At 45.7% G+C, this 112,802-nt stretch carries 100 protein-coding genes, 1 pseudogene and 1 other annotated feature; of the genes and pseudogenes, 13 read left to right on the top strand and 88 right to left on the bottom strand.

Translation table 11 applies throughout. The features are described from left to right. Nucleotides 1-447: 447 nt before the first annotated feature. The 13 genes from GC098_RS13855 to GC098_RS13795 all read right to left on the bottom strand — a co-directional run bounded on the left by GC098_RS13855 (nucleotide 448) and on the right by GC098_RS13795 (nucleotide 23,645). Entirely contained in the window at nucleotides 448-2,394 is a 1,947-nt protein-coding gene (locus tag GC098_RS13855) for a stalk domain-containing protein (protein ID WP_171643733.1), read from the bottom strand. A gap of 154 nt (nucleotides 2,395-2,548) precedes the next feature. After that, nucleotides 2,549-3,646, bottom strand: a complete 1,098-nt coding sequence (locus GC098_RS13850) for a chymotrypsin family serine protease (RefSeq protein WP_246358595.1) — start codon at nucleotides 3,644-3,646, stop codon at nucleotides 2,549-2,551. Nucleotides 3,647-3,819: 173 nt separating this feature from the next. Further along, a complete protein-coding gene (locus GC098_RS13845; protein ID WP_171643731.1) occupies nucleotides 3,820-4,299 on the bottom strand; it encodes an NUDIX hydrolase in 480 nt (159 codons plus the stop codon). A 45-nt stretch (nucleotides 4,300-4,344) separates the two neighbouring features. Then, nucleotides 4,345-7,836, bottom strand: a complete 3,492-nt coding sequence (locus GC098_RS13840; RefSeq protein WP_171643730.1) for an AAA family ATPase — start codon at nucleotides 7,834-7,836, stop codon at nucleotides 4,345-4,347. Between the two features lie 467 nt (nucleotides 7,837-8,303). Next, nucleotides 8,304-9,482, bottom strand: coding sequence for an exonuclease SbcCD subunit D (locus GC098_RS13835; RefSeq protein WP_171643729.1), 1,179 nt, complete (start codon nucleotides 9,480-9,482; stop codon nucleotides 8,304-8,306). 80 nt (nucleotides 9,483-9,562) lie between these two features. After that, nucleotides 9,563-13,513 (bottom strand): helicase-exonuclease AddAB subunit AddA, encoded by a 3,951-nt coding sequence (gene addA, locus GC098_RS13830; protein ID WP_312880110.1) that lies wholly within the window; start codon nucleotides 13,511-13,513, stop codon nucleotides 9,563-9,565. Between the two features lie 22 nt (nucleotides 13,514-13,535). Beyond that, complete coding sequence (addB, locus tag GC098_RS13825) at nucleotides 13,536-17,066, bottom strand: helicase-exonuclease AddAB subunit AddB (protein ID WP_171643727.1); 3,531 nt, start codon at nucleotides 17,064-17,066, stop codon at nucleotides 13,536-13,538. Between the two features lie 195 nt (nucleotides 17,067-17,261). Next, nucleotides 17,262-17,744: an SRPBCC family protein gene (locus GC098_RS13820; protein WP_171643726.1), complete on the bottom strand. Its 483-nt coding sequence runs from the start codon at nucleotides 17,742-17,744 to the stop codon at nucleotides 17,262-17,264. Between the two features lie 20 nt (nucleotides 17,745-17,764). Continuing rightward, a complete protein-coding gene (locus tag GC098_RS13815) occupies nucleotides 17,765-18,880 on the bottom strand; it encodes a citrate synthase/methylcitrate synthase (RefSeq protein WP_171643725.1) in 1,116 nt (371 codons plus the stop codon). A gap of 166 nt (nucleotides 18,881-19,046) precedes the next feature. After that, on the bottom strand, nucleotides 19,047-19,814 hold the full coding sequence (locus GC098_RS13810; protein WP_171643724.1) for a glucose 1-dehydrogenase: 768 nt from the start codon (nucleotides 19,812-19,814) through the stop codon (nucleotides 19,047-19,049). Between the two features lie 119 nt (nucleotides 19,815-19,933). After that, entirely contained in the window at nucleotides 19,934-20,917 is a 984-nt protein-coding gene (locus GC098_RS13805; RefSeq protein WP_171643723.1) for an aldo/keto reductase, read from the bottom strand. 57 nt (nucleotides 20,918-20,974) lie between these two features. Next, nucleotides 20,975-21,862 carry a TolB family protein gene (locus GC098_RS13800; protein ID WP_216625266.1) on the bottom strand — a complete coding sequence of 296 codons (888 nt, stop codon included), beginning with the start codon at nucleotides 21,860-21,862 and terminating at the stop codon, nucleotides 20,975-20,977. Nucleotides 21,863-22,274: 412 nt separating this feature from the next. Next, nucleotides 22,275-23,645, bottom strand: a complete 1,371-nt coding sequence (locus GC098_RS13795) for a class I SAM-dependent rRNA methyltransferase (RefSeq protein ID WP_171643721.1) — start codon at nucleotides 23,643-23,645, stop codon at nucleotides 22,275-22,277. A 126-nt stretch (nucleotides 23,646-23,771) separates the two neighbouring features. Between GC098_RS13795 and GC098_RS13790 the strand changes: the two genes are divergently transcribed. Beyond that, on the top strand, nucleotides 23,772-24,803 hold the full coding sequence (locus GC098_RS13790) for a Na/Pi cotransporter family protein (protein WP_171643720.1): 1,032 nt from the start codon (nucleotides 23,772-23,774) through the stop codon (nucleotides 24,801-24,803). Here the strand turns inward: GC098_RS13790 and deoC are convergent. The 5 genes from deoC to prmA form a co-directional block, all read right to left on the bottom strand. Beyond that, a complete protein-coding gene (gene deoC / locus GC098_RS13785; RefSeq protein ID WP_171643719.1) occupies nucleotides 24,766-25,449 on the bottom strand; it encodes a deoxyribose-phosphate aldolase in 684 nt (227 codons plus the stop codon). The two genes, GC098_RS13790 and deoC, sit on opposite strands and share 38 nt — an antisense overlap. 133 nt (nucleotides 25,450-25,582) lie before the next feature. Continuing rightward, the gene (gene mtaB / locus GC098_RS13780) at nucleotides 25,583-26,923 is read right to left on the bottom strand and encodes a tRNA (N(6)-L-threonylcarbamoyladenosine(37)-C(2))-methylthiotransferase MtaB (RefSeq protein ID WP_057303125.1); all 1,341 of its coding nucleotides are present in this window, start codon (nucleotides 26,921-26,923) and stop codon (nucleotides 25,583-25,585) included. Between the two features lie 5 nt (nucleotides 26,924-26,928). Then, nucleotides 26,929-27,696 carry a 16S rRNA (uracil(1498)-N(3))-methyltransferase gene (locus GC098_RS13775; RefSeq protein ID WP_171643737.1) on the bottom strand — a complete coding sequence of 256 codons (768 nt, stop codon included), beginning with the start codon at nucleotides 27,694-27,696 and terminating at the stop codon, nucleotides 26,929-26,931. Between the two features lie 108 nt (nucleotides 27,697-27,804). Next, on the bottom strand, nucleotides 27,805-28,476 hold the full coding sequence (locus GC098_RS13770) for a site-2 protease family protein (RefSeq protein WP_171643718.1): 672 nt from the start codon (nucleotides 28,474-28,476) through the stop codon (nucleotides 27,805-27,807). Nucleotides 28,477-28,486: 10 nt separating this feature from the next. Beyond that, a complete protein-coding gene (gene prmA / locus GC098_RS13765) occupies nucleotides 28,487-29,461 on the bottom strand; it encodes a 50S ribosomal protein L11 methyltransferase (protein ID WP_171643717.1) in 975 nt (324 codons plus the stop codon). A 244-nt stretch (nucleotides 29,462-29,705) separates the two neighbouring features. On the opposite strand from prmA, the gene GC098_RS13760 reads away from it, so the two are divergent. Then, entirely contained in the window at nucleotides 29,706-30,512 is an 807-nt protein-coding gene (locus GC098_RS13760) for a glycerophosphodiester phosphodiesterase (RefSeq protein WP_171643716.1), read from the top strand. A gap of 70 nt (nucleotides 30,513-30,582) precedes the next feature. Here the strand turns inward: GC098_RS13760 and GC098_RS13755 are convergent, their stop codons facing one another. The 17 genes from GC098_RS13755 to gpr all read right to left on the bottom strand — a co-directional run bounded on the left by GC098_RS13755 (nucleotide 30,583) and on the right by gpr (nucleotide 49,142). After that, the gene (locus GC098_RS13755) at nucleotides 30,583-30,954 is read right to left on the bottom strand and encodes a hypothetical protein (protein ID WP_171643715.1); all 372 of its coding nucleotides are present in this window, start codon (nucleotides 30,952-30,954) and stop codon (nucleotides 30,583-30,585) included. Then, nucleotides 30,954-31,109 (bottom strand): YfhD family protein, encoded by a 156-nt coding sequence (locus GC098_RS13750; RefSeq protein ID WP_171643714.1) that lies wholly within the window; start codon nucleotides 31,107-31,109, stop codon nucleotides 30,954-30,956. Before GC098_RS13750 ends, GC098_RS13755 begins: the two co-directional genes overlap by 1 nt. 146 nt (nucleotides 31,110-31,255) lie before the next feature. After that, nucleotides 31,256-33,379 carry an alkaline phosphatase PhoX gene (locus GC098_RS13745; RefSeq protein ID WP_171643713.1) on the bottom strand — a complete coding sequence of 708 codons (2,124 nt, stop codon included), beginning with the start codon at nucleotides 33,377-33,379 and terminating at the stop codon, nucleotides 31,256-31,258. A 251-nt stretch (nucleotides 33,380-33,630) separates the two neighbouring features. Continuing rightward, entirely contained in the window at nucleotides 33,631-34,746 is a 1,116-nt protein-coding gene (dnaJ, locus tag GC098_RS13740; protein WP_171643712.1) for a molecular chaperone DnaJ, read from the bottom strand. Nucleotides 34,747-35,029: 283 nt separating this feature from the next. Continuing rightward, entirely contained in the window at nucleotides 35,030-36,868 is a 1,839-nt protein-coding gene (dnaK, locus tag GC098_RS13735) for a molecular chaperone DnaK (protein WP_171643711.1), read from the bottom strand. Between the two features lie 68 nt (nucleotides 36,869-36,936). After that, nucleotides 36,937-37,521: a nucleotide exchange factor GrpE gene (grpE, locus tag GC098_RS13730; protein ID WP_171643710.1), complete on the bottom strand. Its 585-nt coding sequence runs from the start codon at nucleotides 37,519-37,521 to the stop codon at nucleotides 36,937-36,939. Between the two features lie 60 nt (nucleotides 37,522-37,581). Beyond that, nucleotides 37,582-39,123, bottom strand: coding sequence for a TCP-1/cpn60 chaperonin family protein (locus GC098_RS13725; protein ID WP_057303134.1), 1,542 nt, complete (start codon nucleotides 39,121-39,123; stop codon nucleotides 37,582-37,584). Then, on the bottom strand, nucleotides 39,120-40,148 hold the full coding sequence (hrcA, locus tag GC098_RS13720; RefSeq protein ID WP_171643709.1) for a heat-inducible transcriptional repressor HrcA: 1,029 nt from the start codon (nucleotides 40,146-40,148) through the stop codon (nucleotides 39,120-39,122). Before hrcA ends, GC098_RS13725 begins: the two co-directional genes overlap by 4 nt. Nucleotides 40,149-40,259: 111 nt before the next feature. After that, entirely contained in the window at nucleotides 40,260-40,739 is a 480-nt protein-coding gene (locus GC098_RS13715; protein ID WP_171643736.1) for an N-acetyltransferase, read from the bottom strand. A 152-nt stretch (nucleotides 40,740-40,891) separates the two neighbouring features. Further along, nucleotides 40,892-42,043, bottom strand: coding sequence for a radical SAM family heme chaperone HemW (gene hemW, locus GC098_RS13710; RefSeq protein ID WP_171643708.1), 1,152 nt, complete (start codon nucleotides 42,041-42,043; stop codon nucleotides 40,892-40,894). Between the two features lie 166 nt (nucleotides 42,044-42,209). After that, nucleotides 42,210-44,024 (bottom strand): translation elongation factor 4, encoded by a 1,815-nt coding sequence (lepA, locus tag GC098_RS13705; RefSeq protein ID WP_171643707.1) that lies wholly within the window; start codon nucleotides 44,022-44,024, stop codon nucleotides 42,210-42,212. A gap of 74 nt (nucleotides 44,025-44,098) precedes the next feature. Then, on the bottom strand, nucleotides 44,099-44,497 hold the full coding sequence (locus tag GC098_RS13700; protein WP_171643706.1) for a DUF3679 domain-containing protein: 399 nt from the start codon (nucleotides 44,495-44,497) through the stop codon (nucleotides 44,099-44,101). 122 nt (nucleotides 44,498-44,619) lie between these two features. After that, on the bottom strand, nucleotides 44,620-45,855 hold the full coding sequence (gene spoIIP, locus GC098_RS13695) for a stage II sporulation protein P (RefSeq protein ID WP_171643705.1): 1,236 nt from the start codon (nucleotides 45,853-45,855) through the stop codon (nucleotides 44,620-44,622). A 566-nt stretch (nucleotides 45,856-46,421) separates the two neighbouring features. Beyond that, entirely contained in the window at nucleotides 46,422-46,577 is a 156-nt protein-coding gene (locus GC098_RS13690; RefSeq protein WP_171643704.1) for a hypothetical protein, read from the bottom strand. Continuing rightward, nucleotides 46,561-47,538, bottom strand: coding sequence for a TIR domain-containing protein (locus tag GC098_RS13685; RefSeq protein WP_171643703.1), 978 nt, complete (start codon nucleotides 47,536-47,538; stop codon nucleotides 46,561-46,563). The genes GC098_RS13690 and GC098_RS13685 overlap by 17 nt, the downstream gene beginning before the upstream one ends. After that, a complete protein-coding gene (locus GC098_RS13680) occupies nucleotides 47,535-48,008 on the bottom strand; it encodes a nucleotide-binding protein (protein WP_052228179.1) in 474 nt (157 codons plus the stop codon). The genes GC098_RS13685 and GC098_RS13680 overlap by 4 nt, the downstream gene beginning before the upstream one ends. A 135-nt stretch (nucleotides 48,009-48,143) precedes the next feature. Continuing rightward, the gene (gene gpr, locus GC098_RS13675; protein WP_171643702.1) at nucleotides 48,144-49,142 is read right to left on the bottom strand and encodes a GPR endopeptidase; all 999 of its coding nucleotides are present in this window, start codon (nucleotides 49,140-49,142) and stop codon (nucleotides 48,144-48,146) included. Nucleotides 49,143-49,431: 289 nt separating this feature from the next. On the opposite strand from gpr, the gene rpsT reads away from it, so the two are divergent. Continuing rightward, nucleotides 49,432-49,683 carry a 30S ribosomal protein S20 gene (gene rpsT / locus GC098_RS13670; protein ID WP_028557986.1) on the top strand — a complete coding sequence of 84 codons (252 nt, stop codon included), beginning with the start codon at nucleotides 49,432-49,434 and terminating at the stop codon, nucleotides 49,681-49,683. A 75-nt stretch (nucleotides 49,684-49,758) separates the two neighbouring features. On the opposite strand, the gene holA is transcribed toward rpsT, so the two are convergent. From holA to GC098_RS13655, 3 genes are all read right to left on the bottom strand, one after another. Next, a complete protein-coding gene (gene holA / locus GC098_RS13665) occupies nucleotides 49,759-50,778 on the bottom strand; it encodes a DNA polymerase III subunit delta (RefSeq protein WP_171643701.1) in 1,020 nt (339 codons plus the stop codon). 212 nt (nucleotides 50,779-50,990) lie between these two features. Next, on the bottom strand, nucleotides 50,991-52,202 hold the full coding sequence (locus GC098_RS13660) for a zf-HC2 domain-containing protein (RefSeq protein WP_171643700.1): 1,212 nt from the start codon (nucleotides 52,200-52,202) through the stop codon (nucleotides 50,991-50,993). Next, nucleotides 52,199-52,747, bottom strand: a complete 549-nt coding sequence (locus GC098_RS13655; RefSeq protein WP_056838612.1) for an RNA polymerase sigma factor — start codon at nucleotides 52,745-52,747, stop codon at nucleotides 52,199-52,201. The genes GC098_RS13660 and GC098_RS13655 overlap by 4 nt, the downstream gene beginning before the upstream one ends. A gap of 346 nt (nucleotides 52,748-53,093) precedes the next feature. Here GC098_RS13655 and GC098_RS13650 point away from each other — a divergent pair, with 346 nt between their 5' ends. Genes GC098_RS13650 through GC098_RS13635 form a run of 4 tightly spaced genes read left to right on the top strand, consistent with a single transcriptional unit; the run spans nucleotide 53,094 to nucleotide 57,117 of the window. Beyond that, nucleotides 53,094-54,650: a spore germination protein gene (locus GC098_RS13650; protein ID WP_171643699.1), complete on the top strand. Its 1,557-nt coding sequence runs from the start codon at nucleotides 53,094-53,096 to the stop codon at nucleotides 54,648-54,650. Beyond that, the gene (locus GC098_RS13645; RefSeq protein WP_171643698.1) at nucleotides 54,647-55,756 is read left to right on the top strand and encodes a GerAB/ArcD/ProY family transporter; all 1,110 of its coding nucleotides are present in this window, start codon (nucleotides 54,647-54,649) and stop codon (nucleotides 55,754-55,756) included. Before GC098_RS13650 ends, GC098_RS13645 begins: the two co-directional genes overlap by 4 nt. Beyond that, nucleotides 55,746-56,924 (top strand): Ger(x)C family spore germination protein, encoded by a 1,179-nt coding sequence (locus tag GC098_RS13640; RefSeq protein ID WP_171643697.1) that lies wholly within the window; start codon nucleotides 55,746-55,748, stop codon nucleotides 56,922-56,924. Before GC098_RS13645 ends, GC098_RS13640 begins: the two co-directional genes overlap by 11 nt. 7 nt (nucleotides 56,925-56,931) lie before the next feature. Continuing rightward, complete coding sequence (locus GC098_RS13635; RefSeq protein ID WP_171643696.1) at nucleotides 56,932-57,117, top strand: hypothetical protein; 186 nt, start codon at nucleotides 56,932-56,934, stop codon at nucleotides 57,115-57,117. A gap of 15 nt (nucleotides 57,118-57,132) precedes the next feature. Here the strand turns inward: GC098_RS13635 and GC098_RS13630 are convergent, their stop codons facing one another. The 3 genes from GC098_RS13630 to GC098_RS13620 form a co-directional block, all read right to left on the bottom strand. Beyond that, nucleotides 57,133-59,697 (bottom strand): DNA internalization-related competence protein ComEC/Rec2, encoded by a 2,565-nt coding sequence (locus tag GC098_RS13630; protein ID WP_246358594.1) that lies wholly within the window; start codon nucleotides 59,695-59,697, stop codon nucleotides 57,133-57,135. Nucleotides 59,698-60,135: 438 nt separating this feature from the next. Beyond that, a complete protein-coding gene (locus GC098_RS13625) occupies nucleotides 60,136-60,648 on the bottom strand; it encodes a deoxycytidylate deaminase (protein WP_047672253.1) in 513 nt (170 codons plus the stop codon). Nucleotides 60,649-60,763: 115 nt separating this feature from the next. Further along, nucleotides 60,764-61,318 (bottom strand): helix-hairpin-helix domain-containing protein, encoded by a 555-nt coding sequence (locus GC098_RS13620; protein WP_171643695.1) that lies wholly within the window; start codon nucleotides 61,316-61,318, stop codon nucleotides 60,764-60,766. A gap of 190 nt (nucleotides 61,319-61,508) precedes the next feature. Between GC098_RS13620 and comER the strand changes: the two genes are divergently transcribed. Beyond that, on the top strand, nucleotides 61,509-62,327 hold the full coding sequence (gene comER, locus GC098_RS13615) for a late competence protein ComER (protein WP_171643694.1): 819 nt from the start codon (nucleotides 61,509-61,511) through the stop codon (nucleotides 62,325-62,327). A gap of 35 nt (nucleotides 62,328-62,362) precedes the next feature. Here comER and leuS read toward each other — a convergent pair whose 3' ends face one another. From leuS to GC098_RS13520, 20 genes are all read right to left on the bottom strand, one after another. Continuing rightward, nucleotides 62,363-64,840, bottom strand: coding sequence for a leucine--tRNA ligase (gene leuS / locus GC098_RS13610; RefSeq protein WP_171643693.1), 2,478 nt, complete (start codon nucleotides 64,838-64,840; stop codon nucleotides 62,363-62,365). An 87-nt stretch (nucleotides 64,841-64,927) separates the two neighbouring features. Continuing rightward, nucleotides 64,928-65,202 (bottom strand) — a binding site (T-box leader). A 68-nt stretch (nucleotides 65,203-65,270) separates the two neighbouring features. After that, nucleotides 65,271-66,029: a class I SAM-dependent DNA methyltransferase gene (locus GC098_RS13605; RefSeq protein WP_171643692.1), complete on the bottom strand. Its 759-nt coding sequence runs from the start codon at nucleotides 66,027-66,029 to the stop codon at nucleotides 65,271-65,273. Nucleotide 66,030: 1 nt separating this feature from the next. Beyond that, complete coding sequence (locus GC098_RS13600; RefSeq protein WP_171643691.1) at nucleotides 66,031-66,924, bottom strand: CvfB family protein; 894 nt, start codon at nucleotides 66,922-66,924, stop codon at nucleotides 66,031-66,033. Next, nucleotides 66,921-67,268 carry a ribosome silencing factor gene (gene rsfS, locus GC098_RS13595; RefSeq protein WP_060645306.1) on the bottom strand — a complete coding sequence of 116 codons (348 nt, stop codon included), beginning with the start codon at nucleotides 67,266-67,268 and terminating at the stop codon, nucleotides 66,921-66,923. Before rsfS ends, GC098_RS13600 begins: the two co-directional genes overlap by 4 nt. 18 nt (nucleotides 67,269-67,286) lie before the next feature. Continuing rightward, on the bottom strand, nucleotides 67,287-67,853 hold the full coding sequence (yqeK, locus tag GC098_RS13590; protein WP_171643690.1) for a bis(5'-nucleosyl)-tetraphosphatase (symmetrical) YqeK: 567 nt from the start codon (nucleotides 67,851-67,853) through the stop codon (nucleotides 67,287-67,289). After that, complete coding sequence (locus tag GC098_RS13585; RefSeq protein WP_171643689.1) at nucleotides 67,843-68,430, bottom strand: nicotinate-nucleotide adenylyltransferase; 588 nt, start codon at nucleotides 68,428-68,430, stop codon at nucleotides 67,843-67,845. Before GC098_RS13585 ends, yqeK begins: the two co-directional genes overlap by 11 nt. A gap of 12 nt (nucleotides 68,431-68,442) precedes the next feature. Continuing rightward, nucleotides 68,443-68,736 carry a ribosome assembly RNA-binding protein YhbY gene (gene yhbY, locus GC098_RS13580; protein WP_029193567.1) on the bottom strand — a complete coding sequence of 98 codons (294 nt, stop codon included), beginning with the start codon at nucleotides 68,734-68,736 and terminating at the stop codon, nucleotides 68,443-68,445. Nucleotides 68,737-68,756: 20 nt separating this feature from the next. Further along, nucleotides 68,757-69,617 (bottom strand): shikimate dehydrogenase, encoded by an 861-nt coding sequence (gene aroE, locus GC098_RS13575; protein ID WP_171643688.1) that lies wholly within the window; start codon nucleotides 69,615-69,617, stop codon nucleotides 68,757-68,759. A gap of 17 nt (nucleotides 69,618-69,634) precedes the next feature. Next, a complete protein-coding gene (gene yqeH / locus GC098_RS13570; protein WP_171643687.1) occupies nucleotides 69,635-70,750 on the bottom strand; it encodes a ribosome biogenesis GTPase YqeH in 1,116 nt (371 codons plus the stop codon). 8 nt (nucleotides 70,751-70,758) lie between these two features. Further along, nucleotides 70,759-71,253: a YqeG family HAD IIIA-type phosphatase gene (locus GC098_RS13565; RefSeq protein WP_171643686.1), complete on the bottom strand. Its 495-nt coding sequence runs from the start codon at nucleotides 71,251-71,253 to the stop codon at nucleotides 70,759-70,761. A 91-nt stretch (nucleotides 71,254-71,344) separates the two neighbouring features. After that, nucleotides 71,345-72,121, bottom strand: coding sequence for an alpha/beta hydrolase (locus tag GC098_RS13560; protein ID WP_171643685.1), 777 nt, complete (start codon nucleotides 72,119-72,121; stop codon nucleotides 71,345-71,347). Nucleotides 72,122-72,181: 60 nt separating this feature from the next. Beyond that, the gene (locus GC098_RS13555) at nucleotides 72,182-74,416 is read right to left on the bottom strand and encodes a transglutaminase TgpA family protein (protein WP_171643684.1); all 2,235 of its coding nucleotides are present in this window, start codon (nucleotides 74,414-74,416) and stop codon (nucleotides 72,182-72,184) included. After that, entirely contained in the window at nucleotides 74,409-75,695 is a 1,287-nt protein-coding gene (locus GC098_RS13550) for a DUF58 domain-containing protein (protein WP_171643683.1), read from the bottom strand. Before GC098_RS13550 ends, GC098_RS13555 begins: the two co-directional genes overlap by 8 nt. Nucleotides 75,696-75,699: 4 nt before the next feature. Next, the gene (locus tag GC098_RS13545; RefSeq protein WP_171643682.1) at nucleotides 75,700-76,659 is read right to left on the bottom strand and encodes an AAA family ATPase; all 960 of its coding nucleotides are present in this window, start codon (nucleotides 76,657-76,659) and stop codon (nucleotides 75,700-75,702) included. A gap of 454 nt (nucleotides 76,660-77,113) precedes the next feature. Continuing rightward, entirely contained in the window at nucleotides 77,114-77,380 is a 267-nt protein-coding gene (locus GC098_RS13540) for a hypothetical protein (protein ID WP_171643681.1), read from the bottom strand. Nucleotides 77,381-77,434: 54 nt separating this feature from the next. Further along, nucleotides 77,435-77,545 (bottom strand): sporulation protein YjcZ, encoded by a 111-nt coding sequence (locus tag GC098_RS40005; protein ID WP_246358593.1) that lies wholly within the window; start codon nucleotides 77,543-77,545, stop codon nucleotides 77,435-77,437. A gap of 340 nt (nucleotides 77,546-77,885) precedes the next feature. Continuing rightward, nucleotides 77,886-78,236 carry a stage V sporulation protein AE gene (gene spoVAE, locus GC098_RS13535; RefSeq protein ID WP_171643680.1) on the bottom strand — a complete coding sequence of 117 codons (351 nt, stop codon included), beginning with the start codon at nucleotides 78,234-78,236 and terminating at the stop codon, nucleotides 77,886-77,888. After that, nucleotides 78,233-79,252 (bottom strand): stage V sporulation protein AD, encoded by a 1,020-nt coding sequence (gene spoVAD / locus GC098_RS13530; RefSeq protein WP_171643679.1) that lies wholly within the window; start codon nucleotides 79,250-79,252, stop codon nucleotides 78,233-78,235. Before spoVAD ends, spoVAE begins: the two co-directional genes overlap by 4 nt. Nucleotides 79,253-79,256: 4 nt before the next feature. Further along, a complete protein-coding gene (gene spoVAC, locus GC098_RS13525) occupies nucleotides 79,257-79,730 on the bottom strand; it encodes a stage V sporulation protein AC (protein ID WP_171643678.1) in 474 nt (157 codons plus the stop codon). Nucleotides 79,731-79,757: 27 nt separating this feature from the next. Further along, nucleotides 79,758-80,618 carry a DUF421 domain-containing protein gene (locus GC098_RS13520; protein ID WP_171643677.1) on the bottom strand — a complete coding sequence of 287 codons (861 nt, stop codon included), beginning with the start codon at nucleotides 80,616-80,618 and terminating at the stop codon, nucleotides 79,758-79,760. A 240-nt stretch (nucleotides 80,619-80,858) separates the two neighbouring features. Between GC098_RS13520 and GC098_RS13515 the strand changes: the two genes are divergently transcribed. From GC098_RS13515 to GC098_RS13505, 3 genes are all read left to right on the top strand, one after another. Continuing rightward, complete coding sequence (locus GC098_RS13515; RefSeq protein WP_171643676.1) at nucleotides 80,859-81,692, top strand: phytanoyl-CoA dioxygenase family protein; 834 nt, start codon at nucleotides 80,859-80,861, stop codon at nucleotides 81,690-81,692. A gap of 51 nt (nucleotides 81,693-81,743) precedes the next feature. Then, entirely contained in the window at nucleotides 81,744-82,757 is a 1,014-nt protein-coding gene (locus GC098_RS13510; RefSeq protein ID WP_171643675.1) for a LacI family DNA-binding transcriptional regulator, read from the top strand. Between the two features lie 156 nt (nucleotides 82,758-82,913). After that, a complete protein-coding gene (locus GC098_RS13505; protein WP_057303170.1) occupies nucleotides 82,914-83,120 on the top strand; it encodes a DUF1657 domain-containing protein in 207 nt (68 codons plus the stop codon). Between the two features lie 165 nt (nucleotides 83,121-83,285). Here GC098_RS13505 and GC098_RS13500 read toward each other — a convergent pair whose 3' ends face one another. From GC098_RS13500 to galU, 4 genes are all read right to left on the bottom strand, one after another. Further along, a complete protein-coding gene (locus GC098_RS13500) occupies nucleotides 83,286-83,426 on the bottom strand; it encodes an N-acetylmuramoyl-L-alanine amidase (RefSeq protein WP_171643674.1) in 141 nt (46 codons plus the stop codon). Between the two features lie 26 nt (nucleotides 83,427-83,452). Beyond that, nucleotides 83,453-84,211, bottom strand: coding sequence for a C1 family peptidase (locus GC098_RS13495; protein WP_171643673.1), 759 nt, complete (start codon nucleotides 84,209-84,211; stop codon nucleotides 83,453-83,455). Nucleotides 84,212-84,322: 111 nt separating this feature from the next. After that, a complete protein-coding gene (locus tag GC098_RS13490; RefSeq protein WP_171643672.1) occupies nucleotides 84,323-85,294 on the bottom strand; it encodes a glycosyltransferase family 4 protein in 972 nt (323 codons plus the stop codon). A gap of 3 nt (nucleotides 85,295-85,297) precedes the next feature. Then, nucleotides 85,298-86,170, bottom strand: coding sequence for a UTP--glucose-1-phosphate uridylyltransferase GalU (galU, locus tag GC098_RS13485; RefSeq protein WP_171643671.1), 873 nt, complete (start codon nucleotides 86,168-86,170; stop codon nucleotides 85,298-85,300). A gap of 189 nt (nucleotides 86,171-86,359) precedes the next feature. On the opposite strand from galU, the gene GC098_RS13480 reads away from it, so the two are divergent. Continuing rightward, nucleotides 86,360-88,621 carry a hypothetical protein gene (locus GC098_RS13480; RefSeq protein ID WP_171643670.1) on the top strand — a complete coding sequence of 754 codons (2,262 nt, stop codon included), beginning with the start codon at nucleotides 86,360-86,362 and terminating at the stop codon, nucleotides 88,619-88,621. 85 nt (nucleotides 88,622-88,706) lie between these two features. Here GC098_RS13480 and GC098_RS13475 read toward each other — a convergent pair whose 3' ends face one another. The 23 genes and pseudogenes from GC098_RS13475 to GC098_RS13370 all read right to left on the bottom strand — a co-directional run bounded on the left by GC098_RS13475 (nucleotide 88,707) and on the right by GC098_RS13370 (nucleotide 111,165). Beyond that, nucleotides 88,707-88,997, bottom strand: a complete 291-nt coding sequence (locus GC098_RS13475) for a putative quinol monooxygenase (RefSeq protein ID WP_171643669.1) — start codon at nucleotides 88,995-88,997, stop codon at nucleotides 88,707-88,709. A gap of 36 nt (nucleotides 88,998-89,033) precedes the next feature. Further along, nucleotides 89,034-89,672 (bottom strand): nitroreductase family protein, encoded by a 639-nt coding sequence (locus GC098_RS13470; protein ID WP_171643668.1) that lies wholly within the window; start codon nucleotides 89,670-89,672, stop codon nucleotides 89,034-89,036. Nucleotides 89,673-89,686: 14 nt separating this feature from the next. Then, nucleotides 89,687-90,145: a MarR family winged helix-turn-helix transcriptional regulator gene (locus tag GC098_RS13465; RefSeq protein WP_376773875.1), complete on the bottom strand. Its 459-nt coding sequence runs from the start codon at nucleotides 90,143-90,145 to the stop codon at nucleotides 89,687-89,689. A gap of 275 nt (nucleotides 90,146-90,420) precedes the next feature. Beyond that, nucleotides 90,421-91,539: a rhamnogalacturonan acetylesterase gene (locus GC098_RS13460; RefSeq protein ID WP_171643666.1), complete on the bottom strand. Its 1,119-nt coding sequence runs from the start codon at nucleotides 91,537-91,539 to the stop codon at nucleotides 90,421-90,423. Between the two features lie 13 nt (nucleotides 91,540-91,552). After that, nucleotides 91,553-92,578 (bottom strand): glycoside hydrolase family 88/105 protein, encoded by a 1,026-nt coding sequence (locus GC098_RS13455; RefSeq protein WP_171643665.1) that lies wholly within the window; start codon nucleotides 92,576-92,578, stop codon nucleotides 91,553-91,555. A 54-nt stretch (nucleotides 92,579-92,632) separates the two neighbouring features. Then, nucleotides 92,633-93,478: a carbohydrate ABC transporter permease gene (locus GC098_RS13450; RefSeq protein WP_171643664.1), complete on the bottom strand. Its 846-nt coding sequence runs from the start codon at nucleotides 93,476-93,478 to the stop codon at nucleotides 92,633-92,635. A gap of 12 nt (nucleotides 93,479-93,490) precedes the next feature. Then, nucleotides 93,491-94,378, bottom strand: coding sequence for a carbohydrate ABC transporter permease (locus tag GC098_RS13445; protein WP_171643663.1), 888 nt, complete (start codon nucleotides 94,376-94,378; stop codon nucleotides 93,491-93,493). 99 nt (nucleotides 94,379-94,477) lie between these two features. Further along, entirely contained in the window at nucleotides 94,478-95,806 is a 1,329-nt protein-coding gene (locus GC098_RS13440; RefSeq protein WP_171643662.1) for an ABC transporter substrate-binding protein, read from the bottom strand. Nucleotides 95,807-95,922: 116 nt separating this feature from the next. Beyond that, nucleotides 95,923-97,476 carry a response regulator gene (locus GC098_RS13435; protein WP_171643661.1) on the bottom strand — a complete coding sequence of 518 codons (1,554 nt, stop codon included), beginning with the start codon at nucleotides 97,474-97,476 and terminating at the stop codon, nucleotides 95,923-95,925. Nucleotides 97,477-97,482: 6 nt separating this feature from the next. Then, entirely contained in the window at nucleotides 97,483-99,252 is a 1,770-nt protein-coding gene (locus tag GC098_RS13430; protein WP_171643660.1) for a cache domain-containing sensor histidine kinase, read from the bottom strand. A gap of 156 nt (nucleotides 99,253-99,408) precedes the next feature. Then, a complete protein-coding gene (locus GC098_RS41565) occupies nucleotides 99,409-99,705 on the bottom strand; it encodes a Beta-galactosidase C-terminal domain (RefSeq protein WP_376773871.1) in 297 nt (98 codons plus the stop codon). Continuing rightward, nucleotides 99,620-99,906 (bottom strand): annotated as a pseudogene (locus GC098_RS13420) (beta-galactosidase); the annotation flags it as partial. The pseudogene GC098_RS13420 and the gene GC098_RS41565, both read right to left, overlap by 86 nt. 208 nt (nucleotides 99,907-100,114) lie before the next feature. Further along, on the bottom strand, nucleotides 100,115-100,966 hold the full coding sequence (locus GC098_RS13415) for a copper amine oxidase N-terminal domain-containing protein (RefSeq protein WP_171643658.1): 852 nt from the start codon (nucleotides 100,964-100,966) through the stop codon (nucleotides 100,115-100,117). 117 nt (nucleotides 100,967-101,083) lie between these two features. Then, entirely contained in the window at nucleotides 101,084-101,248 is a 165-nt protein-coding gene (locus tag GC098_RS41560; RefSeq protein ID WP_376773874.1) for a DUF3502 domain-containing protein, read from the bottom strand. 136 nt (nucleotides 101,249-101,384) lie between these two features. Then, nucleotides 101,385-101,729 carry an L-rhamnose mutarotase gene (locus tag GC098_RS13410; protein ID WP_246358591.1) on the bottom strand — a complete coding sequence of 115 codons (345 nt, stop codon included), beginning with the start codon at nucleotides 101,727-101,729 and terminating at the stop codon, nucleotides 101,385-101,387. A 123-nt stretch (nucleotides 101,730-101,852) separates the two neighbouring features. Then, nucleotides 101,853-103,031: an MFS transporter gene (locus tag GC098_RS13405; protein ID WP_171643657.1), complete on the bottom strand. Its 1,179-nt coding sequence runs from the start codon at nucleotides 103,029-103,031 to the stop codon at nucleotides 101,853-101,855. A gap of 186 nt (nucleotides 103,032-103,217) precedes the next feature. Next, entirely contained in the window at nucleotides 103,218-103,841 is a 624-nt protein-coding gene (locus GC098_RS13400; RefSeq protein WP_171643656.1) for a DUF2238 domain-containing protein, read from the bottom strand. Between the two features lie 133 nt (nucleotides 103,842-103,974). Continuing rightward, complete coding sequence (locus tag GC098_RS13395; protein WP_171643649.1) at nucleotides 103,975-104,133, bottom strand: hypothetical protein; 159 nt, start codon at nucleotides 104,131-104,133, stop codon at nucleotides 103,975-103,977. A 327-nt stretch (nucleotides 104,134-104,460) separates the two neighbouring features. Next, entirely contained in the window at nucleotides 104,461-105,294 is an 834-nt protein-coding gene (locus GC098_RS13390) for a nucleotidyltransferase domain-containing protein (protein ID WP_171643655.1), read from the bottom strand. Nucleotides 105,295-105,363: 69 nt separating this feature from the next. Then, nucleotides 105,364-107,991 (bottom strand): GH116 family glycosyl-hydrolase, encoded by a 2,628-nt coding sequence (locus GC098_RS13385; RefSeq protein WP_171643654.1) that lies wholly within the window; start codon nucleotides 107,989-107,991, stop codon nucleotides 105,364-105,366. Between the two features lie 50 nt (nucleotides 107,992-108,041). Further along, nucleotides 108,042-108,914, bottom strand: coding sequence for a carbohydrate ABC transporter permease (locus tag GC098_RS41185; RefSeq protein ID WP_171643653.1), 873 nt, complete (start codon nucleotides 108,912-108,914; stop codon nucleotides 108,042-108,044). A gap of 16 nt (nucleotides 108,915-108,930) precedes the next feature. After that, nucleotides 108,931-109,824, bottom strand: coding sequence for a carbohydrate ABC transporter permease (locus GC098_RS13375; protein WP_171643652.1), 894 nt, complete (start codon nucleotides 109,822-109,824; stop codon nucleotides 108,931-108,933). Nucleotides 109,825-109,896: 72 nt separating this feature from the next. Then, on the bottom strand, nucleotides 109,897-111,165 hold the full coding sequence (locus GC098_RS13370) for an ABC transporter substrate-binding protein (protein ID WP_171643651.1): 1,269 nt from the start codon (nucleotides 111,163-111,165) through the stop codon (nucleotides 109,897-109,899). A 415-nt stretch (nucleotides 111,166-111,580) separates the two neighbouring features. On the opposite strand from GC098_RS13370, the gene GC098_RS13365 reads away from it, so the two are divergent. Then, nucleotides 111,581-112,585: a LacI family DNA-binding transcriptional regulator gene (locus GC098_RS13365; protein ID WP_171643650.1), complete on the top strand. Its 1,005-nt coding sequence runs from the start codon at nucleotides 111,581-111,583 to the stop codon at nucleotides 112,583-112,585. Nucleotides 112,586-112,802 lie beyond the last annotated feature (217 nt).

Here is a 112,802-nt window from a genome sequence, read left to right as displayed (position 1 = left end):
AAAGTGCAACAATTACTGCCTAAATCTCGCCTCACTCCCTTCGTTGTTGCATAATGTACAGCAATTTGGCCCTATACAGGCCATTTCGTGACAAATGGGCTCAAAATGTTGTATAAACTGCAACTTCAAGTTGCGAAATAGCCTTTAGGCGTGTGAATTGATGTATAAAATACAATATTGACTGAGTAACCACTATAGCCCATTTGCTCTCACGAAAGCTAAATGACACTAAAATCGAATTTTGGAGTTGAATACCAGTTGTTAGGAGGCATAATGAATCAATCGACAGTCTCCAACATACAACATCTTCAGTGTATCCTGTAGAAACTTAAGGAAATTGTTGTACAAAGTAATACTTGCCTTCCTAATTCATAGGAAAAAAGCTGCTCAAACGCTCTGAGTATCTTATCAGGCGATGGAACAGCTTCTTTTCTTGAAGTCATTCTTCTATTTAGTTGTAATCGTAACCGTTCTACTTGTGCCATCCCAGGCGACTTTGCCGCCAAATGTTTCCCCAACAAATCGAGCAGGCGCAAGTGTATAACCATTCACCAGCTGAGCTGGCTCATCTAACTGCACAGCCTTGCCGTTCACATACACCGTTTTCTGATCAAGAGTTAGGCGCAACGTTGTACTTCCTTTTTTGGCTGTAACTGTTCTAGTTGCTGCCTCATAATCAACGGTTGCACCCATTGCTTCGAAAATCGCACGCAGTGGCGTTAATGTTGATCCTTTTACGATGACAGGCGCTTGCTCAAATTTCTGCTCTTTCCCATCAATTTCAACTGATACTTGTGAAGATAAACCGAAGGTACGCAAAGCTGTTTGTTTACCGGCTTTATTATAAACCCTGATCTGAATGACGGAACCCTCCGGAACATCCCCAGCTCGCAGCTCCAGACCATAAGGCAGATCTGTTTGAGAAGCAATCACTTGTCCGTTTAAGATATATTCTACTTTGCCAATGTAAACGTCAGGTATTTTGACAAAGGGAATTAACTTGGTTTGTTTCGTAAAAGCCTGATGATTCGCATCTACGGGTACATAACCCATACGATCATTAGGTTTTGCTGCGTCTGTTACCTTGGACAACAAATAAGGATTAGCAATTAACTTGCTGTAGTAATTTTGGATCTCAGATGAAGTGGAAAGTGAATAGTCGTTTTTCGCGTTTTCCATCTTTTGATCGACATTAAAGTAAGTGATAGCCTTCAATCTTGGATATTTATAAGGCATAATCTCATATAAACGCTGCAGATTAAGTTTCGCCCATTCCGTGAAGTCTTCGCCTGCCGAGTGTGCGTAATGCGGGACTCCCGTTTCACTTAACATTAACGGTTTACGGTCCGAATAGGTGTTGTAAAGCCTCGTTAACCTCTCAACACTGCTCATAGAAATCATGGAAGGCAGAGAAGGATCCCCGTTTTCGTAAGGCTCAATATATAAGCTAACCCCAACCCAATCTACATAAGCATCTCCCGGATAATAAGGGTCAATATCATTTGCTGGTACATCACCAGGACTCCAAACCATTGCGACATTTGGAGCTTCAGCAGCGAATACATCGTGCAGCATACGGAATTTAGCAATATATTGGGCAGGGTTGCCATGCCATTTGACCCAAGCGCCATTCATCTCCCCTGCAAAACGCAAGAAGATCGGGATTCCTGCCGCCTTGGCATCTTGTGCCCATTTGCGCAAATAGGTTCCGTCAGTAACAGGATCTAGGCCATCGTCAGGTTCCCACGCAATTTGTAATGCGCCACCTGCATCTTTAGCTCTCTTCGCATACGAAGCAGGGAATCCTTGACCCCAGTGTGCGTATGCCAAATAAATCGCGTGCTTTTTACCATAAACAGTTTCCATCTTCGTAAAAATATTACCTACCTTGGGATCCTGCTCCGAATATATCCCTAGATAAGTGCCATATGTAGGTTCAAACTTGGCCAATTGGCTGTTCTTAGGCAAGGCTAACTGTTGTACCGTCGATTCATTACGTTCTTGTCTATACAATTCAACCGTTGTTCGAATTTGATCGGCACGCTGCAGCTTAACAGCCCCCCAATCCTTCCCTGCTTTCACCCAATACTCGTTTTCGGACTCGTAATAGCTAATCGCTTGATCGTAATCACCGAGTGTATCGTAATATGCGGCCAAGTTTCCGTTAAATAAAGCTGCATTCTCCCATTCTCCAGCGCTCGCATAGTGATTAGCCAGGAATTTCCAATGCGGCACAGCCTCATCTTTATTCCCACTTGCACGAAGTGACTCTGCTTTCTGCCAATGATCCCATACGATGTCTGCACGAGCAGGCGCCGGCGCACTTGCTAGGCTAGCTGTGATAATTCCTACAGCCAACGTTATAATTCCAATTCTTTTTTTAGTGAGTTTCAAGATAAGGTGACTCCCTTCGACCCTGCTGTAAGTTTTTATGTCCATAACTATTACGTTTCGAATGGAATAAAGTAGCATTTTGTCGAAAAATAAATAAAAAAGCAAAAAAACCAATCTGAGTAAACTCATTGGTTTTTGGATGTAATGACAGTATTTACTTAGATGACTTAACAAGTACAGCGCGAGTGCGTTTATGTTGTTCATCTGTTAATTGCTGAACGTATGAATAGTTGCCTCGCGGAGCAATCCCTTTAATCGCACCGGCTTTAAAAGTTCCACCTGGGGCTGGAATGGCAATGCGCAACCCGTACGTGGACATAACTGTACCAATTGGATTACTAATCGAACGGAGGCCATCCGCTGTACCTGCGAAATTGAGCGCCGCTGCAAAGCGATCCGATGCGCGAAGCCATACGGAACCGGAATCACCAGGGAGCGAAACAGCACCCGTATTCCCACGAATAACCGATTGATTTCGGAACAATAATGTCCCTAAAGTTCCTCCATAAGAAACACGTACATCCACATTATTGGATTCTACTGTTCCTCTGACAAACCCAGTTGTACGACCCGATTTAAACACTTGAAGACCGACAGGGTAGCTTAACAAGTGACCGGGAACTGTAACCAGCTGCCCCGATGAGCTGACTAAGTATCTTGGATTCAATAAGCTATTTGAAAATGGCAGGGCTATCGCTGAATCTTGGAAATTGACTTCACCTGGGCGCAATCTCACGAATTGAAAGGCTCTCCCTATGGTATTACCGGTAAGTGCTGCATCCGCTGGCCCTGGTTGCACGGTTGCTGAGAAGGCTGTGGAGTTGTTTTTAATGAGAACATGGTTGTTGCTCAGAATATAAAGCTGGTTGTTTTTAATCACTATGACGCCTGCTGTTCCTGTGGAGAATGGATCCGGTTTACCAATACTTACTCCCCCGGGGACGGGACGAATTCTATTGCGAAACAATGTTGGCCTAATGGCTTTTGGTTTAGAAGATGAGACACTCGTTTTAAACATCCCAGAAGGCACAAAACGAACGGGAACAGCCTTGCCTGCTTTGGCAACCATTCCTTTTAGGCTGCTCAGACTGGAGGGGACGGTTTTTTGATGCGTGTAAACAATTACGCCTGCTCCGAGTGACGGTTTACTGGGATCAGCATAGCCAACACCAACTGCCATGACCTCGGATCTTTTTAGTAAAACGGGGGAAATTCTGTTCTTATGTTTTAGAGCCTCATTAAATGTAGCCATTTGCATTCTCCTCTTCCCTAAAGATGTTGCAGTGTATGCCAACTTGTACGAGTCGGTTTGATGACTTCACCTAAAGATGATTTGGAGGATGTAAAAAAGGCTAACGAATTGGAGCGTCGTTAGCCTTGGATAGGGATATTGATTTGTGAATAGAATGCTAGATTCTTTGTCGCTTATGATTCATTTGTCACTTCATGCTTTATGATTTCAGAAGTCAATAGGACATGAATATCTCTTTTGATAAATTCGGGGTACACCTCAATTTGATTTAATTCATCAAATGAAAACCACCTAAAAATTAACCTGCCACCGTCTTCAATCCCATAAAATTCAGATTCCTTATTCATGATCTCGTTATTCTCTGGTAATGAAATCAAATAATAAAATCCGAGCTCATGAAAATTATTACCATTTTCTGTAAATATTAATTCATGCACATAACAAAGACGCTCCACATGTGATAAGACGCCAAGTTCCTCTTGTATTTCTCTCACGATTCCGTCACTTGTTGATTCATTAAACTCCACACGTCCTCCAGGTAAAACCCAGTAATCATGTTCTGGGGTTGTATGTAGGAGGATCTTGTTGTTATGGATAGCAATCCCTGCAACTCTAAAATTAAACTTATTATTTTGTCTTTCGAAAGTTAACAAATGTTCACCTTCCTAAGTAAATTCGGAGCAGTATACAAGAAAAAGCTACAGTTCCTCAACGACAATGCGGCTCCCGCGCCCAGATGGCTCTGCTGGGAGGACGATTAATTTACGAGCTAGACGAGCACGAAGCTCTGGAACGTGGGAAATAACACCCACGGCTAGACTATCCATATGAAGCTTCTCAAGCGCACCGATAACCATATCCAGCAGCTCTTGGTCCAGCGTACCGAAGCCTTCATCGAGGAAGAAGAATTCCAGCGGATATTCCCCTTTCAGCTGGATCTGTGCCGAAAGCGCGAGCGCTAACGCCAGCGAGGTAAGGAACGTTTCACCGCCTGACAGCGTGCTTACAGGGCGCTTAACCCCGCCGTTGGCATCGTCACGGATGACGAAGCCTCCTCCAGAGTCGACCTCAATCGCATAGCGCCGACGCGTTAATTCACTTAGCCGCTCCGAAGCTGCGCGGCTAACTTGCATGAGCTGCTCTTCGGCGAGGTATTCGACGAAGGCATTGGCCTTAAGCACGGCTTGTAGCTTGCCAAGCCGTTCCAGCTGCGTCGCCTGTTCGGCACGACGCGCCTCAAGCTCGCACCACCGCGCGTGCCGCGTAGCGAGCTCGCTCGCGCCCTGCGCCGCCTTGGCCCGCGTCTCAAGCGCGGCCTCGGCGGCCGCTTTCGCTGCGCTCAGCTGCGCCTGCGACTGCGCCCACTCGGCCGCGCTCAGCACGCGGCCTTGCAGCTTCGCTGCCAGCTGCGCCAGCTGAGCGCGCAGCGCCTGCTCGCGCTCGCGGTGCTCAGCCGCGAGCTGCGCCCACTGGCGGCGCTGCTCGGGCGCCAGCGCCGCGGCTTCTGCGGCTTCGCGCGACGCGAAGCCGTTATCCGTGAGCGCGCCGTGCAGCGCGCGCTCGGTCTGCGCCAGCTGCCGCGCGGCGGCGGCTGCGGCCTCTGCGGCGGCGCTGTAGCGCTGCGCCGCCAGGAGCTGCTCGCGCTGCGCAGCAGCGTGCGCGAGCTTGGTCATCTGCGCGAGCTGCCGCAGCTGCTCTAGCGCGGAGGTAGCCTCCGCGATGAGCTGCGGCACAGCCGCGCCGGGCGCGCGCAAAGCGAGCTGCCGCGACTTGTCGGCGGCGAGCTGCGCCAAGCCCTGCAGCCGTTCATGCAGCTGCAGGGCAGTACGGTCCTGCTCCAGTGCGGCGCGCTGGAGCTCGTCGATCTTCCCGTTTAGCTCGTCCAAAAACGGGATGCTCTTCTCAATTCGGCCGCGAAGCTCCTCAGCCAATCGCTCATTGGCAAGAAGCTGTTCAAGCTGCTGGTCCACGTCTATCCAAGAAAGCTCCGCATGACGATCCTGCCAACCTTTTAACTGCTCACCTAGCGTTGTTGTTATTGAAGTTAACCTGCTATCCGCTTCCGATAATAAGCTCGCAGACGCTTGTACTTGAGCACCTGCTTGCACGAATTGTTGTGCAAGATGTGCATGCTCTTTCTGCAGACTTTGGAAAGAATGTTCAAGTTCTTCAGACTGGGAAATACAGGAATCCAAAGTCATTTTCAACCCATTCCATTCCTCACGCAAAACCTCAAAACTTATATCTTCATGAAGCTCCCAAAGATTGGCATTAGCTCCTTCTTCTTTCCCAGCAGCTGCCTCACCCTCACTCCATGCCATTGTAAACTGTTGACTAACTACTTCACCCTGTCCCCGTCCCGTTGAAGTTGGAACATCCATATCAACTGCCTGTCGATGGACAGCAGCCAATCTACGCAGCAACTGCTGCCCCGTGAATTGACGCTCTTTTGCAAGCTGAAGCATCTCTTCTACTTGTCCAAGCAGTTCTTCATTTGCCTCTAGATCATTTGCAGTTTCAGCTGGGACTTCGCTATGCTGTTTTAACGGATGCTCTGTCGCACCACAAACTGGACAGTGTTCCCCCTCCACAAGCTCACTGGCAAGAATCGCCGCTAAAGCTTGACGCTCTTGCCTTTTCCAGCTCAGCTTCCGCCTCTCTTTGTAAGATTGTAAAGCAGGGACGAACTTGGTGAATGCTCCATTCTGTAAGTTAACCTCTAAACCCGTTTCCTGCAACTCCTTCAGCCATCCTGAGAATTTAACCTGAAAGACTTGCTGCTTGGCTGCCAATTGCAATTGACTTTGTTCCACTACCGAGTAAGCTCCAGCTTTTTCTTCTCTGGCCTTCTTTGCTTCAACCTCTTGGGCTTGGAGTTGTTCAATTGCCTTCTTTTCTTGTGACGCAGATTGTAACAGCTGTCGGGATACAGAATTGGTTTCCACCAATTTCAGTTGGTCTTTAAGCTCCGTTTGTTTAAGAATTGCTTTTTGTTTTGTTTCTATGTTTTTACTCACTTCAGCCTGCAAATGCGTTAAAGTCGCCTTGGCTTCAGCTTCTTGATTCTGAGTGGTTTTGATTTGACTTTGAACTTGTTCAAGCTCGTGCTGAATGACTAGAGCCTGCTGCAGTTGGTCCAAGCGCAATAAAAGCGGCCCTTCCTGTAAAGCCAACTCTTGCTGTGCATGTTCAAATTTGTGACCTGCTTGCTGATACGATGTTTCCGCTGTCTGCTGTGAAGCCGCTGCAATCTCAAGCTGCGTTTTCCCTGTCAACACATCTTTGACTGCCAAAGCATGCTGCTCCAAATAGGGTCTCACCTTTTCAGCCTGCTCTGCTTTTTGAAGAAGCAGTTCCTTCTCGAGGATTAACGCCTCTTGTTCCTGCTGCTTTTGCGTTTCTTGTTCCAGCGCTTCTTTCTCAATCTGCCATTGAAACACCTGCTTATGCTCGTCATAAGACTTCTCCTGCTGTTCCAAATGAAGACGACTTCGAACCGCTTCTTGTTCTGCTTCCAGAAGTCTGGCATTAGCATCGTCTAACGCTCTCTCTGAAGCATCACCAAGCCCCTGCTGCTCTGCAGCAAGCTGCTTAACTGTGCTGTCTGTTTCTTTCACTTTGGAACTAACCTTCGCGCTCAAATGGTCCCCATACTGTTCAAGGTGAAATAGCCTCTGCAGCATTTGCCTACGATCCTTGCCGGTCAACGTCAGAAATTCTGCGAATTTCCCTTGCGGGAGCACGACAGCTCTCGTAAAGTCCTGCATAGACAGACCCAAAATATGCTGTACCTGCTGATTCACCTCACCCGCTTTATCCGCAAGTACGATGGTCTCGGTCCCTTTGATATGTAAAAGCCGAGTAATGGTCCCGTTTATGGACATCTCCGCTCCACGCTTGAATTGCCGTTCGACACGATAACGCTCAGTGCCAGCCGCATTCGTCAGCTCAAACGTAAAAGAAACGAACAGCGTCTGCTCCGCATGATTCATAATCGCTTGCGTGCCTCCGCTAGCTCTTTCCACTTTGCCATATAACGATAGCGTGATCGCATCTAGAATGGATGATTTCCCACTACCCGTTGGCCCAAATATGCCAAACACGCCCGCATCCACTAATTGGCTAAAATCGATCGTCTGCATTTCCCGATAACTCTGAAGCCCGGACATCTGCAACTGGATTGGACGCATACGCTTGTCCTCCTTTCATAAAAGCAATAGAATCGCTTGTATATGATGTTTCATCTGTTTTTTCTTGGTTAATATAGAAATCAGCTTTCGTTTTTCAAAGTTATCCACAAGCACTTATTGGGCACAAAACGTTTCTTTCCTGTAACCAATCCGATGCAACTAGTAATCCTCAAAAGCAATTCATCAAATTTGCCTTAAAGTCATTCACTCCTGCTAAGAATACTGCAAAAACTGCAGCAAATTTTCACGCAGTATCCAGTCTCGAGGAAGTTAGATGCAAAAATTACATCAAATTCTTCTAAACTAAAGCTATTTGAGTATATTTGGCGATATTAGCTGCACTTTTCGCATCAAAACTCACATTAATTTCCATTTCTTGTGAAAAAGATGTACAAAATGCAGCTGCTTCTCCCAGCTCGTGGAAGAAAGAATGAAAGAGTAAGCCAGAGAGAGTCTGCCTCCCAAACCTACTCCCCAGCAGCATCCGCCAAATCCTTCTCCTGCAGCAGCTCCAAAAACAACCGAACCAATTCAGGTTCAGGCTGCGCACCGCCTGTTTGACGAGAGTAGAACCGCGTGAAGTGCTCTTCCATCGACAGATCAGATCTGGATACAACGGCCCGCACAGCCTCCATCTCCGGATAAATTGGTCGAATATGTATGAAGCCTTCATATGCTTTGCGAAGCGATTGAATCTGTTCGATAGACATGGCTTCAGTCATTGTGACTTCCAGGTCGATCCAGGCAGAAGCATCACGTTGTTCATCCAGCCATTGATGTACTTGTCCAATTCCTTCTTTGGCTTTCCAACTTACAAGTGGACGGCCCGAGGTCAGAAAAATCTCCTTTGGCTCGGCCGCTTGTCCCGGAGTCAGATCGAGAACTGTGACCGACTTCGCTTGACCCGCTTCTGAGAAGCTGTAGGCCATAGGAGAACCACAGTAACGGATAGGTGATGCTGCTTTCACATTTTGCGGTCTATGCAAATGGCCAAGCGCAACATATTGCGCTCCTGCCGTCAGAGCATTGGTATCCACCGTGTAGGCGCCTCCTACTTGGATTGGGCGCTCCGATTCCGTTTCATGACCGCCAAGTACGTACAAATGGCTCATGATCAGATTCACCGTGCCAGCTTCAAAAGAAGCCGCTTGCTTACGAATAAGTGCACCCACACGTTCAGAATATTTACTGCGCAGCACTTCCTCCTCGGCTACATCCGATAGAAGCTCCTTGAGTCTTGATTCCGACGGATAAGGGAGCGCAATCAAGCGTGCCAACTCACCTGTTCTAGCAACACCTATCGACTGGATGTCAGGGATCGGTAAGCCAATAATCGTGATCCCTTGTTTAGCCGCAAGCGGACCTGATGCTGCAAGCCGATCCGGATGATCATGGTTGCCGGAGATAATGGCCACTTGGCGCTTACCGCCATCAGCCAACCTGGCAATACCTTCATAGAAAAGCTGCTCCGCAGCAGCGGGAGGATTTACGCTATCATAGATGTCCCCCGCGATCAGAACCAAATCGATGCCTTGATCTTGCACAATCTGCACAAGCTCATCCATGAAAGCCGTCTGTTCCTCTAACCGGCTGCGACCTTCGAGTGTTCGACCGAAATGCCAATCCGCTGTGTGTAAAATTCGCATAACTCATCTCCTTCCTAAACATGTCATATGCTCCGTATCTATCTATCTATCTATCTATCTATCTATCTATTTATCCCCTTTTACATCTCCAACAATTTCGCCCCATCAAAGAAATACAAGAACTTCCCATTTACAGGACGCTTCCAAATATGTTCCACAGCACGGGTATACAGTGTTATTTGCTTCTCATAACGCACCATTAGTTCCGCATCACTGCTTCCCTTTACCGCATCCGTTTTATAATCTACCAACACGAGTCCAAGCTCGTCTTCGAATAAACAATCGATAACCCCTTGAATTAACACCGTCTCACCAATCGTGGAACGGTCTGTCCCAATGTAGACCTCATCCGCTGGCAGTCCGTAGCTAAATGGCACCTCACGCTGCACGTTCGCAGCTTGTACCATCCGTTTACCAACTTCTGTTTCGAAAAACTTCAATATAACCGGAATATCTACAACATCACATTGCTCTTGCGTAAGTGTTTGTTTGTTCAGCATCTCCTCGAGAGTTGCCTGTATACTCGATTCCGTCGGCGATTCCTGCAGAGATAGATTTTGCATAACAGCATGGACAACGGTTCCCTTTTCAGCTGCAGTTAGCTTTTTCTCTTCCATGAATTTAGGCCTGCGCCATACCGCAATCTTTGGCTTCACCTGAGACTCATCCAAAACAGCAGTTTCTGCTCCAGTTGGAAATTCCATTTCTCCCGCTAGGCGATTCCTTTCAGACAAACGCTTCATTTCCGACACAGTGGTCTTAGCAAAATGCTTTGGCGCACCCGGGTATTCGTATGTCCAAGAGAGCCGATCCTCCAACCAATCCTTCCATCTGCCCACTGTAGGTACAGAGTGACTATGATGAACGGCTGACATTCGGTCTGCGTCGGGTAACACACTCTCAGCTTCCAACGTTTCTTCCATTTGCAAGCTCTCGGGTTGGATAACCGTCAACTTCCACTGTGAAGGATCTTGCAGCAGACGCACGCCTGAGGATGCCTCACTAATACCAAGGCGCTCTCTCCACAGAGCCGCATCTGGATGACGAAGCAGAGCAGGTCCGACCCAATCGAGATAGCTCCTCGCTTTCGCAAGTTCAAAATCCGGCAAATACCAATCTGTCCTAGACAGATGACGCCCCCACCCACGCAGCAGCTTATCAAGCGATTTCACTGTGCCTAGTAAATACAGCTTTTCTCTCGCCCTTGTGAGAGCCACATACAAGACGCGCATTTCCTCTGCAAGCAGCTCTAACTTCATTCTTCTTTTGATAGCTAAGGAAGGCAGTGTCGGATAGCTTACACGCAAATTCGTATCCACAAAACGCGGTCCAAAGCCGAGCTCTTTATGCAGTAAAAAAGCTTCATTCAAATCTCGCTGATTGAACATTTTGGCCATTCCCGCCACAAATACAACAGGGAACTCAAGCCCCTTACTTTTATGAATGGACATGATGCGAACCACATCTTCTTGTTCGCCTAGCGCACGTGCTGTGCCTAGATCTCCGCCACTCTCTTTCATTCGTTCGATAAAACGCAGGAAGCGGAATAATCCACGTAGTGATGTGCTCTCATATTGTCTTGCACGATCGTATAACGCTCTTAAATTAGCTTGTCTTTGCATGCCACCCGGCAATCCGCCGGCGAAATCGTAATAGCCCGTTTGTCTATAGATGCTCCAAATTAAATCAGCAAGGGAGCCTTGTCTGGCGTCATTCCGCCAATTTTCCAGAAGCTCAAGAAAATGGTTCAGCTTTTTTAAAAGAGCTTCGTTATCATCAGACACTGCACTTTTAACTACCTGTAAGACAGACTCGTAAAAAGGCACTGATTTATCCGCGACCCTGATTTGTGCTAAATCCTCAGCGGTTAGCTGTACAACCGGTGAACGCAGTACGGCCGCCAATGGCACATCCTGATACGGATTGTCGATAACTTTCAACAAAGAAAGCATCACTTCTACTTCTGTTGCAGAAAAATATCCCGTGCTCAGTTCCGCATAAGCCGGTATGCCCTGTTTTTTGAGTTCTTCAATGATGACAGGAGACCACGCCTGCGTCGCCCGCAGCAAAATTACGATATCGCGATAAGTCGCAGGACGATCCCCGCCCGTTCTTTTATCAAAAACCTGAAAAGCTTCCTGTCCCCCTGCACCGAGCAATCCTCGAATTTGGCGAGCAATCGTGCGCGCTTCCAGCTGCGCTGTTTCCAGTTCTTGCGCTTCTATTACGGGATCAGAGGCCCCTACGGCATCTTCTCCAAAACCTTCTGACTCTTGATCATCGTTATCTTCAGTGAACGATTCACTTTTGTCTGGCACTTCCGTCCCACGATCGACAATCAGCACTTCTACTGAACAATCGGAAGCTGATGGCGGATAGCCCGCTCCGTATACAAGCTCAGCGCGCTCATCATAGGCGATTTCACCAACAGTTTCGTTCATCATTTGTTTAAAAAGAAAATTGACCGCATCGACAACCTGAATGCGACTGCGGAAATTACGCGCCAAATCGATTCTTCCACCCTCGGAAGACGTTTCTGGCGATTCATCCTTATTGGAACGGTACGCCTTATACTTTTCCAGGAAGAGACCTGGCTCAGCAAGACGGAACCGATATATACTCTGTTTCACGTCACCTACCATAAATCGATTACCAGGCTTCGTATTCGAGATCAGTTCAACAATAGCTTCCTGTACGCGGTTCGTATCCTGATATTCATCCAGAAGTACTTCCACGAATTGTCTGCGATAAGCCTGAGCAGCCTCGGACGGAATCAGTTCTCCGGGGATAGAGCCCTCTGCGCTAAGAATTTGTAAACAATAGTGCTCCAAATCGGCAAAATCGATCAAACCCTTAACTTGCTTCGCTTCTTGATACCGCTGTCCGAAATCCACAACCAGATCCACTAACGTGTGAAGCAAAGGAGCCATTTCGGCAATTTCTTGATGGAATTGTTCAGGTGTACGCCCGAACAGCTCTTCTTTCATTTTGTTAATTTGTTCTTTGGCTTTATTTCGTAGTTCTTTGACTTCCTCTTGCAGCTCTTTATCGTAGTCATCGCCCTTGCATGCTCTGAGCTTTCCGAACTCGACCGTCTGGAAACCAAGATACAAGACGGACCACGGATAGGTGGTCGTTTCACGCAAATTGTTTACGAGCAGCAAATCTTCTCGCAGATTGTCCAAATACGGGGCCGGACCGCCAGGCGATTCAGCGATTTGCTGCGCTTGCCGCAGCAGATCAGCGGCTCCTTCCAGCTCTAAAGACAGGTCGCGGATCAGACTCTGCTCCCAGATCGAATAGTCCGCTGGCGCAGTCGCAGCAGCAACGTAAGGCAGCGCCTCCTGCATAATGGAGGCTGCCTCATCCGGCACGTCCTGCGGTATCTGCGGCGCCGGTCCAAACATCGAAGCCGTCGCCCTTAGCCAGTACTCCGGCCACGGATGACTGCGCGACACATCATACAGCTTCTGAATAAGCTGCATGATCGCGTCGTCGTTACGCTCGCCGCTGAATGAATCGACTAGCAGCCAGAAGGCGCTGTTCTCTCCGCTCACGGCGTAGTACTGCTCAAGCATTTCGCCTAACAGGTCTTGGCGAAGCAGGTCAGCCTCCGTCTCGTTTGCGATACGGAAGCCCGGGTCTAACCGAATAAGGCTGAAGTAACGTTGAACGACTTCCAGACAGAAGGAATGCAGCGTAGTAATCGATGCGCGTCCCATCAGAGCGAGCTGCTTTCGCAAATGCTGCGAATGCGGCTGCTTCATCAACTCTTTTTCCAGTGCTTCACGAATACGATGCTTCATCTCAGATGCCGCTGCCTTGGTAAACGTCGCAACCAGCAAACGGTCAACATCAATCGGCTCCCACTCATTGGATATCCGGCGAATAATCCGCTCGACGAGTACGGCAGTTTTGCCTGAACCAGCAGCAGCGGCAACCAGCATATTTTGACCCTTGAGTGTAATCGCATCCCATTGATCATCCGTCCATGTACTGCCGGGAGGCTTAGGCTGTTGTTGTTTATTCACGTATGTACGCTCCTTTCTGCCTTTATGATTGGCTAACGTTTTGCTCCAGATCGGACCAAAGCTGATCTTTGCCCCGTTGTTTGAGCTGGTGAACCTCATTGCCTTCAAATAATGGATCAAATTGACAAATCGATTTATACGAGCAGTGCAGACAGGCTGTTTTTTTACCCAAACGGTACGGAGCAATATCCACATGTCCATCTGTGATACCCGTTCCGATCTGTTTGACCTGTTTCCGCACATATTTACGAAGTGTATCCCACTGCGCATCCGTTGCTACCGAAGAGGTTGAATAGAAGCTTCCGTCCTTCTTCAAGGCAACTGGGATAAGCTGTGAGTGACCGGCACTCTTCACCAGCTCATCGTCCATCATTCCGGCTACTTCTGCATCAGCGGTGATTAGGCCCTTCATTTTATAACGTTTGCGCAGCTCATTCTCCACTTCAGAGGGATCGAGCGCATTTTTTTGCTGGAGCATCGGATTGTGCACATGGAAATAAAGCACGCCTGCCGGCCTCGCCGCAATGCCCAGCCACTGCTCCGCATGCGTAATAATGACGTCCAAATACGTCAGCATTTGCAGGGAAAGACCGTAATACACCTCAGATAACTGTAAGGAGGTTTGACTCGATTTATAGTCAATAACGCGCAAAAGAACGCCTTGCTCGCCATCAGCTCTATCTACACGGTCAATCCGACCGATAATTTCCATGGTGCAGCCATTATCCAACTCGAAGGTCAGTGACGGCAATTCTTTGCCAGGTCCAAAATCAATCTCCAGCCCCAATGGCTGGAACTGTCCATGCTTGGCATGTTCACCGAGCACAACTGCTGCTCTGCCTACAACCTGCTTCAACTTTCTTGCTATGTAAGCATAACGGCTTGAGCTTAACAGAATTTCTCCTTGGAGCCTTGGCGCGAGCTCATCCACGACCTGAGCGGAACGCTCCATACATTGTTCAGCTGTAAGCGAACCCCAGTCGAGCTGGTCCTGCTGGAGTTTTTGGACAAACTGATTTAGCGCAGCGTGGAACAATTGCCCAATGTCCGGAGCATCTAGTCGATAAACCCGTCTTTCCTGCAGTCTTAAGCCATGGGACACGAAATGCGAGAAAGGACAAGCCACATACTTCTCCATTCTCGATACACTCGCACGTAAATTTTGCCCATATAGAAGCTTGCTTGTCTTCGAACTGAGGCCATTCTCTTTATTCGTATATTGCAGCGCCTGAACTAATGATTGCAGCTTCATCTGCCATGCAGGCTGCTCGGCATACCAATTGTACGTTTCCCACCAAAGGTCAGCCATTCGTCCACCTAACATCCAATGCTTCATTCGAACAGCCAAATAGGAGATGGCTTGAATGGGGTGTGAAATATAAGCAGCCTGTTCGCCTTCTGACGATTCTGCTGCTGGTTCAGCAAGTAAAAGCGGGGCTTCTGTTCCCAGAAAAAGCTGACGCATCTGCTTGATTAGCTCCGAAGGAAGAAGGGATTTCCCTTCTTCGTCGGCAAGCGGGTAGCTCATCCAAAGTCTTTTACCTGGTACGGTTAGCGACGTATACACAATGAACTGCTCGTCCAGCAGTTTGCGGCGAGTACCATCCGCCATTGGCAAGCCCGACTCTGTCAGTACACTTCTTTCCGCTTCTGTAAGAACGCCTTTTTCATCCATTTGAGCAGGGATAACCCCATCGTTGACGCCCAAAATGTAAGCATATCGAATCCCGCTGGAACGTGTCCGATCCATGCTTCCAATCAATAGCTGATCCATCGAAGGCGGCACTAAGCCTAGCTTCATACTCTCCATACCGGTCTCAATAAGTCCGTTAAAAAGCTCCAGACTTAAGGAGTCTTCCCCCATCGTCTCCACCAATTGATCGAGCATATCCATGACACTATCCCACATTTGGCCATGCTCTCGCGCTTTTTCTGGCTTCCCATCTTGGATCGCTTGCCCACTCCAGGACTCTAATTTCTCAGGAGCTTGTACAGTGACCAGAAGCTCATATAGCGCTTCAACCTGATCTTTGACGGTGATTGCTTGCTGAAGACGTTTCGAAAAGGCAAGAAGCGGTCTTACAACCCATGCTTTGCTCGTATTTAAGGATTGCAGCTCTGCCGTTTGCTCCTGTACACCATCGTCCGCTTGCTCCAAATTAGCTCGGAATTTAAAGGTCCATGGCTTGCCATCCGTCCATCTGTACCCTTGAATGCCGAAGGCAAGTACATAATTCTCTAATTTATCCAGCTCCGTCCGCTGGGAAGCTGCTTCCATTGGCAGCAGCAGATCCGTTTTGACACACCGAAATACGGCATCGTAATGCCAATTATGCTGCACAACTTCCAAGGCTGAGCGAATGAATTCAACCAGTGGATGATGAAGGACTGACCGCTTTTGGTCAAAAAAGTGAGGAATGTCATAATCGGTCAAAACCGCTTTTAACAAATCCTGATAGCCCTCCATGTTCCGTACCATGACAGCAATTTCCCGCCATCGAACGCCATGTTCACGAACTAGCAGCAGCATATCCCGCACAGCACCCTCAACCTCAGCACGGCGATGGACAGCCTCTCTAATAACAAGCTGGTCACTTAATTTCTCGTTTGGCGCAGGCTTATATTGCCCAGCACCGCCGCCTATACGTCGATCGAACTTCCGTTCTAAATAGCCTAAAGCCGGACTATCTTCATAGCGCGGCGAAGTTTCAGGAGCCAAGAGATGAACTTCAGCTGCCGGTAAACCAAGCTTCCATATGAGTTCTTGCATCCGTACCATCGTGGTTGCTGTCGGGTGAAACAAATCCAGCTCATCGGGCGTATCCCCGGCCTGCAGCTCACGATCAAGACAAAGTGTTACCGTCACCTGTTTGCACGCAGCGAATAGTGCGCCAAGCACCGCAAACTCTTGCGGCGTAAAGCCGTGAAAACCGTCGATCCATACCGATGCCGACCGCAAATAAGCGGAATTCGGTATTTGCTCCGCCAACAGCGTTAAATAATCCTCGCCATCCAAATACTGACGGGAAAGCTCAGATTCAAATTGCCGATAGATCAGCTGAATGTCATGCATTTTATCACGAAGCAGACCGCTCTCTCCAAGCGTTATAACACGTCTATTCTCGTGTTCTTCCAGCTGCTTAGCGGTTACGCAATACCGTTTCATTTCTGTGAAAAGCTGATTGAGGCGGTCGACGAACCCCATTTGCTCCGCCGAATGACCGAATAGGTGAAGCTCGTCTTTATATTTATGTAAAATGCTGGTTAACAGCAATTTCTTGCCTGTATCATCAATGGGCAGCCTCGCTGTACCGCCTTCTTCTTGCATGACACGCCATGCCAAACGGTGAAAACTTAACACCTGAGCGCGGATCATTCCACGAATGCTAGGATCAGAGACGAGCGCATGCTCTGCCTGAAACGTTGCTTGCTCCGGTACTAATAAAATGAGCGGATGACCTTCCGGCTCTGCCGCCAAATGCTGCTTCATCTCTGTTAGGCAGCGTTCGCTTTTGCCACTTCCGGCTCTGCCGATTACGAATCGAATGGACATATACAGGGCCTCCTTAAAGCTTTTCTTGGAAAGCTTGCTTCGTAAGCATATAATTTGTTCTCATATCTCTCCTATTCTATCATACTTTTGGTAGAAAAGAGGTGTGGGAGATGATGGGCTTTCGCTAGAACAAATAAGCTGCTCCCTCGCCATTAGGGCCGAGAGATCAGCTTATTTGTCTCATAAGATTTTTTTCTAATCAATACTGCTGACTGCTATTTTGTACTTTTCATACCACTTTTCCCATTCGCCTTTTGGAAAGTCCATGAAGTGTCCATCCAATAAAGCGTACATCATATCGAGGCAAATGTGCCATCCAGATAAATCCTTGGGTGTATGATCTGTTAATGCGCTAATAAACTCATTTAATACGAGTAAACAGCCTTCCGGCTTTGGGTATAATTCGAAGCGAACACGATCATTACCCCACTCGAATTCCAGGACGGAGTATGGCTTGAAATCTGTAATTTTCATATCGATAAATGTCCCTGATTCGTCCTTCATATCGAATTTGATATTTCCCCCGATGCGAAGATCCTCAACTTGGAGATTTGACATCCATCTGGCAAGCTTATCATTCTCCGTTAGAGCAGCCCAGACTTTTTCAACGGAATGTTTCAATGGACGATCGAAGCGAGCGATATAGCCTCTCTCAACTTTTTGTATGGAAGCTAACATATTCTTTATTCCTCCCGATTTTATGGCTGCTGCAAGGCAGCAGGCATCTCACCGATATAGACGGATTGCGGCCGAAAAATACGATTACAGCTTGCTTGTTCTAGCAAATGAGCCGTCCATCCGACCATTCGGCTAGCTGTAAAGCTAGGTGTAAATAGAGATTTCGGCAAGGCGATAGCCCGCATAACGGCTGCTGCATAAAACTCCACATTCACATACAATTTCCGTCCAGGCTTATAGACAGCCAACAAATCGACGGCCAGCATTTCAACGTAAATAGCAAGTTCGAACCAAGGATCCTCTGAGGCTAATTCCGTCATGATTTGCCTTAGTGCTTCTGCTCGAGGATCGCTCGTTTTATAAATTCGATGTCCAAAACCCATCAGTCGATTACCCGATTCCAGCTGTTCAATCAACCATGCTTCCGCACGATCTTTGGTTCCTATTTCAGCCAGCATATGAAGGACTTCAGATGGTGCTCCGCCATGAAGCGGCCCTTTCATCGCGCCAATCGATGCGCAAAGAGCTGAAGCAATATCAGATTGTGTAGATAGCACTACACGTCCTGCAAACGTAGAAGCATTCATCCCATGTTCCATTGCTAATACGAAATAAGCCGTTAACACCTTCACATGTACAGGCTGTGGTACTGTTCCAGTCAGCATGTACAAATAATTGGCTACATGATCCAGCTCTGGATTAGGTTCAATGGGCTGAAGTCCCAATGACTGTCGATACTTATAAGCAATAATGGTTGGCAGCAAAGCTGTATATGCCAAGACTGATTCATATTGGGGAGGCCAAGCAGATTCCTTTACAGACTCTGTTCCTAGAAACGAGATCGCTGTTCGCAGCACACTCATCATATCGCATTCCAATGGCAGCAAATTTATGGCAGCTTTCAATGTTTCGGACAAACTCCGATGCGCCGACCATTGGGCTCTGAAATTGACAAGTATCTCCTCTGTAGGCAGCTCACCATGCCAGAGTAAATAAGCCACTTCTTCGAAACTCTTATTCAAGGCTAACTTCTTAGCCTCATAGCCGCGATATACAAGATATCCTTTCTCCCCATCCACCAAAGACAATTCTGTTTCTGCTGCAATAATGCCTTCTAAACCTGTTACGGATGCCATATTGTCATCTTCCTTTCGATGAGAAGTGAAATCGTTCTTTCCTCATCTTAGTCGGTAATGACAGTTTCATCCAATTGGAGTTTTCTTTCATCTCGATAAATAAAATTCAATAAAATATATGTATCAATCATATAAATTTATCGATATGACATCATTTATGATATTGCTATTCTTCTTCGTAAATCATTTTAACGCTCATCCCACCATCAATTGTTAGATTCTGACCGGTGATGAATCCAGCCTTTTCACCGGATAAGTACAGACAAGCATCGGCGATATCCTCAGGCTTCCCGACCCGGCCTACTGGGTGTTGCTTTCGATCTGTTTCCGAATGGACAGCGATTTCCTTCCGTGAAGAGAATTGCCATTCTCTTACCTCGATCCAGCCTGGAGATATCGCGTTTACGCGTATACCATAGCCTCCTAAACTGACAGCCATTGCGTGCGTTAATGCAGCAATTCCACCTTTGGAAGCAGAATATGCCTCCGTATTCGGTTCTGACATGAAAGCTCTTGTAGACGCCATGTTAATGATAGAACCACCTTTCCCGTTCTGCTTCATAATTCGAGCCGCTGCTTGCGAGCAGAGAAAAGCCCCACTCAGATTAACGGAAATAACACGTTGAAACTGCTCTGCCGTGAGCTCTAATACATCTGCAACGTGAAAAATACCTGCATTATTAACCAGCACATCGATTCCACCCAGATCAGTGGCAGTTCGTTCAATCCAATGACGGACTTCCTCTTCGTTGGACACGTCCAACTTCAGGAACATCGCATCATCCGTGTATGGGCGAAGTAGCTCAACCGTTTCCAAGCCAGCATCCTTATCGACATCCGCAATAGAGATACCATATCCTTCTTGAGCGAAAGCCAGAGCAATAGCACGCCCTATGCCTTGACCTCCTCCAGTAATCGCAGCAATTTTCCTCATACAGTACTTCACCTCTAGTAGGTTAATAAGACTATTTCCATTACTTTACTGTGCCCATAAAATCGGATAGCATTATTACCCAGCCAATCTTTTTGAGGACTAAGACCTCACAATTCCTCTTAGTAGGGCCCCCGAATATGATCTTTCACTTTATCTTGATAAAAGCTTTGGATACGTTTTAGCTCCTCTGGTGTGAACGAAGGAACATGTACTGTACCGAGGTTATCCTCTACCTGACGTTCGTTTTTAAACCCTGGAATTACGCAAGTAATGTTCGGATTGTCCAGAATCCAGCGCATTGAAGCTCGGGCCATATTTCCACGGCCTTCCGCAATCCATGTCAGCTCCCTGGACAGCTCGACACCTTTATTGAAGGGCAGTCCTGCGAACGTTTCACCTACGTTGAACTGGGCTCCGTCTGCATTGAAGTTCCGATGGTCATCCGCAGCAAATGTGCTAGTTTCTGTAAATTTTCCGGTCAGTAGTCCGCTTGCTAACGGTAATCTTACGAGAATCCCTACACCCGCAGCTTTCGCCTGTGTAAATAATGATTCGGCAGGTTTTTGGCGGAACAAGTTGTAAATGACTTGAAGTGCCTTCACGCCAGGAATGCCGATAGAGAACAAGCCTTCTTCAACTGTCTCTACGCTCACCCCATAATGGCGGATTTTACCTTCTGTTTTTAGCTTCTCCAGTACTTCGAACACATGACCATCCTTCAAGATGGAAAGCGGCGGACAGTGAATTTGATACAGATCGATTCTTTCACGTTTCAATCTTTTCAAGCTGCTCTCACAATAATGACGTACTGACTCCTCAGAGTATGTACTAAGATCGTGAATATCGCCTGCGCGGCAAAACTTCGTTGCAACGTGAATTTTATCTTCTTTTCCTTCGGTGGCTTTAGCTAAAAGCTCTTCCGCATGGCCACTGCCGTAAACATCAGCCGTATCAAAAAAGTTTACCCCCGCGTCCATTGCATGATGTAGACCTTTCAGCGCCTCATCATCATTTGAGTGTCCCCATCCGCCCCCAATTCCCCATGTACCGAAGCTAACTTCACTAACTTGAAGCTCTGTGTCTCCCAGTTGACGATATCTCATACGCCTCTCCTCCTTCGTCTTATTGCTCACAATTTGTGTGATGATTATTCGACATATCTAATCTGTTTCCTTTGGCTGATAGCTGACAAATGCCAGCTGCCTGCTATCGGGCGACCAAGAATTGACGTTGATTGTACCCTGTCCCCCGAACAGCTTAACCAGTGTACGAAATTCACCGCCAGCACTAGACATCAGTCGAAGTTCTACATTCTTATTCGCCGGATGGTCTCCAGGGGCGACATCATCCTTGTAGTAGGAAATAAAGGCTACGGATTCTCCATTGGGGGAGATATGCGGGAACCAGCTGTTGCTTTCATCAAACGTCATTTGTGTCTGTTCACTGCCGTCGGCATTCATTCGCCAAACCTGCATAAGGCCTGTACGTACTGAGTTGAACCAAATATGCATGCCATCCGGCGAGTATTCGGGGCCGTCATCAAGACCAGGAGAATCAGTCAGCTGCGTTTCAACACCGCCAGTTACAGGGATGGTGTAGATATCGTACTGGCCGTTCCTCTCAGCGCAATAAGCTAATGTGCTGCCGTCTGGCGACCAGCCATGCAGATAACTGGGTGCCATGGGTGTGATGAGGACCGGATTGCCGCCCTTTAAGGGCAAAACATAAATACGCGATTGACCATCCTCCTGAGTATGGTGACTTACCGCGATTTGAGAATTATCAGGTGACAGCACATGGTCATTGTTACATTGTGTGGCATATCCCGTGTCGATAATTGTACTTTCTAGCGTCGCAATGTCGAAGGAATAGAGACGGCCTAAGCTGTTATAAATGAGCCGCTTACCGTCAACCGTCCAGTTAGGTGCTTCAATAAGATCGTCGAATTGGGCCAAAACCTTTCGTTCACCGGTCTGAATATCCACGGTTTCAAGGGTACTAATCACATTTCGACCTAAGATTTTGTTAGGTTGCTTTAAAGTATTCATTTGTTGTTTGCTCCTTTGCCATTTCATTGTTTGAAGTGGGATCTTACTCTGAGGAGATCATAAATTACATTGGGTATGTATGTATTCAAGTGTTTCTTTTGTTTTACCTTCTTTCCATCCGTTACAAATTTGGTTGCTGATAAATAGTTCAGATCAAAAATCCGACTGCATTGCCTGCTCTTAGAAGCTGAGAGGTTCTGCCTCCGAGACAGCCTTTTCTGCCCTCTCATGCTAATTTTCGGCTTCTCGCAACATGCTACTTACTTAGATCATTTGAACGTGTATTTTCGACCTCTCACTGGGTTTTAACACCATTCCCATACTATTTCGATGAATTTCATGCCTCGGCGTACCAAATAAAAAAAGCAAGGCACATTAGCCTCGCTTTTCAAATTCCTATTTGTCCGTTTTCCTACTTACTCCGTACCTCAAATATGGCAAACTTCAAATAATGTCCCTCATCTACACCAAGGATGCGAGGATGGTCCATACCCGCTTCACGGAACTCTATTAAACGCAGAATTTTACCTGCATCAGTCGCCGCCGCGTGAATGGTTTCTAGGAACAACTCAGGGTGCATGTGATACGAACAACTAGCTGTTACCAAGTAGCCGCCTTCGTTTACAAGCTTCATGCCGTGCAAGTTAATATCTTTGTAGCCGCGGCAGGCGCCTTCCACGGCGCTCTTCGTTTTTGCGAAAGCAGGAGGATCAAGTATGACTACATCCCAAGTCCGTCCACCATCTGTAACCGGCTTCGACGTATCCACTTTAGCTTTACCGCTGCCCGCATTGGCACGAACTTTGCGCTCATCCAAGCCTTTGACTTGAGTACGCAAGTATTCGAAAGCATCTGCGACCACAAACTCTACCCGTTCTTCAAAACCGTTCAACGCAACGTTCGTCCGCGCACTTTCAATCGCATGCTCCGAAATATCGAGGCAGGTTACTTTTTTCGCACCGAATTTACAGGCATTTAACGTGAAGCTCCCCGTATGCGAGAAACATTCCAGCACCGAAGCGCCGTCCCAATATGGAAAGGAAACGACTTTGCCATTCGCATTCACAGGGAGTGTTTGGCTCACGCCATCCTCCTCAACCTCTTTCAGTTCAATTCCGCTGCGATGGCCCCATCCTGTCATTAGGGGAGCGATGGCTGCGCGATTCTCTCTTTGGTCAAAGAAGTAACCGGTTTTTTGACCTTCTTCAATGTCAACGCGAATGCGCAGGCCATTTTCTAAGATGTCAACATGCTTGGGACACTCGCCATACAGTAAGCCCTTGGTCTGTTTCAACCCTTCCAGCTCACGAATCGAAACATCACTGCGTTCAAATATGCCTGTTGGCTTCACAACCTGAATCAATGCGGCAACAATTTGCTCTCTGCAGCGATCCATCCCCATGGTAAGGAGCTGCACAACGAGCGTATCCTCAAATTTATCTACAATGAGCCCCGGCAAAAAGTCGGCTTCACCATAAACCAAGCGATAAGATTGCGCATCTTTCACAAAGCGCTTGCGATGCTGTAAACAGCGCGTAAACCGCTCAACAAAAAATTCCGTTGTCATCGCTTCAAGCGGTTTATAGGATACGATCCGGACCGTAATTTGGGAAGCCTCGTTATAATAACCCGTTGCTAGGTATTGGCCGAGATGCGTTTGAACAGGAACTAGCTGTCCTGGTTCGATCTCACCATCTACACGATCGATTTCACTTTTGTATACCCATGGGTGTCCTTGCTCCAAACGAGGTTTGCGTTTCTTATGTAAAAATACTGCTGCCATTATGCTTTTAGCCGTCCTTTTTTGTGAAACCGTTCACTCTCATCAGCTTGCTTGTCATGCTTGTCTGTACGGTCACATATATTGGTTGAAAAATGATTAGCAAGCTCGCGAAGGAGATATGCTGCAATGATAACTACCATCGTACTGCCTGTATTAACAGGCTTAGCTCTATTTCTGTTCGGTATGAAGCTGATGGAAACCGCGCTTCAGCGGTGGGCAGGCCCCCGCCTCCAGCTGTGGCTGGAGCGGTTTACCCGCACGCCGGTACGCGGCCTCGCCACCGGCACCGTACTCACGGCGGCGCTCCAAAGCAGCACCGCCATTACCGTAATCGCCATCGGCCTCGTCGGCGCTGGCGTACTAACCTTCCCGAGAACGCTAGGCGTCATTCTCGGGACGAACATCGGCACGTGCCTCACCACCGAGCTGATCGGGCTCAGCCTCGGAGGCATCGGCGTGCCGATGCTGCTCGCGAGCGCCGCCATCTGGCTGGCGAGCTGGTTTGCCGGGCCGCTGCCGCAGGACAGCGCCCCTGCTGCTACCGCCGCGCAGCCACTCACGGCTACAACCGGCTCGCCCGCCACCATCGGTGGACGCAGCTGGCTGCGCACCGTCCGCTACGGCTCGCTTGCGGTCAGCGGTTTCTCTCTCGTGCTGCTCGGCATCGAGATCATGCAAACCATCGGGCCAGCCTTGCAGTCCCGAGGTCTCTTCGCCTGGTTCGTGCTCCAGGCGCAGCACAGTCTGCTGTGGGGTGTCATCGCCGGTGCCGCGGTCACCGCACTTGTACACAGCAGTGCAGCTGTCATTGCGATGGCGATGGGCCTCGCAGCCGTTCAAGGCATTCCCGTCGAGCTGGGCGTAGCGATAACCATCGGTGCTAATGTCGGCACTTGTGTGACCGCATTAATCGCCGGAATGAGCAGTTCTCGTGCCGGTCGATACGTCGCCTGGTCGCATATCCTCCTCAATGTCGGAGGAGCAGTCCTATTCTACCCCTTCATCCATCAGCTCGTAAGCCTTTCAGCTCTTCTTGCTAATGATGCTTCCGAGCAAATTGCCCGTTCCCAAACGATATTCAATATCGTATGTTCCTTGCTCGCCTTGCCGTTTTGTTATTTTAATATGTGGAAGCGTCTTGAGTTCCGCTCACAATAGCAACACCTGAGCTTGTCCCTAATCTTGTTGCCCCTGCTTCAATCATAGCAATCGCAGTTTGCAAGTCTCTAACGCCACCCGATGCTTTCACACCAATCGTATCGGATACGTTTTGGCGCATTAAGCGAACGTCTTCCACTGTAGCCCCACCTGGACCAAAGCCAGTAGATGTTTTAACGAAATGAGCGCCTGCTTCTTCGGAAAGTTTGCAAGCTGCTGCTTTTTGCTCATCATTTAGGAAACCTGTTTCCATAATTACTTTAACAATCGCTTTACCTTTAACAGCGTCTACAACTTGTTTAATGTCAGAACGAACAGCATCATATTGCCCTTCAAGCAATAAGCCAATCGGCAGGACAGTGTCAATTTCAGCAGCCCCATTCTCTACAGCCTTAGCCGCTTCAAATGCTTTCACTTCGCTCAGGCTTGCGCCAAGCGGGAAGCCAACAACAGCAGCAACCTTTACCCCCGTTCCTTCTAGTGCTTTACTTGCTGTTCCAACAAACTGGGAGTTTACACAAACACTAAAAAATTGATGCTTCGCAGCTTCCTCACACAATTTATGGATCGCAGCTGTGCTCGCATCTTGTTTTAATAACGTATGGTCAATGTATTTTGCAATTTCCTTCGCGCTCAAAGTACTCATTTGATGCACCTCATCGTTTTTATTTTTGAAACCATTCCCTATTTAAACCCTTTAATGAGAAAACCTCTAGCGTAGTCATTCAAGATGAGCGACTACGTTTAGAGGTAGGTTTTATAGCCTTAAGAGAAAAGAATTACAAATTCACGACATTAGCCGCTTCTAAAACACGAACCAACTGTCCCTTGCTTTCATTAACACCGGCTTCCGTTACCTTAACGCGGCAAACTTGGCCAATCATGTCTTCGGAGCCTTGGAACACAAGCTGCACGTAATTATCGGAGTAACCCATGTACAGTCCGCTGTCAGGAGCACCTTTGTAAGCACGTTCCGGAATGACTTCTAGAACTTCACCTACAAATTTTTGCGCATAAGCAAGCTGCATTTTCTCGGAAAGATCGATCAGCTCGTGTACGCGAGCATTTTTAATTTCCTCATCCACTTGGTCTTCCATCCGCGCAGCAGGAGTACCTGTCCGTTTGGAGTAAGGGAATACGTGCATTTCGGAGAATTTCATTTGCTCCATAAACTTGTAACCGTCGCGGAACATTTCCTCGGTTTCACCTGGGAAACCTACAATAACGTCCGTCGTAATCGCGACATCCGGCATAATTTCATGAAGACGTTCGATCTTGCGGGCGAATTCCGCTGTTGTATATTTTCTGCGCATCCGTGCGAGAACTTGATCATCGCCAGCTTGCAGCGGGATATGCAAATGACGGCACATTTTGTCCGAGGACTTCAGAACTTCAATGACTTCATCTGTAATTTGGCTAGCTTCGATCGAGGAGATACGAATTCGTTTCAGTCCCTCAACCTTGTCCAAATCCCAAAGCAGCTTTGCTAAGCTATAGTCCTCAATATCTTCACCATATCCACCAGTGTGAATACCCGTCAATACGATTTCTTGATAACCTGCAGCCACAAGCTGCTCAGCTTGTGCTATAACGCTTTGCGGTTCACGACTGCGCATCAGACCGCGTGACCATGGAATAATGCAGAAGGTGCAGAAGTTATTGCAGCCTTCTTGGATTTTAAGAAAAGCTCTTGTCCGGTCGGCAAAATCAGGCACATCAAGTTCCTCGAACTGACGTGTTTTCATAATGTTGCGCACGGCATTGATCGGTTGACGATCCTGCTCAAATTGTTTCACAAGCGGAATAATTTTCTCCCGATCCTGTGTCCCGATCACCATATCTACGCCTGGAATCGCCATAATTTCTGCCGGTGACGTCTGCGCGTAACAACCAGTTACGGCAACAATTGCTTCAGGATTACGACGAATCGCACGACGAATCATTTGGCGGCTCTTCTTATCCCCTGTATTCGTAACGGTACATGTATTAATAACATACACATCTGCCGTATTCTCGAAATCAACCTGCTCGTAACCCTCATTTTTGAATAGCTGCCAAATGGCCTCTGTATCATAGAAATTTACTTTACAACCTAATGTATGAAACGCTACCGTTGCCATAACGCTTATCCTCCCATCTCTCCGGTTTCATAGAAAAGACACGTAAGACCTACCATTGCGGCAGTCTCCGTGCGTAAAATGCGTGCACCCAGCGATACGGAAGTGAAGCCAGCCTCTTCAGCCTGCTTAATTTCCTGTTCCGTAAAACCACCTTCAGGGCCAACCGCAATCAGCACTTGTTTCCCTGGACCCAATTTGCCGGTAGCATGCGCTTCCTGAATAGCAGGCTTTAATTGCTGACCATCTTCCTTCTCATAGCAAATCCAAGCGACATCCGCTTCTTTTGCACGCTGCAGCAGCTGCTTCCAAGAATAAACGGAATCTACGTGCGGTACACGATTTCGGTGAGCTTGTTCCGCCGCTTCCTTGGCAATCTTCTGCCAACGCTCGGTGCGTTTTGCTTCTTTCTTTGCATCGTACTGCACAATCGTGCGTTCTGATAAAAAAGGAAGAAACCGGGCTGCCCCGATCTCGGTCCCTTTTTGAATAATGAGTTCCATCTTATCGCCTTTGGGCAAGCTCTGTGCAATCCACACTTGAACAGCCGCTTCAGCATCCATAGTCAGCTCTTCCACGATTTCCGCGGTCGCATGCCCTTTATCCAGCACCGAAATACGAGCGAGCACTTCACGGTCTACGCCATTACTGCAAATAATCTTGTCGCCAATATCTGCTCGCATGACTCGAATCAGATGATGTGCGTCGTCTCCCTCTATGGTGACTGTACGTGTAGCCTCGTGAAACTGCTCAAGCGGGAGAAAATAACGCTGCATAGTCAAAGCCTCTCTATCTTCGTTCATTTCGATATTGATATGAAACTTCCACTCACCATCATACCTTTTTTGGTCTTAGAAATCTACAATGGGTTGAAATTGGAATCCTTACATCCCCAAGATCCAAGCAATCGGCGTTGAGAAAATACGGATGATGTCATTCCCCAAACTTAAGTAAGGATCTAAAGTCACTTGTCGTAAAGGTCTTACAAATACAACTAGCAAGAAAATGACCGATGCCCATTGTTCAAACTTCTGCAGCGACTCCGTGTATCTCAGATCCACTAGATCTTGAATAATTCGATAACCATCTAATGGTGGAATCGGTATTAAATTGAAAAGGAACAAGGTTAGATTCGTATTAATCATTAATTTCAAGAAGATGAGGATCGCGCTTGCGCTTCCCTTAGACATACCTTCTAACCAACCGTATTTCTGGAATAAAAAAAATACAAATAAACTGATAAAGGCAAGAATCAAGTTGCTCAGCGGTCCTGCTGCGGTCACAATGATCCCCATCAAGCGAGGGCTTTTAAAATTCCCACGATTTACAGGAACAGGTTTCGCCCAACCAAAACCGGCAATCAACAGCATAATCGTACCGAACAGATCCAAGTGAACCATTGGGTTTAAGGAAACTCTCCCGAACTGATATGCCGTAGAATCTCCTAATTTATAGGCGCTATACGCATGAGCAAATTCATGAATGGTAAAAGAAAGAACGAGGACTAGAATAACAAACGGTAATGTACTCCAGTCATAAAACAATAATCCTCCCATGTATGGACACCTACAGCTTTCTAGCTACAATCACAACCCAATTCGAATCATAGTTTTTCTCTACGATCGTAAATTTGGCTGCAATTAGTGCTTTTTCGACATCAGCTTCTTTGTTTGTAATAATCCCCGAGGTGATATAGTACCCACCTTGCTGCAAGACTTCATACACATCATCTACGAAAAGAACAATGACTTCTGCCAAAATATTCGCGACAACCAGCTGTACAGGAATTGTCACACCCAGCTGCGCAGCATCTTCGGTCTCGCTTTCTTTCAGTACTCCGAGTAAATCACTAAGTTTGACAGTAATCTTATCTTCAAGCTGATTCTGTTTTGTATTATCAAGCGCACTCGTTACAGCTACAGGATCCAAGTCAACAGCGAGCACATGCTTGGCGCCTAGCTTCGCAGCTGCAATCGAAAGAATACCGGAACCAGTTCCCACATCAATGACGTCGTCCCCTGGCTGGATTACCTTCTCCAATGTTTTCAAACAAAGAGACGTTGTCGCATGTGTACCTGTACCGAAAGCCATCCCGGGATCAAGCTCCAAGATCAATTCATCAGGCGAAGCCGTGTACTCTTCCCATGTTGGTTTAATTGTCAAACGGTCGGACACACGAATAGGTTTAAAATACTGCTTCCAAGCATGCGCCCAATCCTCATCGTCTACTTCTATTAACTCAAATGTAGGATTTCCAGTATCGATATCGAACTCTTTAAGCTGCTCGACAGATTCCTTCAGGTTAGCCATGATGGGCTCCATATCAGTGCCATGGTAGAAGTAACCTTTAATGACGGCTCTTCCCTCTGGGATATCGTTAAAAGGCGTTTCGTACAATTGGCCAAACGAGGTATCTCTCTCTTTGTTTAAGGTCCCTGATTCTTCAATGGAAACGCCCCCGGCGCCCAGTTCATGAACAAAATTCGTAATCATTTCTATTGCTTCTTCTGTCGTATGTACAGTTAATTCCTGCCAAAGCATCGGTATTGCTCCTCCTGTCGGTTATCACTTACAAATAAACCAAGCCTTAATCGGCTATTTGGGCTATTTTCACACTGATTATTGTACTACACTTCGCTTCTTGGGTAAAATGGCGCACAGCTTGTAAGCGCTCTAAAAATATTTTGCATCCTAACAACTTCCTAATACCTTCATGTTACATTGAAAAAGTGAGCAGTGCTTATCGTCTTTCTTGCTTTATACATCATTAGACTGGGGTCATCACATGTACAAAACACTATTCATCTCGCTTGTTTTCGTTGGTGCGGTACTGTCAGCACCTTTCACGACACCAACCATGCTTGCTGATAACTTTAGCCAAGTTACCGCTCACCGAGGCAGCTCAACAGCTGCACCAGAAAATACCCTTAGCTCGATCCTTCAAGCCATTTCTGACAAAGCCGGTTACGCCGAGCTTGACGTTCAAGAAACGTCTGACGGCGTCGTAATGGTCATGCACGATGACAGTGTCTTTCGCACCACAGGAATTAACAAAAATATGTGGGAAGTCACATCTTCTGAGCTTAAACAGGCTAGTGCCGGCAGCTGGTTCCATTCCAAATTTAAGAATGAACATGTTCCAACTCTCGATGAAGTGTTAGAGGTAGCCAAAGATCGCATCAGGCTGAATATTGAAATGAAAAATAACGGGCACGGTAAGCTGCTCGCTGAAAAAACAGTCGATCTTATCCAAGCACACGGCTTTGTGAAGGAATGCACGGTGACATCATTTGATGCCAAGCTACTTTATACCGTGAAAAATCTCAATCCTCAGATCAAGACTGGTCTTATTGTGGGGCAGAAAACGGAAAACATTGAAGCCATTATGGAGAACTCTGTTTACGATGTTATTTCTGCGGCCTATCCCCTCGTAACCGAATCATTCATAAAGCTTGCCGAGACACATCAGAAAGAAGTCTACGTATGGACGGTAAATCAACCGACTATCATGAAGCAGATGCTTGCACTCGGTGTATCCAGTATTATTACGGACCATCCAGACCAACTTGTTCAAGTCATGAGTGGGCAATAAGCACTGCCCTATATAATAAAAGCATCTGATCAATAAGGCTTTTGCCTTTTGATCAGATGCTTTTTTCAGGTTACATGGTTCCGCCTGCGCTTTGAATGACACGTACCGCCTGCTCATACACGGCATCGTCGATGACGGCAGCTAGTATAATGTCAATTCCGGTTACACCGCCACCTCCACCGTCGCTTAAACCGCTTGCCGCTGGATCTGCTGCAATCAGAATCCCTTCATCCGGCGTAGACACATCCGCTGCCTGGGTTAACGTACCCAAGCTTCCGAAGTCTCCCGCATAAGGATTCATCGCGGATTGCAACCCACTGCCAGCATATCTGCCGAATCGATCTACCTGAACGTCAATAGCACGCAGTGCTTTCAGCTTGGAAGCTGCTCCCTCTGCTTGCTCCGGTGAATGAAAATAGGCGAGAATACTTTTCTCCGCCATTACTGTTCTTCCTGTCTGTAATCCGCTGATTGCGCTCTCTCAGCCGCTTCGAAATCATCGGCATCTGCTACTTCAGCTGCGAACTCAACATCCTCGTTTTTGACAATAGGAAGGTGGCTGGCACCCTGCTGCTTCTGCTTATTGTTCTCGCTCATATTTGAACCTCCCTGAATCGGTATAGGTAAACCAATTTTATTGTCCCAAAGAAATTCATTTTTATGCAAAGAAATGCTTACCTAATAAAATGAAGAGACCATGGGTGCAAAGTGCACCACAATGATCTCTTCCAAATTTGTTAATATTAACGACTCAAGAAACTGTTCAGAACAGAAGTAGATATCATCGTTTTTTCGTTCTCAATACGAGCTGCGTACGGCAATTGAACGGATTGACCATCAACAATAGCTGAAGTATCGTTAATTTTTACTACCAGGGAATGACTGCCTTTGGTCACTGTAACGCTGCGATCCGCTTCATTCCATTTTACAGTTGCGCCGTTAGCCTCAGCCATATCACGGAGAGCAGATAGAGATTTATCAGTAGACATCCACTCGATCATTTGACCTGAAGTCGGGATTCCACTAATGTAGCCAACGCTGCCAGCACGTTTATTGTCATAGGTTTTGTTAATAACTGCATCAACTTGGGCTTTCAACGGTTCCGGCAAAATCATTTCATCTCCGGGATGCTGCATATTGCTCATGACGTAACTGAAGCCATTCAAGTTATCTACCACTTGCAGCCCTGTAGCTTCTCCACCAGCTGGAATCGAAAGAATACGAGAAAGCTTTTTCGTATCTACGTTATAAGCCCAAGTGAAGTTATTCGCATGCATGCCGCTGTCTTCGCCAATAAACAAAGTTCTTAGCTCATCTGAGTAAGACAGATTATCAGGGTTCGCAACTAGATCCTCAACTGCCGTATTGCCTTTGCTATCGGCTTTTGCCAAATCTTGACCAACAATTAGACCCTTCATCATTGAAGGAACGTATTCACTGTTAATTGGCTGCTTGCTGCGATCTACTTGTCCACCTTTCATATCCAGCTCATAAGTTACGCCAGCTTTGATTTTCTTGACTTGGATATCGTCTGTAGGATCAGCAGCTTTCGTATCTTTTTCCATGGATTTCTCAACATAAGACATTGCTACATAAACCTTATTATCCTTGGCGTTAACTGCAACGCCTTCCATTTTGTTGAATTCAGCTGTCGCTCCGACAACTGCACCATAACGGCGAGACTCAAGGAAAGCAGCTGCCTTCTCCATACCCGGCTTCACTTTCAGCCATTCCACTTTACCACTAGGATACGATTTGATTTTTGTAAAACCTGCTGTATCTTTGTCCGCTGTTTCGAAAATATCGCTAAATTTCAAACCTTTATCTACATAACTTTTCACTTCAGCATCCGTTGCATGACCAAGCGGAATCCATTGAAGATTTGCTGCTCCACCATTCTCGTCACTTGTTTGGATCCATTTAGCAGCATACAGCGTTCCGGCAGACAGGTCTTTCGCTTTGTCCGCAACATAGAGGAACAACATCGTATTTCCACCATCATCACCGAAGAAGACAGTTTTCATGTCGGGTGCAACACGGCCAAGTTCATGTGAGAAACGACCCATACTGTAATGCTTTACTACCGTAGTTGTGTTATCTGCAAGGACAGTAACTTCAGGAATATAACCATTTGCATATGGGTTTCCTACTTTTTTATCATCTTGAGAGAATGCTCTAGCAAATGAATTTACATAAGTTTGTGTAGGATCCGCTTCAAAAGCACGTGCATCTGCTTCATACTCTTCACTACTTAAGTGTGTATTCCACGGTGTTAAGGAACCGTTACATGGAATCCACAATCCGTCTACTCCACTAAAATCCACTTTTTTCAAATCTGTAGCCGCGAGCTCACCCGTTGTTTTATTTTGATCTAACGTGGTTAATGACATAGAAGCGGGAACCATACCATATGCTGACTTTCCAGCATTATTTAAGGTTATATATTCATAGTGAGTAATCAAAGAGAGTGGGTTGCCGCCTTTTGCCGTCGCCTTAGCGCCATCCACTTTAAATAAAGAGTTGGAATCCGGTGCATCGGAGACAAATGGAGTTGGGCTATTAGGTACACTCGTGTCCATAATCGGTTTACCATTCTTATCTTGAGATACGCCAGCAACTGTGCCATTAATGGATTCATCTGTTTTAAAAAGTGTTTTATAAGTTAATGGGAACGATTTAACCGTACCATCAGTATAAGTGACTTGAACAGAAGCGCCAGAGTACATTTTCGCCATTTCTTCCGGGGTAGCTGGTGCAGCCATTCCTACGAAATCAACTGATTTCACCTTGACATCGTTAGCTGCGTAAGCCATATTCGGAAGTACACTAGGAGCTAACAGAGCAAGTCCTAAAACTGGCACTAACATTTTGCGAGATTTAAATTGATTCTTCAAAATAATCTACCTCTTCCTATTTAAATAATTCTATTCATTAAAAGTTTACTAGTCTTTTGTAAAGGGACTATAGGATAAATTGGCGTTTTGTGTAAAATTGACGTGAATTTTTTGTAAAGCTTCATCTTACAAAACAAAAAACACTCCGTTTCATAGAGTTAGACTAAAATAAAATTTAGTCTATATCTAAAAACGAAGTGTTTTTATCTCATTAATGACTCTCGTTAATCGCCTAAGAAGGCTCTTTTCATACGCTCGAAAATGGATTGATTCTGCTCAGACGTATTTTCACCGCTTTGTTTACCGAATTGACGGAGCAAATCCTTTTGATCTTCGCTCAGATTCGTTGGCGTCATCACGATCACTTTCACGTGTTGATCACCTTGACCGAAGCCGCGAAGGTGAGGCACGCCTTTACCTTTTAAGCGGAAATACGTATCGGTTTGCGTACCAGCAGGAATTTTGAGCTTAACCTTCTCAGTGAGCGTTGGAATCTCGATCTCATCACCTAACGCTGCCTGCATGAAGGTCAATGGAACTTCACAATAGACGTCATTGCCTTCACGTTCGAAGAATTCATGTGTTTTCACACGAATAACGACGTAGAGGTCACCCGCAGGGCCTCCGCGAGTTCCGCCTTCACCTTCGCCGGAGACACGCAATTGTGCGCCATCATCGACACCAGCAGGAATCTTGATGTGGATGGTACGCTGTTTTTTCACCTTACCAGCGCCATGACACGTTCCGCATTTTTCTTTAATGATCTTCCCTTGTCCATTACATGTCGTACAGACACGACGGTTAACAATACGGCCAAATGCAGTATTCTGTACCACTTCCTGCTGCCCGCTGCCGTGACAACCGCCGCAAGTTTCTGGCTTTGTACCTGGCTTAGCACCGGATCCATTACACGTATCACAATTTTCAGTTCTAGGAATATGGATATCGGTTTCTTTCCCGAAAATCGCTTCTTTGAACTCAATCGTCATTGTGTATTGCAAATCGTTCCCGCGCTGCGGAGCATTCGGGTTACGACGGTTTCCACCGCCGCCACCGCCGAAGAACATATCAAAGATATCCCCAAAGCCGCCGCTGAAGTCTTGGCCGCCCATACCTTGGTTAGGATCTACATGACCAAAGCGATCATATTGGGCTTTTTTCTGATCATCGCTCAAAACATCATAAGCGTCTTTCGCTTCTTTGAATTTATCTTCCGCATCCGCGGCTTTATTCACGTCAGGGTGATACTGACGAGCCATTTTACGGTAAGCCTTCTTGATATCTTCTTGCGAAGCATCTTTGCCTAGTCCAAGCACCTCATAAAAATCACGTTTACTCATTGTTCCACTCCCATGTTCAAGACTACAAACGGAAAGTCAAAGCCACGGAGAAACTCCTGTTGGCTTTGACTCATTCGTTGATTAATAAAATACGGTGTTTAAAAATTGGCTTTCAGAACCGAGAAGATTGGACGAAAATCGGTGAAGGAGGAACGGAGCGTAGGCAAACCTACGTGAGTACCGGACTTCCCGATTTTCGTTCAATATTCGATGCCGAGATACTACCTGAATAACATCGTTATCAAAGTCAACTTTTTAAACTTCATATTTAGTTAGGATATGATTATTTTTTTGGTTCGTCAACAACTTCGTAGTCAGCGTCGACAACATTTTCTCTGCCTTTAGGGGCTTCGCCAGCACCAGCATCGCCTTCAGCACCTTGCGCTTGAGCAGCTTGCTCATACAGCTTCACGGAAAGTTGTTGAATGACTTCTGTCAACTCTTCTGTTGCTTTTTTGATCGCTTCGAGTTCGTTACCAGCTAGAGCAGCTGTCACTTTCTCTTTTGCAGCGTTCGCTTTGTCGATTTCGCCTTGGTCTACTTTATCGCCAAGATCTTTAATTGTTTTGTCAACGGAATATACGAGTTGATCCGCTTCGTTGCGAGCTTCTACAAGCTCTTTACGGATACGGTCTTCTTCAGCATGAGCTTCCGCATCTTTCACCATTTGTTCAACTTCTGCATCGCTTAAGCCGCTGGAAGAAGTGATCGTGATTTTTTGGCTTTTGCCAGTTCCTTTGTCGAGTGCAGACACGTTAACGATTCCGTTCGCATCGATATCGAAGCTAACTTCGATTTGTGGAACGCCGCGCGGAGCCGGAGGAATATCACCAAGCATGAAACGGCCTAGTGTTTTGTTCCCGCTAGCCATCGAACGCTCACCTTGAAGCACGTGAATCTCAACGCTAGTTTGGTTATCTGCATAAGTGGAGTACACTTGTGATTTCGTTGTAGGAATCGTTGTGTTGCGGTCGATCATTTTCGTGAACACACCGCCAGCTGTTTCGATACCAAGGGAAAGCGGTGTTACGTCAAGAAGAACGACGTCTTTCACTTCACCTGTCAATACACCAGCTTGAACAGCTGCACCAAGGGCAACAACTTCATCCGGGTTAACGCCTTTATGAGGATCTTTACCAGTCAATTTTTTGATCGCTTCAACAACTGCTGGAATACGCGTGGATCCACCAACAAGAACAACTTTGTCGATTTGGCTAGTGGACAAACCGGAATCCTGCAGTGCTTGACGAGTTGGTCCTAGTGTTCTTTCTACAAGACCAGCGGAAAGCTCTTCGAACTTCGCACGAGTTAGGTTCAACTCCAAATGCTGAGGAACGCCGTCAGCTACTGTAATGAACGGCAGGGAAACAGTTGTTGTCAGAACGCCGGAAAGCTCTTTTTTCGCTTTTTCAGCTGCATCTTTCAAACGTTGTACCGCTGCTTTATCTTTGGAAAGGTCGATGCCTTGCTCTTTTTTGAATTCAGCTACGAGGTAATCGATGATGACTTGGTCGAAGTCGTCGCCGCCAAGCTTGTTGTCCCCACTTGTTGCTTTAACTTCAAAGAAACCATCGCCTAATTCAAGGATGGATACGTCAAACGTACCGCCACCAAGGTCATAAACGAGAATCGTTTGATCTTCTGTTTTTTCCAGACCGTAAGCAAGTGCTGCTGCAGTTGGCTCATTGACGATACGAAGAACTTCAAGACCAGCAATTTTACCAGCATCTTTTGTAGCTTGACGTTGGCTGTCATTGAAATAGGCAGGAACCGTAATAACAGCTTGAGTTACGGTTTGACCAAGGTAAGCTTCAGCATCAGCTTTAAGCTTTTGCAGAATAATAGCTGAGATCTCTTGTGGCGTGTAATCTTTACCATCGATGTGTTCTTTGTGGTTAGTACCAATGTGACGCTTGATGGAGCTAATTGTTTTATCTGGGTTTGTGATTGCTTGACGCTTTGCTGTTTCACCAACAACGCGCTCGCCATCTTTCTTGAAACCAACAACGGAAGGGGTTGTACGGTTACCCTCCGGGTTTGGAATTACGACGGCTTCTCCGCCTTCCATTACGGCAACGCAAGAATTTGTTGTACCTAAGTCAATACCAATTACTTTACTCATGTAAAGCTGCCTCCTTTTGCTCCTATGGAACATTTCGTTTATTTGAATGTTGAGAAAAATAAGATCTCTTACACGCTAACTTTGACCATGGCAGGTCGGATGACTTTATCTTTGAGGATATAGCCTTTTTGCAGTTCTTCTACCACGATACCTTCTTCGTGTTCTTCGGATTCAACCTGCATAACCGCTTGGTGGAATTCCGGATTGAACGGTTGACCTACGGAATCGATGGGTTTAAGCCCTTCTGCTGTTAGCAGTTGATCGATGCCGCGGTACGTCATATCCAAGCCTTTCACCAAAGCGTCGAAATCCTTCGTCTCTTTGCTTGAAGACAGCGCGCGATCGAAGTTATCTACAATCGGTAAAAGCTGTTCAATCAATTTAAGCGAAGCGTATTTCGCGAAATCTTCCTTCTCCGCTCTAGCGCGGCGGCGGAAGTTGTCGAAGTCCGCTTGAACGCGTAATAAACGCTGATAGTTTTCTTCTGCTTGCACACGCGCCGTTTCCAACTCGCTTACTTCTTTGGTTTCCTCAGAAACCTCCGCTTGCGAATCTTGGCCTACCGCTTCTTGTTGTTCAGCGGCTTGCTCGCCTTCGGCTGCGTATGTAGTGTTCACGTCTTGCTCGGCTGTTTTGTTATCTCCAGTACTCAATTGTCCTTCACCTCCTAAACATAATACATCATAATCTCACTTACGTCAGTTTGCCCATCTTTAGGCCTCTTCAAAAGGCTGCTTCATCTTAATAACCGTATGAATACGCAGCACAGCGGCAGCAACTTCTCCAGCCGCTTGCAGAGCGTGAATTTTCACATCAGCTGGATCCACAATACCTGCTTCTAAGAAGTCAGTTACTTGTCCGGTATCGCAATCGATACCGAGACTGTCGGTTTCCAGCGCAATCTGCGCTGCTTTCAGCTCTTCAACCTTCTCGAGCGGATTATATCCCGCATTGACGACAATCTGGGCCACAGGCTTACGAAGTGCCCCTGCGACAGCGGCAACACCGAAGCCTTCCATGCCCTTCATCGTCTCGCGGACGCGCTCGAGATCATGGGCGACCGCCATCTCCGCAGCGCCGCCTCCGGGCAAGTACCCGCCGCGAACGGCGGCTTGAACGGCTGACGCAGCGTCCTTCGCGATGCGCGAGCGCTCGTGCGCCGCTTCGCGTGTCGCGGCGCCGACGATCACGGTCACGTGCTGCTCCCCGTGACCGCGCGCAACGCGCACGCGCTCCAGCCGCTCGTCGTACGCGGCATAGCCCGCGTGCCCGAGGGCGGCGCCGAGCTCCGGCGCGCTCTTGCGCAGCGCTGTGCGCCGAACCGGCCTAGCGCCGGTGTGCTCGCTCAGCAGCTGCATGTCCCTGCGGGACAGCCGCTGCAGCACGATAATGCCATGGTCGGAGCAGAACTGCTCCGCCTCGGGGTCTACCCCGCGGTCTGATGCGATCAGACCGACGCCAAGCTCCAGCAGCGAGCCTAGGCTGCTGCGGAACTGCTCCCGCAGCTGCATGTAGCGCTGGAAGCCTGCCTCGGTGACCAGCGCTTCTTCGCTGACCGCCTCAGGCTCCAAAGCATCATGCAGCACGAGAATTCGAGCATCGCGCAGCTCGTGCTCGAGATGCAGGTTCATCGGCTTCTGGTTCAGCAGAATGCCGGTCCATACCTCACTGCTCGCTTCTTCATGGGCGAGCACGCTGTCTGCGAAGCGGTAGCCGTCTTCGCGAAGTTTCGCCTCACCGACCGCTTCGGCGGCCTGAACGATGAGCTTTGCGATATCCGCCTGCTCCCTACCGGCTGTGATAGCAATGCGCTTCAGAGCGCTATCACCTAAACCGACAATCGCGCGGCTTCGGCTTTGTAAGCTTTTTACCGCCAGCTCGATGCCTTGCAGCATTCCGCTGACGACCTTCGCGACCGGTACGCCGCGCGTCACCTGAGCGACACCTTCTTGCACCAAAGCACCGGCAAGAACCGTTGCCGTCGTTGTACCGTCGCCGATTTGGCGTTGCTGGCTGCGTGCGACCTGAATCATCAACCTAGCCGCAGGATGAGTGACGTCCATTTTTTCCAAAATAGTTACACCATCATTGGTAATAATGACTTCACCCTGCCCACCAACTAACATGGTATCGAGACCTTTGGGTCCAAGTGTCCCCTCGACCGCAGAACAAATCGCTCTTACGGCAGCAGCATTGTTGACCAGCGTAGAGTAACGTTCTTCACCCTCGCTATGAACTGTTTTCATTCCGCTCATTTGCCATACCAACGCCCAAGAACGACTTCTAGATGCTTCGACAAATGCTCCATTAAGCTAATGACCCTGCCGTATTCCATACGGGTAGGACCCAAAATTCCTATCGTTCCAAGAGGCTTATCACCGATCGAATACGAGGCCGTTATTAAGCTGCAATTATTAATAGCTTCAATACTATTTTCAGCACCAATTTTAATCTCAATGCCTTCATTTGACGATGTAAACAATTTGATGAGGGTTGGTGCTTCTTCCAATAGATCAAAAATGCTCTTGACCTTGTCAACATCCTTGAACTCGGGTTGGGTCAACATATTCGTCATACCGCTTAGGAAGACGCGATCCTTCTCATTGCTTTGAAGCACGCTTTCCACAACCGCAAGAAGCTCTTGATACCCGTTCACATACTTGCTTAACTCGCTCGAAATTTCATTGTAAAGCCTGGATTTAAACTCAATCAACGGTACATTTTTAAGCTTTGCATTCAGAATATTGACGACCTTCTCAATCTCAGACATCCGTATGCCTTCAGGAATGGAAACTGTTTTATTCTCCACATGACCCGTATTCATAACAATAATGGCAACGGCAGTCGTTTCTGAAAGCGGGATAATCTGTAAGTGTTTCAGCGTTGTACTGAATACCTCAGGACCAAGCACGATCGATGTATAATTCGTAAGACTGGAGAGCATTCCCGCAACATGCTGGATCACACCTTCCATCTCTTGAATGCGTTCGGCAAAAGCACCCTTCATGGAGTCCAAATCGTTATTATGCAAGGTACCATGTTGAAGCAAATGATCGACATAATAGCGATAACCTTTGTGCGAGGGTATACGACCTGCGGACGTATGGGGTTGTTCCAAATAACCCATTTCTTCGAGATCAGACATCTCGTTACGGATCGTCGCCGGACTGAATCCGACATTGCCCCGCTTCGAAATACTTCGCGAACCAATTGGCTCTGCTGAACGAACATAATCATCAATGATAGCACTTAAAATCATGCGCTGACGCTCCGTCAACATAAGGTACCCCTCCTCTTCACAAATCACTATTTGCCACTTTCGTTAGCACTCGTATTTAGTGAGTGCTAAATCCTAATACAAAAATAACAGACCCTAAGGTCTGTTGTCAAGTCAATCCAAACGTTTAAGTACGGCGATTTCGTCGCAGCAATACTGTTTTTTGCAATGCATACAATCTTTCCAAACCTTCTCTGGAAAAATCTCTTTTGGCACGAGAGTAAAGCCGTTTTTTTGAAAAAAAGCGACTTCATACGTGAGCGCCATCACTTTAATGATGCCTTGGCTCCTCGCCTCTTCAACTAAGAAGTTCACAAGTTTCCCGCCGATTCCTTGTCCCTTGTAGCCTTGGGTCATCCCAAGTGAGCGAATCTCAACAAGATCTGGCCCAAGCCCTGTAAGGGAGCCGCAGCCAATCAGCAAGCCATCCGATTCAGCGACAACGAAAGTGTCAATCTGCTCCTCCAGCATCTCTTTGCTCCGCGGCAGCATAATCCCCTGCTTGGCATAGCCTTGTATAATATCATGCAGCTTCTCAATATCACTTATCGAAGCTTTTCTAACGGACACTGTAGTTGATAGATTCACTGTCATCCCACCAATCGCAACAAAATGCATAAAACCCACGCTAGCGCCACTACGGCTTTGCCGCTGATTCGCTTGTGGATTCATGTATAAATATACAATAAACCGTATATTTGCACAAGAGTTTTTTGCATTCAAACAGGTCTCTCTATGTTACTCGCCTAGGCAAGGAACGAAGCAAAGACTTCGTTGCCAAGCAAGATGCCATGTTTGGACAATCGATACCCATCAGGCGTTTGTTCAAGCAGCTGTTTTCGCAGCCAGCCATTCAAGGTTTCCCCGAATTGTGATTCGATGGTGATTCCGAATTGTTCGATGAAATCCGCATTCCGTATACCTTCCAGCAATCGCAAACCAACCATCATGAAGTCTTCCATAGCTTCCTGCCGAGTTACCTCAAATTGTTCCATGATCGGTAAGCCTACCTTTGCAGCATCAATATAGGGTTGAATTCCCTTCACGTTCACATGACGCTGGCCATTCATATACCCATGAGCCCCTGCTCCGAGTCCATAATAGGAGCGATTGCGCCAGTACATGGAGTTGTGTCTGCTCTCTCGACCTGGTTTAGCGAAGTTGCTGATTTCATATTGCTTATAACCCGCTGCCTCTAACCTCTTCATGATGAGTTCGTACATATCGACTTCCTCATCTTCACTTGGAAGAGGCAGTTGATTCTTATTGAACAATGTGTGAAACAATGTATTCTCTTCTACTTTTAGACTATAGATGGAGTAATGCTGCAGATCCAGAGATAAAGCCTCATCCAATGTAGCCTGCATGATGTCCACGGTTTGTTTGGGAAGTCCGAACATCAAGTCAATGGAGAGGTTATCGAATCCTAGCTTTTTGGCATTCGCGATGCTTCGATGCACGTCATCTGTATTATGAATGCGTCCAATCGCGGCAAGCAAATCATTATTGAAAGATTGCACTCCGAAACTGATCCGATTGACGCCGCCTTCTTTCATAACTGCCAGCTTATCTTCGTCCGTCGTTCCTGGGTTAGCTTCCATGGAAAACTCAACTTCTGCGCTATCTGCTGGGAAATACGTATGAACCATGCGCAGAAACCGCTCCATTTGATCAGGAAGCAGTACAGTAGGTGTTCCCCCGCCAACGAAAATCGTTTCCACCTTGATCGGTGGATTATTTCTAACTGTAAGTTCCATTTCGCGCTCGAGCGCATCCAGATACTCCATAACGGGCTGGCCTTTAAGGACATAAGAGTTGAAATCGCAATAATGGCATTTGTTTGTGCAAAAAGGGATATGAATATACACAGCGGTTGGGGCCGTATAGGTTACTAACATAGGGGTATTTCCTTTCAATCTAGGATAAACAACTCCGCTGGCCTCAGGGACGGGCGGTTTGTCAAGGTTGATGCAAAGCAAAGTATAAAACTTATACTTAGTATCAATTAAGAAAAAGCCAAGGGGCAGAGTTACTCTGCCACCCCAGCTTCTCATTCATTTCAATCTATTCGTCGATTTTAAGAACAGCCATGAACGCTTCTTGCGGCACTTCTACGCTGCCAACTTGCTTCATGCGTTTCTTACCTTCTTTTTGCTTATCAAGGAGCTTACGTTTCCTTGAGATGTCACCGCCGTAACATTTGGCGAGTACGTTTTTACGCATCGCTTTAACCGTCTCACGGGCTACGATCTTTTGTCCAATCGCCGCTTGAATCGGCACTTCGAACATTTGCCGCGGAATCAGTTCCTTCAGTTTATCACAAATGATTTTGCCGCGATGATACGCGGTATCACGGTGAACGATGAAGGAGAGTGCATCCACTTGCTCGGCATTCAAAAGAATGTCCATTTTCACGAGATTCGATTTCTTGTAGCCAGACACTTCATAGTCAAATGAAGCATAGCCCTTTGTTCTTGACTTCAGCATATCGAAGAAATCATATACGATCTCGGATAACGGAATTTCGTACGTTAATGTCACACGATTGGTATCCAGGTATTCCATGTTCATATATTCACCGCGTTTGCCTTGGCAAAGCTCCATAATTGTTCCTACATAATCATTTGGAACAATAACCGATGCTTTGACATACGGCTCTTCGACGAAGTCAATTCGCTGTGGATCTGGATAGTTCGATGGGTTATCGATTTCCATCACATCGCCATTCGTTAATGTGATGCGATAAATAACGCTTGGCGCCGTCGTAATTAACGGAATATTGAACTCACGTTCAATCCGCTCCTGAATAATTTCCATATGCAGCAGACCCAAGAATCCACAGCGGAAGCCAAAACCTAAAGCTGTAGATGTTTCCGGTTCAAAACGTAGAGAAGCATCATTCAGCTCCAGCTTCTGCAAAGCTTCACGCAGATCGTTGTAATCGGTTGTTTCGATCGGATACAGTCCGCAGAACACCATCGGGTTGATCCGGCGATAACCTGGCAGCGCTTCAGGCGCTGGGCGATCCGCTTCGGTAACCGTGTCCCCGACTCGTGTATCCCCTACATTTTTGATACCAGCTACAACGAATCCAACATCTCCGACCTCAAGGGAAGGAACGGATGACATTCTCGGCTTGAAAGCCCCGACTTCAATGACTTCAAACACCTTGTTCGTCGCCATCATTTTGATTTTCGAGCCCGCCTTGATCGAACCATCAACGACACGCACATATACGATAACGCCTTTGTAGCTATCGTAATGGGAATCGAAGATCAATGCTTTCAGCGGATTGTCCGGATTCCCCTGCGGAGCCGGCACTTTCTCACAAATTTGCTCGATGATCTCTTTAATCCCAATACCGGCTTTCGCGGAAGCATGAACAGCCTCACTGGCATCGAGTCCGATAACGTCCTCGATTTCCTGCTTCACTTTGTCAGGATCAGCACTAGGTAGATCGATTTTATTGATAACAGGTAAAATTTCTAAATTATTTTCCAATGCCAGGTACACGTTGGCAAGCGTTTGTGCTTCGATACCTTGTGCAGCGTCTACAACCAGCAGCGCACCTTCACAAGCGGCAAGGCTTCGGGAAACCTCGTATGTAAAATCTACATGTCCCGGTGTATCAATTAAATTAAGAATATAATCGACGCCATTGTCAGCACGATAAGCCAATCTAACCGCCTGAAGTTTAATCGTAATTCCGCGTTCCCGCTCCAAATCCATCTGGTCCAGAACTTGCTCCTGCATCTCACGCGATGATAACGCGCCCGTATATTCTAGTATGCGGTCGGCAAGTGTTGACTTGCCATGATCGATATGAGCGATAATTGAAAAGTTGCGAATTCTTTGTTGTCTTTCTCGAATGTCCGTCATGCTAAAGACTAACCCCCACTACATGCAAATAATTTTCATTATAGCAGTTGTGGGAAGTTGCAGCAATGTACCCCTCAACCTTTCCCTAAGACGGCATCAAACAAGGACACGAATAACTTAATTCCGTGATGCGAAGCAATCTGCAGAAAGTCCCCTAATTTATTACCGACATGATTCAATGAATTATCGTGATCAGCAACCGGTTCCGCATTTTTTTCAGCTTGTGGCTTCACGGCGGTAGTGTTAGATTTCGCTGCTGCGTCTCCTTTGGGAGATGGCGTTGGTGACGTCTTAACAGTGGTTACTTGCCCTGGTAGCGTTTTGACAGCGGGCTCCTGTGCAGCTTTAGAGGACGGCTGAGGTCCTTGTATGCGATCCATACCGCTCGACGCCAAGCTGACTCCGAATAAAATACAGAACAACAGCAAGAGTCCAAACAAGCCTACTTTCACATAAAAATGTCTCAGCCTCATTTTGAGATCCTCCTTAAAGTTTTCGTAAGAAAACTGGCTTCGTAAGCATTAACTAAGTTTTGCTTTAGCAAAAAACTAGCTTCGAAAGCATATCCTTAGAGTTTTCGTTGGCAAACTAGCTTCTACGACTGCTTAGGGGTAATAACCGGTGCGTCAACTTTCTTCGCGTTCAAAATCACCTCTGAAATAGCTTCTGCCAACCAATCTGTTGTTCGATAGCACTCTTCGAGGGAATTGTACGGGCCGCCGACTTCAATCAATATATTATTAGGGGAAAAGTTTTGATTATATAATCCGTTGCCTTCACTGGCTTCTTTCGCGTGAATCCCTTTGGATATACCAGGATGTTTGGCCTCTAACACTTGATGAATCTTGTTCGCGAATTCCTCATTCTTTTTCCAATTTGGATTTTTACCACCAATGATGAAGTACACCTGGGCATAATCTTTGCCATCAAAGGTTGCGGTCGTTTTATTTCGTGCAGCGGAATCTCGATGAATATCGAAATAATATTGCAAATCCGGATGTGACACAGAAGCTTCCTGCAACGTTTTCAATGAATATTTGTAAGAATACGGATATTCAAAATTTTTGACTGTACTTGGATAGACTGTCTTGGAATGTACGGCTCCGATGCCGTCCTTCTCCAAATTTTGAGCTAATCTTTGACCTACAGAAATGATATTCACCTTATCGCTATAAGCCTTGTCAGGATCTGTAACACCTCTTAACTCCGGCAAAAATGACTCATTGCTATGCGTTTGATAAATGAAAGCTATATTATCCCCTGCGGTTCTTGGCGGTTGTCCTGTCGTTGGGTTTGTTATCGGGGCGGCGCCACCCACAGGAGAAGGTTCTGGTGATGGAGATGGCTGAGGATTCTTCGCATCTGCCTCTAAATCAAGGGAGCTTGGGGGGCCGTAATCAATAGGATCACTGGGATTTGACGCACTCCCTCTTACCAATACCGTCGTCTTATTGGCATCCATCCCTGGCACTTCACTGGCGACAAGACTTTTAGGGTCGTTCGGATTGATATCCGTCAAGAACTGGAAGGCAAAATGAAACACATTGTGCTGAGAAAATGTAAATTTCTTCTGATCTTTATGTAGATGAGGCACTTCCATGCCCAGCATATCGATGAAAAATTGATTCGTGACAGAAGCAGCTAAGCTCTTCATAGATGAAACAGGCGAAGTCGTCATGACTCTATTCTGCAAGAAGCCACCTACGCCAATAAGAACAAATAGAGCTAAGGTGCCGAAGCTGAGTATAATAAATGTTTTTCCGACGGAACTTGCGCTCTGAAACGTTTTCCGAACATGGCTGAGATTCAATGTAGCTGATGTCCATTTCATAGTTTGATTCCTCCTAATCTATCTTACTTTAATCTATGAAACGAGCTCCTTCGATAGAACCCAAAACACTAGAATTTTTCTGATAGAGGGAAAAAGAAACGCAAATAAACCTGAGACGCTGCTCAGGTTCTTCTGTTGATACATACACGGGAACTACGGTTACAGCTTGTTTTCTTCAAAATCAACTGTCGCCTCATGAAAGGGAACGTAGATACCTTATTTGGGGCTAAATTGGTCTTTTTCATATCTAGGCGGAACGACAATCTCTTTTTTCTCCTTCGACCGCAGTAAATCAGCCAAAATGGCAAAATAACGCTTCTAGGTTCCTCTACTTACCTAAAAGTGCAGCTATTTGATAAATAGCGTATCGTAGTTCCCCTTGGATCGACTTCTTGCGCCTGAACTCTTGAGTAATTACAATTCCCCCATGTCTCGGGTCCGAAAAAGCTGTTACTTGTATAACTACTTAGTAGTCAGTAGTAATCGCGGGTAAAGCTAAATAGTTATATTACGCCTATACGCAAAAAAGAACCCCTTACGAGGTTCTTAGGTTTATCTTATTAATGCTACGCGAGAGATTCGAAATCAAATGACCCTTTGGCCACAATCGTTACCCCGCTCGTTTTATTCAGAACAGTGGGTCCGTTATATAATTTGAGCAACGTCTTGTCACTCGGTTTATGTTTATTGTCTGTGGTTGGTCGGTTACGAACTTTCTTCATGTGCTTCAGCATAAATAATCCTTCCTTTCACAATGGATTTGAGTGAAGACACGAGCTTCGCATTTCTTTCCGATAACTCCATCATGACTTGATGATGATTGCGCGCGGGAATATCCGTCCTTGTCTTGAAATGTATGGATGAAACAATGGTCGGATGCAGCTTAATGCAGTAAATGTATTCAAACTCGCCATCTTCTTTATCCTTGGCTTGCCCCAGGTAGATGTTCGTATCCTTGCCCCGGTAACATTCGGCTAGATAACTAGTAGGGTCATTGACGTTGAAACTGTGGTTGTTGCTGACTTGACCAGCACGGCCAAACTGCTGCAAGGTGACACCATCTTCGAGAAGCTCAAAGAGCGTTGCCGCTGTCACTTCTTGAAGCTCAATTATACCACAATTTGTATCAAATGTCTTATGGAATTTATCCAATACGCGGTCATAATCCACACTGGACACACTAAGCGAATCCAAGGCGTCGAACAAAAAACTGCGTATAGCATCGTTCTTCTTCATATCGGATAGCTTGAACCGATTCTTATGCACACCGATACTATGTTTAATCGGGTAGAGGTGAGGACCTGCTAGCTCCGCAATTCCCGAAATGGCCTGCTGATCATCGATTCGCAGTGGGTTGTAACCCTCCAGATACTCAGGCAGTTCACAACTCCTAGACATCACTATGAACGTGCGGCTATGGCCCAATTCTCCGATACAAAGCCCTATCAATACCAGTATATTCCCGTAAACCAAGGGATCATGCCAATCCGCATGCGTGATAATCAGAAGGGCAAAGTCCGTCTCTTCGATATGCTTTTTTAGCATTTTCAATTTATGATTGGACGCCGTAAGCACACCCTGATTAATTACCGTAACCTCGGATGAAGACGACAACTGCGCTTGATAGAATTCAGCCCATAGCGAACTTGCTGGGGAGCAGCCTATAAATATCTTTGGTTTCATTTCTCTCTCAGCCCTAACTCTTTGAGCATTTGCTTCACGACGAAAGTTGCCGGTCCTAAGCCTGCCATTAACCCAGAGGAATGATTCGCATCATAGGTAAGTGGCGTTAGGCCGATTAAATCGGAGGCTATATGTAATTTTTCTTTTTCCGGAATAAGAAAGTAAGTTCTCTCTAGACCTATTTGTCCAATAAATAGACCGAGTTCCAAAATAACATTGTCACGTACGGTGCTAACCAATGAATCTCTCAAAAGTGTCAAATCATTAGGTTGGAAGACAAAGATAGCAAAATCACTAGACTTCGCCTGCTTAATAAGTGGAGCCAAGGTTGTATGTGAAGGAGGGAATAGCAATTGACTCCAAACTGTTACATCAAATGAAAAATGCAGATTTGACTGCAAAGCCTCTGCTACTTCAACACTTTCAGCAGATGACCCTATGAATAGCTTCGCTTTATGTGCGCTGCTCATCAGAACCACGTCCTCATTTAAGTTGATCGTCCCTTATTTCGACGCCCCCCTCCTTATTCCTTCCAAATTACGTAAAAATGGACAAAAAGAAAGAACTGTATCCACCCATCTAGGGGATCCAGTTCTTAAAATCATTTAGTGCGTATAGGCCGCTACATTATCAACACTTACGGCATCGTGTAAGGCAGCATTTAAGCCGCTAGCAATAATATTGGCGATGTCTTCAATAAACTGGTCGATCTCCTTCGGCGTGACAAGCAGATCGTGTCCTACGGGGTTTAGAACCTCTTTTACAAGCATTAGACGCTCTTCCTCCTGCATACCGTCCAGCAAGCCTAGGATCTGCCCTGTATTTCGCGTCTGCTCGCTAAAATGTTTTTGCATCAGGTCGAAGGCATTATTGACGATGGTAGACGCATATACAACGGTTGGGACTCCAATGGCAACCACGGGAATGCCAAGGTTTTCTTTGGTCAACCCTTTACGTTTATTTCCGATGCCTGAACCGGGATGAATGCCTGTATCTGCGATTTGAATAGTCGTATTGACCCGATCTAGGGATCTGGAAGCCAGCGCATCAATAGCAATAATGAAATCAGGTTTGGACTTATCGACAATCCCCTGAACGATGTCACTGCTCTCAATCCCCGTTGTTCCGAGCACTCCTGGCGCAACCGCGCTAACTGCCCGATACCCTGGACTAACGTCCTCTGGAACTAGTTCAAAGTAATGACGTGTGACCATCACGTTATCCACAACTAGAGGGCCGAGAGCATCGGGTGTTACATTAGAGTTGCCTAGACCGATAATAAGCGCTTTTGCATTCTTAGGGATGCCGATTTCACGCAAAAACTGTTCAAACTCTTGGGCCAATTTCGTGGCGACGCGGTCTTGTAATTGGCTGTCTTTCTCCCGAAGAGCTGGCACTTCTATGGTTATATAATGTCCGAGAAGCTTACCAAGCGCTTTGGAGCCCTCTTCGTTCAGAACGTTGATCTTGGTAACTCGTATCCCGTTTTCACGTGTCGACTCCTGTTCAATGCCAGGTATCGGTTGCCCCTGATTGGCTGCATGAGCCATATCCCTTGCATCTACCGCAAGATCCGTATGTGTTGTAAAAGAGCCTAAGTCCATTGAAGTTCCCCTTTCTCAAAATATAAGAATTTATATGTTTCACATTATAAGCTTTGCATATTTCTGGGTAAACGCGCCTGTCCTTGGCGGACAGCTTAGCCGTTACCCTTGGGTGCATTGCATCCTTTATTGTGCTACGATTTACAACCGCTTATACAAAAACAAAGACCACTGAAAACCTATTGACAGGTCTTGCATTTTCAATAGTTGCATGGTAGAATACTTAAAGTTGTCAGCAAACAAACAAATGTAACGTTGAACCGTGTTTTGTAAGTAGGAGGTGAATTTCATGCCAAACATTAAATCCGCTATTAAACGAGTAAAAGTTAGCGAAAAGCGCCGTCTTCGTAACGCTTCCCAAAAGTCCGCTCTGCGTACTGCGGTGAAAGCTTTCGAAACAGCTGTAAGCCCAGAAGCTCTAATTAACGCTTCCAAGAAATTAGATAAAGCAGCTTCTAAAGGTTTAATCCATAAAAATGCCGCTAACCGCAAGAAGTCCCGTCTGGCTAAAAAGCTGAACGCTCTTACGGCTCAAGCGTAATAAAACGGACATAAAGCAAAAGTCCAGTTCTCTTCACAGAGAGCTGGACTTTTTACTTTTTGAAAAGCCGCCCTCCTAGGCAGCAAGCCTAAGAAGGAACAACTCCAAACCTAACACTTTATCGATTTTCCCCGTTTTCATTTGGAAATCGAGGTCCGCAAGCTGCGACATAATCCTACTCAGCTTCTCAATATCGTATTTGCGCGCCTGCCCTTCAGCCACTTTCACGGCAAAGGGGTGCAAACCGATCTGTGAAGCCATTTGCTGTTGGGAATAGCCTTGTTTACTTAGCTCCTTCACCTGCAGCATGATGCGGAACTGTCTGGCGATGAGCGCCGCGATTTTGATCGGCTCCTCACGCTGCTTCAGCAGCTCCTCGAGAATAACGAAGGCACGTTCCAGCCTTACATTTACAATGTCCTCTATAAGAATGAAGACGTTCTGTTCTGTACTGCGAGCCACCAATTGATCGATGACATCAACCGATGCTTCCGCACCGACTCCTACATATAAAGAAATCTTCTCAATTTCTGCGGATAAGGATTGCAAATTCCCGCCAGTGTATAAGATCAGTTGATCGGCGGCTTCCCCCGTGAACGTAAACCCCAGCTGCTGAGCTTGTTTGGCGACCCATTGCTGCAATTCTTCTGGGCTCAATGATAGGAAGGGAACCGCCGCCTCAAGGTCCTTGAGAGCTTTCACTATCTTCTTACGCTCGTCCAATTTATCTGCATCTACCGTAAACACCACGACGGTATGTTCCGCTGGAGATTTCAAATAATCCGTCAAACGATCCAAGTGATGTTCAATCTTCGAACTTTCCTTCGCCCCTGTGAAGAACAGCGCATTCTTCGCGATGACCAACTTCTTCGGAACCATAAAGGGAAGGGTCTCCGCATCCTCCAGCACCGCAGAGAGACTAATCTCACTCAAATCAAATTTACTCACTGCAAACTCTTTGTGCTCGGGCTCAATGAGCAAATCCGTTAATACCTGAATAAATTCCCTCATCTTATATTTCTCAGGACCGTAGCACAAATAAACTGGTGCAGGGCGCCCTGCTTGTATATCTTTCAATGCTCTCTTTGCGTCCATAGCTAATGTTCACTCCTTGCTTACATTTTACCAACAACAAAGGGATTACGTCAAAGCCCGAAGACCTTGAGGTAATCCCTTTGTTTGTCTATTTAAACACCGGTTTAAGGCTCTAGAAACCTTATACCGTGTGGACACCACCAAAGTATTGCCGCTTCCTTATCCTACAGCATACGCTAGAACCGTCACATTGGTGCATTCGTATCACAAATTTACTTAGCTGCTTCCTCTTTCGCATTTAAATCAATGAGAAAAGTGTGAAGCGAGCCTTCGCTTTGAACTTGATAAAATATTTTGTCGTCATCAGACCATTCCACTAGCGTGATAAGATCACCAGACTTCCAAACTTGCTTGGACGAAAAAACAACTTCTTGGGTAGAGCTGTTTCGGATCACGACATGCTGCTCTTCAACAACAGCCTCAAGAACGCCCGTTTTTGATTTTAATGGATTCGCACTAGGTACTGTTAAAGAATATATGCCTCCGACATCACTCGTTTCTCCACCCTTCTTAGCAACAGGCGTAGGTGTTGGTTCCGTAGTTTTCAATACCTTTTGCTGTTCCGGCGGGTTATTTGGAGTTACATTGCTGTCCGGCGGATTCGTCGATACAAGGTCCGATTCCTTCTTCACATTAGTACCAGCGGATGCCGAATCTTTCAGCCGTTCAGGCTCTGAGGTAGAAGGCGCTTGGCGCAAACCATCCGTACCTTTCGTCGTCTCAGATGTACTCAGCGTTTGTGGCTTCTCCAGCTTCGCATCAGTTGTAGCTTGCGGCCCCACTAGCCCATTTCCCGTCGTTGAATCCGGCACTGCTTTCTCTTGCCCGAATGACTCAGCGGCCGGAGCATTAGGTGCCACCTGCTTCGCGCCTGCACTGTCTGCCGCTTTGTTCTTAACAGCATCTTGTGCGGCGTTTGAATCGGAGGCTGCCGTGCTTTGCATTTGTCCGGCACTCTGCTTCTCAGAAGCAGCCTTTGGCTGCAGCAAACCATCTGCTTGATCTAGTATAGGATGCTTCAGATTAAACGCGAAGAAACCAAGGATGAGACCTGCGGCAACGACACCACCAGCGAATTTCCAGGAGAACTGTGATCCTAAACGGCGTGTCCAAGGAAGTTTGGGAGGCTGCACAGAAGCTGTCTGACTAGCATTGGTGCCGAAAGCAGCCACCTTGTCGGTAATGGACGCCGCGGCATGTCTATCTATATCAGCTAGCTGCGGCATGATAGCATCGACCAAACTGTATGGAGGAATGACCTTTGGCAACTGGGTCAGTTCATCGGACAATCTTTGTAAACGTTCAAACATCTGTGCACAGTCCAAACAATGCATCAGGTGAGCATGAAGCTCAGTTTCCTCTTTTGCATCTAAATCTCCATCCAGCTGTCTTTGCATAAATTCCATCACCTCTTGACAATTCATCCCCGAACACCTCCTTTCTGATATTCTTGGAGCAGCGACTGTAATTGCTGTCTAGCTCGAAATAAGTAAGACTTCACCGTGTTTAACGGTAAGTTGAGAGATTCTGCAATTTCATGATACGAAAAGTCCTGCAAATAACGGAGAACAACAACAGATCGATGGTGTTCGGGAAGCTTTTCGATTGCTTCTCTAATATCTTTGGCTAAATAGCCAATTAACATTTCCTGTTCAACATTATGTTCTGCTGTAAAGGTCATATCATGCTCATCAATCGAAACCGTTGGTTTCGCCTTGCGAAATTTATCGATGCAGATGTTCGTTACAATCCGCTGTACCCACGTCTTGAAGAGCGCTTTTTCTTCATAGGAATTAATTTTTGTATAAATCCGAAGGAGTGCCTCCTGTGAAGCATCGAGGGCATCCTGTTCATTATTCAAAATATAATAAGCGGTTCGATAAACGTGAGACTCAATTTCTCGCAATAGGGTAATGAGAGCATCACGATCACCGGCTTGTGCAGATCTTACCAGTTCGGGTGCTACCACTGGGATCCCTCCCTCTTGCAATCTTACAGACGCAGCAACGTCTCATAAGGTTGCAACTCTTTTAGAATAAAAAAACGATTGCAATCTTGCAACTACCAGAATAACAAACTTCCTGAAATAAATACACTTGTTATTAGACGTATGCTAGACCGATTAGTTTCATCTTCGCCTCACAAACCGTTCTCCCCTCTCTCATCAATCAAATTACTCTCCATTGTAAGCTTTTTTAAAAGAAGGGATAGTACTATGTTTGGATAGTACCGCCTAAGAAATTACCATAACCGATTAATTCTAACCGAAGTGGTAAATATTACAGATGAGCTATTCGAAAGTGGAGGACTGCATCATGTTCAAACAATTATTTGGCAAAAGGAACCGAACCCCTCAGGTTCATACCCAGCCAAACACTTCAAATTCCAGTAAACCATTATCATCGTCATTGCAAGAAAATTTGACTACCATTCAGACGATCCTACACTATCCAAGCGATCTACTCATTAGACAATTTACAATCGGTACAGACCAATATCCGTGTGCTTTAGTCAGCATTGATGGTTTGGTCGACATAGCGATGATTAATGAGCAATTACTAAGCCCGATGCTCCATTCCTTTGATCATCCTGTTACCTCATCTTCGGAATTAATTAACGTATTGAAGCAGCAAATTCTAACGGCTTATGAGTTGAAAACCGTTGAACTTCTGGACGATGCTTTAATGGCAATTCTTTCTGGCGATACGCTTCTTCTATTCAACAATCTCGCACAATGCATCATCATTTCCAGCTGCGGTTGGAAAACTCGATCGATTGAAGAACCACAAACAGAATCGATCATTCGGGGACCAAGAGCAGGTTTTACAGAAGACATACGTACGAACACCGCTTTGCTTAGAAGAAGAATTAAAGAAACCAACCTTGTTTTTGACACCTATCAAATCGGGCAAAGAAGTAGACGTGAAGTGATCGTCACTTATATCGCTGACATTGTGCATCCCGACCTCGTGAAAGAAGTTACTCGCAGAATAAAGACCATAGACATAGATGATATCGAAGGGTCCGGTTACTTAGAGCAATGGATAGCAGACAGCTTCCTTAGTCCATTTCCACTCATTATGAATACAGAACGACCTGATCGAGTATCTGGAGCACTTCTCCAAGGTCGAGTTGCCATTCTTGTAGATGGAGATCCCTTTGTCCTCATATTGCCGATTACATTCGCTTCGAGTTTGCAATCACCTGAAGATTACTATCAAAATTGGCTCATCTCGACGTTGACTCGGGTACTTCGATTAATTTCAGCTTTCATTGCTACCTTTTTGCCAGCTCTTTATATTGCTTTGCTCGAATTCCATCATGGGATGATCCCTTCTAAGTTGGCTTTCTCCATCGCTGGAGCTCGGGAAGGGGTGCCATTCCCTGCAGTCGTTGAAGCCTTCGCTATGGAATTCACGCTCGAACTTCTCAGGGAAGCAGGACTCCGACTGCCCAAACCAATTGGCCAAACCATCGGGATCGTAGGCGGTTTAGTTATTGGAGAATCTGCTGTGGCTGCCGGCATGGTAAGCCCCGTTATGGTTATTGTTGTAGCCGTCACAGCTATATCTTCTTTCTCGCTGCCTTCTTATTCGTTTGCTATTTCACTGCGCGTGATGCGATTCAGCATTATGTTGGCCGCTGCTTTTCTAGGCTTATACGGGATCATCTTAGCCTACATCATGATCAATATTCACCTGGTAAATCTGAAGAGCTTTGGCGTTCCATACTCCACCCCTTTTGCGCCAATTTTATTACGGGACTGGAAAGATCTCATTTTAAGATCCCCCCTGCTATTCGTGACAAAACGGCCAAAAATGATGCAGACCAAAAATGATCAGAGAATGAGAGGAAGGAGAAACAGAGGATGAAATCTTTTGAATATGGCGATAGTGAGATCGGTTTCGTAGATATAGTTATTACGATTTCATCCATGATTATTGGCGTAGGTATACTCTTTCTGCCGAGGGCCCTAGCGAAAACAGTACAATCTTCTGATGGGTGGGTATCCATGCTGCTGGCAGGTCTTCTTGCGATCGGCTCAGCCTGGATGCTAGCCAAAATTGCGACTCATTTTAGCAAACAAGGTTATTTTGCTTATGCCTCAGCAGCCGTTACGAAGCCTATCGCCCTCATTGCCATCCTTTCTCTCACCCTTTACTTTATCCTGTATAGCGCCTATGAAGTTAGGGCTATTGCTAATATTTCCAAACAATATCTATTTGAGCGGACTCCTGTTGAAGCGATATCCTTAACCTTCTTACTGGTCGTCGTATATGCCGTTTCTGGCAGCCGAGTCGGTATTATTCGTCTAAATATTTTATTTTTGCCCATTGTTATCGTCATCTCAATTGTCGTACTCACATTTAGCATGAGTATATTTAACCTGGACGATTTAAAACCGTTTTTGATCTCAGATTGGAAAGGTTTGGCAAAGGGAATAGAAACCAGTGCATTCTCACTCTTTGGTTTTGAAGTCATCTTAATTTACATCACCCTAATGAATCACCCAAAGAAAGCCCCCAAAGCGGTTGTCTTAGGTGTAGCTATTCCAGTTGTACTATACACAGTAATCTACCTTACTTGCGTTGGTGTATTTTCACATTTCGCCCTTCAACAAATCACGTATCCCGCCATTGAGCTTGCCAAGGAAATGCAAATTCCAGGCGCATTCTTTGAGCGGTTTGAATCTATATTTTTTACAATTTGGATTATGGCTGTCTTCACTACGACCATTATGGCCTTTGACTGTTCCATCTATCTGCTAATGTCTGTCTTTAATAAAACAAAGAAAAAAACATGGGTGTTCATATTAAATCCGTTCATTTATATACTTTGCATGTTTCCACGAAACTTAGCTGATTTCGATGAAATAAGCAGTATCATTAGTTATATCGGATTAATTGTCGCCATTATGTTTCCTATCCTCATACACGTTGCTGCCAAAATTCGAGGAGTGAATAGTGATGCTTCTTAAAAAAAGGAGCTGCTGGGCCAGTCTAATCTGCATCCTCTTCCTTTTAACAGGCTGCTGGGATCGTATAGAAATTGACCAGCGGGGGTTTGTAGTCGGTGTTGCGATCGATTACAGCAATACTCAGAAACACAAATTCAAAGGAACCTATCAGATTGTCGTACCTAGTGGGCTGAAACAAAGCAGTCAAGGAAAAAGTGGATCTGGCAGTTCCAATAAAGCCTACTTTAATTTATCCACAACCGAAAACTCCATGCCTGCCATTAGCTCGAAATTGGCAGTCAGGACGAGTCGCTCCCCTTATTTTGAACATCTAAAAATCATTATCATTTCCAGCGAATTAGCCAAAGACGATAAAATTTTCGCCGACTTGTTGGACTTCTTCTTACGAAATAGTGAAATGCGAAGAGGCGTTCAAATATTAATTGCCAATGGAAAAGCCTCGGATATATTAGATATTCCTACTTTTAATGAACCAACACCTATCGATTATATTACATCTATTGCCAGAAACGACCGAAAATCCAATTACATGTTACCCGAATCACGAATAGGTGACGTCCATGAATATTTGGTCAAGCATGAAAGCTTCGCCATTCAAACCGTTAAATTGGAAGAAAAAGGGGTTGCGATGACCGGATCCGCGATATTCGATGGTCATACCAAGGAAATGGTCGGATTCTTGACAGGTGATGAAACACAAGGGTTGAACTTCGTCACTGAGCAAGTGAAAGGCGGTATCATCGAAGGTAAGATTAAGGATCACACTTTTGCCTTCCGAGCGGAAAGAACAAAAAGTAAAATTACAATGCAACAGCTTAATCCAACAAAGTTCAGGTTCAACATTAAACTCGCAACTGAAGGGGTTATTGATAAATCGATTTCTGATTATGATACCTCTAAATCAGAAACAATTAAAAATTTGGAGAAAAGCCTAGAAGATGCAGTCCAAATCAATACCCTCAAAGCAATTAAAAAACTCCAACAAACTTATAAAAAGGATGCATTGGGGCTGGGTGCTTATCTATTTCAGAATCATTATAAATTATGGAAACCAATCGCAAATGATTGGGATCAGGGATTAAATATATTCACACAATCAGAGATTAACGTGCAGACAGAAGTCATTATAAGGCGAATCGGAAATATAATCAAAACGACAAAGGAGTAATGCAAGTATGTGGTTTTCTCTCATTGGAAGGTTCCCTACAGGGATGATACTGATCTGTACCATTCTCTCATTCGTCATTCCCTTCGGTGTTCATTGGATATATAAAGAGCTGCATACGTATGGTGATCCACCATGGAAACAGGACCCCGCCGTGGAAGAACACAAAGATCCACATTCGAACAACTCTGGATAGAGATCATTCCGATCTTCATTCATCCATTATTTTTATGCGGGAGTGAATACCCTCTTTGCGGACTTCTAATTGCACTTCCCCCATTTGATCCGTACGTAACACCTGCACCTTATTTTCTTCCAAACGACTTAATACATCAGGTGCTGGGTGACCATAACTGTTCATAGCTCCTACGGATATGACGGCCCAGGAAGGCTTCCAGAAGTCGAGCCACCCTGGTGTCGTCGATGTTTTGCTGCCATGATGAGCAATTTTCAGTACATCGACCTTGTGATTATGTTGTTCTTGATCAATTAACGAAGGATGTTCTTTTAAATAATCAACCACAACAGCTTCAGATTCTTTCTCCATATCCCCCGTAAATAACCAACGTGTACCTTGCATCTCGAGCAAAAAAACAACGGACTGCGCATTCTGTTCTTTGACAATTTCGATGAGCCGATTATCTTTTTCCAAAGGATACAGGACCTGCAATCTGGTAAGTGGATCGATCTGAATCCAATTGCTTATGTTCGCAGGCAAAAGCGGCACTTTTCGCGTTAGCAGGGTGTCAAATAATTTCTCGATACTTGCCCCTGGCTTGAGCGTTCCATTAAAGAGAAACTGCTTGACGGGCATTTGCGCAATAACTGCTTGCAGACCGCCGCTATGGTCAGCATCTTCATGTGTGAGAACGACGAGATCAAGTTGATGAACACCACGTTTCTTGAGCAGCGGAACGAGCATCTTTTGGCCAACTTCATAAGGATCCTTGCGAATCTTCCATGCTTCACCAGGGTTTCTAAATGTAAGAGTCCCTCCACCATCAACCAGAATATGTCGACCATATGGCGTCCGAATCAGTATAGCATCACCTTGACCAACATCGATAAATTGAACGAGACCGGATCGGTTGAAGCGTTCAGGCGAATACCCCATCCAAAGCAAAAGCAGGAAAGCTCCTGTCGCACATACTAACCATTTCGATAAGTTCACCTTCTTTTTGCCTTTGACACTTACTAAAATAATCGGAGGCTCTCCCCCAGCTTGTTGAGACAAGCGCATACATAATCCATAAATTAGAATGAGAAAAGCATAATAAAAAGCAATCCAGGGTAAGCTTGGCGACGGCCACAGCAGCTTAAACTGCTGTAAATGCTGAAGCTTGTCTGTCATCCAAAAAATCACTTCGTTTAACCAAGAAATAAGCAAACCGATGCTTTTTCCAGCAGGAATATAAATCATTCCCAGAACTAAAGCAAGCAGGCCAGCGGGGAATACGATCATGCTAATAATAGGAACCAAGATGGCATTGGCTAGCCAAGACAATAAAGAAAACTGATTAAAATAATAGATGGATACCGGAAAAGATACCATTTGGGAAACAAGCGTGATGGAAGTCGTATTTCTTATAATTGCGGAAGAAAGCCACGGAACGAGTAAATCATTGACTCTTTGTACGCCAACAATGAGACCAAGTGTAACCAGAAATGAAAGCTGAAAGCTGACATCCAGCAGAAAGTATGGATCCCACAAAAGCATGATCCATGCGACAATCGCCATAATGTGCAAAACATCCTTAAAGAGCCCTCTCCGTGCTGCATAGAGGGCAATAATAGACATGAGTCCTGCCCGAACAATAGAGGGGGAAGCACCTGTCAGTAGGATATAGAATGGCAATAACCATATACAGATTAACAGATAGGTCTCCTTCGCCAGCCTTAATCGGCGCATGATCCATATACATACACCCAGGAATACAGCAATATTCAAGCCGGATATGGCCAAAATATGAGTCAGTCCCAGCTCCGAAAATTGCTGGAAGCGCTCGGGATCGAGATCGTCCGTCTGACCGATCAGCATGCTCTTCATGAACCCCGCCTGCGGCGCGGGGAAGATAAGGTCCATGCGACTGCTGAGGGCGCCGCGCAGCTCATCGTTCCAGCGCAGCAGCTGGACGACGCTTAAGCGCGCAGCCGCAGGCTCGACCTGCGCCTGATCCACCCCTTTGGCTGAAAGCAGCCAATGGGTGTGGTGAAGGCGCAGGTATCGGCGGTAGTCGAAGCCGCCGAAGTTGCGGGCTGGGGACGGGCTGCGCAGCGTCCCGTGCAGCGTAATGGCGTCGCCTCGGCGCCAGCCCGACGCCACCGCCTGCTGCTCCTGCTGGAGCAGGCGCAGCGAGACCTGCACGCTTTCCCCGCCGAGCGGGAAAGCTTCCGCGCTTGGGAAGCGGATGGATCCCGCTTCCATCGTGAAGCTAGCCCTGTCGCCGTCGACGGTGACAGGGCTGGAGAATCGGCCGAGCAGCGTGACCTCGCTGCCGTCCAGGGTCTGCTGCTGCGCTAGCGGCAGCAGCGCTGAGACGTTGCGCTGGTCGGTCCATTGGAAGTAGCCATAGGCTACTCCGACCAGCAGCAAGGCGCACAGCGGCTGTCTGCCAGGCAGCCGCAGCGCATAGATGACGATAAGCGCGGCTAACAGCAGCGCGCTCGTCATCAGAGATAACCACTGCAGCTCGGTATAGAGCGCGAGCATGTAGCCAGTTATCCACAGACAACACCCTATAACAACTGGTCGTTTCATTATCATTTGCATATACATTTGCTTCCCCTCCTCTTGAAAGTAATAAAATCGAATTGTACTCATTTTCATCATTCATCATTTATCTACTTCATTCATCTTTCATCTTTCAACTTTCATCTTCATCTGCGCCATTGGATTTTTTACAATGCTTTTCACTCTCAGACTTCGAAAAACAGCTTCTATTGGAGTAAATCCAATAGAGTCTCTTAAAAAGCCAATTTTCAAGAAAAATCATAAATTTCATTGGATTATTCCAGTGAAAGCACAATAACTCAAGTCAGAATAGCCATTACACTGTATTTACTCCAATGAAAATGTAGGTACCACACAGTTACCGCACCTTTTTATATCCATACTTTTTCCCAGCTGCACAAACAAACAAAAAAACCTCTCCCCAGAACAGCCCAAACGGCTGCTTCTAGAAAAAGGTTCTTCCTATTCCTTCAGTAGACATATTTAATTCACAACATCAGAAACAGTGCCAGGTGGAGGCTCATATCCTTCCATTCTACGGAAAACAATACCTCTGTCCTCCATCAAATGGCTTACTTTCTCATGATCCTTAGGGTATCCACGATGAAAAACGATTTCCATCACACCACTGTTGGCCAGCATATTCGCACATGTCCAGCAAGGCTGATCTGTAACATAGACAGTTGATCCTTCGCGATCTTCCCGATCCGTAAACAGCAGCAAATTTTGCTCTGCATGAATCGTTCTAATACATCGCTGTTTACGAATAACTTCCTCGGTATCATCCACTACTTTAAGCTCAATTTCTTCTACAAGCATGCAGCCTGCCTCAGTACAATCGGGTACACCCATGGGCGCACCATTGTAAGCTGTTCCAAGCAGCTTCTTCCCCTGAACCAACACTGCCCCCACATGCCGGCGGTTGCATCTTGATCGTGTTGATGCCATGTAGGCAATATCGAGGAAATAAGTATCCCAATCTTTACGGTTGCTCATAACGGATTGCTGACTCCTCCTTCCGAAGACCAATGTAAACTCATCGGATCCTTTTTTTCATTTCTAGTATTCTCTCATATTTCCTAGCAAAATAAAAGAAAGGAAAGGACTATGGTCAAGTTACATAAAGAAATGCTTTCAACTTCTCAAGCATTTTCTCTCCGATGCCCTTCACCTCTATCAGCTCTTCAATCCGGCTGAACCGCCCCTTCTTCAATCGATAGTCCATTATAGCCTTTGCCTTGCTCTCTCCAATACCCGGTATCTCATCTAACTGCTCGAGCGTAGCGGAGTTAAGATCCAATCGACCTGAAGACTGCGCTGCTGACAAACTAGCTTCCGGTTTTTCAGTAGATACAACAGAAGGCGCAGGAATTGCTGTTGAAATCGGTGCAGATGCAGGTATTTGTGTTGATCCAGGGATTGTTGCCTTCGGTTCTGCGTCTATATTAGTTTTCGAATCTAATTTTCTTGTAAGTTTCGCTTCAGGTGCCGGCTCCTCCTCTCCACTTTTTGAAATCATAGCCTGCATCTGAGTGTTCAGAGGCATAAAATCTGTCTGTATCATTGATCTGCCTCCACGAAGGAAAGGCCATACGACAAAAGCAAATAAACAGATCACTGCCATCACGAGCAGTATTCTTCCTCTTTTGTAACCAAAAAAATCCACGAATTCCCTCCTAAAAGTTTTGCTTTAACAAAACTGACTTCGTAAGCCTAAGCTTTAGAATAAGTCTTTCCAAACATAATTGCTGACATATGAACATATACATGAAAAAGCATCTGAATGGCATTTATAACTGACCCCGTTCAATAAACTATGAAAGAAAGTGACTGATTTTTTCGGGAGGGATTACTGGATGAAAGCAGGGTTCATCGGTACTGGGAGTATGGGAAGTATTCTGATTGAAGCATTCATTCATTCTGGAGCTTTCAATCCGGAGCAAATTATAGCGGGAAATCGAACAATTCATAAAGTTGAGCTTCTAGCGGAGACATATCCTGGACTTCATGTTGCCGGGTCGAATAGAGAAGTCGTACTGGGGAGCGATCTCATCTTTCTATGTGTGAAGCCGTCTGAATTTAAGAATGTTATTGATGAAATCAAAGAGGACGTGCTTCCCTCTCAACTCATCGTGTCCATTACAAGCCCTGTCCTGCTCAAACATTTGGAAGGTCTTCTGCCGGCGAAAATCAGTAAAATTATTCCAAGTATCACGAACTACGTGTTAAGTGGTGCTACACTATGTATTCATGGGAATCGAATGCAACCTGAGGACAAAGAATGGCTCGAGAACCTATTTGCGCATATCTCCTCACCTATTCGTGTATCCGAAAATTATACGCGGATCTCTTCCGACATATCCAGCTGCGGTCCCGCTTTTTTAGCCAAATTCTTGCAATCTTTTATTGATGCAGCTGTTGAGGCAACTGGTATTTCTATTGAGGAAGCTACCTTACTTGCTAGTGAAATGACGCTAGGCACAGGAAAGCTGCTTACGACCGGAGGTTTCAACCCTGCTACCCTACAAAAACGCGTATCTGTTCCCGGCGGAATTACAGCGGAAGGATTACGTATTTTGGACGATGAGCTTGCGGGGATATTCTCACGAGTCATTAGTGCTACACATACCAAATATGAAGAAGACATTGAGAAGGCAGAGCTGCTGTTTACTTAGAAGCAGTTACCTTCCCAAATTGCCAACTTCCCTTGCTATCCTACGACGATATTTACTAATTTACCTTTTACAACAATCAATTTGCGAACGGCCTTTCCGGCGGTCGCTTCTTTGACTTTATCGAGGTCAAATGCGATTTTCTCCATCGCTGCTTCATCTGTATCCTTGGAAATCAGTACACGATCAACAATTTTACCATTGACCTGTACAACAATCTCAATTTCATTGTCGACCGTCCACGCTTCATCGTAGGTTGGCCACGGCTGATAGGTAATTGATTCTGTTCCGCCAAGCTTCTCCCAAAGTTCTTCGGCCAAATGCGGCGCAATTGGAGATAACATCTGAACGAAATTTTTCATCGCTTCAAGCGGTAAACGCTCTGTTTTATAGGCTTCGTTAACGAAAATCATCATTTGACTAATCGCTGTATTAAACCTAAGGGCTTCGAAATCCTCGGTTATTTTTTTGATCGTCCGGTGCCAAGTACGTTTGAACGCATCGCTGCCCAATGTTTCGTCGGTGCTGATTTTAGTATTTATTTGACCATTCTCGTCAACAAACAGCCTCCACACACGATTCAAGTAACGATAGATACCATCCACACCTGTTGTATTCCAAGGTTTTGTAGCTTCAAGTGGTCCCATGAACATTTCGTAAATACGCAGTGTGTCGGCCCCTTGATCGCTGACGATATCATCCGGATTTACAACGTTACCGCGAGATTTACTCATTTTCTCCATGTTCTCGCCAAGAATCATCCCTTGGTTTACTAGCTTATGGAAAGGCTCTTTGGTATGAACAAAACCAAGATCATAAAGCACCTTATGCCAGAAACGCGCATACAGCAAGTGAAGAACAGCATGTTCCGCTCCACCGATGTAAAGATCTACTGGCAGCCATTGCTGCTGAAGCTCATGCGAACAAAACTCTTTATCATTACGCGGATCGATAAAACGTAGATAGTACCAGCAACTACCTGCCCATTGTGGCATGGTATTCGTTTCACGGCGAGCTTTCATGCCGGTTTCCGGATCAATCGTGTTTACCCATTCCGATACGTTCGCAAGTGGTGATTCACCTGTACCTGATGGTTTAATTTCATCGACTTGTGGAAGCAAGAGTGGCAGTTGATCCACGGGAACAGGCTTCATCGTGCCATCTTCAAGATGAAGAATTGGAATCGGCTCTCCCCAATATCTTTGACGGCTAAAGAGCCAATCTCTCAAACGGTAGGTTACTTTGCCGCGGCCTTTGCCGTTCTGTTCCAACCACGCGATCATATGGCTGATCCCTTGTTCGATGTTCATACCATTAATCGGACCGGAATTGACGTGTTCGCCATCCCCTGCATAAGCTTCCTTCTCAACATCTCCACCTTGCACGACTTCGATAATCGGCAAATCAAATTGTTTAGCAAACTCCCAGTCACGTTGATCGTGTCCTGGAACAGCCATGATTGCACCCGTACCGTAACCGCCAAGCACGTAGTCAGCAATCCAAATTGGCACTTTCACGCCATTAACCGGATTGACCGCATACGCCCCTGTGAAAACACCTGTCTTGTCTTTTGCCAGATCCGTACGCTCGAGATCGCTTTTGCGGGAAGCCTTTTCTTGGTATTCCTTAATAGCAGCTGCTTGATCTCCTGTTGTTATTTGCGGGGCAAGCTCATGCTCAGGTGCCAGAACGCAGTACGTAGCGCCAAACAATGTATCTGGACGTGTAGTGAAAACCGTCAGACTCTTCTCATCGTGTCCATCAATGGCAAATTGGACTTCTGCCCCTGTTGATTTACCAATCCAGTTGCGCTGCATATCTTTGATGCTTTCGGACCAATCCAGCTCCTCAAGATCTTCAAGTAAACGTTCAGCATACTCTGTAATTTTCAGAATCCACTGACGCATCGGCTTACGAATAACGGGATGGTTACCGCGCTCGCTTAGACCGTCAATCACTTCTTCATTTGCAAGAACAGTACCCAGTGCAGGACACCAGTTTACGGGGACTTCATCCACATAAGCGAGTCCTTTATTGTACAGCTGGATGAAAATCCATTGTGTCCATTTGTAATACTCAGGATCTGTTGTACTAATTTCACGATCCCAATCGTACGAGAAGCCTAGTGATTTAATTTGACGACGGAATGTATCAATGTTCTTCTTGGTGAATTCTCGCGGATCATTTCCCGTATCCAGTGCGTACTGTTCAGCAGGAAGTCCGAAAGCATCCCATCCCATTGGATGAAGTACGTTAAAGCCTCTCATCCGTTTGAAACGTGAAACGATATCAGTTGCTGTGTAGCCTTCCGGATGTCCTACATGCAGACCAGCTCCAGATGGGTAAGGGAACATATCCAACGCATAAAACTTCGGCTTATCCGAATTCTCAAGCACCTTAAACGTTTTCTTCGCATCCCAATAAGCCTGCCATTTCGGCTCAATTGCTTGTGGATTATAGCCTTGCTGCTCTTTTGTTTCTTTGGTTTCTTTGGTTTCTTTAGTTTCCTGTGTCATGTGCAAAATCCTCCCTGTGTACAGCCATCCTCATTATGATTCAAAGCGCTGTAAGCGCCAAAAAACCCCTCATCGCTAGCGGATATCGCTAGGGACGAGAGGTTAGATTCCCGTGGTACCACCCTAGTTAACACAAGACATTCTTTGCCTGTGTTCACTCTGCCCCTTAACGCGGGTGAGACGATCCAGCTAGCACCATATATAGGGATCTTTGAGCGTGCTCAAAGTCTCTCCGCTTTTCATGATGATTCACCTTCTAGCTCCAAGGCGAGTTCACAAGACTGACATCTACCGGCTTCCACCCTACATCCGGCTCTCTGAAAGATGCTGTACAAGTTACTATTCCTCTTCTAAGCTTTAATAATCTAATTAGCTTTGATTATATGTAAAATAATGCCGCACTGTCAAGCCGCAAAGAACCTCACTGCCGTTATTTCTTTGCAATAAAGAAAGCTCGCTCCGTCATAGAGGTAGGTTGCTCCCAAGTAAAGTCTGCAGCCATATGCACCTCAGTGAAACCGACTGCAAGCAGCATTTCCTTAAGCCATTGTAAAGAATAAGCCCTTTGCAGATGAGTTTCATCGATGCGTCGGAAAGTATCCTTTCCGCTATCTTTGACAAATATGGTCAACTCGTGCTCAATCTGCACTCTTTCATCATCCAACTCGCTTGTCCATATGTAGGCAACATCGTCTTCATTCAGGAAAAAGGGCTGAGAGTCTGCATAAGCGAACAACTGCTCAGGAGTATGCACATCGAAAAGAAAAAGACCGCCAGGCTTAAGCCCCTTGAAAGTTTGACGAAAAGCATCAACGATATCTTCTTCCTCTAGCAAATAGTTGAGACTATCACAGATCGAAAGCGCCACATCCACTTGTTCACCGAGGTCCCATTCACGCAGATCCTGTTGTACCCAATGAATGGTGCCGCCGCGCAGTTGACTTTTGTGCTCCCCCGTTTTTTGCTCAGCGACTGCCAGCATGTCTTCAGATAAATCAATACCCGTCAGCTGGTACCCTTCCAAGGCTAAAGGAATCGTTAAATTCCCAGTACCACAGCCCAGATCAACAATCGTAGTTGGTTTCATACCAAATCGATCGAAGCTTTCTTTAACGAAACGAAGCCAATCTTCATATGGCATGCTATTCATCAAGCGATCATAGGTGTACGCGAATTTTTCGTAACTCATGTTAACCTTGTGTCTCCTCTTGCTTCAGATAGGTCCAATCATCCTCTTGATAGATGAGCCCGTCCTTCATAAGCTTGCCTAATGCGCGTTTGAAAGCCGCTTTACTTAGGCCAAACCGATCCTTGATGACATCTGCCGACGTTTTATCCGAAAATGGCATCGCATTTCCAGGCCGTTCTTGAAGGACACTCAAAATGCGCTCCGAATCTTCATCCATCCCTTTTTCTTTCCGGAGTCGCATCGATAGATTGACCCGCCCATCCTCTTCACGAACGAATGCGACCCGCACTTCAACCAACTCACCTACACGCAGCAAGCGTGTCCGTTCCGGAGCAGCAATAAGTCCAATAACACCATAGCCAAGGACTCCTGCTTCGCAAATAACAAAGGTACCAATTTGCAGCGGTCTGTACACACGTGCTTTGACCCACTGATTATTCCAACTCGAGGGTGCACGAACGCAAAGAGGAGCCAGGTCCTCTTCCAGAGCCAGCTTAGCGATTAAACGTTCTTGCCGATCGTGAGCTAATGTGGCAAATACCTTATCTCCTACTTGTGGACGCAGCTCTTCGAGCTCCGGCACATGTCGGTAAGGAAGTAATAGGTTGCGACCCAATCCCATTTCCAGAAAATATCCAAATCTAGGGTGAATATCTACAACTTCCAGAAGTCCTACTTCGCCCATGAGAAGAAGCGGACGCTTCATTGTAGCCATCAATCGATCCTGCGTATCGTGGAACAAGAACGCTTCAACATGATCTCCAGGTTGTATCTTACCTACGATTTCTGCATAAGGCAGAAGAACATCCTGCTGGCCGTCAGTAAGGAAATAACCGTTAGGAGGAACCTCCCTCGCTACCTCTAGGGTAACAAGGGATCCTGCTTCCATTCTCATACGCGCTCCACAACTTTGGCATCGGACCAAAGTCTTTCGATATTATAATATTCACGATCATCGCGGTGGAAGACATGAAGAACAACATCACCTAGATCAAGCAGAACCCATCTTGCTGTATCAATACCTTCGTAGCCTCTGATATTAACGCCATGCTCATGTGCTTTTTTTCTAGCTTCGCCGGCAATCGCTTGCACTTGCGTTTCTGAATTCCCGTGACAAATAACGAAATAGTCGGCGATTAGGGATACGCCTTTCAAGTTCAGGGTTACAACATCTGCCGCTTTTTTATCTTCAGCAGCCTCAACAACAAAAGCCAAAACTTCTTCTGGGTTTTTACTCATCCAATCATCCTCCAAGGTTCATGTGTTTAATTGTGTAATCAAATCGTTCCGAGTCAAAATAGTAAGCGGATAAATCCGTTTGCCTTTGGCAATTAAAAAGCTAATCGTAGAATCAAAACCAGCGACTAGCGCCTTCTCTAGGCTTCGCTCAGCGAGTTCGCGAATGAGATCAACACCTGGAAAATCACGTCCAGGCTCCATATAATCCGCTAAGCATACGATTTTGTCCATTAATGTCATCTGAACTCGACCGGAGGTGTGATACCGAATTGCATCTAGTATCTCCTCATCATGGATGCCAAATTGCTCCTTAGCGATATAAGCTCCAGCATGGGAGTGCCACAGCTCCTTATCATAGTCCAGTAAGTCTTGGGGCAATCCGTTCTCGCGGATAATCTTAGCTTGCTCCTGAACGGGCCAATACTTGCAATAATCGTGCAAAATGGCCGCAAGGTCGGCTTTGACTGGGTCTCCACCAAAGCGTTTCGCTAAAGTAACGCTAGTTTCCATGACACCGAGTGTATGCAGCCAGCGGCGTTCAGGCATTTGTTCCTTTACCGCCGTTATCAGTTCTTCACGATTCATACAACCGGTTCACCTCCATGTAACTATTCACCGAGTCTGGGACAAGGTAACGGACTGAACCCTTCCTTTGCCTTTCATTACGAATAGCTGTTGACGAAATTTCAACAAGCGGCATGGGTACAATCGTAACTCGATTACGAATGTTAATAGGCATATGCGTCAAGTCAAGCTCATAGCCAGGTCGAGCTAATCCAATAAAGCGAATATGCCGCACGATGTCATCAATGCGATGCCACTGCGGCAAATATTGAACCATATCAGCACCTATAATATAAGCAAATTCCGTACCTGGATATTCTTTGCATAGCAGCTCAATCGTATCGATACTATAAGATACGCCGCCCTTGGTGATTTCGATATCAACTGGACGAAAAAAAGGATTGCCTTCCGCTGCAAGGCAAACCATCTCCCAGCGCTGCTCCGTCGTCGCTTTTGGCGCATTTGGCTTATGCGGCGGCACATTTGCCGGCATCAACCACACTTCGGCGAGATCTGCTTCCACCCTCGCTCTCTCCGCCGCGATCAGATGACCGCTATGGATAGGATCGAAGGTGCCACCCATTATTCCGACAAGCATACTTCCACCTCTTTAGCGCGGCAGTTCAATCTTCTTCTTGTCACGCGATTCTTTGTAAAGCACGACGATTTTACCGATAACCTGCACGAGCTCTGCGCCAGACTTTTCGGATAATTCAGTGCCGACCTCGTCGCGGTCTTCTCCACTGTTGTTGAGTACAGTAATTTTAATCAGTTCACGAACTTCCAAAGCTTCTTGAATGTGACGGATTAAATGATCGTTCACGCCGCCTTTTCCTACTTGGAAGATTGGATCTAAATGGTGCGCCATTGAGCGCAAATAACGTTTCTGTTTGCCTGTTAACATGGATGTCCCTCTATTCATTCTTATTCAGCTAACGACTGTTCTACCACCTGTCTCATCGCCGCAACGGGCGCAGGGGTGCCAGTCCAATATTCAAAGGCAAAAGCACCTTGATAAATAAACATACCGAGTCCGCCATGTATGCGGGCTCCTCTTGCTTCCGCTTCACGAAGAAATCTTGTAATTCGCGGATTATAAATGAGATCACTAACCAGATGATGCGAACGTAGGAGTTCAAGCGGTAACGGAAGTTCTTCAACATGTGGATGCATGCCGGCCGAAGTTGTATTCAGAACGAACTGGACCTCATCGACAACATGTCCTAGCTCATCCATCCCAAGTCCAATTGCTTCGGTGTAGCTACTAATCGTGTTGGCAAGCTCCAAGGCGCGTTCTTTGGTACGATTCGCGATGTAGATACGGCCTGCTCCCTCTTTGGCAAGCGCATAGGCAACACCTCTCGCCGCTCCACCAGCCCCAAGGAGAAGAACACTTTTTCCTTTCAGTTCGATACCCGTTTCTTCCTTGAGCGATCGCACATAGCCAATACCGTCCGTATTGTAACCGATGAGCTTACCAGCCTCATTAACGATGGTATTCACCGCCCCAACGATCCTAGCCCCTTCATCGATTTCATCTAAGTATTGCATAACTTCCACTTTATGCGGAATCGTTACGTTGATACCTCGATATCCTAATGCCCGTATCCCGCGAACAGCATCGCCAAGTTCATCAGGACGAACGTGGAAAGCAGCGTAAACTGCATTAATACCCGCTTCCTGAAAAGCCCGATTCAACATAATCGGGGAACGGGAATGCCGTATCGGATCTCCGAAAACCCCGTATAGAATGGTATGACTGTCAATCGTCCGGTTCTTCTCCATGTTCTCCTCTTGTCCCCCTAAATCAACGACTCACGCGTGATAACCTTAATCCCCTTCGGCGCATGAACGGCAAGCTGTGCTCCAGCTAAGCTGTTCACTTTAATCCAGCCTAAACCAGAGATCAACACATCCATCTGTTTCCCCTTCGGAATGTGCAGCGGATGCTTCACAAGCTTAGGCAGCTCGTCCAAGTCCGCTAGATTAGGTGGCGCAAGCATGACACCTTTATGTTCTTCATACAAATCATCAGCCTTTTCAAGCTTTGTACGATGAATTTGAATGGCGTTGGACGTATAGCATGTGAATGATTGATGATCACCACTAATAAAATCAAATCGAGCTAAGGCGCCAAAAAATAACGTTTGCGCTTCATTTAATTGAAACACCATCGGCTTAAGTGGTTTGTCAGGCATGATTCTAGTTAAATCACGCTTTTTCACGACTTCAGTTAAACGATGAGTGTGCACGATTCCTGGTGTATCCACAATAAACCGACCATCATCCAATGGGATTTTGACCAGATCCAGCGTCGTACCCGGGTATTGTGACGTCGTAAGCTCCGACTCTAGATCACTATAATCACTGATTAAGCGGTTAATGAGCGTCGATTTACCGACATTCGTTGCACCGACCACATAGACATCCATGTTGCCGCGATATTCCTGCACAGCTGTAATAACACGATCGAAACCAATGTTTTTCTTCGCACTGCAAAGGATGATATCAACAACCTTGAGGTTCTCCTCTTTGGCTCTACGCTGTACCCAGTTAATGATTTTGTTTGCGTTCGTCACTTTTGGCAGCAAATCAATCTTGTTTACGACTAACAGAACAGGATTCGTACCCACAAAGCGTGCAAGACCGCTAATCATACTGCCTTCAAAGTCAAAAATATCTACGATTTTCACAACCAGAGCTTTCGTTTGGCCGACATGTCCTAGTAATTTAAGGAAGTCGTCCTGCTGCAGTGTGATACTCGAAGATTCATTATAATGCTTAATGCGATAGCAGCGTTGACAAATAACCGGTTCCTTCTGCATCGCTTCAGCTGGGATAAAGCCCAGCTTACCCTTTTCTTCCGTTTGCAGCAATACGCCGCATCCCGCACAATGATTAATCGTTTCTGTACTCATGAATCCTCCTATTTCTTCATCCTCGCTAAAGCCCATTTCTCAATACGGCGATTGATTTTCGTGAAAAAACCCTCATCCTTAATTGAAATGGGTTGAACTAGGATCGTGTATAGCCCCATCCGATTGCCACCAAGCACGTCTGTTAACATTTGATCACCAATGACAGCTGTTTGTCTGGCATTCGTACCAAGCAGCTTCATGGCTCTGTGGAATGAAACGTTCGTTGGTTTCTTTGCTCGGTGAATGAAAGGAATACCAAGCGGCTCCGCAAAGGCTGAAACCCGTCCATGATTATTATTGGACACGATGACGACCTTGAAGCCCATTTTTTGCAAACGATTCAACCACTCTATTAACTCCGGAGTCGCATGCGGATCTCGTGCGCCTACGAGTGTATTATCGAGATCTGTTATAATACCACGAACACCAAATCCCCATAGGTGATTGGCATCAATATCATAGATCGTATGTACAGACTGTCTGGGCACTAGCTTTTTCAGCAAACAAATTACCTCCAACTGCTTCCTCGACATATACGTGAAACTATACCATAGTGATCCACTTGTTGCAAAAAGAAAAGAACATATTTTCCCACTAGGGACGGGCCGGAAGCGGCAACCAGTTCAATACGTTTTGAATTTTACGATCCCAATAGCCCCACTCATGTTCGCCTGGCTCCTCTTCATAGGCCAGATCCATGCCCAATTTGCGGCAATAATCTCGGAATCGAATATTATCTTCATAAAGGAAGTCTTCCGTACCGCAGCATTGATAGAGCATAGGGGATTGTCTAGTCGAGCCTGACAGCTGCTCAGCCAAATAAAACAAATCATTTCCGCTCCCTTTAATCTTGGATACATCATCATAAATCAGTTTGAAATCGTCAGGAAAATTCAATGCTCTGTCCGATATATCTAATGCCCCTGATAAGCTTGCCGCTGCGGCAAACCGATCTGGATGTGAAAGTGCCAGTTTCATCGCGCCATAGCCACCCATGGACAGGCCTGCCACATAATTCAATTCTCTTTCCTCAGCTAGAGGGAAAAATGATCGTGCTAAAGCTGGCAATTCTTCACTAATAAACGTCCAGTATTTCGGCCCCGATGCCATATCGTTGTAAAAGCTGCGATTGACAGCAGGCATGACTACCGCAATCCCTAACTTCGAAGCATACCGTTCAATCGAGGTTCTTCGCATCCAAATCGTATGATCATCAGATAAGCCGTGCAGTAGATATAGCGTAGGATGCTTAACCCCATAAACCGCGGATGCTAACCCGATTTGATTTTGAGCAGCTTGCGGCAAAATGACGTACATGGATGCTGAAACACCAAGGGAATCTGAATAAAAATGACAGTCGATAAAAGCCATAAATAATAATCTCCTCTCATAGGAAAACCACCCCCTCGAAAGGTGAGTGGCTTCATTGTCCTATTTCATTTGTTCTTTTAATCGAATAATAGATTGACTAACGGTTTGGTAGTCGACTTCAGTGGAATTCTCCTGACTGTACTTCGCGCGTTCAAACAGTTCGAGCACCGTTTCCAGCTCTTTTTTCATCCACTTACTTTGGTTCGACCATCTTGTCGTCGCTTCTCGCATGGTTTCATACTCATGTCTCGTGTAGCCCTTACGACGGCTTAGCCGCAGCAGTTTTTCGAATTCAACGATAATTTTCTGATTAAAATTAACGGCTTGCCTTTTCTTCCTGCGGGTTCGCCATGCTCTCCAATTGTCGCTTTTCAAGATAAAGAATACAACAACTGCAATACCTGCAGCAGCAGCTGCACCGCTTAATGTCAACCACAACCATGTAAGGCTCGGAGCCTCTTTTGTTTCTTCTGGCAAAGTAACAGGATCACTTTCCGTTGATAGATCAACGGGTGGAGGTGTTTGCTCTGGGAACACATTCGGCAGTTTGAAGCCTGAGGTAGGTTCAAAAGGTATCCAGCCAAAGCCTTCAAAGTACACTTCAACCCACGAGTGAGCGTCTGAATTTCTAACGGTATAGGTACCTGCTCCATCCGCATCGATTTCAGCACCCAGTTGACTCAAAATACCTAAATCCCTAATTTCCGCAGGAATCGGTGAAGTGCCCGAAGAATAACCTTTCACCCAACGAGTTGGAAGCCCAATAGAACGGGTGAGTACAGCCATAGCTGATGAGTAATAATCACAATACCCTTGCTTCACTTCAAATAAGAAGCGGTCTACGAAATCTTTGCTCTTGCCCTTACTTTCATCTGGCGTATTCGTATACGGATAATGATCTGATAAATACTTCTCGATAGACTTCGCCTTGTCATAAGGATTCGTCGCTGCCTTGGTAATCTCAACAGCCAACTGCTTCACTCGTTCAGGAAGGTCGGCAGGCACTTGTAGATACTCCGCCCATTCCAGTTGATTGGTATAGTCTGATTTGACTTCTCGCAATAACGCTTCTTCCAGTATAGGCTCCTGGGTAACAATTGTATAATCTTTAGGATAATTATTTCTTCCTATATAGCGAAGCTCAGATTGACGTGGAGACCATACCAGACGTTGAAACGGGTTCTCACCTTTATTCACTTCCACAATTTTCTGGATGGCGAATCCCCCGAACAAGACGGGAAATGCTTCCTCTCTATCCATGACAACCGTTTGTGTCACTTCTTTGGTTTTCAAAAGTGACAGATCAAATCGCGGTTCTAGCGGCAGCGGATTACCGTTCACACGATAGACTGGCAATTTACGCTCTACGGGGCTAAGCTCCCAGCCTTTTCCGTTGTATAAAGATCTCGTTTCGCCCCGGAAATAGGTTCTCTTACTCGTTTCAACAGTCATAACCGGCGTGTAATCATAACGAAAACCGCCGCCAAGCCGGCTGTCATCCCGACTATAGCCGGAAGAAGCATCGGCGTTCGTAGATGATGTGATACTGACTCCTTTTCCAAGTAGAGGGACAGATTCACCACGGCTTACTTTCCAAGCTGTGTAAGGATCCGTTAATATCGGATTCACAGTTGGCGCTAGTAGACCAACTAGAAAAGTGACACCGACAATCAATAGAACTGGAACAATGAGGGTTGACGGGTAATCCGTAATCGTTTCCCAAATGACCGGAGCCCGTCTCTTCAGTTGACTAAAATGCTGCACCATCAACAGTGAGAATCCGCAAAATATGACCATAGCTACTTGCGGCCACAAAAAGATCATACTGAAGGAATCACGCATAGCAAAAAATAAGATACTGACAAAAATAAGGACAAATACACGCAGTCTTGATTGGACAGACCACATCGCAAACAAATAAGTAATCCATGCAGTTAAACTAAACCAAATGTACGGCTCCAGCTGCCCTGCATTCAGAGCAATCCATTTCACTGCATCTTTCCATGCCGTCACATTAACCGCAACAAAATGATAGCTCATACCAATTCCGTGCAGCCATATAATCAAACCGAATTGAATCAAGGAACGCCAGCCGCGATGTAAGTGCGGTATGAGGTAAGTAACCGCTACAATTAAGAGCGTTCCCGTCACAAAAGCGACCGTTTCAGGCAACCAAAGTCCATCTTCTTTCATGATCCAGATAACAAATTGATAAAGGAAAATACCAGTAAGAATTGCGGTTACTCGCTGTGACCAATCTGTCAGTAAAATCCTTTTCCATAGTACGTTAGGCATAACGTTTCGCCCCTCCCAACAGGTTAGGCAAGTCCGTCAACTGACTAACCTCATAACCCATATAGCCTTGTGAGCGAATCGCCTTTATCCAATCCTCCTGATTGCCTTCAATGTCCACCCCTTGCGGTTTAAATGCATGGTTGGACTTCGCATGAACCCAGATATGGCATGGATTCATCTGGAGATGTTCCAGGTGATGAATTACCTGTATCATCGCTGAGCCCTTTTGCGGAGAAATAAGTACAAAGAAGCAGCCTGCTGGCCATTCCCGCGAGCGTTCTTTGATGATTTGGTGAAGTGAGTGGTAACCATCTGCCTCTACCCCGACCAAATGCTGTATGATTTGCTTGTGATGATTGTGGCTTTGCTTCGGTTCAAAATACGTGGATTCCTTCCCAATCGAAAGTAATCCCAGTGCTAAGTCACGACTTGCTCCATAGCGAAATAAGGAAGCTGCAACAGATACCGCCAGTTCAAATTCGGCAGCGTCCCGATAGGCACGGGCATTCCGATCCAATAAAATAATCGTCTTGGGAAGGGATTCTCGCTCGAATTCTTTGGATTTCCATGTACCTGTCTTCGCAGTGGCATTCCAATGTATACGTGATAAGCGGTCTCCATAAATATATTCACGGACACCATTAATTTGCGTCGTTTCACGATGTGCTCGTGTCGTTGTGGAGTGATGCTGCATGCCTTTAAGCATTTGGTGAAATTGCGCCCATTCCCGAATAGCAACCGTTTGTGGATACACAGTAATCGGCTGCTGAAGCTCTAAACGGCCCTTATGCTGAAAGAAGCCAAAAATATCCTCGGTTAAACACTCCGTTTCACCAAACCGATAATACCCTCTTCTTAATGGTGGAGTACTGTAAAGTAATTCGCCTCTACGTTTCCAATCTGGAACAATGGAGCCTTCGAAAGTGGTCTCTTCCCCATTCTGTCGAATAAGCTGATCTTTAATCATCATATAAGGAATAGGCCAGAACCCCGGAATCTGCACGCCAATACCAATCTGCAACGATTGCCCAGCTTCTATTTGAGTTTCTTGCCCTACATTCGCAAGCTTGCGTGTACCTTGCGCACGTTTAATTCCACTCCAGTTGCCAGAGAGTAAATAGGCAGACAATAACGTGATAATAATAAAAAGCATAGAGGCCAGCTTCCCACCTTGAAACAACAGGAACAATAAACTAGCTGTGAAACAAGAAATAAGAAGCCATAGAGCTGCCGGAAACCGGGGGATTTCCCCGAATCGTTTGAATACCGGTCGATTCATAGGCTCACTTCTCCAATCGAACCGGCACGCGTACTTGCTCGAAAATCGCGCCGAGAACTGAGGAAACCGTCGCTCCGTCCATACGGGCTTCGGAATGAAGAATCATTCGATGACCAAGAACGTAAGGAGCAAGGTATTTAATATCATCAGGAATCACATAGTCTCTTCCATGGAGGAATGCAAAAGATTTGGAAGCTAATACTAATGAAAGCGTTGCTCTTGGACTAGCTCCGAGGAATACAGCCTGATGTTCACGTGTTTTTCTTGTAATGGTCACTAAATAATCAGCTACTGCTTCATCCAAGTGGACATGACGGACCTGTTCCTGGATGGCTAGCACTTGAGACGTATCCATGATCGCCTGCAGCGCCTCCATCGGATGCACTTTGCTTTGGGATGTAATCATCTGCTTCTCGGCGGCTTCACTCGGATAACCTAGACTAAGCTTCATCATGAATCGGTCAAGCTGCGCTTCAGGCAAAATATATGTACCTTCGAAGTCAATTGGGTTCTGGGTCGCAAGCATCATAAATGGGGAAGGAAGCTCGTGTATATCACCATCGACGGTGATATGTTGTTCTTCCATTGCTTCCAGCAAAGCAGACTGTGTTTTTGTTGTTGCCCGATTAATTTCATCGACAAGTAAAATGTTCGTCATTATTGGTCCTGAACGGAACAAGAACTTCTCTTCTTTGGGGTGATATATAGAAACACCTGTTATATCGGAAGGTAATAAATCCGGATTACATTGAATGCGGCGAAATTGACCATCTATGGATCGAGCAAGCGCTTTAATCAACACTGTCTTGCCTGTACCCGGCACATCTTCAAGCAAAACATGCCCACCGGCCAGCATCGCAGTTAGCAACAATTCAATCTCAGAGCTCTTGCCAAGAATGCATGATTCCAAATTCGCTTTCAACCTAGCTAGAGCTTCTACATGATGATGGGTGGCAGTTTCCATGTGTGATCCTCCTTAGAGTTTTCGTAAGAAAACTTACGTCGTAAGCAGTTTCTGAGTTTTCAGAAAATTTACGACTTAAGTATTAACTGCATTTTTCTTGGCAAATTGCGTTTTTGCTGCCATTTAAGGTGAAAATACTTCCATAAGTCCGTATTCCTCAAAAATGATAGGAAAATGAGCGTAAATCTAGTTTACAGTAAAGTTTTTCGTCCGTATACTTGTAAATCCTCTAAATTTATTTGTTAAATTTAACCATCCATGCGGTATACGATGATAAGCAAAAAAAGAGATCCACAGCAACGTGCTCTGGATCTAAATTTAATATATTCATATTGCAAAAGTCATAGTAATAATAACCAACAAAATAAAGAGAACCAACACTGCTGCTGAACTACTTGTTCCTGCTGCGTATCCCATAGATTAGTCACTCCTTTCATGTGAAATCAGTCTCGGACTACCAAAAGAAAAACGGAGATCTACGGAAGAAAAATGGGGACTCCTCAATGGCCAACAAATCAAAGAGGACAAGTGGAGTGACTGGGTTAAAGAATGGACTGAACGGTGTAAATGCGCTTGTGCTTACGGTTTTGGCATTTGAACGAAGATAGATTTTGTCACGCGTGCTCTTATCCAAAGTTCCCTCTATAACTTGCCCTTGGCGTGTCATAACATAAACATGTTTGCCTTTAAGGGATTTTAGCCGATTATTGTCAATTGACATTCCTATAACCTCCACTTCATGCATTCTCTTAAAAAGCTTGAGGTGTGTTATGAATTACCATACAAATGCACTGGTAATAATAACCAAAAGAATGAAGAGAACCAAGACAATAGCCGTACTAGTACCCAATCCACCGCTATAACAACCTCCTGCAGCATAACCCATTCCATCTCGCTCCTTTCTGCTATCAGATGGTTTATTGTATTTCAATGGCATTTGAATTGCATGTACAAATGTCAGACAGTAAAAGCCTGTTTTGAGATTAGGGCGATGCTGTTATTATGACCGCTGCTTCTTGCAGACGGCGGAATGATTCCTGACCAGTTGAAGAAACATTTTAAGGGCAGCAACATTGGTAACAACTTTGACTCATTAAATCGAATTAGCAATGGTTATAATTGGACATAAAAAAGATGACTCCCGGCGAAAACCGAATACAGGAGCCATCTTTTAACTGCTTAATCTAGGGTCTTTCTGTTAAGTGTCCACGAATGGAGCATTCATCTTATCCTTTGGGTTTGACAAATACAGCTGCTATGAAAGAGAAGATAATCGCCGCGGATACCCCCGCGCTGGTCACTTTAAAAATACCAGTGATGATCCCTATATAGCCATCCTTATGAAGTTCTTCTAACGCCCCGTGCACCAGGGCATTGCCGAAGCTGGTAATCGGAACGGTTGCACCCGCACCAGCAAATTCAATGAACGGATCATACAAATTACAGCCGTCTGCTATAGCGCCCAGCACGACAAGCGTGCTCATGGTATGAGCGGGCGTCAATTTGCCGACATCCATCAAAAGTTGGCCAAATACACAGATGGCTCCGCCAATCAGAAAAGCCCAAAAAAAGTTCATGCGTACAACCCTCCAGACTCAATAGAAACAGCATGTGCAATGCAAGGGATGCTTTCCCCTTGTTGGAAAGTAAGCGGTGAGAGCAATGCTCCGGTCGCTACGACTAGTATTCGCTTCAATTCGCCACTCTTTATGCGCTTTAGGAGATGACCATAAGTAACGGTTGCAGAGCAGCCACAACCGCTACCTCCCGCTTGAACGGTCTGCTTCTCGCGATCATAAATGATCAACCCGCAGTCGTCATATGTTGTTTGATCAATTGGAAATTTATGCTTATCGAATAGTTCGCGCGCAATGTTCACACCCACTGTTGCCAAATCACCGGTGACGATTAGATCGTAGTAACTAGGCTCAATATTCAATTCTCGGAAGTGAGTTTGAATGGTGTCTACCGCTGCCGGAGCCATCGCAGCGCCCATATTAAACGGATCCGTGATGCCCATATCAACGATTCGTCCGATTGTGGCCGAGGTGACGACAGGGCCGTCACCGGTCTTACCCAGCACTGCGACCCCAGCGCCAGTGACTGTGTACTGAGCTGTCGGCGGCTTCTGCGATCCGTATTCCGTCGGATAACGGAACTGCTTCTCCGCCGTACAGTTATGGCTGCAGGTGCCGGCCATCACGTAGTTGGCGGCCCCCGAGTCCACCAGCTGCGCGGCTAGCGCGAGCCCTTCCATCGATGTGGAGCAAGCGCCGAATATGCCGAGAAACGGCATATTCAACGTGCGCACAGCGAAGGTATTGGAGATGATCTGATTCATCAGATCGCCTCCAATATAGAACTGTATGTTGCCGCCCACCAGCCCGGCCTTATCAAGTGCTCGCTGCGCAGCTTCTTCTAGCAGCGCCTTTTCGGCTTTTTCCCACGTTTTTTGACCAACGGTCAAATCGCCGTGGACGATATCGAAATCTTCACTAATTGGCCCTTGGCCTTCATCAGGTCCAACAACCGTCCCCGTTGATAGTATCACGGGGCGATTCTCAAAGACCCAGCTCTGATGTCCCTTCAGCATACGGTCAACCCCCACCCGAAATGATAAGATGTACGATACCTACAACAAAGGCTGCGACGGTTCCGAATACAATGACGGAGCCAGCTAACTTGAACATATTACCGCCAACTCCAAGCACAAGTCCTTCCGCCTTGTGTTCAATAGCTGCTGAGCACAACGAATTTGCGAAACCTGTTACAGGAACGGAGCTTCCCGCTCCGGCCCATTGGGCCATTTTATCGTACACACCAAAGCTCGTCAGTATGACGGATATGATAATTAACACGGCAACCGTTGGATTCCCTGCTGTTTTTTCGGTAAAACCAAACCAATTAACGAACATCTCCATGAAACATTCACCAATTAAACAGATTGTCCCTCCAACGAGAAAGGCTCGCATGCAATTTATTAGAACGGGTCTTTTTGGCTCTTGCCTCTTCGCTAGTTTCTGATACTCCTGCTGCGTCATTGTCAAGTTCTTTTTCTTGTTGTTAGCCATGTTTTCCCTCCTGCTTCCTTTAATGCCCTAATTTCTTAAAATCATATTCAGATCCTGAATGACCTTCGTTAACTGCACCGAACATGCCTCGTACATCTTCTTTGCTTGCGGATGACTAGTCGTCAATGAAAATAGTTCAAGATCTGCCTCACATTTCTTCAAAGTGGCTAATAAAGCAGGCCTTTCACTCGGTTGAGGCACTTTTAATTTATCATCATAAAGATCAACCGTTAACTCGCCATGCGTGTCAACTTGTGCGAGGAACACATTCTCCTTAGTTACTCCTAGCTTATCCAGTTCTTTATGTAGCCATCCTCTTCCTCTACCCGCTGCGGCCAAGGGTTCATCTTGAATGACGCCATCCATGATGACGGACTGCGTCGGTTTCTCAATGGTCAGCTTCATGCCCAAGTGATTTGGTGTCAGAGGCTGGAGTTCACTTTTAAGTAGAACACTTAAATCACCACTAGCTTCAAGCATAGCGAATTCAACATCTGCCATGCGAAAAACACTTTTGGTGCGCAGCTGCGCCAGCAGCTCATCCCCCGTGTAACGTTCTTTTTTCAAATTGTCCTCAAGAATTTTGCCATCTTTAATGACAACAGTTCCTTTGCCCTCAAACCAAAGCCGTAACGTCTTACTTTTGAGCGTCAGAATCTCCAGTGTTAAAGGGATGAGAACCCAGACGAGTATAGCAGTGACCCCATGCCAGAATCTGAAATCCACATCCGTGGAAATAGTCCCAGCTAAGTCACCAATCGTAATTCCGAGAACATATTCAAAAAAAGTAAGTTGAGATATTTGTTTTTTACCAAGAATACGCGTCAGTACAAACAAAAAGACTAGTGCAAAAAACGATCTGATTACGATACTTACCCAATCTGCCACAAGCTTTCCCTCCCCTTCCTAAAGCTCGAAACAACCTCATTATGTGCTATTTTGACAGCAAGTATGATCAATTTGAGTTGGATTTAAATGTTAACGATGCGAGCGAAAAAATAAACTTGCAAGATTAATTTTACACGAGTAAAATATATTTTATAATAAGTGGATAAAGAGTAAATTGCTCCTTATCCATTTTATTTTCAACTAATTTTACACGAGTAAATAACAAGGAGGAAGATGAGAATGACGACAGTTACTCTGGATATCACTGAGCTCTCACGACAATTTGAAAATGACGGTTACTTACTGCTTCGCAATGTACTATCTGAAGAAAAAATAGCAGAATTGAATAGTGCCGTTGACGGCATCCTTTCCGATGAGCAAGAATCGTTATCCTATAACATTTACAATAGCGTAGATCGAGCCCCCTCTATTTTGTCCTTAATCGACGATCCGACACTGCTTCCACTTATCGTTAATTTGATAGGCTATAACATCCAACTTCATATCTCACATCTGACCGTGCGCAAACCAAATCCCGATGATCTCAAGACGGAGACCAACAGCTTCATTAACTGGCATCAGGATGGACCAGCGCCCAAATTCCCAAGTATTAACGGACTAACATCCACCTATTACATTAAAGTTTGTTATATTTTGAGTGATATGTCTGAGCCAGACCGCGGGAATACGAAAATCATTCCGGGCAGTCATAAGTGGCCAGATTACCACCCCGTTCAAACCGACGTGAATGTGCCTTTACCAGGAGAAATGCAAATTTGCGGTAAGCCTGGGGACGTATTCATATTTGCTCAAAATCTTTGGCATGCTGGTTCGCCGAATCGCTCTGATTTCACACGTCGCCAATTATTTATCGGCTATAGCCCAATCTGGATGAGACCTATCGATTACCATGCTGCTTCGCCAACTCTACTCGCAGGGGCAGATCCGATACGCCGCCAACTGCTTGGTGCAATTAGTGAAAACTATTTCAAATTCTATGTTCCGGATGAGTCAATGGTCCCTCTTAAAAAGCTATGGTTAGGCGATGCTGCTACGAAAAGTGAGTACATTTAGATTTGTCCAAATTTATGATACCCTTGAAGAAACAAGAAAAGGGAGTTCCTTATGATTACCAGGAAAGAAGTCGCAGACCGGGCGGGTGTTTCGGTAGCTGTCGTTTCATATGTGCTTAATAATCGAAGCATCGTCAAAGAAGAAACCAGGCAAAAAGTACTTGCCGTAATCAATGAGCTAGGGTATCGTCCCAATCAAACAGCCCGCAGCCTCAAAACCAGGAAAACAGGGCAAATTGCTGTCCTCGTCCATTTCGTGGGAAATCCCTTCGAGGGTGGATTACTATTGTATATTGAGAAAAAAGCTAAACTTAGCAATTATTCAGTATTTTTTCATTCCTTTGAACCTGCTCGTGAAGAAGAATTAAAAAATACACTGATGGGGCGTGTGGACGGCATTCTTCTGCTCGGTCAAACGCTAAGTGAGGAAAGTCAGGCCTTTTACAGCCTAATGGAGCTCCCCGTGGTATCTCTGATGCATCCAGGTGTTTCCATGCCGAGCATCCCTGTCGTTGATGTGGATTGGATAGCTGAAATGCGGCGGTTAATTGTTCATCTGCGTGAACAGGGGCATGAGCAGATAGCCTTCATGACCGCTGGCGACCCGCAGGATCCGATTGCGCATCGGCTCATTGCTTTCCGCGAAGCTATGCGTCTCGAAGGATTGAAACTGCCGGAGCCATTCATTCTCGAAGGAGCCGGCCGCTTTGAGCGGGCTTTCGAAGCGTTAACCACAAAACTAACGCAAGATTTTGATTTTACTGCTCTCATAGCAGCAAATGATTTGATGGCGGCGGGTTGCCTCGCAGCTTGCCGCGAATCCGGCATTCTTGTCCCACAACAATTGGCTGTCGCTGGGTGTGAAGATATTCTAATGTCTTCGCAAGTCTCGCCAGCTTTGACAACTATCTGTTATCCACGGATGGAGGTTGGCTTGGAGGCGACAGAACTGCTGCTATCACTCATTGACGGAGATAATAGGAAGACACCACGACTGGAAGGTAAGCTTTCAGTTAGAGCTTCTACCGTAGAGAACCCTTTGAATGTCAAATCATATAGCAATTAAGATGTACGAATCAGATGGCCGTTATGAACAATATTTATTGGAATTAATTGTTGTATATCTGAGTGAAAGGTTAGGGCATATTAAAGATCGCAATCAATTGAAAAACGATCAATTTGCTTGCTATCCTACACAAATCTTAAAGAAGAGGTGCACAACATGACAGTAGCTTCTCAAGTAAAAACAACATTGGCTTCACTTAAAAGTGCGCAAGCAAGCTTAGAAACATTTGCTCTAGGCACGCAAAATCAAGAAGCCAAACAGTTATATGAAGCGGCCGCCTTATCTGCACAAGACATCGTAAATCAAGTCGCCTCCCGTGTGCAGCAATTGGAAAATGAAGAACCACAGTACAAAGGCTTCTAGTTATCAAACCAAAACCAGCCGTCCGCGAACACTCGCAGACGGCTGGTTTTGCATTAGAACATACTAACGAGTATCAGTGTAAGTAAAACGAACAGAATTAATATAAGCAGTATCAGCTTATCTTTTGGCATTCCAGCCGCCCCTCGTTTCGGATGAGATTCCTATTTATTCCAATAGTTGACCGGATGATTTCCTTAGCTCGTTGGCCAAACGATGAAATTCTTCTCTTGCCTCAGCATCCTCGGTTGCCAAATAAGCCGCAGATAAGAACGCTATGATTTTATTAGCATCTTCCACACTTAACATAGATTCTGCACCTCCCTGAAGTTGGTTCATTTACCGGTCCAATAATCGAACGTCATCACGTTGTTTTTGAAAAAGGCATAGGGCATATAACAATACCCTTGATCTCCCCATGCTTTCCCCCATGAATTCCGCACGATGACGGTTCCCTGTCCCTTCTTCTTACCATCCTTATATCCGACGGCTACTAAGGCGTGCCCGCCTAACATCTGCTCTTTTTTCCGATTCGGGTACGGGATCCGCCCTGTTTTTGCCGCCAATGGACTTTCGAAGGATTGATAAAGCCAAATTCCAAAGACAACAGGCTGGCCATCAGCTAATGCAGCTTTGATCCCTGCCAAATCTTGAATCCGATGATACCCCTCGATACGGTAGGCTCCTGCTGCAGTTTCCGCCTCAGAATCAGGCTTTTCTTTAAATTTGGCTATGCGATAAGGCCATTCGGCTTCCGGGCATACCCCTATTTTATGCAGCACCTTCATGCCATCGCGTACTGTAGCTCCCGAATCCCAATTGATCGTTCCCTCTAATTTACGCTCATGCCAATAATGAAAAAGGCGAGATAGCCGTATCGTTGAATCTCGTTCTTGACGAAGCCAATACTCACGCAGCCCGCTTACAATGGCATTCGATGTGCAAGAGCCTAAATTCCCCTGATTTACGATAGGAGACAGCTGCTTGCGCAAATCTACTTTGCGGGGCAATTGCGATTCCCGGATATAATTGACGCTTCGATAAAAATAATCCCGAAAATCTCTCTGGTCCCGTTTAACCGTGTATTTACGCATCCTATGGCCTCCCACGGTGTGTTAACAGAATTGTACTCCAGTATATTCACCCATAGGCTGCAGCGTGCAAAAAGCACGCATCCCTATGGAATGCGCGCAGGTTGTTGCAGATTACTTTTTCATTACTTTTTGATATATTTGTAAGTATTTTGTTGTCATTTGGGACGTTGTAAATCTACGAATGACATAACGACGGAGCACCGCCGGATGCGGGTAATTTCCTTCTTTTACTTTTGCAACCATTTCAGAAACAGAACGACAAATTAATTGAGGAAACCCCGCCATAACTTCGGGTACCGCCCCACGTTTCAAGGCGATTACTGGTGTACCGCAGGCCATAGCCTCAATCATGACGAGTCCGAAAGGCTCTTCCCACAGCGTTGGAAACAGCAAACAACTTGCATATTTGAGCAGCTTCTGTTTGTTCTTCCCTCCAACAGGACCAACAAAATGGATGTTGGGATTTCTTCTAATTCGAGGTACAATTTCATTACGATAAAATGTTTGATTTTTAATAGGTCCAGCAATAATAAGTTTTTTATTCGTTCTCTCCGCAATCTCAATGGCGTGCAGGACACCTTTCTCTCTCATAATACGTCCCATAAATAACATGAAATTGCGCTTTTTATTACTGAATTCATATTCACTGGGATTAAGTCCGTTATAGACATAGTGTCCGCGATTTTTACCCATCACCATTCTAGCACGTTTGGAAACATATACAGGATGCTTCACCCACTGCTTTACAGGGAGATGTAAGGTACACACCGTCGGTATATGAAGATTAATCCGTCCAAGAGTAGATCTAAACGTATGATCATGAATAACGTCAACATTCCGCGGCATCTTATTCAAGACATACCTTGCTATTCCTTGGTCACGAAGACCCTTTGGGAACGGAATAAGCTTAGCACTAGTTCTACTGCCCCTTGTTGCAAATACGGTCACTCGATGTCCTCTTCGCACAAGGTTTTCGGTCAATTCATGCACAACTTTCTCTGTGCCTCCCTGATTCGTCGGTGGCAGCTTCTTTGCATTGGGGAAGTTAGAAATTACCTGCACAATGTTAAGACGCTTCATCATTTATCACTCCTTTTCTCTTAACATTTTTTCTATGTGCTCGAGAAGCCAAGGCCTCAGATCGGCTCTCTTGTTCGCTTCAGAAAGAATCGATTTAATAAATCCTCTATGGTTTCCAACGTCATGCCATTGCCCCTTTACCTCACAGGCATACATGGCTTCGATTTTGTTCAGCGTAATCAGTGCGTCCGTCAATTGAATTTCTTTACCAACGCCAGCCTTTTGAGAGGCCAATACACCGAAAATCTCAGGTGTCAAAATGTAACGACCCAGTATGGCCAAATTAGACGGTGACATTGGAAGAGCTGGTTTCTCAATAAGGTCTATTACACTATGAAAACCTTCATGCAGGGCTTTAGCCTCTACAATTCCGTAATCCGAAACGAATTGATCCTCTACTTCCTGAACACCAATAATAGACCTATGATATCGATTATAGTAATGGATTAACTGTGCCAGTGCAGGCGTTTCAGCATCAAAAAACGTATCTCCTAATAACACGGCAAAGGGTTCATTCCCAACGAAAGAACGGGCGCACCAAATAGCATGTCCTAATCCGAGCGGCTCGGTCTGGCGAATGTAATGAAGGTTGGCTAGCTGGGTTGGCTCCTGCACACGCCCAAGAAGATCAAACTTCTCACGCGCTCTAAGATAGCTCTCCAGCTCAAAAGCGATATCGAAATGATCTTCGATCGCTTTCTTCCCTTTCCCTGTCACGATGATGATGTCTTCAATGCCTGAAGCTACCGCTTCTTCTACGATAAATTGAATGGTTGGTTTATCTATGATAGGCAGCATTTCCTTTGGCAGAGCTTTGGTTGCCGGTAGGAATCGCGTACCCAGACCTGCTGCAGGTATGACCGCTTTTCTAATCTTCAAACATATCACCATCTCTCAAATAAAATTAATAAGCTTTATGTTTAAAATATGCAAACCAGATTGGAATGCCACGGACATGTATCTTTTTCAATCAAAATATACTGGTTAAAACAGGTCATATGCACTTAGTAAACTTTCAGTTATGATGAGGGTGTGAACATGATCAACTGACAGAAAGGAACGACCACCATGACGATGTCATCATTCACGAAAGTGCTGCTCAGTTGCACCAGTCTCTTATTCATGCTGACCTTGGGGACTCAGACTACGGAAGCTAGAGAGAGTCAATTTACTAGAAATGGAACAGGCCCCCTCTATTGGAGCACTTATGAATATCAATACACACGTAATACCCCTATGAACGAGGCAGAATGGAAGAAAAACATTGATTGGATTGCAAGCGATTACAAAGCATCGGGCTATGATATGATCGCATCCGACGGTTGGATTGAAGGTGCTCAGCTCACAAATACGAACGGTTACATTTTATCCCACAATGATAACTGGCAGCACGACTGGGCATATTGGTCAACCTACATTCAAAATAAAGGCATGAAGCTTGGTGTTTATTATAACCCCTTATGGGTAACGCGGAGCGCCGCGGCAGATCCATCGAAAACAGTCGTTGGAACAAATTACAAAATTAGTGAAATTGCCAGCTCCGCAGATAAATTTAATGATGATTTGTATTGGGTAGATGTTACGAAACCCGGCGCCAAGGCGTATATTCAAGGGTATGTGAATTACTTCAAAAAACTAGGTGTTCCCTACCTGCGAATTGATTTTCTGTCATGGTATGAAACCGGAACAGATAAAGGCAAGACGATTGGGGTTAATCATGGCTCCGAGAACTATCAGACGGCTTTAAAGTGGATGCAGGAAGCAGCCGGCGATGAGATGGAACTTAGTCTCGTAATGCCTCATTTGAACAATCATGCAGCTGGTGAACTGCCGTATGGGGATATGGTCCGAATCAATGAGGATCTCGCCCATGGCGGTTGGGAAAACTTAAGCGGTCAACGTCAAAATTGGGTGAACAGCTGGTCGCAGTGGGCCAATCCGTTCCAAGGATTCACTGGATTTTCCGACATCGCAGGCCGCGGTTCCAATATGATTCTGGATGGGGATTTCATCCGCATGAATACCTTTAAAACGGATGAAGAGCGCAAAAGCATCATTCAATTATTCACCATGGCGGGTTCACCCATAGCGATCACGGATCAGTATTCTACGATTGGGATTTCCGGCAGCTTTTACAAAAACAAGAACATGCTTGCGCTCCATAATCAAGGGTTCGTAGGCAAACCTTACTATAATAATGGGCATTCATTTAGCAGCGATCCGGGGGCAAGGAATTCAGAAAAATGGCTTGGACAATTACCAGATGGCAGCTGGGTTGTCGGTTTATTTAATCGATCCGATTTGACAGCCACTCGTTCGGTCAATTATCTGAAAGATTTGGGACTGGCTGAATCAGCGAATACAACTGATCTCTGGACAGGAACTAGCCTTGGTAAACTTACTGCCTACAGCCCGACCCTTGTGAAACATGCATCAAAAGTTGTGAAAATCGAACCGGAAGGCACGAAAGCGAGTTATGCTGCTGAGGTTGCCACTTGGCTAGGCGGTACGCATTTTAATAATAATTATGCGGGTTATCAAGGATTTGGTTTTGTGGATGGGTTGGGATTGACGGAGGCGAAAATCGTTTATGCCGTCCAAGCAGCTGAGGAAGGTGACTATGCGCTCACCTATCGTTATGCGAATGCATCTGGGTTGAACAGCACTCTTCATGTAAGCGCTACCGATGATAAGGGAGTTGTGGTTCAACCTTCGCGGGCTGTTACGTTTGGTTCGACTTCAGCTTGGGAGACATGGATGAACCAAAATGATCGTATTCATTTGAAAAAGGGTGTGAACTTGATCACCTTAGAACGCACAGCCTCAGATACGGGTGAGATTCACTTGGATGGACTTGTGCTCGACAAGAATCGATTAGCCGACATTGACTCTTCGCTCATGCAAAATGGGGATTTTGAAAGTGGTGACATTCGCGGCTGGTCGGAATGGCATCCAGCAGGTCAGACAGCAAAGTACGGCGTTGATTCCTACGATGCATATAAAGGTAACTACAAGCTCTATTTCTGGGACACCAAAGCCTACAAACAAAGTATTCATCAGAAATTAACTGGACTTCCGAATGGATCATATACCGTCAGCGCATGGCTCAAAGAGACGTTATATGGAAACAAACCGACAACGGTGAGGATGGAGCTTAGTGAGCATGGCGCAAAGACAATATACAAGAACATTAGTCCGACCAAAGGATATCAACGCGTTCAAGCAACCGTTAACGTAACCAATGGCAGCTTGGATATTGGCTTCTATGTGGATTCGCCGGGTTTAACTTCTTTGCAAATCGATCAAGTTTCGATTGAGAAGATGGATTGATTGAGCAGGAAAAAAAGGAGCTCGCCAGCTGTAAACTGGCCTGAGCTCCTTTTACATTTTAGTATTAAAGCACTAGACCTACTTTTTATAAGGGTTGTCCATGATAAGCTTTTACCTGTAAGGGAGCATTGAGGAAATTTCCAGCTTTACCAACGAAAGAAGTGAAGTGATCACTAGCATTATGACTAGCAATTGCTGCTTGATCTTGCCAAACTTCAACCATGGTAAACTTTTTTTCTACTTCTGTATCTTTGAGCAAATCGTATGAAATATTACCATTTTCAGCTCTCGAAGCAGCTATTAATGGTTGAATCTCGTTGAGAAAGGCTTCGTGTTTTGCTGGATCAACATTGAATTCTGCATGAATAATAATCATTGGATGTTGGTCCTCCATTCTTCGATAAAGTAGTGACTAGCTCCATTGCGTGATGGTTTCGATGGGAAGACGTACGGATTGATGACCCCCATCATCTGCTTTACCGATTGAAATAAGCATAACGGGAACATACCGATTTTTATCTAAGCCAAAAGCTTCGGCAATTTTATCTTTTTCAAAGCCACCGATTGGATTTGTATCATAACCATGAGCGCGCGCTACAAGCATCAGCTGCATAGACACTAGACCAGCATCAATAAGAACTGTTTCTTTATTTACAACCGGATCAAGTGCTGCAAAGTGTGGTTTTATTTTAGCTAGTGACATTTCTTTTACCTCTAAAGGCATATAACCCAACTCGACGGCCTTGCCAAAAATTTCATCGGCGTAATCCGAATTGTTTAAATCACCAAATACAGCGATTACAGCTGATGATGTTTCGACTTGAACTTGGTTAAATTTAGCAAGCGGCGCAAGTGTTGCTTTACCTTCGGCACTTTCGATAACAACGAATCGCCAAGGCTGCATGTTTATGGAAGATGGCGCGAGTGTTGCTTCTTTCAGGATATCTGTCATCTCTTCACGACTAATTTTGACGGATGGATTGTACTTTTTTATGGAACGGCGTCCTGTAATAATTTCTTTAAAATCGTTCGTTGTCATGGTGTTATTCATTTATCATTTCTCCTTTAATATTTGCTAATATTCGTTAACATGCGTTGGAGCATATCTGAGAGCATATTGCGCTCTTCTTCGTTAAAATCTTTAAGCATTTGAGTAATGAATTGTGCTTTTTCTTCTTTGAAGGAAATGATTTCTGTTCGTCCATGATCGGTAAGACGTACGAGAGTGACCCGATTATCGTCAGGATTCATGCGCCGTGAAACCATTCCGCTTGCTTCAAGTTGTTTTAAATGTCGTGTAACGGCTGCGCTATCAATGTTAACCTCTTTTTGAAGCGTTGTTTGACTAATTTCTTCCACCTGATAAAGTTGATGCAAGAGACGAAGCCGCGACGGACTAATACCCGTACAACGTTCAAATTTAGTACTTATTTGTTTATTGAGGCTCAGAAATTTATCAAATAAAGCAGTTTCGTTGACATCGGATTGGGTCAAAATATACCTCCTTGGAGACGGTCGATTCATAACGAATAGTTGATAGGTCAATTGTTGATGCATCAATCATTGATATATCAACTAATATAGAGGAACTTCGTTAAAACTTCAAGTGTTTCGTAAAATTAAGCCGTAGTAAATTGTGGAATTCTGCACCACTGCTTACTTTCTATTGCGATTGAATTGCCTGGTTTCCAGCCATATATAGGATTAGAATGGTCAATTCTCCCGAATTTACACCAAAACAAATACCCCCGCCTATTGTGACATTTATCACGCTTGGCTGGGGTTATATGTGTAAGTTCCTAACGCAGATAACGTATAAGCGGCTGAATATTTTGCTTCTTTATACAGTCTACGACCAGCTTGGCAACGGCAATACCGCCTCTTTCCTGGAAATGTGTATTGTCCTCTGCACCTTTGGGGAAGTTAGGGAACTCACCTGGCCACGCCCACATGAACAATGACTTCGTTTCCTCCGGACCTAGCGCTTCAAACAATTGCCTGCTCTCTTCTGCCAAATCTATCAGGGGAACGTTCTCTTCCTCTGCGAGCTGCTTCATCGCGGTGATATAGTCACCATGCGTATCTACGATTTTACCGGCACTATCAAAAAATCTCCGCTGAACTGGCGTTACTAGTATCGGGGCAGCTCCCCGCAATCTCGCCTCTTGAATATTGATGTTCAAATGCTCTTTATACGTTGTAAAAGGGGAAGTAGCCCGCTCCGCATCCAGCTTCTGATCGTTGTGCCCAAACTGAATGAACAGGTAGTCATTCGCATTCATGTGCTCAAGGATGGGTGCCAAGCGTCCTTCTTCCAAAAAGCTTTTGGAGCTGCGGCCTGAAACCGCATAGTTGGCTACAGCGGCGTCCGCTTTTATAAAAAGCGGCAGCATTTGTCCCCAACCTGTGTAAGGATAACCATCCTGCGGTTGGTCGGTAACGGTGGAATCACCCACGATATATAAGGTTGCCGCTTGTGTCGCCGAAGTAATTTCTAAAGCATTAATTCGCGGGGCAACGCCAGAGAAAGCAAGCTTTAGCTGACCATCTGCCACATGAACGGTAAAGCTGCTAGTTACAAACTCTCCTGCTGCCGTCAGAACATCGGCCAATACAAGTCTTCCAAGCCCCACCTTCAATCCTGTGCATGTTGCAGTTATCAGGTCTCCCATGAGTATCTGAACTGTATAGCTGCCATTCGGCACATCCACAACGAAAACAGCACCAACTGGAATGCAAAAATCTTGACGTAACGCCGCGGGACGCCCACGATCTCGTTCAAATACCGTTGAACCATCTAGAAATCCGAAGCCTATTTTCTCATTGTAATACGTTTGACCGCTAATTCTCGTGTACCCTTCTTTTGTATTGCTTGAACTCTGTTCTGGACCGAAATCGAATCTGAGGTTTACGTTCATAAACGCTTACCTCCTACCAGTCTTTGCGATTAAGCAAGGATGCTAAGAAAGTAAGCCCTAAGCCTTGTCCCCAGCCTTGAATCCTTTTGTAAGGAACCCCTTTGTAGCCATCAATATCTCTCATAACCGCTGTCCCAGCTGAAACATGAGTGACTGTCCCATCTTCCGTGATGCTTGAAAGTATGCCTTGAATCGATTTATTCGTATATTTGTTGTAAAGAGGACCTGAACTGATAAGCGCCGCCGCGATACCAGCAGAACCGCTTGTTTCCAAATAAGCCTCCTTGTCCGTCAATACGGTATGCCAGAGTCCACTCTCATCTTGCAAGCGGACAAGTGCGCTCAATTGATCACGCAGCGAGCCCTCGAGAATCATAAATGAAGGATGTGTCACATGCACCAGTCTCAGCGCACGCGCCATCGTTATCGCTGCCCATGCATTGCCACGGGCCCAGAATATGCCTGACATATGATTTTGTGCTAGATGATCCCAACCGTGGTAGTAGAGATTAGTTGTCATATCTTGCAAATAATTCTCGTGACCGTGATATTGCTTTAACCCATCTTCGAAATAATCGTCACGCTTTAGCACGGAACCGATCCGCAGAAGGAAGTAACCTGCCATGAACATGGTATCCACCCATGCTTGCTCCGGAAAGTTATAGGTTTCCGAGTTCACCGTGTGCTGGAAAATGCCTTCTCCGAAACGCTCAGCCTCATGCTGAAGGAATTCAGCCATTTGGGTAGCAATTTCGATATACCGATCTTCACCAGTTTCTTTGTACAGTGTCAGCAAGGAGTGTCCAATTGAGATTCCATTAACGGACAGCTTAGGCAAGCCATCCTCCAGCTTCTCATCGATCCAATCTTTCAGCAGCTGCAGATATTCCTCCTTGCCCGTTGCTTCATAAGCTTCGGTTACGCCATAGAAGGCTACGCCGCCCGGCCAATCCCAATTAAAGTCCATCCGGAACGTTCTATGAACAACTTGGTCAATCACCTTGCGAATTTCATCTGGATCGAATTGTAAGGCTGGCATCTCTTCATTTCCTCCCTGTAGTTGGCTATTTTCTATGTTTGTAATCATCTTTTCTTATCCTTTCAAACCGCTCGTCGAAATCCCGTCAACAATGTACTTCTGGAATATGATGAAAACTACGAAAATCGGGACAAGTGATAACGTCGACATGGCAAACATACCACCCCAGTTATTCAACGACTCGCTATCCAAGAAAAGCTTTAGGGCTAAGGAAACCGGATATTGACTTGGATTGTTCAAATAAAGCAGCGGCGTGTAGAAATCATCCCATCTCCAATAGAAGGAGAAAATCGCCGACGTCACGAGTGCCGGAACAATTAAAGGTACGATAATTTTGTAAAAGATGCTGTATTTGCTGCAGCCGTCCATTTTCGCGGCTTCATCCAATTCTGGAGGAATCGTACGAATAAACTGCATGATCAAGAAGATGAAGAACGGAATCCCAAAGAACTGTGGCACAATAATTGGTTTAAAACTGGATAACCAGCCTATTTTGGCAAATAAAATATATTGAGAAATAATCGTTACGTCTTGAGGAAGCAGCAAAGTAAGCATAACCGCTGAAAACCAGAATTTGCTTCCGGCAAAACGAATCCGGGCAAATCCATATCCGACTAAAGCGGAGGAAACCACCGCACCTATCGTCGAAAGAATAACAATAATGAACGAATTTTTCATGAATGTAGCAAACGTATTGCCCGCAAAACCTTTCCAGCCCGACACATAATTGTTCCACTCGAGCCGACTTGGGATCAGACTGGTAGCCGTTGTATAGATTTCATCATTCGGCTTCAGTGAGCTGGCAACCAGCCACAGGATCGGATAAATCGCAGTTATCGCGATGATACAAACGACGAGATGATACAGCAGTGTCTTCACATTTTTGACTCGTATAACCATGGTCTACCCCTCCTAGCTTTCGTAATGAACCCAATATTTCGATGTTTTGAAAATCACTAAGGTAATGAGTCCGATTAGGATCAACATGAACCAAGCCATGGCCGAAGCGTAACCCATTTCGAAGAAGACGAATGCTCGATGGAATAAATAGAGTGAATACAGCAAGGTATTGTTCAGCGGCCCGCCCTCCCCATTGGAAATGATATAGGCCGGGGTAAAGGTTAAGAAGCCTGAAATCGTTTGCAGGATTAAATTAAAGAGAATAATCGGACTTAACAAAGGCAGTGTGATGTGGAAAAATTTGCGAATCGGTCCAGCGCCATCAACACTTGCAGCCTCATAATAAGTTCCCGGAATATTCTTGAGTCCTGCGAGAAAAATCAACATGGAGGAACCAAACTGCCAAACCGAAAGCAGTACTAACGTTCCAAGCGCCGTTGCCGGGTAACCAATCCAAGATGTACTGGTGTGGATGCCAATGTTTCCTAGAAAAGCGTTGATTAGTCCTTTATCTCCGAATATTTGTCGCCACATAATGGATACCGCTACGCTGCCGCCAATCAATGACGGTAAGTAATACGTGGCTCGGTATAAGCCAATTCCTTTTACCGCGCGATTCAGAAGCATGGCGACGAGCAATGCAATAATGAGTCGCAGGGGTACGGACGTAAGTACATAAGTCAGTGTCACTCGGATGGAATCCATGATTTTGTCGTCATCCGTGAACATTTTCTCGTAATTAGAGAGTCCCACCCATCTTGGAGCCGAGAGCAAATCGTACTCGGTAAATGAAAAGTACAACGATGAAAACATCGGAAACAGCGTGAAGATCAGAAAACCCAGGATGAAAGGTGATATAAACACATAACCGACTATGTGATCATTTTCACGTAGTTTCATAGTTCCACTCCCTTACATTCGTCAATTTCTGTTTATTTGGGGAGGGCGGCTTGTATGAAGCTACCCTTTCCCCCCTTTGTAAAGCTGCTTAAAAAGTTCTTATTTCTTATTTTTGGCGAGAATTGTGTTAGCATCGTTCATAAATCTGGCTGCCGCCTTCTCCACCGAGAGCTTCCTATACAAGATTTGCTCTTGCATATCCCGAAGCAGCTTGCTTACTTCTGCAGCCCCTGGCGGATCCGGTGGATCCATAACACTGCTGTTCAGCTGCGCCCAAGCGACGTAGTCATAGACTTTCTGATCTGCCTCTGTCAGTGTGGGTTTCAGACCTTCTTTAACAGCAGCCGAAATCGGAATCCCTCGGTCTCCATTTATGAGCTTATTCGCTTCCAAATCATTAATAAACCAAGAAATAAATTTTGCTGCTTCCGTTTTCTGCTTCGAGCTTTTCGAAATAGAGAACAGCATGGTTGGCTTCAAATAAAGTCCTTGCTTCCCATTTGGACCCGGCAGCCCTATCATGCTCAATGACTTCTTAGCGGCTTCCTGCAGAGTCACGAATTGATTCGACCATGCCATCGTCATGAACCCATCACCAAGGGCAACCGGATTCTCCTCCGGTGTCAATTTGGTTAAAGACTCTTTATCCCAGTTCCGCATGTAGCCGGCATCGTACCATTTGAGATACATCGTGAAGTAATCTATAAAATATTGGGGATCACTATAACCAAGACTCGTACCATCCGAGCTAAAATAGTGCTGATTTTGCGTACGCAAGTAGTAAGGAAAGAACTGATCGAATCGCATATGATCGAGCACTTTACCTTGCCCCTTCATTTGCCTAGCGATTTGCTCCAGATCAGACCAAGTCCAGTTCACAGGAATCGAAGCGATACCAGCCTGCTTCAGCAGCGCTGCATCGAAGGTCGCCCCCATCGCATTCACCCCAAGAGGAATACCGTAAAGCTTGCCGCCAATTCGTCCAGAGTCTATCGTTTCCGCTGAAGCTGAACGAACATCTAGCGTTCCGTTACTCGTAAGCTCTGTTAAATCTTCCAGCTGATTCTTCGAACTGTATTGATTTAAGTACGAGATATCCATCTGGATAATATCCGGCAGTTGGTTGGCCGCGGCTTGCGGCGCCAGCTTTTTCCAATAATCATCGAAGCCGGCATACTCCGTATCGATCTTCACGCCTGGATTCTGCTGTTGGTATAACTCTATCAGCTTCAAAGTGTAGTCATGTCTGGCTTGACCACCCCACCAAGCGATTCGAAGCTTAATGTCATGCTTGCTTTCAGTTTTCGCAGTTTCTATCGTTCTTGATGCCCCAGTTCCCCCATTCGCTGATTGCTGACTCGAGCTGCATCCGATGATGGTTAACAACAACATGACTAGGAGCAGGACTGGTATTGGTATGCGTTTCATAGTTAGCTTCCCCCTATGAGTCACCTGCGCTCCACACTTCTTATTATCAGCTTGGAAGAGCGAAAGTTGAATCTAATTTACCGCGATAAATGTTCAAAAAACAGTGAAAACAAGAATTATAGCGTCAACTTCTTATACTCGGAAGGAGCGCAGCCTGCGATCTTTTTAAACACTTGAGAGAAGTATTGCGGATTGTCGCCAAAACCCAGCTGTTCCGCTAGTTCGAACATTTTTACATCATCATGATGTCTAATCATCTCCATTGCTTTCTTAATCCTTACGGTGACCACATAGTTAGAGAAACGTTCTCCCGTCTCTTTCTTGAACAATTTCCCCAAATAATCCGGGTTCATATACAGCATCTGGTGGGCTACCCAATTGAGAGAAAGTTCAGCGTTGGCTAGCTCAGAATTGACGATATCAATAACCTTCTGAACGACTTGTGAATGTTTATTTTTATTTTGTTCGAAGTTAATTAGCGTGATTTCGGCTGCGATTTGTTTCAGCAAATGGATGCTCGCTTGCAGGGTTTCCAATTGAGATATTTGACCGATCAGCCCCATGTAATGATTCATTTGCTCTTCAGTGCATAGTCGCGTTATGGAAATAAATATTTGAATGACATACGACTTGGTCGTCTGAATATCGAGTCGGGAATTGGACAGTTGTTCGTGAAACGTTTCAATGCTCGCTTCTGCTTCCTCCCAATTGCATGCCCGGATCGGGAACAGAATCCGATCTTCGTCATAGACGAAATCAGTTTTGCTCAGAAGGGTGGAATCCAGGATATCACGCATCGTAATCAGTCCGCCTTCACCGAGATAAAAGCGATGGCCCAAACAATCAAGCGCTTGCAAGTAAAGGCGTCTCGCCTCTACGATATCTCCTGCTTCACTTAAGGCGACAGTTGTATCAATTTTGTAATAGAGCATAAAGATACGTCGTATCTCTTTGATTTGCTCCTGTAATCGCTCCATGTCTTCTTGGTCCTCAATCATAATCAGAATTTGCTCGGCTATGGTTGAGCTTAGCAGAGGTTCATCGAGAATATCCTCAGCAATGTTTTTCACGGTAAAAAGATGCTCATATTCGAACTTGTCTTCCAGACGGAAAAGCAATAAGCGCACTTTCTTTCCGCTAACCTGCAGCCCAAATAAATCCTGATAATAATCCCAATCACGGCTTCCATACGACTTATTCGTTACGAACTCCTTCAGAAACTGTTCCTTCACATGGGGCAGTACCTTCCGCAAATTCGCCTTCATCGACTGAATAAAGCCTTCCTTGCTCTCTTCCTGTTTATATTCCGCAGCAATTTCGCTTAAAGCCTTCAGAATGCTGTTCTCGTTGCAGGGCTTTAATAAATAATGCTTCACCCCATACTGCATGGCGATTTGGGCATATTCGAATTCATCGAACCCAGAAAGCATAATGAACCGGATGTGCGGATGGGTTTCTTTTACTCGGGCTACAAGCCCGAGTCCATCCATACCAGGCATGCGAATATCACTAATAATAATGTCGGGTGCATGTTCACACACGAAAGCGTAGGCTTCAACACCATTTCGCGCTGTTCCAACTAACTGTGTATCCACCGATTGCCAGTCCACAATGGAAGAAATACCCTCCAGAATCATCCGTTCGTCATCAACTAACAGCACTTTATACATAAGCAGTTACCCTCTTTTCGTAATAGGAATACGGACTGTAATGCGAGCACCGCCGCCCGCGCGATTTTCTACTTGGATGCCGAACTCATCGCCAAAGGACAGCTTGATCCGTTCATCAATATTTTTCAAACCGATACCCGTACCTCTGGATTTACGTTCTCCTGTTAGGATCTGCTCTAAATAGGCTTCATCAATACCGGGTCCATTATCCTCCACGATGAGCAAAATGGATTCGCCTTCTTCTCGGCCAATAATTTGAATGATACATGGCTCTAGCATGACTTCTACCGCATATTTAATCGCATTTTCCAAAAGCGGCTGCAGCGTCAGCTTCGGTATACGGTTAGTTCTTAATGGTTCCGGAACATCGAGTCGAAAATCGAGCCGTTCTTCAAATCTAACCCTTTGAATCGTAATATAATGCTGCACAAGCTGAAGTTCATCTTCCACGGTGATGATATCCTGCTTCAGACTAATCGACGAACGGAGCAAATAACCGAGGGATTCAACCATCTGGGACACTTGCTTCTGTCCATTCATCTTGGAGATCCAGTTGATTGATTCTAGCGTATTGTAAAGAAAATGCGGATTAATCTGCGCCTGCAGGGAACGAAATTCGGTTTCTTTGATGATCAACTGTTTCGTGTAGTTCTCTTTGATCAGCTCTTGAATACGCACTAGCATCATGCGATACGTACGCTGCAGCATGCCTACCTCATCCATCTGCTGGGATAATGGCGCGATCGTCGGCAGTTCGGACTTCTCTAAATCACTAATTTGCAAGCCACGCATGTTGGTAATTAAGCCTTCAATCGGCCTTGTTACGCTCCTTGCAACCGTCATCCCAAACCCGACAAGGAGGAAAAAGCTAAGCAGGAATGCGGCAATCATCCAGTTTTTCATCAAAATAATATGATAAAAGATGGTTTGGAAGGGCAGGGTGTTGTAATACGTCCAGCCCAAATAATCAGAGTGAATATGGGAAACGAAATATTTCTCTCCGTCCTGTTCCATAATGCGAAAGCCCTTGGATGCCGACTCCGCTGGATTGCCCTCACTAAGCAAGGATTTCATACTAGCTGCGCGCGGGTATACTAAATTCCTGTCTGATACAATGACGAGTTCGCCGTCCCTCGTTACAGCTTCTCTTGCGTATTGGTTAACAATTTTGTCTAAATTCACATGCAGCACCAAGGTGCCCAGCTTGTTTAGCTCTAATTTGTCGAAGGAACGAATTTGTCTGGCAGCAATTAAACTGTAATCCTCCGCGTCCGGGTTCACCCACCCCAAGGTGCCATTGCCTCGGTTAGCCGTCGTTTGGATAAGGTCTCTCCGCTCTGATGAGAGCGTTGTCAAATTTCCGCTGGAATAGCTGCTTCCCTTCACATCGGTTATATCAGCTGCAATGATATACGTCTCTGTATTAATGTATTGCACGAGCCGATCCACAAGCTTGGCACGTGATTGGATACGATTGTAATCGGATTCATCCTCGTTCATCACGATCAAATTTTGCTGAATTTGTTCATCCGTCATGATACTAAAGGTCAATCGTTCCACTTTGTTTAACTCGTTCTCAATCAAGGTGGATGATAGATTCAGAACCTGAGATGATTTCTCATAAATTTGCTGATCATAAATCGAATAGGCAATCTGGAGCCCCACCAATGAGATGCAAGAACTGACAGCCATAGATATTGTAATGAGCAAAAATAGCTTCGCTTTAATACGCAGATTGCGTATTTCATTAAACCACTTGCTTATGCCTGATTTCATGCAACGTCACCACTTTTCTTCGCTGAATAAGGTTCATGTTGGAGAGAGTCTTCGTGATGGATGTTCCAATTCCCTTTAAGGGTAACAAAAAGGATGCTGGAATTTATAGCCAGACATCCTCTTTCGTTTATGGAATTAAGCGCGCTCTAACGAATTCTAGCGTTTACTTCTCTTCAGTATCCGAACTCTGTAAGGCTGGAGCAGCAAGCTTGAACTGATCTTCACAGTCGACGCTGAATCCGAGGCTAGCATGTCTGTATATGCATGTTCATCCAGTGTAATGGCGTGGGTTTTACTGCTAAAATTCATGAGGAAGATGAACTCATTCACATCGGCGAACTTCCAGTAATTAAGACCTTCATAAGCATCCGTGAGATGCACGTGATTCAATCTGAGACCAATTCGTATACGTATGGCTCCAAAATGAAGTCCACCACGCCATGTTGAGCGCATCAAGCGTTACGTACTTGCGCTTCAGCCATCCGCGGAAAACTTCCTGACAATAGTTACAGTGGCATTCCCTCCATATTCATTGGAGATATGCCAGCCAACTACGGCAGGATGCTTCGCATAGCGCTCCGCCAACTGCTTGTTCATGATCGTGACTTTCTCCCGATAGACCGGGGACGTATAGCAATGATTATGACGCGGACCGCTTTTCGGCTCCTCAAAGGCTCAAAACCTCTAAACCTACTGCATTAAACGCCATTTCGACGCTCTCAGCTCTACAACAAACAGTTCCTCCTTAATACAGCTCCTTTTTCGCAATCAAGGATTAGCTAGGTTCTGCATGTGTTTTGACCGGTTAATAGCCTAAATAAAAAGAGCCTACCCGTAGGTAAGCTCCACATGGAACAAAAACTTATTGTTCTTCGTAAATCACGACGGACTTCGTTTCTTCTTCCCATTTAACCGTAGCTTTTAGAGCTTCGCTAATGAAACGAACCGGTACAACCGTGTTGCCTTCAACGATAGCCGCAGGAACTTCCAATGTTACTTCTTTACCGTCTACAGTAGCTTTCGTGCTATCGATAAAGAGCTTAACTGTAATTCCACCACGAGTAACGGTTACCGAACGTTCTTCGGCGTTCCATGTTACTTCGGCTTTTAGAGATTCGGAAATCGCACGGAAAGGTACCAATGTGCTGCCATCTTTAATGAAAGGATTAACTTCCAAAGTAGGCTCCTCACCATTTACATACAAAAACACACCTTTTTTACCTAGCTTTTCAAAAAGTTTGCCCAGCTTCTTGTAGGAATTCAAGTTCTTTAAGTTCGCTTTTACGGCTTCCTTTTGAACATAAACCGCATCGGTTACACTACCCTGCTCGACCAGTACATCGGCAACAGCAGAAAGAGCAGCATCGCGATCTTTGATCGCATCAAGCTCAGCCTTTAATTGATCGCTAATTTGAGTACCGTATTTCGTCAAGAGCAGATCTGCAATAACAGCTCCGGCTGGCTTATCCTTTACATTCTCGAGCGCATTAAGAAGACCCTGATAACCGTTTTTGCCATGGTCATTGTATGTATCGGAGGTTACAGTTGCATCCTTATCTTCTTTAACTTTCACATTTAGTTCTACTGCTGGTTTGGACGAATCCGCTTTATCCGCATTGTTGCCATTCTCGGATTTTGCAAATGCAGATCCTGTCATAAGACTGGTGGCAACCACACACGTAGCTGCGATCATCAAAGGCTTGTTCAATTTCATAATAACGACTCCTCGGTTGTGGGATTTATTAACTCCCTAACATATTCGACATCTTTCCTGTTTTTGGAGGGGTCGGGTACGTTCAAAACAAAGTTGAAAAAGGTCCACCTCCTGAAATTAGGAAGCGGACCTCTCTTCAACTTTTTTTTTCGTAATCAACGGATTAGCTTGATTCTGCATTTCAGCAACTACTTTTTCGATACCAGCTTGCTTCAGCTTATCATTAAATACTTTCAGACCATGCTTATCATCATTAGGTTCGCCACTATTTCGGCGAGCCAGCGAATTTGACGTATCGCAGCGTACCCGGCGAGGGTACGGAAGTGGAGATTACGATTCCGGTTACATCGGGATCAGAGATGCAATGATAGAAATAGAAAGAGCCATGGGAAGCAGCTTCCCACGGCTCTTCTTCTATCTATTTCAAATAAAACACTTCACGCATCGGTTGGATTGGCACCGCTTCGCGGAAGTCGAAGGAACCGACGACCATCTTCGAAGTAATCGCATTCCATCGATTACAAGCTTCGCTTTCTGCTAAATAGGCGAAAGCAGATTCTACATCATCGCACATGAAGCAATAAAAAAATTGTGCACCGTTTTGAAAGATCGAGTAATCCCTAATCCCGGCTTTCGTGTGCTCTTCCATAATTTCCGGCCATGGAGCCAGATGCATACTCACGTATTCCTCTAAATCTTCTTCACGTATCGTCCATGTCCATGCGAATTTCCCACTACTCGTCATACGGTCACCCTTCCCCATTAACATTCAATCAATTGTACTTTACCGCGACAACATCGTCTCGTCAATAAACTTCATCGGCCAAGCTTTTATACAGAAAAATACGACAGCCAATTAAGGCCGCCGTCTCGTGTTGCATAGTGTCTATTGTTCAATTTTACGGGATGCGCCAATGAACCAAACGAGAAAAACGTAGCACAGTAGTGCAATAAAGCCATAGCCGCCGAACACGTCATACTTTGAAGCAAAGTAGCCGAAGCCAAGACCTGCGAGAGTGTGCACGAGATTCTCCCCTAATGACTGGAACGAATCGATCGTTGCCCGCATGGAGGAATTCATCCGGTGATGCAAGTATCCGGTGGCGATCGGCTCCATCACGCCAGAGAACAAGCAGATGATGAGCATCGCTGTGAGGCCGATGAAATCCTTACTAATGGCAACATAGGTGAAGCCGACAGCGAATACAACCATAATAATGAAAATCAGCGTTCTATAGCTGAACCAACGTATCAGCACGTGTGCCATCAGATTGCCAGGGAGCTGCAGCAGCATGATCGCGGCGGATAACATGCCGAAGTATACAACAGGCACACCCAATCTGCTCACGTATAACTGCCAGAATTCTTCGATATAGCCAATGGCTGCACCTGACACCATGGCTGAAAGCATCACAAGGGTGACTCTTGGATTCGCTCGGAAAAAGCGCAGTGACACAGCCACATATGCCTTGAAAGGAATAACTTCCTCGATAGAAATGCTGTCTTCTGCAGCAGGCTCAATCAATAGCAATGAGAGGACTAGAGCGATTATAGTGCTCCCGAGTGATATCCAATAGTTCAGCTCAAGGTCGTATTTACTAGCGAGGAGGCTTCCGCATAAGGCGGCGAGTATCGCGGATACGAAGTCGCAGGCATTCAATCTGCCAAGTTGCTTTTCGAACGAAGAGGCCTTCCCTTGCAGCTTTAAGGAATCGTAAAGCAAAGCATTTTCTGAGCCGCTGCTGGCCGATCGACTCACGCCCGCCAAGAAAACGACCAGGGCAAAGTGCCAGAATTCCGTCGCATACAATAGAATCAGAAACTCACTGCATGCCAAGAGGGCGCTTAGTACTAGCATCCTTTTTCGGCCCCAATTGTCGGCCATAATGCCAGTCGGAATCTCCAGAAGGACGATTGTCAGGGCGTAAATAATTTCTGTATACACGACCATCTGAATGGTCATACCCCGCTCCTCCCAGAAAAGCCTCTCGATGACGTAGGCTGGTATAAGGCTGGAAAAGAAGCGGAGCGCATATAGTTTGGGAAGATTGGATGTGTAGTCCATGAAGGAGCTCCTCTCCTAAATCTGATTGGCTAATTAGGCTCAATCAAATAAGGGGGCGCTCGCGCTGGACTAGCGGTTACGTCTTAGCAAGGGGGTCGTGCGAAAGCTATCATAGTGGGGTCTCTCCTTTCATTCAGATCGTGGTTATCCCCATCATAAGTTGCGAAGCGAGGCGCGTCAATGTGATTATTTGAGCTGCTTTCTGTGTAGATACCATGCAAGTATGCCCATTGAAATAACCGCTCCGGCTAATCCAAGTCCCATGTCTTTTTGAGTATCAAAGACATCACCTTGCAGCCCGAGATAATCCACTCCCTTTTGCCCAGCTACCAAAGCAGTCCCCATCTCTATAATTTCAAAACAGGCGCTGCAACTGAAAACAACTGCTGTGGGAATGGCATAAGACCAAAAACCACGCTGTGCGGCGGCCCGGGTTAGCAATTCACGGAATGGATATGCCCAGAACAAACCGAATGCGAAATGAACGACCCGATCGTAGTAGCTTCTCTGGATATGAAACGAGGCCTTCAGCCACATATCAAACGGTGTTCCCTGATAGGTATAATGAGCCCCATAAGTATGTAAGCAAAGAAAAATAAACATGAGTAAATAGGAAACGTTAGAGAAACGGAAAACTTTATAAGTAAAAACCAGAACAAGTATGACCATAACGGGAAGTATGCTCTCCATAAGCCATTGTATCCGGTCAGTGGGTGCGATGGCCGTGAATCCCCAATACACAGCAAACACGAAGATCATCAAGTGCAAAGGCCAATTGCGGGAAAACGGTATGTATGGGTTAGTCAGCATGTTCGTCCGTTCCTTTTACACCGGCTGCTAATCATGTAGAAGTCAACCTTTCCGCTTGTATGTTTTTTATCTGGATTACATATAACAAAATCCCGTTAGCCATTTTCGGCCAATGGGAGATTTATGAATGACTTTAGTCTTCTGGGGTACGATCCAAGTATAACCGAGTCACTGAAGTAGCATCGCCCTTTTCAATATCTTCTTCGGTCGCTTTTTTTTCAAGTGGATCATGCGTGTTCATACCCGGTGCAATTGTCGGCTCGTTATGGTTGGATTGGGACTTGTCTTTCAAATTGATCACCTCCATCAACCATAGTTTGGATTAATATGCCGATTCTATACTTGGCAGAGACACATAACATCCAAAGCGGCTTTTGGGCATCCCCAGAAGTATGGTTTGGGGTGAGGGTGGCTCTCGACAAGCATAGATGTAAAAAGTACATCAAAATTTGTTGAAAGTGACTCATCGGGCGAGTAATCATGCATTTTATACATCAAATTCAGGCCAAATCCGGCCTTTTAGCCTGAATCGGTTAATCTTGATGTAGTTTTTGCAGCTTCTGCCTATCGAAAGCTTGTTTGAGCAGAAATCAGCTGCACTTTTTGCATGAAAGTTCGTTTATAAAGCAATCTCTGCCGTTTCACGGACGAGCACGTCAAATTGGCTAATTGCCTTGGACAAATCAGAATGCTCAGCTGTCAAACAGGCAAAGCCTTCCTGAACGCGTGACTCGAAATCAATTGGAGCCAATTGAAAACGACTGCACTGAGCTACCGCCCCTTTTTCGTTCAGAAGATAAACTCCATTGCAGGCAAATAATACTTGAGTCAAACAACTTACGGTCCGAAAGAGATGACCTGCCGCATAAGAAACGTCCTTGCGACTCCATGCTTTTTTGGCATTCGATACGGAAAATTCAGCTTCCCACATAAACTTGGAGACTGTCGCTTGCCTAAGGGTATCCGGATACGGATCTGTCAACGTCTTCATTTCAGCGACAAGGCCATCCGGATCCCAGAGTGGTCGGCAATACGCCGCTTCTCCCATGTATATGGATGTGCAAAATCCATGAGGATGCCCTGGCTGATAATGGATGTCGATCCTCCCTTGGCGGCAATCGTTGATCACTCCAGTTACGTTCTCAATATCACGGTAGAGTAGGTCCAATGAATACCCTCCCACATTTAACCAGCCGCCGCCATTAATCCACGGTCCCCATCCGCCTAGTCGCGTAATTAGTCCGCTACGACCTTCGTCGTCTAGTGCCGATGCTAATCTATCAAGAGCATCCGTGTCGATCGGGTACCCAGACTGATAGTAGAGTCCAATGTCAATGTCGGATTCCGGTGTTTCTGTACCACGGGCCCGAGATCCGCCCAACACGACTGCCCTGATACCCGGGACATTACGTAATTGCCCAACAACCGATTCAATTACTTCGTTTGCATCCATGTTCCATAGCCTCCATTCAATATCAAAGCAAGCCCAACAAGATGAAGGGCCAGCTCCGACACATGTGTATTAAAACTGTAGGACAAGTATGGTTTGCGGTTCAAGAACTATTTTTTCTTTCCATATCAGATTTCCCTCTGCCTGTTCAAAGGAGACGCTTTTCCCGCCAATCGTTACGCTCTTCACGTCTCGCTCAACCAACTGTCCACTTCCAAAGCTGGACAACCTTAGTTCCCCCATCATTACCTCTAATTCCAGCTGTCCATCGCTGCTGCGAAACTCGCCCCAACCATCGTTCAAGCTCCAGAAACAACGGAAATCTTCTGCTTGCCATCTTGGGCTAAAGCCGATATGTCCGCCTACCATATCATATTCGAAGCCGCTTAGAGCAAGAAGCAGGCCATAGGAAGCCATCGAACGTGCATAATTGCTGCCGCATTCGAATTCGTTCCATGGGTTGCGGCGCTCTCCATCATATCGGTCGCGGATAGACTTAACGGCATTCAATCCTTCCATCACGAACCCTTCATAAATCATATGGCAAGAAGCTTGATATTCGAAGCCATTCATGCATTCGTCTGCATAAGGAACCGGCACTACCGGACTGTTCTCGTCAGGCCAAGTACAGATCATCAGGCCAGATTCGTCATTTAATCCATAAATGCGGCAGGCATTCGGAAAATCGCGTAAATTCTCGATATAATTATTGTCATAAATCGATTGGACCGCTCGTTTCACTTTCACAGGATCAAGGACATAACCGAGACCGACAAGATGAGCAAACCATTGCCCGAGTACTTGATCTATGCCGCAGCCTTCACCAATCTGGTATTTATGCTCTCCTGCCTCGTCATTCCAGTACACTTCTTCCGCACCATATTTTTCGAGGACTGATTGATCTTTGAGATCGACCAACTGATGGAAGTACCGGCCATTGAACAGATGCTCATTCGTCCAAGCGGACCCTTTGGCGCAAAGAGCATCGTACTCTGCCGCAATCTCCTGTTCACCGAGTGCTTTTGCCATCTCTGCTGCCGCCTTCAACGCAGTCAAGTACATGCTCGTTAGCCAAGAATTGGGGCCGAACAATTCCATGTCCAGCGTATGATGTTGGCGCCCTTCCATGACACCGTCCTTGTCGGCATCCCATTGGTCTTCGTTTGTAGGATCCCAGGCATATTCGAGAGCTTTACGAACATTCGGCCAAATCGAGCGCAGCCATTCCGTATCGCCTGAAATTTTCCATTCCCTGTAGGACTTAATCACGCCTCCCATCTGACCGTCGGCTGCCGCCCTGAACGTGTTATCACGAGTCGTTCGCTCGGCCGGCAGCATGAGGCGGAACGCCATTTTTCCATTCTCAAACTGGGCGTGTTTGTACTCGATGTTTCGCATCGAACGGGCAAGAGCCGGGAACAAGAAGGCTGTCGCCTGCTCGTAATTCCATACATGCGAGCAGGAACCTTCACACGAGCCTTCGTTCGTATGAACACCCTCGAAACCGTAAAGTGTCCCGTCAGTCAAACGCAGTACAGTAGGGGATTTTAGGATCGAAATATTGCTGCTAATTGCGTCAATCACAGTGTCGGGAAGTGTAGAACGGAACAGTGTCTCTTGGAACAACCGCGTCTCCTTGTTCAATCGGTCATAGTGTTCCATGATGTAATTTGCCGTATCGGTGGAGTCACGGAACACCGTCGAGTAGTAGTTTTTCCAAGAAGGTAGTCGGCCGCTATCTTCCCCACTGCCTGGATTCCAGAAGTTGACGCAATTCGGAAAGTTCCAGGCAAGCACGAAGCGGAATTTAACCTTCCCACCAGCCGCTACAGTGCGATGCCCGCTCAGCAGGCCAACATCCTGATGCTTTTCATGCAGCCTTTTCGCATCAAGCTCACGCGGTCCTTCGTAATTTCGCTCCTGAAAGCGGCCTGGCCGACGGAAATCCTTCCAGAATACGGTCAAGTTATCGAACCATCCACCACGGTACCAATACGATTGGTAGCTGACGTCATCATTGTCAGTCATCAACGTCAGATCGCCGAATTCCGCTTCGTCCGCTTCATACTGTGTGGAAGACATACGGATGGCACTTCGTCCGCCGAATTCCACCGCTTCATTGACCGCTCCCTGACGAAACGGATTTGACACATTGCCGACCACACTGATCTCCAACTCATCCGCTGACCGATTAGTCACCTCATATTCGAAAATGGCACAAGGTATAGATGAATCCCGATCATTCAGAGGAATGAATGGATTAAAGGCTGTTAGTTTGACCGTGATCGGGTCATCAGCATCGTCGAAGCTCATCTCTGCGAACGGGAATTGTCCACGGAACGATGTATTCGTAAAGTGCGGAAATCCGGCCATGTTTTCCCGTCTGGGTCCGTACCCATAACCCTCGTATTTGCCTTTCCCTTCTCCAGTGTACGGTGCCTGCATATCCCCATTGAGCACTTTGGTCAGTTTGACCTCACCCTTGCATTCCGCCTTTACGGCAAAGAAAGAGAATCCGTTAAAGCTCAGCTTGTTGGGCCGGTTGAAAATTTCCCAATCAATCAACCGTCCGTTACCGGCGAGACCGATACTTCCCGTTCCAATCCCGCCAAGCGGAAAAGAGATTTGGCTCGTCTTGGCGCCTGTATACATAAAATTTTTGTCCATACGAAACTTTTCGTTTACTATATTGTTGCTCATTTCTTAGCCTCCTTAAGTTCCTAACTGATTTCATAAATCCTGACAGGCACTCACAGTTTAAGTCCACCCGCCGTAATGCCATCAAGCAAGTATTTTTGTCCGAAAATATAAAAGAGCAGCGGAACGATAAGCGACAATGTCACCCCTGCCAGGATAGAAGACAAATTCCCCGTCCCGAACGCTCCGGTTAATGCCGTCATACCGATCGGCAGCGTCATTTTTTCGAAGGAATTCAGAAAAATTAAAGGGCGGAAAAAATCGTTCCAATGCGCGATGAAACTTATTACCGAGGTAACGGCAATCGCCGGAAACGACATGGGAAGGATGACTTTAAGGAAAACCCATAATCGGCTAGCACCGTCCATATAAGCAGCTTCGTCATACGTATAGGATATGGACATCATGGTTTGCCGAATCATGAATATTCCGAATGGGTTGATAAGGCCCGGCAAAATGAGCGCTAAGTGTGTATCGACCAAACCTAACTTCGACATCAGAATGAACTGAGGAATGATCGTTACCTGCCCAGGGATCATAAGTCCGGAAAGAAAGACGAGAAAAAGGACGTTGCGTCCTGGAAAAGCAATACGAGAGAAGGCAAAAGCCGCCATGCTTGAGATGAATATATGCCCAATCACGATGATCAAGCAAATTTTCAAGCTATTGAAAATAAAATCGGAAAACGGTACCTTTGCGAACACCTCTGCATAGTTGCCGATGTGCCACGCTGTCGGAAAAATGGCAGGCGGCAGTGAGAACGAATCTTTCGGCAGACGCAGCGAGGTGGAGAAAATCCAAAGGAAAGGGGTGAGCATGAGAAAAGAGAACACAAGCAAAGCGCCATCCAATATGATGCGTTCTAGTTTGATTCGCCTCACGGTTCTTCTAGCCGTCCCTGCAACCCGCAGCTTGGTAACCTCCACAAGTATCAACTCCCTTTTAGTCCCGATCGTAATTTACCCACTTATGGCTGATGGAAAATTGCAAGATCGTCACGCACAGAATGATCAAGAACAGACTGAGTGAGAGCGTAGATGCATACCCCATCTCATGATGTTGGAAGGCGACCTCATAGATATACATGTTCACCGAACGCGAAGCATCGCCAGGACCGCCCCCGGTGATAAGGTATGGTTCATCGAATATTTGCGTCGCACCAATCAGCGTAGTAACCAGAACGAAGAATATGGTAGGGGAAAGCATCGGCAGTGTGATGAAGAAGAAACGCTGCATTTTGCTTGCACCATCAATTTCGGCTGCTTCATAGAGCGGCTCAGGAATGCTTTGAAGGCCGATCAAATAGTAAAGAAATGCATTGCCTATAAATTTCCAAAAACTATAAATCGCAACGGCCAGGTACACCCACTGAGGCGATTGCATCCAAGGAATCGGGTCAACACCAAACTTGCTAAGAAAGTAATTTAGAATGCCGAAGTCCTTGCTGAAAATGAATTGCCAAGCGACGGCGACAGCAGCAGAAGTCGCTAATACCGGGAAATAGAAAATCGTACGGTACAGATATTTCCACCCTTTGGCTATATTCCGGTTAACCGCTAATGCAATTAACAGCCCGAGAATAACGTGCATCGGCGTTAAAATCGCAACATACTTGATCGTATTGCCATAGGTAAGCCATAACCGATCATCAACAAGTAAATGTTTCATGTTGTCAAAACCGATCCATTTGGCTGGCGTGATTACGTTGTACTTCGTGAAACTGAGATAAATGGTTGCCACAACCGGTTCGCCGATAAATATAATAAAAAATAGCAAAGCAGGCGACAGAAATAAGAACCCGACAATGATGTTGGACATTTTACGATTGACTGCCACGCTAGATCCCTCCCATGAATCGGGACGCCGGGCGATCCGATTGGACCGCCGCAAGCATACCACGAGTCAGCATCATTTTTTCAGGATGGCATCGATTTCTTGTTTGGCTTTCTTCATTGCCGTCGCTGCATCGGACTGGTTAGACAGGATCTCCGATACATGCCGATCGAATACTCCCTGGATTTCACCATACTGCATCGGAGCTTCTACCGCCTTGGCAATATCGGCGCTTTCTGCATATACTTTCCAATTCTGAGCAGGTGTCTTCGGCAATACTTCGTTCATGACAGAGATGCGGGTTGGAATAGATGTGTTGGAAAGCGTCGTTTTCTGCGAATAGACGCCGCTGAGGAAAGCTGCGAGTTTATATGCCGCTTCCGGATATTTGGTTGATTTAAGCACAGGGAACGCCCCTGAACCGAAAATAACTTTGTTCGTCTTGAACGTCGGCAAAAACTGTACATCAATGTTCGTGAATTTATTTTTGTCATAGGTACCGAATGGCCATTTACCTGCTGATATCATGGCAATCTGACCGTTGATCAACATCTGGATTTGGTTATCTTTGGGGTCTGGAACCGGCGCAACTTTATATTTGTAAATTAGGTCCTGGAAAAATTGCATCATCTCGATCGCATTCGGATCATCTAACTTACTCGTAGTCATACCGTCATTCAGAACACTCGCATCATTGTTAAACAACCATGCAGATGCTCCAAAATAATAATTCGGAATCGCAAAACCGAATGTTTTCTTGCCATCCTTCTCCGAAGTCAACTTTTGAGCGTACTGGAGGAAGTCATCCTTCGTCCAGCCTTTATTTGGAACGGATAGCCCGGCTTGCTTGAGAAGATCGGTATTGAAGTGCATAACAACGTTATTCCAGTCCCAAACAAAGCCGTACGTTTTATTGTCAATAACGAAAGGCGATTGAAGCTTTGGATGCAGATCACTATAGTTTTCCAAAGCACCGGGATCTGTTTTCATATATGGATCCAGCGGGAGAAGAAGGTCCTGTTTGGCAAACATCTGGATACCTTCGATGGCTACGCGAATAACGTCAGGCGATTTGCCGCCAGCAATCATTGTCTGAATCTTATTAAAATAATCGGCCCAACCATTGCTGACCACTTCGACCCTCTTCACTGTGATATCGGGGTTAAGCTTATTGAACTCGGCCAAAATATTCGTAAGTTGTTCATCGGATGCTTCATTCTTGCTCCAGACTAACGTAAGTTCGGCTTTACCTGATTTGTTTGCAGTAGTATTACCTTCCGAGCTGCATGCGACTAGTGACCACCCAAGAGAAAGAATCAATAATAGGACCCAAGCCTTTTTCATATTCGAGACACCATCCTTAACAGATTGTGGGACGCACTACCGGAACAGCTAGCCCGGTGCAGCCAGATGTCTGTCTATGTTGTTGAATCATGGTCGAAGATTAGTTCCGTGCACGTGCACGGAAAAGGCTAAAAAAATTTGTACCGAAGATACTATTACCGATAGGGGCGTCCCCCTCGCCACTTTTCTTGCATCTGAGTGGCAAATTAACAATGTGAGCTCCAATTGCGTAAATCGTGCACGTGAACGACCTTATCTTATCAAATGCCCTCATGTTTGTAAACGCTTTTATTACAAATTAGTTCATCTTTCCTATACTTACTCTTTCTTATATCGTTCACGAGCACGGGGTATTGACCAGCCCGCTCTGTTAAGCTACGATTAGACCACTAGATCCCATTCTCACGGAGGCCGCATGAACATTACCAGTAAACAAATCGCCGAACTGTGCGGAGTTACACGGGGAACGGTGGATCGGGCGCTAAACAACCGTCCCGGTATTAATCCGGAGACTCGTGTGAAAATACTGCGGGTCGCAGAGGAGCTCGGCTACCGCCCCCATTTTTTAGCTCAAAGTCTTGTCAAAGGACATACCAAAACGTTAGGTATCGTGCTGTTTGACATTCATAACCAGATTTTCTCCCAGCTATTCCATGCATTCGAAGCCGAAGCTAGGAAACGGGGCTATATCGTCTATCTTGTCCTTTCTAATCGGGACAAGGACCTAGAACTAGAGTATATCAACAACTTGTTAGATCGTAGAGTTGACGGAATCGCACTATTGCCGACCAATTTCAACAAAAAATTTGAAACTCTTTTGACTCGCTCGCGGACACCTATCGTAACATTTGGCAATCGCCTTTCAGGCCCGTTTCCTTATGTTTGGATCGACGACAAGCAAGCGATCAGAGACTCAGTCGCCTTTCTTTCCAGTCAAGGCTATCGGCACTTGATCTACTTAAGTCCGCCTCTTATGCGAAAGGGAAAAGAAAATATTTATGTGCCCGAACAACGATATCTTGGTTTTATCGAGGCATGTGATGAGATCTCCGATATGCGGCATAACGTCATCGCACAGAAAAATTATTTGGCTGAATTGGTGCAATTGATAGAGAAAACGGACAGCAAAAGCGCGATCTTGTGCTCTAGTGACGTGTACGCACTTGAGATTCTGAAATGGTTAAAATCCCGTAAAATCCGAGTACCTGAACAAATTGGACTCATGGGTTTCGACAACATTCATGTATTAAAATACATTAATCCCTCACTAACAACAGTTGACTATAATGTGGATGAAATCGGCACTAAACTAGCCGACATCTTAATTAACCAAATTAACAATGAAGAGGTTCCTGCCGAGACACTTATCGCTCATCATGTCCTCCATGGAGAATCCGTCACGCTAGACAGAGATTTATAAGTCTCTGTGAGAGTGTTTATAAAGGTTGATGCAACGCAGTGGCTACGTTCAAAAGACGTAATGCTTTAACATTCGCTTCCACATCCGTGTAAAGTTGTACTTTGCACAACAATAAGCTAGCTATTCCGCGTTATCTACGCGATTGTTGCAAAAAATACAACAATTTTAGCCTAAAGTAGCTTTAAAACCAGAGAAACAGGATAGATTGTTGTAGAAT

The organism is Paenibacillus phytorum (genome assembly GCF_013141715.1).
GTDB classification, from domain to species: domain Bacteria; phylum Bacillota; class Bacilli; order Paenibacillales; family NBRC-103111; genus Paenibacillus_E; species Paenibacillus_E phytorum.
The sequence above is the reverse complement of the archived record's forward strand: the minus strand, read 5'-3'. Positions and strand labels throughout refer to the sequence as shown.

Coding starts and splice junctions, on each gene's coding strand:
- GC098_RS13850 (WP_246358595.1), bottom strand. CDS start 3,646: ATGGCTACATTTAATGAGGCTCTAAAACATAAGAACAGAATTTCCCCC.
- GC098_RS13840 (WP_171643730.1), bottom strand. CDS start 7,836: ATGCGTCCAATCCAGTTGCAGATGTCCGGGCTTCAGAGTTATCGGGAA.
- GC098_RS13835 (WP_171643729.1), bottom strand. CDS start 9,482: ATGCGAATTTTACACACAGCGGATTGGCATTTCGGTCGAACACTCGAA.
- addB (WP_171643727.1), bottom strand. CDS start 17,066: ATGTCCATTCGATTCGTAATCGGCAGAGCCGGAAGTGGCAAAAGCGAA.
- GC098_RS13820 (WP_171643726.1), bottom strand. CDS start 17,744: ATGTTAGCTTCCATACAAAAAGTTGAGAGAGGCTATATCGCTCGCTTC.
- GC098_RS13815 (WP_171643725.1), bottom strand. CDS start 18,880: ATGGCATCCGTAACAGGTTTAGAAGGCATTATTGCAGCAGAAACAGAA.
- GC098_RS13810 (WP_171643724.1), bottom strand. CDS start 19,814: ATGAGGAAAATTGCTGCGATTACTGGAGGAGGTCAAGGCATAGGGCGT.
- GC098_RS13805 (WP_171643723.1), bottom strand. CDS start 20,917: ATGAGATATCGTCAACTGGGAGACACAGAGCTTCAAGTTAGTGAAGTT.
- GC098_RS13800 (WP_216625266.1), bottom strand. CDS start 21,862: ATGAATACTTTAAAGCAACCTAACAAAATCTTAGGTCGAAATGTGATT.
- GC098_RS13795 (WP_171643721.1), bottom strand. CDS start 23,645: ATGGCAGCAGTATTTTTACATAAGAAACGCAAACCTCGTTTGGAGCAA.
- GC098_RS13790 (WP_171643720.1), top strand. CDS start 23,772: ATGATAACTACCATCGTACTGCCTGTATTAACAGGCTTAGCTCTATTT.
- deoC (WP_171643719.1), bottom strand. CDS start 25,449: ATGAGTACTTTGAGCGCGAAGGAAATTGCAAAATACATTGACCATACG.
- mtaB (WP_057303125.1), bottom strand. CDS start 26,923: ATGGCAACGGTAGCGTTTCATACATTAGGTTGTAAAGTAAATTTCTAT.
- GC098_RS13775 (WP_171643737.1), bottom strand. CDS start 27,696: ATGCAGCGTTATTTTCTCCCGCTTGAGCAGTTTCACGAGGCTACACGT.
- GC098_RS13770 (WP_171643718.1), bottom strand. CDS start 28,476: ATGGGAGGATTATTGTTTTATGACTGGAGTACATTACCGTTTGTTATT.
- prmA (WP_171643717.1), bottom strand. CDS start 29,461: ATGCTTTGGCAGGAATTAACTGTACATACGACAGAAGAAGCAATAGAA.
- GC098_RS13760 (WP_171643716.1), top strand. CDS start 29,706: ATGTACAAAACACTATTCATCTCGCTTGTTTTCGTTGGTGCGGTACTG.
- GC098_RS13755 (WP_171643715.1), bottom strand. CDS start 30,954: ATGGCGGAGAAAAGTATTCTCGCCTATTTTCATTCACCGGAGCAAGCA.
- GC098_RS13750 (WP_171643714.1), bottom strand. CDS start 31,109: ATGAGCGAGAACAATAAGCAGAAGCAGCAGGGTGCCAGCCACCTTCCT.
- GC098_RS13745 (WP_171643713.1), bottom strand. CDS start 33,379: ATGTTAGTGCCAGTTTTAGGACTTGCTCTGTTAGCTCCTAGTGTACTT.
- dnaJ (WP_171643712.1), bottom strand. CDS start 34,746: ATGAGTAAACGTGATTTTTATGAGGTGCTTGGACTAGGCAAAGATGCT.
- dnaK (WP_171643711.1), bottom strand. CDS start 36,868: ATGAGTAAAGTAATTGGTATTGACTTAGGTACAACAAATTCTTGCGTT.
- GC098_RS13725 (WP_057303134.1), bottom strand. CDS start 39,123: ATGAGCGGAATGAAAACAGTTCATAGCGAGGGTGAAGAACGTTACTCT.
- hrcA (WP_171643709.1), bottom strand. CDS start 40,148: ATGTTGACGGAGCGTCAGCGCATGATTTTAAGTGCTATCATTGATGAT.
- GC098_RS13715 (WP_171643736.1), bottom strand. CDS start 40,739: ATGACAGTGAATCTATCAACTACAGTGTCCGTTAGAAAAGCTTCGATA.
- hemW (WP_171643708.1), bottom strand. CDS start 42,043: ATGTTAGTAACCTATACGGCCCCAACCGCTGTGTATATTCATATCCCT.
- lepA (WP_171643707.1), bottom strand. CDS start 44,024: ATGACGGACATTCGAGAAAGACAACAAAGAATTCGCAACTTTTCAATT.
- GC098_RS13700 (WP_171643706.1), bottom strand. CDS start 44,497: ATGAGGCTGAGACATTTTTATGTGAAAGTAGGCTTGTTTGGACTCTTG.
- spoIIP (WP_171643705.1), bottom strand. CDS start 45,855: ATGAAATGGACATCAGCTACATTGAATCTCAGCCATGTTCGGAAAACG.
- GC098_RS13690 (WP_171643704.1), bottom strand. CDS start 46,577: ATGAAGAAAGTTCGTAACCGACCAACCACAGACAATAAACATAAACCG.
- GC098_RS13685 (WP_171643703.1), bottom strand. CDS start 47,538: ATGAAACCAAAGATATTTATAGGCTGCTCCCCAGCAAGTTCGCTATGG.
- GC098_RS13680 (WP_052228179.1), bottom strand. CDS start 48,008: ATGAGCAGCGCACATAAAGCGAAGCTATTCATAGGGTCATCTGCTGAA.
- gpr (WP_171643702.1), bottom strand. CDS start 49,142: ATGGACTTAGGCTCTTTTACAACACATACGGATCTTGCGGTAGATGCA.
- rpsT (WP_028557986.1), top strand. CDS start 49,432: ATGCCAAACATTAAATCCGCTATTAAACGAGTAAAAGTTAGCGAAAAG.
- holA (WP_171643701.1), bottom strand. CDS start 50,778: ATGGACGCAAAGAGAGCATTGAAAGATATACAAGCAGGGCGCCCTGCA.
- GC098_RS13660 (WP_171643700.1), bottom strand. CDS start 52,202: ATGAATTGTCAAGAGGTGATGGAATTTATGCAAAGACAGCTGGATGGA.
- GC098_RS13650 (WP_171643699.1), top strand. CDS start 53,094: ATGTTCAAACAATTATTTGGCAAAAGGAACCGAACCCCTCAGGTTCAT.
- GC098_RS13645 (WP_171643698.1), top strand. CDS start 54,647: ATGAAATCTTTTGAATATGGCGATAGTGAGATCGGTTTCGTAGATATA.
- GC098_RS13640 (WP_171643697.1), top strand. CDS start 55,746: ATGCTTCTTAAAAAAAGGAGCTGCTGGGCCAGTCTAATCTGCATCCTC.
- GC098_RS13635 (WP_171643696.1), top strand. CDS start 56,932: ATGTGGTTTTCTCTCATTGGAAGGTTCCCTACAGGGATGATACTGATC.
- GC098_RS13630 (WP_246358594.1), bottom strand. CDS start 59,697: ATGTATATGCAAATGATAATGAAACGACCAGTTGTTATAGGGTGTTGT.
- GC098_RS13625 (WP_047672253.1), bottom strand. CDS start 60,648: ATGAGCAACCGTAAAGATTGGGATACTTATTTCCTCGATATTGCCTAC.
- comER (WP_171643694.1), top strand. CDS start 61,509: ATGAAAGCAGGGTTCATCGGTACTGGGAGTATGGGAAGTATTCTGATT.
- leuS (WP_171643693.1), bottom strand. CDS start 64,840: ATGACACAGGAAACTAAAGAAACCAAAGAAACCAAAGAAACAAAAGAG.
- GC098_RS13605 (WP_171643692.1), bottom strand. CDS start 66,029: ATGAGTTACGAAAAATTCGCGTACACCTATGATCGCTTGATGAATAGC.
- GC098_RS13600 (WP_171643691.1), bottom strand. CDS start 66,924: ATGAGAATGGAAGCAGGATCCCTTGTTACCCTAGAGGTAGCGAGGGAG.
- rsfS (WP_060645306.1), bottom strand. CDS start 67,268: ATGAGTAAAAACCCAGAAGAAGTTTTGGCTTTTGTTGTTGAGGCTGCT.
- yqeK (WP_171643690.1), bottom strand. CDS start 67,853: ATGAATCGTGAAGAACTGATAACGGCGGTAAAGGAACAAATGCCTGAA.
- GC098_RS13585 (WP_171643689.1), bottom strand. CDS start 68,430: ATGCTTGTCGGAATAATGGGTGGCACCTTCGATCCTATCCATAGCGGT.
- yhbY (WP_029193567.1), bottom strand. CDS start 68,736: ATGTTAACAGGCAAACAGAAACGTTATTTGCGCTCAATGGCGCACCAT.
- aroE (WP_171643688.1), bottom strand. CDS start 69,617: ATGGAGAAGAACCGGACGATTGACAGTCATACCATTCTATACGGGGTT.
- yqeH (WP_171643687.1), bottom strand. CDS start 70,750: ATGAGTACAGAAACGATTAATCATTGTGCGGGATGCGGCGTATTGCTG.
- GC098_RS13560 (WP_171643685.1), bottom strand. CDS start 72,121: ATGGCTTTTATCGACTGTCATTTTTATTCAGATTCCCTTGGTGTTTCA.
- GC098_RS13555 (WP_171643684.1), bottom strand. CDS start 74,416: ATGCCTAACGTACTATGGAAAAGGATTTTACTGACAGATTGGTCACAG.
- GC098_RS13550 (WP_171643683.1), bottom strand. CDS start 75,695: ATGAATCGACCGGTATTCAAACGATTCGGGGAAATCCCCCGGTTTCCG.
- GC098_RS13545 (WP_171643682.1), bottom strand. CDS start 76,659: ATGGAAACTGCCACCCATCATCATGTAGAAGCTCTAGCTAGGTTGAAA.
- GC098_RS13540 (WP_171643681.1), bottom strand. CDS start 77,380: ATGTCAATTGACAATAATCGGCTAAAATCCCTTAAAGGCAAACATGTT.
- GC098_RS40005 (WP_246358593.1), bottom strand. CDS start 77,545: ATGGGTTATGCTGCAGGAGGTTGTTATAGCGGTGGATTGGGTACTAGT.
- spoVAE (WP_171643680.1), bottom strand. CDS start 78,236: ATGAACTTTTTTTGGGCTTTTCTGATTGGCGGAGCCATCTGTGTATTT.
- spoVAD (WP_171643679.1), bottom strand. CDS start 79,252: ATGCTGAAGGGACATCAGAGCTGGGTCTTTGAGAATCGCCCCGTGATA.
- spoVAC (WP_171643678.1), bottom strand. CDS start 79,730: ATGGCTAACAACAAGAAAAAGAACTTGACAATGACGCAGCAGGAGTAT.
- GC098_RS13515 (WP_171643676.1), top strand. CDS start 80,859: ATGACGACAGTTACTCTGGATATCACTGAGCTCTCACGACAATTTGAA.
- GC098_RS13510 (WP_171643675.1), top strand. CDS start 81,744: ATGATTACCAGGAAAGAAGTCGCAGACCGGGCGGGTGTTTCGGTAGCT.
- GC098_RS13505 (WP_057303170.1), top strand. CDS start 82,914: ATGACAGTAGCTTCTCAAGTAAAAACAACATTGGCTTCACTTAAAAGT.
- GC098_RS13500 (WP_171643674.1), bottom strand. CDS start 83,426: ATGTTAAGTGTGGAAGATGCTAATAAAATCATAGCGTTCTTATCTGCG.
- GC098_RS13495 (WP_171643673.1), bottom strand. CDS start 84,211: ATGCGTAAATACACGGTTAAACGGGACCAGAGAGATTTTCGGGATTAT.
- GC098_RS13490 (WP_171643672.1), bottom strand. CDS start 85,294: ATGATGAAGCGTCTTAACATTGTGCAGGTAATTTCTAACTTCCCCAAT.
- GC098_RS13480 (WP_171643670.1), top strand. CDS start 86,360: ATGACGATGTCATCATTCACGAAAGTGCTGCTCAGTTGCACCAGTCTC.
- GC098_RS13475 (WP_171643669.1), bottom strand. CDS start 88,997: ATGATTATTATTCATGCAGAATTCAATGTTGATCCAGCAAAACACGAA.
- GC098_RS13470 (WP_171643668.1), bottom strand. CDS start 89,672: ATGAATAACACCATGACAACGAACGATTTTAAAGAAATTATTACAGGA.
- GC098_RS13465 (WP_376773875.1), bottom strand. CDS start 90,145: ATGAATCGACCGTCTCCAAGGAGGTATATTTTGACCCAATCCGATGTC.
- GC098_RS13460 (WP_171643666.1), bottom strand. CDS start 91,539: ATGAACGTAAACCTCAGATTCGATTTCGGTCCAGAACAGAGTTCAAGC.
- GC098_RS13455 (WP_171643665.1), bottom strand. CDS start 92,578: ATGCCAGCCTTACAATTCGATCCAGATGAAATTCGCAAGGTGATTGAC.
- GC098_RS13450 (WP_171643664.1), bottom strand. CDS start 93,478: ATGGTTATACGAGTCAAAAATGTGAAGACACTGCTGTATCATCTCGTC.
- GC098_RS13445 (WP_171643663.1), bottom strand. CDS start 94,378: ATGAAACTACGTGAAAATGATCACATAGTCGGTTATGTGTTTATATCA.
- GC098_RS13440 (WP_171643662.1), bottom strand. CDS start 95,806: ATGAAACGCATACCAATACCAGTCCTGCTCCTAGTCATGTTGTTGTTA.
- GC098_RS13435 (WP_171643661.1), bottom strand. CDS start 97,476: ATGTATAAAGTGCTGTTAGTTGATGACGAACGGATGATTCTGGAGGGT.
- GC098_RS13430 (WP_171643660.1), bottom strand. CDS start 99,252: ATGAAATCAGGCATAAGCAAGTGGTTTAATGAAATACGCAATCTGCGT.
- GC098_RS41565 (WP_376773871.1), bottom strand. CDS start 99,705: ATGCGCTCAACATGGCGTGGTGGACTTCATTTTGGAGCCATACGTATA.
- GC098_RS13415 (WP_171643658.1), bottom strand. CDS start 100,966: ATGAAATTGAACAAGCCTTTGATGATCGCAGCTACGTGTGTGGTTGCC.
- GC098_RS13410 (WP_246358591.1), bottom strand. CDS start 101,729: ATGGGGAAGGGTGACCGTATGACGAGTAGTGGGAAATTCGCATGGACA.
- GC098_RS13405 (WP_171643657.1), bottom strand. CDS start 103,031: ATGGACTACACATCCAATCTTCCCAAACTATATGCGCTCCGCTTCTTT.
- GC098_RS13400 (WP_171643656.1), bottom strand. CDS start 103,841: ATGCTGACTAACCCATACATACCGTTTTCCCGCAATTGGCCTTTGCAC.
- GC098_RS13390 (WP_171643655.1), bottom strand. CDS start 105,294: ATGGATGCAAACGAAGTAATTGAATCGGTTGTTGGGCAATTACGTAAT.
- GC098_RS13385 (WP_171643654.1), bottom strand. CDS start 107,991: ATGAGCAACAATATAGTAAACGAAAAGTTTCGTATGGACAAAAATTTT.
- GC098_RS13370 (WP_171643651.1), bottom strand. CDS start 111,165: ATGAAAAAGGCTTGGGTCCTATTATTGATTCTTTCTCTTGGGTGGTCA.
- GC098_RS13365 (WP_171643650.1), top strand. CDS start 111,581: ATGAACATTACCAGTAAACAAATCGCCGAACTGTGCGGAGTTACACGG.